General features: G+C 30.2%; 88 protein-coding genes, 5 tRNA genes, 1 rRNA gene and 2 pseudogenes (1 of these 96 running past the window's edge). 69 read left to right on the top strand and 27 right to left on the bottom strand.

Going from position 1 to position 87,330, the window contains the following annotated elements; all coding sequences use genetic code 11:
* Positions 1-74: ribosomal RNA gene (gene rrf / locus ETU08_RS12125) — 5S ribosomal RNA — on the top strand; the annotation flags it as partial.
* A gap of 271 nt (positions 75-345) precedes the next feature.
* On the opposite strand, the pseudogene ETU08_RS07505 reads toward rrf, so the two are convergent.
* Positions 346-744: pseudogene (locus ETU08_RS07505) on the bottom strand (lipid-A-disaccharide synthase); the annotation flags it as partial.
* A gap of 275 nt (positions 745-1,019) precedes the next feature.
* The gene (locus ETU08_RS07500; RefSeq protein ID WP_146262406.1) at positions 1,020-2,339 is read right to left on the bottom strand and encodes a YihY/virulence factor BrkB family protein; all 1,320 of its coding nucleotides are present in this window, start codon (positions 2,337-2,339) and stop codon (positions 1,020-1,022) included.
* 198 nt (positions 2,340-2,537) lie between these two features.
* Here ETU08_RS07500 and rpsU point away from each other — a divergent pair, with 198 nt between their 5' ends.
* The 17 genes from rpsU to ETU08_RS07415 all read left to right on the top strand — a co-directional run bounded on the left by rpsU (position 2,538) and on the right by ETU08_RS07415 (position 17,433).
* The gene (rpsU, locus tag ETU08_RS07495) at positions 2,538-2,732 is read left to right on the top strand and encodes a 30S ribosomal protein S21 (protein WP_146262405.1); all 195 of its coding nucleotides are present in this window, start codon (positions 2,538-2,540) and stop codon (positions 2,730-2,732) included.
* 64 nt (positions 2,733-2,796) lie between these two features.
* Positions 2,797-3,705: a tyrosine-type recombinase/integrase gene (locus ETU08_RS07490; protein ID WP_146262404.1), complete on the top strand. Its 909-nt coding sequence runs from the start codon at positions 2,797-2,799 to the stop codon at positions 3,703-3,705.
* A gap of 319 nt (positions 3,706-4,024) precedes the next feature.
* Positions 4,025-4,098: transfer RNA gene (locus ETU08_RS07485), tRNA-Thr, on the top strand.
* Positions 4,099-4,118: 20 nt separating this feature from the next.
* Positions 4,119-4,200 (top strand) — tRNA-Tyr (locus tag ETU08_RS07480).
* Positions 4,201-4,280: 80 nt separating this feature from the next.
* Positions 4,281-4,353: transfer RNA gene (locus tag ETU08_RS07475), tRNA-Gly, on the top strand.
* 12 nt (positions 4,354-4,365) lie between these two features.
* Positions 4,366-4,437 (top strand) — tRNA-Thr (locus ETU08_RS07470).
* A gap of 174 nt (positions 4,438-4,611) precedes the next feature.
* The gene (tuf, locus tag ETU08_RS07465) at positions 4,612-5,799 is read left to right on the top strand and encodes an elongation factor Tu (protein WP_146262403.1); all 1,188 of its coding nucleotides are present in this window, start codon (positions 4,612-4,614) and stop codon (positions 5,797-5,799) included.
* Positions 5,800-5,843: 44 nt separating this feature from the next.
* Positions 5,844-5,916: transfer RNA gene (locus ETU08_RS07460), tRNA-Trp, on the top strand.
* 17 nt (positions 5,917-5,933) lie between these two features.
* Positions 5,934-6,140, top strand: a complete 207-nt coding sequence (gene secE / locus ETU08_RS07455; RefSeq protein WP_146262402.1) for a preprotein translocase subunit SecE — start codon at positions 5,934-5,936, stop codon at positions 6,138-6,140.
* Positions 6,141-6,152: 12 nt separating this feature from the next.
* Positions 6,153-6,701: a transcription termination/antitermination protein NusG gene (nusG, locus tag ETU08_RS07450; RefSeq protein ID WP_146262401.1), complete on the top strand. Its 549-nt coding sequence runs from the start codon at positions 6,153-6,155 to the stop codon at positions 6,699-6,701.
* 46 nt (positions 6,702-6,747) lie between these two features.
* Positions 6,748-7,191, top strand: a complete 444-nt coding sequence (gene rplK / locus ETU08_RS07445; protein ID WP_146262400.1) for a 50S ribosomal protein L11 — start codon at positions 6,748-6,750, stop codon at positions 7,189-7,191.
* Between the two features lie 17 nt (positions 7,192-7,208).
* Positions 7,209-7,901 carry a 50S ribosomal protein L1 gene (gene rplA / locus ETU08_RS07440; RefSeq protein WP_146262399.1) on the top strand — a complete coding sequence of 231 codons (693 nt, stop codon included), beginning with the start codon at positions 7,209-7,211 and terminating at the stop codon, positions 7,899-7,901.
* Positions 7,902-7,917: 16 nt separating this feature from the next.
* Positions 7,918-8,439, top strand: coding sequence for a 50S ribosomal protein L10 (rplJ, locus tag ETU08_RS07435; protein ID WP_146262398.1), 522 nt, complete (start codon positions 7,918-7,920; stop codon positions 8,437-8,439).
* Between the two features lie 54 nt (positions 8,440-8,493).
* On the top strand, positions 8,494-8,871 hold the full coding sequence (gene rplL, locus ETU08_RS07430; RefSeq protein ID WP_146262397.1) for a 50S ribosomal protein L7/L12: 378 nt from the start codon (positions 8,494-8,496) through the stop codon (positions 8,869-8,871).
* 94 nt (positions 8,872-8,965) lie between these two features.
* Complete coding sequence (rpoB, locus tag ETU08_RS07425; RefSeq protein WP_146262396.1) at positions 8,966-12,790, top strand: DNA-directed RNA polymerase subunit beta; 3,825 nt, start codon at positions 8,966-8,968, stop codon at positions 12,788-12,790.
* A 61-nt stretch (positions 12,791-12,851) separates the two neighbouring features.
* Positions 12,852-17,126: a DNA-directed RNA polymerase subunit beta' gene (rpoC, locus tag ETU08_RS07420; RefSeq protein WP_146262395.1), complete on the top strand. Its 4,275-nt coding sequence runs from the start codon at positions 12,852-12,854 to the stop codon at positions 17,124-17,126.
* Between the two features lie 4 nt (positions 17,127-17,130).
* On the top strand, positions 17,131-17,433 hold the full coding sequence (locus tag ETU08_RS07415; protein WP_146262394.1) for a DUF3467 domain-containing protein: 303 nt from the start codon (positions 17,131-17,133) through the stop codon (positions 17,431-17,433).
* Positions 17,434-17,488: 55 nt separating this feature from the next.
* Here ETU08_RS07415 and ETU08_RS07410 read toward each other — a convergent pair whose 3' ends face one another.
* The 4 genes from ETU08_RS07410 to lysS all read right to left on the bottom strand — a co-directional run bounded on the left by ETU08_RS07410 (position 17,489) and on the right by lysS (position 21,853).
* A complete protein-coding gene (locus ETU08_RS07410) occupies positions 17,489-18,019 on the bottom strand; it encodes an adenine phosphoribosyltransferase (protein WP_146262393.1) in 531 nt (176 codons plus the stop codon).
* A 21-nt stretch (positions 18,020-18,040) separates the two neighbouring features.
* Positions 18,041-19,174 (bottom strand): hypothetical protein, encoded by a 1,134-nt coding sequence (locus ETU08_RS07405; RefSeq protein WP_146262392.1) that lies wholly within the window; start codon positions 19,172-19,174, stop codon positions 18,041-18,043.
* 443 nt (positions 19,175-19,617) lie between these two features.
* The gene (locus ETU08_RS07400) at positions 19,618-20,091 is read right to left on the bottom strand and encodes an Lrp/AsnC ligand binding domain-containing protein (protein ID WP_146262391.1); all 474 of its coding nucleotides are present in this window, start codon (positions 20,089-20,091) and stop codon (positions 19,618-19,620) included.
* A gap of 61 nt (positions 20,092-20,152) precedes the next feature.
* Positions 20,153-21,853: a lysine--tRNA ligase gene (lysS, locus tag ETU08_RS07395; protein ID WP_146262390.1), complete on the bottom strand. Its 1,701-nt coding sequence runs from the start codon at positions 21,851-21,853 to the stop codon at positions 20,153-20,155.
* Positions 21,854-22,039: 186 nt separating this feature from the next.
* Between lysS and rplC the strand changes: the two genes are divergently transcribed.
* From rplC to rplQ, 28 genes are all read left to right on the top strand, one after another.
* Positions 22,040-22,663, top strand: coding sequence for a 50S ribosomal protein L3 (gene rplC, locus ETU08_RS07390; protein WP_146262389.1), 624 nt, complete (start codon positions 22,040-22,042; stop codon positions 22,661-22,663).
* Entirely contained in the window at positions 22,654-23,283 is a 630-nt protein-coding gene (gene rplD, locus ETU08_RS07385; protein ID WP_146262388.1) for a 50S ribosomal protein L4, read from the top strand. The genes rplC and rplD overlap by 10 nt, the downstream gene beginning before the upstream one ends.
* Before the next feature lie 4 nt (positions 23,284-23,287).
* Entirely contained in the window at positions 23,288-23,578 is a 291-nt protein-coding gene (rplW, locus tag ETU08_RS07380; protein ID WP_146262387.1) for a 50S ribosomal protein L23, read from the top strand.
* Between the two features lie 15 nt (positions 23,579-23,593).
* The gene (gene rplB / locus ETU08_RS07375; RefSeq protein ID WP_146262386.1) at positions 23,594-24,415 is read left to right on the top strand and encodes a 50S ribosomal protein L2; all 822 of its coding nucleotides are present in this window, start codon (positions 23,594-23,596) and stop codon (positions 24,413-24,415) included.
* Positions 24,416-24,421: 6 nt separating this feature from the next.
* Entirely contained in the window at positions 24,422-24,700 is a 279-nt protein-coding gene (gene rpsS / locus ETU08_RS07370) for a 30S ribosomal protein S19 (RefSeq protein WP_146262385.1), read from the top strand.
* Positions 24,701-24,710: 10 nt separating this feature from the next.
* The gene (rplV, locus tag ETU08_RS07365) at positions 24,711-25,115 is read left to right on the top strand and encodes a 50S ribosomal protein L22 (protein WP_146262414.1); all 405 of its coding nucleotides are present in this window, start codon (positions 24,711-24,713) and stop codon (positions 25,113-25,115) included.
* Positions 25,116-25,117: 2 nt separating this feature from the next.
* Positions 25,118-25,813: a 30S ribosomal protein S3 gene (gene rpsC / locus ETU08_RS07360; protein ID WP_146262384.1), complete on the top strand. Its 696-nt coding sequence runs from the start codon at positions 25,118-25,120 to the stop codon at positions 25,811-25,813.
* Positions 25,814-25,838: 25 nt separating this feature from the next.
* Positions 25,839-26,264 (top strand): 50S ribosomal protein L16, encoded by a 426-nt coding sequence (rplP, locus tag ETU08_RS07355; protein WP_146262383.1) that lies wholly within the window; start codon positions 25,839-25,841, stop codon positions 26,262-26,264.
* A 12-nt stretch (positions 26,265-26,276) separates the two neighbouring features.
* Positions 26,277-26,453, top strand: a complete 177-nt coding sequence (gene rpmC, locus ETU08_RS07350; RefSeq protein WP_146262382.1) for a 50S ribosomal protein L29 — start codon at positions 26,277-26,279, stop codon at positions 26,451-26,453.
* Between the two features lie 33 nt (positions 26,454-26,486).
* Positions 26,487-26,741 carry a 30S ribosomal protein S17 gene (rpsQ, locus tag ETU08_RS07345; RefSeq protein ID WP_146262381.1) on the top strand — a complete coding sequence of 85 codons (255 nt, stop codon included), beginning with the start codon at positions 26,487-26,489 and terminating at the stop codon, positions 26,739-26,741.
* 7 nt (positions 26,742-26,748) lie between these two features.
* Positions 26,749-27,117 carry a 50S ribosomal protein L14 gene (gene rplN / locus ETU08_RS07340; RefSeq protein WP_146262380.1) on the top strand — a complete coding sequence of 123 codons (369 nt, stop codon included), beginning with the start codon at positions 26,749-26,751 and terminating at the stop codon, positions 27,115-27,117.
* 15 nt (positions 27,118-27,132) lie between these two features.
* Complete coding sequence (rplX, locus tag ETU08_RS07335; protein ID WP_221410364.1) at positions 27,133-27,447, top strand: 50S ribosomal protein L24; 315 nt, start codon at positions 27,133-27,135, stop codon at positions 27,445-27,447.
* A gap of 22 nt (positions 27,448-27,469) precedes the next feature.
* A complete protein-coding gene (rplE, locus tag ETU08_RS07330; RefSeq protein WP_146262379.1) occupies positions 27,470-28,021 on the top strand; it encodes a 50S ribosomal protein L5 in 552 nt (183 codons plus the stop codon).
* 6 nt (positions 28,022-28,027) lie between these two features.
* The gene (gene rpsN / locus ETU08_RS07325; protein WP_146262378.1) at positions 28,028-28,297 is read left to right on the top strand and encodes a 30S ribosomal protein S14; all 270 of its coding nucleotides are present in this window, start codon (positions 28,028-28,030) and stop codon (positions 28,295-28,297) included.
* A gap of 65 nt (positions 28,298-28,362) precedes the next feature.
* Positions 28,363-28,761 carry a 30S ribosomal protein S8 gene (gene rpsH, locus ETU08_RS07320; protein WP_146262377.1) on the top strand — a complete coding sequence of 133 codons (399 nt, stop codon included), beginning with the start codon at positions 28,363-28,365 and terminating at the stop codon, positions 28,759-28,761.
* Between the two features lie 12 nt (positions 28,762-28,773).
* The gene (rplF, locus tag ETU08_RS07315) at positions 28,774-29,319 is read left to right on the top strand and encodes a 50S ribosomal protein L6 (RefSeq protein WP_146262376.1); all 546 of its coding nucleotides are present in this window, start codon (positions 28,774-28,776) and stop codon (positions 29,317-29,319) included.
* Between the two features lie 11 nt (positions 29,320-29,330).
* Positions 29,331-29,687, top strand: a complete 357-nt coding sequence (gene rplR, locus ETU08_RS07310) for a 50S ribosomal protein L18 (protein WP_146262375.1) — start codon at positions 29,331-29,333, stop codon at positions 29,685-29,687.
* Positions 29,688-29,700: 13 nt separating this feature from the next.
* A complete protein-coding gene (gene rpsE / locus ETU08_RS07305) occupies positions 29,701-30,222 on the top strand; it encodes a 30S ribosomal protein S5 (RefSeq protein ID WP_146262374.1) in 522 nt (173 codons plus the stop codon).
* Between the two features lie 4 nt (positions 30,223-30,226).
* Positions 30,227-30,406 carry a 50S ribosomal protein L30 gene (rpmD, locus tag ETU08_RS07300; protein ID WP_146262373.1) on the top strand — a complete coding sequence of 60 codons (180 nt, stop codon included), beginning with the start codon at positions 30,227-30,229 and terminating at the stop codon, positions 30,404-30,406.
* A gap of 8 nt (positions 30,407-30,414) precedes the next feature.
* Positions 30,415-30,864, top strand: coding sequence for a 50S ribosomal protein L15 (rplO, locus tag ETU08_RS07295; protein ID WP_146262372.1), 450 nt, complete (start codon positions 30,415-30,417; stop codon positions 30,862-30,864).
* A gap of 6 nt (positions 30,865-30,870) precedes the next feature.
* Positions 30,871-32,244, top strand: a complete 1,374-nt coding sequence (gene secY, locus ETU08_RS07290; RefSeq protein ID WP_146262371.1) for a preprotein translocase subunit SecY — start codon at positions 30,871-30,873, stop codon at positions 32,242-32,244.
* 18 nt (positions 32,245-32,262) lie between these two features.
* Complete coding sequence (gene infA, locus ETU08_RS07285) at positions 32,263-32,478, top strand: translation initiation factor IF-1 (protein ID WP_055425352.1); 216 nt, start codon at positions 32,263-32,265, stop codon at positions 32,476-32,478.
* Positions 32,479-32,489: 11 nt separating this feature from the next.
* Positions 32,490-32,606, top strand: a complete 117-nt coding sequence (gene rpmJ / locus ETU08_RS07280) for a 50S ribosomal protein L36 (RefSeq protein WP_146262370.1) — start codon at positions 32,490-32,492, stop codon at positions 32,604-32,606.
* Between the two features lie 4 nt (positions 32,607-32,610).
* Positions 32,611-32,988: a 30S ribosomal protein S13 gene (gene rpsM, locus ETU08_RS07275; protein ID WP_146262369.1), complete on the top strand. Its 378-nt coding sequence runs from the start codon at positions 32,611-32,613 to the stop codon at positions 32,986-32,988.
* An 11-nt stretch (positions 32,989-32,999) separates the two neighbouring features.
* On the top strand, positions 33,000-33,392 hold the full coding sequence (gene rpsK, locus ETU08_RS07270) for a 30S ribosomal protein S11 (protein ID WP_146262368.1): 393 nt from the start codon (positions 33,000-33,002) through the stop codon (positions 33,390-33,392).
* Positions 33,393-33,418: 26 nt separating this feature from the next.
* The gene (gene rpsD / locus ETU08_RS07265; RefSeq protein ID WP_146262367.1) at positions 33,419-34,030 is read left to right on the top strand and encodes a 30S ribosomal protein S4; all 612 of its coding nucleotides are present in this window, start codon (positions 33,419-33,421) and stop codon (positions 34,028-34,030) included.
* 25 nt (positions 34,031-34,055) lie between these two features.
* Positions 34,056-35,048, top strand: coding sequence for a DNA-directed RNA polymerase subunit alpha (locus ETU08_RS07260; protein WP_146262366.1), 993 nt, complete (start codon positions 34,056-34,058; stop codon positions 35,046-35,048).
* Positions 35,049-35,058: 10 nt separating this feature from the next.
* Complete coding sequence (gene rplQ, locus ETU08_RS07255; protein WP_146262365.1) at positions 35,059-35,577, top strand: 50S ribosomal protein L17; 519 nt, start codon at positions 35,059-35,061, stop codon at positions 35,575-35,577.
* A 54-nt stretch (positions 35,578-35,631) separates the two neighbouring features.
* On the opposite strand, the gene ETU08_RS07250 is transcribed toward rplQ, so the two are convergent.
* From ETU08_RS07250 to serS, 3 genes are read right to left on the bottom strand one after another with little or no spacing between them, the layout of a single operon-like run.
* Positions 35,632-36,618 (bottom strand): glycosyltransferase family 9 protein, encoded by a 987-nt coding sequence (locus ETU08_RS07250; protein WP_146262364.1) that lies wholly within the window; start codon positions 36,616-36,618, stop codon positions 35,632-35,634.
* Positions 36,611-37,033, bottom strand: coding sequence for a SufE family protein (locus ETU08_RS07245; RefSeq protein WP_146262363.1), 423 nt, complete (start codon positions 37,031-37,033; stop codon positions 36,611-36,613). The genes ETU08_RS07250 and ETU08_RS07245 overlap by 8 nt, the downstream gene beginning before the upstream one ends.
* An 11-nt stretch (positions 37,034-37,044) precedes the next feature.
* On the bottom strand, positions 37,045-38,313 hold the full coding sequence (serS, locus tag ETU08_RS07240; protein ID WP_146262362.1) for a serine--tRNA ligase: 1,269 nt from the start codon (positions 38,311-38,313) through the stop codon (positions 37,045-37,047).
* A gap of 83 nt (positions 38,314-38,396) precedes the next feature.
* Between serS and ETU08_RS12045 the strand changes: the two are divergent.
* The 7 genes and pseudogenes from ETU08_RS12045 to recG all read left to right on the top strand — a co-directional run bounded on the left by ETU08_RS12045 (position 38,397) and on the right by recG (position 47,520).
* A pseudogene (locus ETU08_RS12045) lies at positions 38,397-39,122 on the top strand (DUF5672 family protein).
* A 78-nt stretch (positions 39,123-39,200) separates the two neighbouring features.
* Complete coding sequence (locus tag ETU08_RS07225; RefSeq protein WP_146262359.1) at positions 39,201-40,178, top strand: pyruvate dehydrogenase complex E1 component subunit beta; 978 nt, start codon at positions 39,201-39,203, stop codon at positions 40,176-40,178.
* A 97-nt stretch (positions 40,179-40,275) separates the two neighbouring features.
* The gene (clpX, locus tag ETU08_RS07220; protein ID WP_146262358.1) at positions 40,276-41,475 is read left to right on the top strand and encodes an ATP-dependent Clp protease ATP-binding subunit ClpX; all 1,200 of its coding nucleotides are present in this window, start codon (positions 40,276-40,278) and stop codon (positions 41,473-41,475) included.
* A gap of 90 nt (positions 41,476-41,565) precedes the next feature.
* Entirely contained in the window at positions 41,566-43,689 is a 2,124-nt protein-coding gene (locus ETU08_RS07215) for a hypothetical protein (protein ID WP_146262357.1), read from the top strand.
* A gap of 23 nt (positions 43,690-43,712) precedes the next feature.
* Complete coding sequence (locus ETU08_RS07210; RefSeq protein ID WP_146262356.1) at positions 43,713-43,973, top strand: hypothetical protein; 261 nt, start codon at positions 43,713-43,715, stop codon at positions 43,971-43,973.
* Between the two features lie 53 nt (positions 43,974-44,026).
* Positions 44,027-45,346: a TlpA family protein disulfide reductase gene (locus tag ETU08_RS07205; RefSeq protein WP_146262355.1), complete on the top strand. Its 1,320-nt coding sequence runs from the start codon at positions 44,027-44,029 to the stop codon at positions 45,344-45,346.
* 68 nt (positions 45,347-45,414) lie between these two features.
* Positions 45,415-47,520 (top strand): ATP-dependent DNA helicase RecG, encoded by a 2,106-nt coding sequence (gene recG, locus ETU08_RS07200; RefSeq protein ID WP_146262354.1) that lies wholly within the window; start codon positions 45,415-45,417, stop codon positions 47,518-47,520.
* A gap of 2 nt (positions 47,521-47,522) precedes the next feature.
* Here recG and rodA read toward each other — a convergent pair whose 3' ends face one another.
* From rodA to ETU08_RS07180, 4 genes are all read right to left on the bottom strand, one after another.
* A complete protein-coding gene (rodA, locus tag ETU08_RS07195; RefSeq protein ID WP_146262353.1) occupies positions 47,523-48,764 on the bottom strand; it encodes a rod shape-determining protein RodA in 1,242 nt (413 codons plus the stop codon).
* Positions 48,757-50,787 carry a peptidoglycan D,D-transpeptidase FtsI family protein gene (locus ETU08_RS07190; RefSeq protein ID WP_146262352.1) on the bottom strand — a complete coding sequence of 677 codons (2,031 nt, stop codon included), beginning with the start codon at positions 50,785-50,787 and terminating at the stop codon, positions 48,757-48,759. The genes rodA and ETU08_RS07190 overlap by 8 nt, the downstream gene beginning before the upstream one ends.
* A gap of 521 nt (positions 50,788-51,308) precedes the next feature.
* Positions 51,309-52,136: a rod shape-determining protein MreC gene (mreC, locus tag ETU08_RS07185; protein ID WP_146262351.1), complete on the bottom strand. Its 828-nt coding sequence runs from the start codon at positions 52,134-52,136 to the stop codon at positions 51,309-51,311.
* Positions 52,137-52,163: 27 nt separating this feature from the next.
* Positions 52,164-53,192: a rod shape-determining protein gene (locus ETU08_RS07180; protein WP_146262350.1), complete on the bottom strand. Its 1,029-nt coding sequence runs from the start codon at positions 53,190-53,192 to the stop codon at positions 52,164-52,166.
* Positions 53,193-53,462: 270 nt separating this feature from the next.
* On the opposite strand from ETU08_RS07180, the gene folK reads away from it, so the two are divergent.
* Both folK and ETU08_RS07170 read left to right on the top strand, forming a co-directional pair.
* On the top strand, positions 53,463-53,873 hold the full coding sequence (gene folK, locus ETU08_RS07175; RefSeq protein WP_146262349.1) for a 2-amino-4-hydroxy-6-hydroxymethyldihydropteridine diphosphokinase: 411 nt from the start codon (positions 53,463-53,465) through the stop codon (positions 53,871-53,873).
* A gap of 107 nt (positions 53,874-53,980) precedes the next feature.
* Entirely contained in the window at positions 53,981-55,402 is a 1,422-nt protein-coding gene (locus tag ETU08_RS07170; RefSeq protein WP_146262348.1) for an OmpA family protein, read from the top strand.
* Positions 55,403-55,494: 92 nt separating this feature from the next.
* Here the strand turns inward: ETU08_RS07170 and menD are convergent, their stop codons facing one another.
* The 4 genes from menD to ETU08_RS07150 all read right to left on the bottom strand — a co-directional run bounded on the left by menD (position 55,495) and on the right by ETU08_RS07150 (position 60,451).
* Positions 55,495-57,168, bottom strand: coding sequence for a 2-succinyl-5-enolpyruvyl-6-hydroxy-3-cyclohexene-1-carboxylic-acid synthase (gene menD / locus ETU08_RS07165; RefSeq protein ID WP_146262347.1), 1,674 nt, complete (start codon positions 57,166-57,168; stop codon positions 55,495-55,497).
* A gap of 75 nt (positions 57,169-57,243) precedes the next feature.
* Positions 57,244-57,990, bottom strand: a complete 747-nt coding sequence (fabG, locus tag ETU08_RS07160; protein WP_146262346.1) for a 3-oxoacyl-[acyl-carrier-protein] reductase — start codon at positions 57,988-57,990, stop codon at positions 57,244-57,246.
* Between the two features lie 45 nt (positions 57,991-58,035).
* A complete protein-coding gene (locus ETU08_RS07155) occupies positions 58,036-59,712 on the bottom strand; it encodes a DEAD/DEAH box helicase (protein ID WP_146262345.1) in 1,677 nt (558 codons plus the stop codon).
* A gap of 88 nt (positions 59,713-59,800) precedes the next feature.
* On the bottom strand, positions 59,801-60,451 hold the full coding sequence (locus tag ETU08_RS07150) for a Crp/Fnr family transcriptional regulator (RefSeq protein WP_146262344.1): 651 nt from the start codon (positions 60,449-60,451) through the stop codon (positions 59,801-59,803).
* Positions 60,452-60,670: 219 nt separating this feature from the next.
* On the opposite strand from ETU08_RS07150, the gene ETU08_RS07145 reads away from it, so the two are divergent.
* From ETU08_RS07145 to ETU08_RS07120, 6 genes are all read left to right on the top strand, one after another.
* Positions 60,671-62,029: an anaerobic C4-dicarboxylate transporter family protein gene (locus tag ETU08_RS07145; RefSeq protein ID WP_260391071.1), complete on the top strand. Its 1,359-nt coding sequence runs from the start codon at positions 60,671-60,673 to the stop codon at positions 62,027-62,029.
* Between the two features lie 18 nt (positions 62,030-62,047).
* Entirely contained in the window at positions 62,048-63,451 is a 1,404-nt protein-coding gene (gene aspA / locus ETU08_RS07140; protein ID WP_146262343.1) for an aspartate ammonia-lyase, read from the top strand.
* A gap of 247 nt (positions 63,452-63,698) precedes the next feature.
* Positions 63,699-64,763 carry a type II asparaginase gene (locus ETU08_RS07135; protein ID WP_146262342.1) on the top strand — a complete coding sequence of 355 codons (1,065 nt, stop codon included), beginning with the start codon at positions 63,699-63,701 and terminating at the stop codon, positions 64,761-64,763.
* Positions 64,764-64,811: 48 nt separating this feature from the next.
* The gene (locus tag ETU08_RS07130; RefSeq protein WP_146262341.1) at positions 64,812-65,939 is read left to right on the top strand and encodes a porin; all 1,128 of its coding nucleotides are present in this window, start codon (positions 64,812-64,814) and stop codon (positions 65,937-65,939) included.
* Positions 65,940-66,105: 166 nt separating this feature from the next.
* Positions 66,106-67,341, top strand: a complete 1,236-nt coding sequence (gene purD, locus ETU08_RS07125) for a phosphoribosylamine--glycine ligase (protein ID WP_146262340.1) — start codon at positions 66,106-66,108, stop codon at positions 67,339-67,341.
* 170 nt (positions 67,342-67,511) lie between these two features.
* Positions 67,512-68,660: an acetyltransferase domain-containing protein gene (locus ETU08_RS07120; protein WP_146262339.1), complete on the top strand. Its 1,149-nt coding sequence runs from the start codon at positions 67,512-67,514 to the stop codon at positions 68,658-68,660.
* 51 nt (positions 68,661-68,711) lie between these two features.
* Here the strand turns inward: ETU08_RS07120 and ETU08_RS07115 are convergent, their stop codons facing one another.
* Positions 68,712-69,563 carry a mechanosensitive ion channel family protein gene (locus ETU08_RS07115; RefSeq protein WP_146262338.1) on the bottom strand — a complete coding sequence of 284 codons (852 nt, stop codon included), beginning with the start codon at positions 69,561-69,563 and terminating at the stop codon, positions 68,712-68,714.
* Positions 69,564-69,690: 127 nt separating this feature from the next.
* On the opposite strand from ETU08_RS07115, the gene rbfA reads away from it, so the two are divergent.
* From rbfA to ETU08_RS07085, 6 genes are all read left to right on the top strand, one after another.
* Positions 69,691-70,056 (top strand): 30S ribosome-binding factor RbfA, encoded by a 366-nt coding sequence (gene rbfA, locus ETU08_RS07110; protein ID WP_146262337.1) that lies wholly within the window; start codon positions 69,691-69,693, stop codon positions 70,054-70,056.
* The gene (locus ETU08_RS07105) at positions 70,053-71,240 is read left to right on the top strand and encodes an ABC transporter permease (protein ID WP_146262336.1); all 1,188 of its coding nucleotides are present in this window, start codon (positions 70,053-70,055) and stop codon (positions 71,238-71,240) included. The genes rbfA and ETU08_RS07105 overlap by 4 nt, the downstream gene beginning before the upstream one ends.
* Before the next feature lie 37 nt (positions 71,241-71,277).
* On the top strand, positions 71,278-72,165 hold the full coding sequence (galU, locus tag ETU08_RS07100) for a UTP--glucose-1-phosphate uridylyltransferase GalU (protein ID WP_146262335.1): 888 nt from the start codon (positions 71,278-71,280) through the stop codon (positions 72,163-72,165).
* A 62-nt stretch (positions 72,166-72,227) separates the two neighbouring features.
* A complete protein-coding gene (locus ETU08_RS07095; protein ID WP_146262334.1) occupies positions 72,228-72,557 on the top strand; it encodes a hypothetical protein in 330 nt (109 codons plus the stop codon).
* A 176-nt stretch (positions 72,558-72,733) separates the two neighbouring features.
* Positions 72,734-75,160, top strand: a complete 2,427-nt coding sequence (locus ETU08_RS07090; protein ID WP_146262333.1) for a TonB-dependent receptor — start codon at positions 72,734-72,736, stop codon at positions 75,158-75,160.
* 33 nt (positions 75,161-75,193) lie between these two features.
* Positions 75,194-75,763: a hypothetical protein gene (locus tag ETU08_RS07085; RefSeq protein WP_146262332.1), complete on the top strand. Its 570-nt coding sequence runs from the start codon at positions 75,194-75,196 to the stop codon at positions 75,761-75,763.
* 377 nt (positions 75,764-76,140) lie between these two features.
* Here ETU08_RS07085 and ETU08_RS07080 read toward each other — a convergent pair whose 3' ends face one another.
* The 6 genes from ETU08_RS07080 to ETU08_RS07055 form a co-directional block, all read right to left on the bottom strand.
* Entirely contained in the window at positions 76,141-76,791 is a 651-nt protein-coding gene (locus tag ETU08_RS07080; RefSeq protein WP_146262331.1) for an outer membrane beta-barrel protein, read from the bottom strand.
* A gap of 61 nt (positions 76,792-76,852) precedes the next feature.
* Positions 76,853-77,422, bottom strand: coding sequence for an outer membrane beta-barrel protein (locus ETU08_RS07075; RefSeq protein WP_146262330.1), 570 nt, complete (start codon positions 77,420-77,422; stop codon positions 76,853-76,855).
* An 862-nt stretch (positions 77,423-78,284) separates the two neighbouring features.
* Positions 78,285-79,007 carry a P-loop NTPase family protein gene (locus ETU08_RS07070; RefSeq protein ID WP_260391072.1) on the bottom strand — a complete coding sequence of 241 codons (723 nt, stop codon included), beginning with the start codon at positions 79,005-79,007 and terminating at the stop codon, positions 78,285-78,287.
* Between the two features lie 64 nt (positions 79,008-79,071).
* The gene (locus ETU08_RS07065; RefSeq protein ID WP_221410544.1) at positions 79,072-79,329 is read right to left on the bottom strand and encodes a hypothetical protein; all 258 of its coding nucleotides are present in this window, start codon (positions 79,327-79,329) and stop codon (positions 79,072-79,074) included.
* A gap of 91 nt (positions 79,330-79,420) precedes the next feature.
* Entirely contained in the window at positions 79,421-81,103 is a 1,683-nt protein-coding gene (locus ETU08_RS07060) for an ATP-dependent nuclease (protein WP_146262328.1), read from the bottom strand.
* Positions 81,104-81,145: 42 nt separating this feature from the next.
* A complete protein-coding gene (locus ETU08_RS07055) occupies positions 81,146-81,544 on the bottom strand; it encodes a helix-turn-helix domain-containing protein (RefSeq protein ID WP_146262327.1) in 399 nt (132 codons plus the stop codon).
* A gap of 204 nt (positions 81,545-81,748) precedes the next feature.
* Between ETU08_RS07055 and ETU08_RS07050 the strand changes: the two genes are divergently transcribed.
* The gene (locus ETU08_RS07050; RefSeq protein WP_146262326.1) at positions 81,749-81,934 is read left to right on the top strand and encodes a SymE family type I addiction module toxin; all 186 of its coding nucleotides are present in this window, start codon (positions 81,749-81,751) and stop codon (positions 81,932-81,934) included.
* A 95-nt stretch (positions 81,935-82,029) separates the two neighbouring features.
* Here the strand turns inward: ETU08_RS07050 and dnaK are convergent, their stop codons facing one another.
* The 3 genes from dnaK to ETU08_RS07035 form a co-directional block, all read right to left on the bottom strand.
* A complete protein-coding gene (gene dnaK, locus ETU08_RS07045) occupies positions 82,030-83,943 on the bottom strand; it encodes a molecular chaperone DnaK (protein ID WP_146262325.1) in 1,914 nt (637 codons plus the stop codon).
* Positions 83,944-84,138: 195 nt separating this feature from the next.
* Complete coding sequence (locus tag ETU08_RS07040) at positions 84,139-85,383, bottom strand: exonuclease domain-containing protein (protein ID WP_146262324.1); 1,245 nt, start codon at positions 85,381-85,383, stop codon at positions 84,139-84,141.
* Positions 85,384-85,406: 23 nt separating this feature from the next.
* Positions 85,407-86,966 (bottom strand): helicase HerA-like domain-containing protein, encoded by a 1,560-nt coding sequence (locus ETU08_RS07035; protein ID WP_146262323.1) that lies wholly within the window; start codon positions 86,964-86,966, stop codon positions 85,407-85,409.
* A gap of 177 nt (positions 86,967-87,143) precedes the next feature.
* On the opposite strand from ETU08_RS07035, the gene dut reads away from it, so the two are divergent.
* Positions 87,144-87,330: the beginning of a dUTP diphosphatase gene (gene dut, locus ETU08_RS07030; RefSeq protein WP_146262322.1), read on the top strand. It continues 248 nt past the right edge of the window; only the first 187 of its 435 coding nucleotides appear in the window; the start codon lies at positions 87,144-87,146; its stop codon lies off the right edge, out of view.

Genomic DNA, 87,330 nt, shown 5'->3' with positions numbered 1-87,330 from the left:
CATACCGAACACAGAAGTTAAGCCTACTTGCGCTGATGGTACTGCTAACGCGGGAGAGTAGGTAGCCGCCAGTTTTTAAAAAGCCTCGTATAGAAATATACGAGGCTTTTTTTGTTTATATATTAAGGTATAAATTTTAAGATTATTGCAAAAAAAAAAGAAAGCTAATACAATTAGTCGTATAGCTTTCTTTACTTGCTCAATTAAAAATAGAGTAAAGACAATAAAGTCTTTTACATGTTAATTTATTATGAAAAAAATTTACTTATTTTTAATATATTAAAAACCATGCCAAAGTTTAATTATTAGTACCTTTTATACAATAATTTACTTTTATTTTTGTTATTAATTATTGACTAACGTCTTATAAATCAAATAGGCAGTTCGTTTAGAAGCCCCGGATTCTCCTAATTTTTTTTGTAGTTGATCATATTGAAAAATTAGATTGGATCTATGCTTAGGCTCTAAGATCTTAGATAATTCCTTTTTTAAATTAAAAGGAGTAAGCTCATTTTGAATTAATTCTTTAACGATTTCTTTATCCATGATTAAATTTACTAAAGAAATGTATTTAATGTGCTTGATTAAGCGTTTGGCTATGAAATAGGATATTTTACTTCCTTTATAGCATACTACCTGTGGCACTTTTAATAATGCTGTCTCTAGAGTCGCTGTCCCTGAGGTTACTAATGCGACTTCTGATAGTTGTAGTAATTGATAGGTTTGATTCGTTATGATTTTTATATTCGTTTAAAAAAAATATAATTAATATTCTTTTTTGAAGCACTCATATTTCAATTATATTATTTAGATAATGTATTTAAAGTTTAATTTATGTCCGGATATCAGAGATCATTAAAAGTTTGAATATTAGTTTTTTATTATTTACAAATTCCTTAAGGCAGCAGAATAATATAGTTATTAAGAATAATGAACATTTTATATTCAAAGATATTTATTCAATGGGTTTATATTTAACTTTCAAATCTTACATTAAAAATTTTAAGCAAGTGTTTTATTTAAATATCTTTAAGCAGAATATCTCCTTCTTTTCTATAAATCAGTTGGCGAATTTCTAATGTTTTCTCCCATATATTTTTAATTTTTTCATCGGACTTATCAATCTTAAAATCTTCTGATCCTAATTGATCGATATTATTGAAAAAGAAACTAATGGATATTTTGTTAATATCTATCGAGGGAATGTAAGAAATAACCATCTCATCATTGGAAGGGGTTTCTCTAATAATCTCTGATTTTAAAAGATAATATAATGAATCATTAACTAATTGTGATGGGATCTTAAAGGTTTCAGAAATTTCATCGGCAGTATAAGGCGGTGTTTTTGTTTCAAAGCGTTTTATTATTAAAGTAGCAATAGTTAATAGAATAAAATCTTTATATCTTCTACTAATATTAGAAGTTTCTCTTTCAAAACTAAATTTATTTATATTTTGATATGAATAAGATAGTTGAACTCCAAATAAACAGATAAACCAGCTTAATTGAAGCCAAAATAATAATAAAGGTAAAGCTGCAAAACTTCCATATATTGCATTATATTTTGAAAGCCCTAGTTGCCCTGATATATATAGCATCTGAAAAATCTGGAAACAGGAACCACTTACTAATCCTCCCATTAACGCAGATTTAAATTTAACTTTTGTATTAGGTATATATATGTATAGAATAGTAAAAAGTAATATGATAATTACAAATGGCACAAATTTAATTATTGGCACTAATACATAATTAAAAAAATCAAAGTTTAAAGAGGAATTTAAAAATATAGTCAATCCAGCATTGCATATAAAAAATATTGGAGTAATTACAATTAAAGCCAGATAATCAGTAAACTTTCTAAATAAACTTCTTCCCTGTTGTATTCTCCATATACTATTAAAATTATCTTCAATATTAGATAATAATGTAATAACTGTATAAAATAAAAGTATGATACCTATGCCTAAAAATATTCCACCTTGTGCATAGCTGATTGAGTGATCGATAAATTTCATAGCCCTAGTTAAAAGTTCTTTTTGTCCTGTAAAGAATTCAAATAATTGACTTTCAACTATATTTTGAAAACCAAATCCTCTAGCTATGGCAAATAAAACTGCTAATAAGGGGATTATTGATAATAATGAATTATAGGTTAATGCTGCTGCTCTTGTATTAATTTGAGAACTATTTATATTTCTAAAAGTTAATAGAAAGGCTTTTACAATATCGTAAATAATAATTTTTCTATTAGATTTTGAACTTGTGTTGATCCTCCAAATCTCATGTGAAAAAAAATTAATTAGATTTTGAATTTTTTGATTTAATTTATGAAGCATAACAATTTAACATTTAATGTAAAAATAGTTAAATTTTAGAAAGTATAATTTACATTAAATTATATAAATCTTTTTAAGAACCTTAAATCTATGATAAATAAAAATATTAGTCTTTTTAAAAAAGGAATTGTATATATAAAAATATCTTACTACATTTGTCCACTGAAAATAAAAACAATAATAAACAGAATATAAGTTATGTTAATTATCCCTGTAAAAGACGGTGAGTCTATAGATAAGGCTTTAAAAAAATATAAAAGAAAATACGATAAAACCGGTGTTGTTAAAGAATTAAGAAAAAGACAACAATTTATAAAGCCTTCTGTTATTAAAAGACAGCAATTAATAAAGGCTGCTTATAAACAAAGATTACAAACTCAGGATGAGATTTAAGTAAAAATTCATTAAATCATATTAACCTAATATCTAAAAAATGTTTAGATATTAGGTTTTTTTTATGCATAATAAATTTATATCATATTTAAAGCTAGAGAAGAATTATTCAGATCTAACAATTAAAAGTTATGAGAGAGATCTTTTAGACCTCATAAATTATTTACTAGAGATTGAAGGGGTGGAAGATATTAAAAAGGTTCAGACTAAGCATCTTCGAAATTTCATAATAAATTTATCAAAAAAACATCTTTCAGAAAAAACTATAAATAGAAAAATCTCAACTATTCGATCTTACTTTAAATTCCTATTAAAAATTGAATTAATAAATGAAAATCCTGTTGTTCATTTAAAGAATATAAAGTCTAGGAAAATTGCTTATTTACCATATACAGAAAATGAACTTTTAAAACTAAATCAATATTTACAAACTTCTTTGGAGAATTCTGATAATAATCATAAAAAAATATTAGAGTATCTTATTTTTAGAATTTTTTATGAAACAGGAATTAGAAGAATTGAGTTAATAAATATCAAAACTTCACAAATTAATTTTAATAATTCATCTTTAAAAATACTTGGTAAAAGAAATAAAGAAAGAATAGTTCCATTATCTAATCAGCTTTTAGATCTAATTTATTTATTTATCAATAAAAAATATGAACTAGGCATATCAAAGACAGAAACTTTATTAACAGATATGCATGGTCAAATTCTTAAAGAAAGGTATGTTTATAATTTAATTAGGAATTTATTAAATCAAGTAACAACAAAAGAAAATAAAAGTCCACATATGTTAAGACATTCATTTGCAACACATTTGTTAAATAATGGAGCAAATTTAAACGTTATAAAAGATCTTCTCGGACATAGCAGTTTAGCCGCTACACAAATTTATACACATAATAGTATTGAAGAGCTAAAAAAAAGTTTTAATAAAGCTCATCCTTTAGCAAATAAAAATAGGGATTAAATTTAAAGTTTATATTATTTATATGATTGAAAATATATCTTTAGAAATTAAGATTAATATATAGGTGAGATTGGTTTAAAGTTTTGTAAATTAAAGCACTCTCCTTATTAAAAATAAATATAAAATAATCAGCTTAAAAAATATATGTAACTAATTGTTGATCTGTTATTTAATAGGTATATAAAAATAAATATAAATTTTTTTTCTAAAAAAATTTGGAAACATAAAAAAAAAGTATACCTTTGCAATCCGTTAAGTAATCAATAATCGAAATATTATTTACGGATGTTTCTTTGAAATAGATTTTTTTAAATTCTTTGCCGGTATAGCTCAGTTGGCCAGAGCACGTGATTTGTAATCTCGGGGTCGTGGGTTCGAATCCCTCTACCGGCTCAAAAAGAATTATTATATATGGGGAGATACTCAAGTGGCCAACGAGGGCAGACTGTAAATCTGCTGTTTTTAACTTCGGAGGTTCGAATCCTCCTCTCCCCACAAAAAAAAGTCAAAAATAATTTTGTAATTCAAAAAAAAAATATAAATTTGCATTCGGAATTACAAAGGTAATTAAATAAGCGGAAGTAGCTCAGTTGGTAGAGCGTCAGCCTTCCAAGCTGAATGTCGCGAGTTCGAACCTCGTCTTCCGCTCTATTTTTATTAGCCGATGTAGCTCAGGGGTAGAGCGCTTCCTTGGTAAGGACGAGGTCACGGGTTCAATTCCCGTCATTGGCTCTCAATACTTATTATGACTACTTTTATATATCAGATTTATTTTTTTTTAAACATTCGTTTTTTTTTAATCAAAACTTAAAATATTATTGTATTTTTACAAATACTATTTTGATTTTTAAAAACTAATGAGTATATTTGCACTCATTTTTGGAAAAATAAACAAACATATTTATCATGGCAAAAGAAACTTTTCAGCGTACCAAACCACACCTTAATATAGGTACAATCGGTCATGTTGACCACGGAAAAACAACTTTAACGGCAGCTATAACAAAAGTATTGTCAGACAAGGGATTAGCTCAATCTAGAGATTTCTCTTCTATAGATGCTGCTCCAGAAGAAAAAGAAAGAGGTATTACAATTAATACTTCACACGTAGAATATGAAACAGCGAACCGACACTATGCTCACGTAGATTGTCCAGGACACGCTGACTATGTAAAAAACATGGTTACAGGTGCAGCTCAAATGGATGGTGGTATATTAGTTGTTGCTGCGACTGACGGACCAATGCCTCAGACTAGAGAGCATATACTATTATGTCGTCAGGTAAATGTTCCTAAGATCGTGGTATTTATGAATAAAGTAGATATGGTTGACGATCCTGAATTGCTTGAACTTGTTGAAATTGAAGTAAGGGATTTGTTGTCTTCTTATGAATATGATGGAGATAACACTCCTGTAATTCAAGGTTCTGCTTTAGGTGCTTTAAATGGTGAAGCTAAATGGGTGGAAACTGTTGAAAAATTAATGGATGCTGTAGATAGCTGGATTGAGCAACCACAAAGAGATCAAGATAAACCTTTCTTGATGCCAATAGAAGATGTATTTTCTATTACTGGACGTGGTACTGTAGCAACTGGTCGTATAGAATCCGGGGTAATTAATTCAGGTGAATCTGTGGATATTGTTGGTATGGGTGATGAAAAATTGACATCTACTGTAACTGGGGTTGAGATGTTTAGAAAAATATTAGATAGAGGTGAAGCTGGTGATAATGTGGGCTTATTATTAAGAGGTATTGAAAAAACAGATATTCGTCGTGGTATGGTTATTGCTAAACCAGGATCTATAACTCCTCATAAAAAATTCAAAGCCGAAGTTTATATTTTGACTAAGGAAGAAGGTGGACGTCATACGCCGTTCCATAATAATTATAGACCACAATTTTATGTAAGAACAACTGATGTTACAGGAAATATTTCATTGCCAGAAGGAACTGAAATGGTAATGCCTGGAGATAATTTAACTATTACAGTTGAATTGCATCAGCCAATTGCACTAAATCAAGGGTTAAGATTTGCAATCCGTGAAGGAGGAAGAACTGTTGGTGCTGGTCAGGTAACAGAAATCTTAGACTAACATAATATTTTTAAGAAAGACTTTTTTAAGTCTTTCTTTTTAATGCGGGCGTAGCTCAGCTGGTAGAGCAGTGGTCTCCAAAACCAAAGGTCGAGAGTTCGAATCTTTCCGCCCGCGCAAATAAATTTTAACAAATGAGCGGATTCATAAACTATCTTAAAGGTTCGATAGAAGAATTCAGAAATCATGTGGAATGGCCTAAATGGTCAGATTTGCAATCGTCTACAACTGTAGTAGCTATAGCCTCTGTAATTTTGGCTATCTTTTGCTTTGGTGTAGATTGGTCTTTTGCAAAATCTCTTCAAAATATTTATTCATTTTTAATAGGTCTAAAGTCTTAAGATTTTGCGAGTATGGTAGAAGAGATGAAATGGTATGTGCTTAAAGCAATTAGCGGTCAAGAATCTAAAGTTAAAATGTATATTGAAAATGAAGTTTTAAGGTCTGAGCATTTAAAAAATAATTTAGGTCAAATTATCATACCAGTTGAAAAAGTAGTTCAAATTAGGAATGGTAAAAAGATTAGAAAGGATAAAGTTTATTATCCTGGCTATATTATGATTGAGGCTAATTTAGTAGGAGAGTTACCGCATGTAATTAAGAACATTCCTGGAGTAATAAGTTTTCTTAGTGCTACAAAGGGTGGGGATCCTCTTCCTATGAGGAAAAATGAAGTTAGCAGGATGTTTGGTAAAATGGATGAGCTGTCAGAGTCAGATGATACGATGAATATACCTTTCGAAATTTCAGAAACTGTTAAAGTTACTGATGGACCTTTTAATGGCTTTAACGGTACTATTGAGAAAATAAATGAAGATAAGAGAAAATTGGATGTTATGGTTTTGATATTTGGCAGAAAAACTCCAATCGAACTTAATTTTTCTCAAGTTGAAAAGATATAGGCTGCTTCCACAGATATAAATAAAACATTTTTAATAAAAAATTAAAATGGCAAAGAAAATTTTTAAAATGGTAAAGCTTCAGGTTAAAGGAGGACAAGCAAATCCTTCTCCACCCGTAGGACCTGCATTGGGTGCTGCTGGTGTAAATATCATGGAGTTTTGCAAGCAATTTAATGCTCGAACTCAGGAAAAGCAAGGTCAAGTTTTACCAGTTGTTATAACTGTATATGAAGATAAATCTTTTGATTTTGTTGTTAAAACACCACCTGTAACTGTTCAGTTATTAGCAGCATCTAAAGCAAAAAAAGGTTCTGGAGAACCCAATAGAGATAAAGTTGCATCTGTGAATTGGAGTCAAATACAAACAATTGCCGAAGATAAAATGCCGGATTTAAATTGTTTTACTTTGCAATCTGCTATGAGCATGGTTGCTGGTACTGCAAGATCAATGGGTATTAAAGTTACTGGACCAAATCCGTTTAATAATTAATTTTAGAAGAAAGAATTATGGCAGTATTGACGAAAAAACAAAAGGAAGTTGTTTCAAAAGTAGATAAGAACAAACTTTATTCTTTAGAGGAAGCTTCTAAATTAGTAAAAGAAATCAGTTATACTAAATTTGATGCTTCTGTAGATATAGCTGTACGTTTAGGGGTTGATCCACGAAAAGCTAATCAAATGGTTAGAGGTGTGGTTTCATTACCTCATGGTACAGGGAAGGAAACTAAAGTCTTAGCATTAGTAACTCCAGATAAGGAGCAAGAAGCTAAGGATGCTGGTGCAGATTATGTAGGTTTAGATGATTATTTACAAAAGATTAAAGAAGGTTGGACTGATGTGGATGTTATTGTTACTCAACCTCAAGTTATGGGTAAATTAGGTCCATTAGGTAGAATCTTAGGTCCTAGAGGATTAATGCCTAATCCTAAGACAGGTACAGTTACTATGGAAATAGGAAAAGCTGTTGCTGAAGTTAAAGCAGGTAAAATAGATTTTAAAGTTGATAAATATGGAATAGTTCATGCAGCTATTGGAAAAGTTTCTTTCGAAGCTTCTAATATCCAAGAAAATGCTCAAGAAATTATTTCTACACTTATTAAATTAAAACCTCAGGCTGCAAAAGGAGTATATGTAAAGAGTATTTATCTATCTTCTACAATGAGTCCTGGTATAGCAATTGATCCCAAAAACGTAAATTAATTAAATTTGGAGTAAAATGACAAAGCAAGAAAAAACACAGGTAATAGAAGAGATCCAAACATTATTGAATGAAGTTAATGTTTTATATATTGCTGATACAGATGGATTAAACGCTCAACAAACTTCAGATTTAAGAAGAGCATGTTTTAAAGGAGAAATTTCAATGAAAGTAGTAAAGAATACTTTGTTGAAAAAAGCTATGGATAATGTTGAGGATAAAGATTTTTCTGAATTATATAATACCCTTAAAGGTAATACTACAATATTAATTTCTGAAAAAGCAAATGCTCCAGCAAAATTAATTCAAACATTTAGAAAGAAGACAGCTAAGCCTGTTTTAAAATCAGCTTGGATTGATTCTGCAACATACATAGGTGATGAGCAATTAGATAATCTTGCGAATCTTAAATCTAAAGAAGAACTTGTTGGAGAAATTATTGGATTGTTACAATCACCAATTAAAAATGTTATTTCTTCACTTAAATCTGGAGGTAATACCATAGCAGGATTAGTAAAAACTTTATCTGAAAGAGAATAGTAAAACGCACTCATAAATAATATAGTTGTTTAATAAAAATTAAAAAAAATTAAAATGGCAGATTTAAAACAATTAGCAGAAACTTTAGTTAACTTAACTGTAAAAGAAGTTAGTGAATTAGCTGATATATTAAAAGAAGAATACGGAATTGAGCCAGCAGCAGCAGCAGTAGCTGTAGCAGCAGGTCCTGCAGCAGGCGATGCTGGTGCAGCAGAAGAAAAAACTGAATTTGATGTAATTCTTAAATCAGCAGGTGCTAACAAACTAGCGGTAGTTAAATTAGTTAAAGATTTAACAGGTAAAGGATTAAAAGAAGCTAAAGATGCTGTAGATGCTGCTCCAACAGCAGTTAAAGAAGGTGTAGCTAAAGACGAAGCAGAAAGTCTTAAAAAACAGCTTGAAGAAGCTGGTGCTGAAGTTGAATTAAAATAATTTAATTCATCTAAAAATAAAGGTTTAGACCGCCAATTTCATATTGGTTAGGTCTAAGCCTATTTATGTTTTAAAAAAGATTTTAAATTATTATATGAGTAAATCATTGGCGTCAAAAACTCAAAACCCAGATAGAATTAGTTTCTCTCACTCTAAAGGACAAATTGAATTTCCTGATTTTTTAGATATTCAGGTTAAATCGTTCCAAGATTTTTTTCAATTAGAAACTCGTCCTGATCAAAGAACAAATGAGGGGCTCTTTAAAACTTTTACTGAAAATTTCCCTATTTCGGATACGAGAAATCAGTTTGTTTTAGAATTTTTAGATTACTTTGTTGATCCTCCCAAATATTCAATAGATGAATGTATAGAAAGAGGTTTGACTTATAGTGTTCCTCTCAAGGCACGCTTAAAGCTTTATTGTACAGATCCTGAACATGAAGATTTTGAAACAGTGGTTCAAGATGTATATTTAGGACCTATTCCATATATGACTCCTAGTGGATCATTTATAGTTAACGGAGCAGAGAGAGTACTTGTCTCTCAGTTACATCGTTCGCCTGGTGTATTTTTTGGGCAATCGTATCATGCAAATGGAGCAAAATTATACTCCTCTAGGATTATTCCTTTTAAGGGGTCATGGATTGAATTTGCGACAGATATTAATGGTGTGATGTACGCCTATATTGATAGAAAGAAAAAACTTCCGATGACGACCTTGCTTAGAGCGATAGGTTATCAGAGTGATAAAGATATATTAGAAATTTTTGATCTTGCAGAAGAAGTTAAGGTTAATAAATCTAACTTGAAAAAAGTTTTAGGAAGAACCTTAGCTGCAAGAGTTTTAAATACATGGTTTGAAGATTTTGTTGACGAGGATACCGGAGAGGTTGTATCAATAGAACGTAACGAAATTATTTTAGATCGTGAAACTGTCCTTGAAAAAGAACATGTAGATTTAATAGTGGATTCAGGGATTAAAACTATTCTTATACACAAAGAGAATAGTGGTGAATTTTCTATTATTCATAACACATTACAAAAAGATTCAACCAATTCTGAAAAAGAGGCAGTTGAGTATATATATAGACAATTAAGAAATGCAGAACCACCGGATGAAGAAACAGCAAGAGGAATCATTGATAAGTTATTCTTTTCAGATGCTCGTTACTCTTTAGGTGAAGTTGGGCGTTACAGAATAAATAAAAAATTAGGTTTAAACATTCCAGAGGATGTTCAAGTACTTACTAAAGACGATATAATTGAAATTGTAAAGTACCTAATTGAATTAATTAATTCTAAAACAGAGGTTGATGATATAGATCACCTATCCAACCGTAGGGTTAAAACCGTAGGTGAACAATTGGCAGGACAATTCGGAGTAGGTTTGGCTAGAATGGCTAGAACTATTAAAGAGAGAATGAATGTTCGAGATAATGAAGTATTTACCCCTATTGATTTAATTAATGCCAAAACATTAACTTCTGTCATTAATTCTTTCTTTGGAACCAATCAATTGTCTCAATTTATGGATCAAACGAATCCATTATCAGAAGTTACGCATAAAAGACGTATGTCAGCTTTGGGACCTGGTGGATTATCCAGAGAAAGAGCTGGTTTTGAAGTAAGAGACGTTCACTATACGCATTATGGAAGAATATGCCCGATTGAAACTCCAGAAGGACCAAACATTGGATTAATATCATCTTTGGGATGCTATGCTCGTATCAATGATTTAGGCTTTATGGAAACACCATATAGAAAAGTTGTTGATGGCAAGGTTGACTTAGAATCAGAACCACAGTATTTTACTGCTGAAGAGGAAGAAGATAAAATTGTTGCACAAGCAAATGTAAATATGGACGATCAGGGTAATATTCTTGATGAAAGAGTAATTGCCAGATTAGAAGCAGATTATCCGTCTGTTGAACCTAAAGAAGTAGATTTAATTGATGTAGCACCTAATCAGATTACTGGTATTTCTGCTTCGTTAATACCTTTCTTAGAACATGACGATGCCAACCGTGCGTTGATGGGATCAAACATGATGCGTCAAGCAGTTCCATTATTGAAGCCTCAAGCACCAATTGTAGGGACAGGATTAGAGTTTCAAGTAGCTAAGGATTCAAGAATATTAATAAATGCAGAAGGTGAAGGAGTTGTCGAATATGTAGATGCTGATAAAATTACTATCAAGTATGATAGAACAGAAGAAGAAGAACTAATCAGTTTTGAACCGGCTAGTAAAACATATAAGTTAACTAAATTTAGAAAAACTAACCAAAGTACTTCTATAACCTTAAAGCCAATTGTAAGAGTAGGGGATAGAGTAACCAAAGGTCAGGTTTTAACAGAAGGTTATGCGACAGAAGGAGGTGAATTAGCGCTGGGTAGAAACCTTTTGGTAGCATTTATGCCATGGAAAGGATATAACTTTGAGGATGCGATAGTTATCAATCAAAGAGCAGTTAGTGAAGATTGGTTTACATCAATTCATGTAGATGAATATTCGCTTGAAGTAAGAGATACTAAATTAGGTATGGAAGAATTAACTTCAGATATTCCTAACGTAAGTGAAGAAGCTACTAAAGATTTAGATGAAAATGGAATGATCAGGATAGGGGCAGAAGTTATGCCAGGAGATATCTTAGTGGGTAAAATTACCCCTAAAGGAGAATCTGATCCTACTCCAGAAGAGAAATTACTTAGAGCAATATTTGGAGATAAAGCTGGAGATGTTAAAGATGCATCTTTAAAAGCAGAACCTTCTCTTAAAGGTGTAGTAATTGATAAAAAATTATTTACTCGTAATATAAAAGATAAAAGAAAAAGAGGAGACGAAAAAATTAAAATTGAACAATTAGAATCTGAGTTTAAAACCAAATTCAAGGAGGTTAAAGATCAATTATTAGAAAAATTATACGTTCTTCTTAATGGAAAAACTTCGCAAGGAATTTATAATGACTTAAATGAAGAAGTTATTCCAAAAGGTATTAAATTCACTCAAAAACTTCTATCAAGCATAGATGACTATTTCAACCTAACTGGTGGAAGTTGGACATTGGATGAAGACAAGAATAATGCAATAAAAGAATTAATACATAACTATAAAATCAAACATAATGATTTATTAGGTGCATTAAACAGAGAAAGGCATACCATATCAGTAGGTGATGAACTACCAACAGGAATCGTTAAGCTAGCTAAGGTATATATTGCCAAGAAAAGAAAATTAAATGTAGGAGATAAAATGGCAGGTCGCCATGGGAATAAAGGTATTGTAGCTAAAATTGTAAGAGATGAGGATATGCCTTTCCTAGAAGATGGAACACCGGTAGATATTGTTTTAAATCCATTAGGAGTACCTTCAAGGATGAATATTGGACAGATCTATGAAACGATATTAGGATGGTGCGGAAAAAAACTAGGAAAAAAATATGCCACTCCAATTTTTGATGGAGCTACCTTCTCACAAATTGATGAGCTTACTAAAGAAGCAGGAGTACCACAATGGGGAACCACCTATTTATATGATGGAGGAACTGGAGAAAGATTTGAGCAACAGGCAACCGTAGGAGTTATTTATATGTTAAAATTAGGACATATGGTTGATGATAAAATGCATGCTCGTTCCATTGGGCCATACTCCCTAATTACTCAACAACCGCTAGGAGGTAAAGCACAGTTTGGAGGACAAAGATTTGGAGAGATGGAGGTTTGGGCGCTTGAAGCGTTTGGAGCATCAAATATTCTGAGAGAGATTATTACCGTAAAATCCGATGATGTAATGGGTAGAGCTAAAACCTACGAATCCATTGTAAAAGGAGAGCCTATGCCTGAACCAGGAATTCCTGAATCATTTAATGTATTTTTACATGAATTACAAGGTCTTGGGTTAGATGTAAGATTAGAAGAATAAATATTTATCTTTCAATCTGTATAAAATTAAAATTTTTCAATTTAATTGATAATAAAATAGAATGGCTGTTAAACAAAAAACTAGCAGATTTAATAAAATTACAATAGGTTTAGCCTCTCCGGAAAGTATTTTACAACAATCTAGAGGAGAAGTTTTAAAACCAGAAACTATTAACTATCGTACGCACAAACCAGAAAGAGATGGATTGTTTTGTGAAAGAATCTTTGGACCTATCAAAGATTATGAGTGTGCTTGCGGTAAATATAAACGTATAAGGTACAAGGGCATTGTATGTGATCGTTGTGGAGTTGAAGTTACAGAGAAGAAAGTAAGGAGAGAAAGAATAGGACATATTAATTTAGTAGTTCCAGTTGCACATATATGGTATTTTAGATCATTGCCTAATAAAATAGGTTATTTGTTAGGTATACCATCTAAAAAATTGGATATGATAATCTACAATGAAAGATTTGTAGTTATTCAAGCAGGAATTGCTAAAAAGCTTAATGGAGAAGAATTGGAACCCAATGAGTTTTTGACGGAAGAGGAATATTTGGATATATTAGAAACTTTACCGATTGAAAATCAATATTTGGATGATTCAGACCCTAATAAGTTTGTAGCTAAGATGGGAGCTGAATGTTTGGAAGAGTTATTGAAAAGAATAGATCTAGATGCTTTATCTTATGATTTAAGACATAAAGCCAATCATGAAACTTCTAAACAGAGAAGAACTGAAGCTTTAAAGAGATTACATGTAGTAGAATCCTTTAGAGATGCAAATAACAATGGAAGGATAAATAGACCGGAATGGATGGTAATGAGGGTTATTCCCGTTATACCTCCGGACTTAAGACCATTAGTACCATTAGACGGAGGTAGATTTGCTACTTCAGATTTAAATGATCTATATAGAAGGGTTATAATAAGAAATAATCGATTAAAAAGGTTAATTGAGATTAAAGCTCCTGAAGTAATATTACGTAATGAAAAACGGATGTTACAAGAAGCGGTAGACTCATTGTTTGATAATACAAGAAAATCATCAGCAGTTAAGTCAGAATCAAATAGACCATTAAAATCATTATCAGACTCATTAAAAGGTAAGCAAGGACGTTTCCGTCAAAACTTACTAGGTAAACGTGTGGATTATTCTGCACGTTCTGTAATTGTTGTTGGACCATTTTTACAACTTCATGAATGCGGTTTGCCTAAAGATATGGCAGCTGAGCTTTACAAGCCATTTATTATTAGAAAATTAATTGAAAGAGGGATAGTAAAAACGGTTAAATCAGCAAAAAGAATTATAGAGAGAAAAGAGCCTGTCGTTTACGATATATTAGAAAATGTAATGAAAGGACATCCGGTATTGTTGAATAGGGCGCCTACACTTCACCGTTTAGGAATTCAAGCCTTCCAACCAAGGATGATTGAAGGAAAAGCAATACGTCTTCACCCTTTAGTATGTACTGCATTTAACGCGGATTTTGATGGTGACCAAATGGCGGTTCATTTACCATTAGGACCAGAAGCTATTCTAGAAGCACAATTATTAATGCTAGCTTCTCAAAATATATTGAATCCAGCCAATGGATCACCAATTCAAGTACCTTCTCAGGACATGGTCTTAGGTCTTTATTATATGACAAAACCTTTGGTACCTACCGAAGAGATTAGTGTTAAAGGTCATGGATCCATCTTTTATTCAGAAGAAGAAGTTGAAATCGCATACAACGAAAAGGCTATTGACTTGAATGCAATTATTAAAGTAAGAGCAAAAGTAAGAGAAGGAGAAGAATTAGTTGAAAAGTTAATTGAAACTACAGTTGGTAGAGTTTTATTTAATAAAATTGTTCCTGAAAAAGTAGGTTATATCAATGAAGTTTTAACTAAAAAATCCCTTAGAAATATTATAGGTAATATACTTGAAACGACAGATTTCCCTACTACAGCTAAATTCTTAGATGACATGAAAAATCTAGGATATGCAACAGCTTTTAGAGGTGGATTATCCTTTAGTTTAGGAGATATAATAACTCCAGACGAAAAGAAAATAATGATTCAAGATGCTCATGAACAAGTAGACGGTATTCGATCTAACTATAACATGGGATTAATTACCAACAATGAAAGATATAATCAGGTGATTGATGTTTGGACCAATACCAACGCAAGACTAACAGATTTGATTATGCAGAGAATGAAGACGGACAAAGGAGGATTTAATTCTGTATATATGATGTTGGATTCTGGAGCAAGGGGTTCTAAAGAGCAGATACGTCAGTTAGCTGGTATGAGGGGGCTAATGGCAAAACCTCAGAAGGCAGGTTCTTCAGGTGGAGAAATCATTGAAAACCCAATTATTTCAAATTTCCGAGAAGGACTTTCAATTTTAGAATACTTTATCTCTACCCACGGTGCACGTAAAGGTTTGGCAGATACGGCGCTAAAAACAGCAGATGCAGGGTATTTAACCCGACGATTGGTTGATGTTGCACAGGATGTTATTATAAATGATGAAGATTGTGGTACGCTAAGAGGTATAGAAATATCAGCCTTAAAGAAAAATGATGAGATCGTTGAACCACTTTCAGAAAGAATACTAGGTAGAGTTTCCCTTCATGATATTTATCATCCGGACACAGATGAATTGCTTGTAGAAGCAGATCAACTAATTACATCAGAACTGGCAAAAACAATTGAAAAATCTGGAATAGAAGTAGTGGAAGCCAGGTCTCCATTAACCTGTGAATCAAAAAGAGGAATTTGTGCTAAATGCTACGGTGTAAATTTGGCAACAAATAAACTGATCAATAAAGGAGAAGCTGTAGGAGTTATTGCAGCTCAGTCAATTGGAGAACCAGGAACACAGTTAACATTAAGAACCTTCCACTTAGGAGGAACAGCAGGCAACGTTGCCGATGTAAATAGTATAGTTGCAAAAAGAGAAGGTAAAGTTGAGTTTGATGATATAAGAACTGTAGAAAGCGAAGATGAAAATGGAAATCCGGTTACCATTGTTGTATCAAGGTCTACAGAATTTAAGCTTTTAAATTCTGAAGGAAATGTATTAATGATTAATAACATTCCTTACGGTTCGAACTTATTAGTTAAACCGGGTCAGGAAGTTAAAAAAGGAGATATTATTTGCAAATGGGATCCATATAACGCAACTATTTTATCAGAAACAGCGGGTAAAATTGAATATGAACAAATAGAGCAAGGTATAACTTATCAACTTGAAATTGATGAACAAACAGGTTTTGAAGAAAAAGTTATTTCAGAGTCTAGAAATAAAAAATTAATCCCTACTTTAAAAATTCTAGATACCAGCGGAGAAGTTATCAAAACAATTAACTTACCCGTAGGGGCGCATTTGATTGTTAACGATGGAGAAAAAATTAAGGCTGGAAAAATCTTAGTTAAAATTCCTAGAAGATCTGCTAAGGCTGGAGATATTACAGGAGGTCTACCAAGGGTAACTGAATTATTTGAAGCGAGAAATCCATCCAATCCAGCAGTAGTTTCAGAAATTGATGGGGTAGTTAGTTATGGAAAGATTAAGAGAGGAAATAGAGAAATAGTTATTGAGTCTAAAGGAGGAGAAATTAAGAGATATCTAGTAAAATTATCCAATCAAATACTTGTACAAGAAAATGACTTTGTACGAGCAGGAGATCCACTTTCAGATGGAGCAATAACTCCAAATGATATTCTTAATATCAAAGGCCCTACAGCAGTTCAAGAATATTTGGTAAATGAAATACAAGAAGTATATCGTTTACAAGGGGTGAAGATTGATGACAAACACTTTGAAATTATCGTAAGACAGATGATGACAAAAGTTGAAATCGTTGATGCAGGTGATACTAAATTCTTGGAAGGAAATTTAGAACATAAAATTGACTTTATTGAAGAAAATGATAGAATTTTTGGAATGAAAGTAATTGAAGAGCCTGGAGATAGTCAAGAATTAAAAGCTGGACAAATTGTTACAGCAAGAGAATTAAGAGACGAAAATTCTAAATTAAAGAGAGAGGATAAAAAGTTAGTAGAAGCAAGAGAAGCTTTACCAGCAACTGCAAGTCCTGTTTTACAAGGTATTACTAGAGCTTCTTTACAAACTAAATCATTTATATCTGCAGCTTCTTTCCAAGAAACAACTAAAGTTTTAAATGAGGCAGCTGTAGCTGGTAAAATTGATACTTTAAACGGATTAAAAGAAAATGTAATTGTTGGTCATAGAATTCCAGCAGGAACAGGTTTAGCCGAATATCAAAATGTAGTTGTTGGATCAAATAGAGAATTTGAAGAATTAATTAACGAAAAAATTTAATGGTATGGAAAACAACCAAAATCAACAAGACTTAAATATAGAACTTCCTGATGAGATAGCAACAGGGGTGTTTTCAAACTTAGCTTTAATCAACCATTCTCCCACAGAATTTGTTTTAGATTTTATACAAATGATGCCAGGAGTTCAAAAACCAAAAGTTAGATCTAGAGTGATTCTAACTCCTGAACACGCTAAGAGATTGTTAAACGCTCTATCTGAAAATTTAAAAAATTTTGAAAGTCAGTTTGGCAATGTTAAAGACGATGATACATTTCATTTAAACTTTGGACAAAACGGACAAGCTTAAATAGACATTGAATATAAAAAAGGTTGAGTATTAACTCAACCTTTTTTATATCTATTTAATAACTGACTAGTGAATGTATTTCTTTACAATGAGGGAGCAAAGTCTGAGTCCCGTTTAAGAAAGAAAGTTCTGCTATAAAGCTAAATTGGGTAGCAATTCCGCCACATTCAGTAATAAGTTCGGCACAAGCTTTCGCCGTACCACCGGTAGCTAAAATATCATCATGGATTAATATCCGTTGACCTTGGGAAATAAAATGTTTTTTAATTTCAATAGTTGCCTTGTTATACTCTAAATTGTAATTCTTGGAAACAACTGGCGGGGGTAATTTACCAGATTTTCTAATCATAATAAAAGGAACATTTAAAAGTTGAGCAATCTGAGGACCAAATAAAAATCCCCTACTTTCAATCCCACATACAGCATCAACCTTATTCTTACTAAATTTAACAAATTCAAGTACAATTCTATGGCATAATTCTGTATTTAAAAATAAAGAACTAATGTCTTTATATAAAATTCCCTCCTTAGGAAAATCCCTAACATCGGTAATATGTTGTTTAATATCTTCCGTCAAGCTATTCATAAAATATGTTTTAATAAATATTTATTTCCAGGAATCATCATTGGTAACTTCTTTAGTCTGGGTATCGGTAATTAGCCAATCTCCATTAATTTTATGGAGTTTAAAATTTTGTTTGAGAGATTTTATTTTGCCACTCTTGTCCTTAATTTGGTATATAGAAAAAACGGTAATCTCATCCTTGTTACGATTGATTAAATCACTTGAAAGAATATTTACAGCTTCAATTGTACCAAAACCATTACTTGTAGAAGAGAATTTTTCTTCATCCCCCCATTTAGGATTTTTGGATAATTTATAAGCTTCAGAATATTTCTTATCTCCAATCAATTGAATAAAATTATTTACATTTTTAACTGCAAGTTGATTGTCCAATTCATCTTCAATAGAGCTAGAGGAATCTTTAGTTTTAGATACTTCAATAGGTATGCCAGCCAATTTACCATATAAATATTTATCACCGGCGGAAGTTTTAACTTCAACATCAAGACTAGAATTAATTATTTTTTCTTTATCAAATAAATTATACATGAATTTTAAACCCTTATTTAGATCAAAGGAAGAAGAAAGTGTTCGATTCGTAGTATAAACAACAGTACCATTGTTGATAAAAGAAATAGAAAAATTTAAAGGTAAATTATTGAAAGTTATTTCTTGACCTGAATCGTCTACGAGCTTAGGATATATATAAAAGCCTTCATTTAATTCAGGATCGGAGTTTATAGTTGAAAAACGAATGTTTATAGAAGTTGCAGATTCAAGTTGTTGCAAATTTTTTTCCTCCTCAGATAATTTTTTTTCCTCAGTTCTAAGTATAGAAGGATCTAGTGGAATCATTGATGTACTAGACCATGATATTTTGTTTTCTTTAGCTATTTCTTCAGCCATTTCGAAAACTTGTTCAGAGCTTTTATCATTTAAAATTGAATAAAGTTTTTCCCAACGTTGATTTTCATCATCTCCATCAGTTTTAAACTTGTAAATTAGTTTAATGGCTTCTTCTAATTTGTCTTGTTGTAATATTGTCAATTTAGAAGAAATTGATTTTAAGCTTAAATCAAAAGATTCTTTAGAACTACCGTCAATAACTTTATATTCTTTATTACATGAAAGAATAATAAAGAATATGCTATATAAGATTAAGAATGTTTTTTTCATATTAAGAAATTATGTATATAAAAGTACATTAAAAATTTTTAATAAAATGAATAGTAGTAATAGACATTTAAATTAATCTTCACTCAATCTAAAAAAATAGATCATCTTATATAAAATTAAATTTTAAGAAAATTTTTGAATTGATAAAATTTATCTTAATTAAATAAATCTGATAGGTGGTCCAAAAAGATCTTAAAGATTAGTTTTATGAACTATACACTAAATTATTTTTTCTAAAAATACCTTAATAAAAAAAATTATATTATAGTCAATAAAATTTTTATTTGATAGGTTAGAGAGAAATTACCAAAACACTAGTAATTTTTTATTTATATACAGCTATTTAAAAATTTATAAAAAAATAATTTAAATTTTTCAGATTACTAATATAAAGTTATTAGCTCAAAATTAATTTTAATAAGAGGATTTATAAGTGTATAAATTTAAGGTTTTATTTGTCTGGAAATACTTTGTTCTAAAGATATAATAGTTTCCGTTCTTACAATCCCGTTTATTTTTTGAATTTTATTTCTTAAAACATCCATTAGATGATCATTGTCCTTGCAAAGAAGTTTAATGAAAACTGTGTAATTTCCTGTTGTGAAATGAGCTTCAATAATTTCATTAATTTTCAGCATTTCATTAATGGATTCTTGGTACTTTACAGATTTTTCAAGGTATATTCCAACGTATGCAATAGTTTTATAACCTAAGGCTTTATAATTTAATGGAGTAACTGGATTTTTAATAATTTCAGAGGCCTCTAATTTTTTTATTCTTTGATGGATAGCAGTAGATGAAACACCCACTTCTTTAGCTATTTTTGAAATAGAGGTTTTCGCATTACTCATGAGAGAATTTAAGATTATTTTGTCAATTCCATCAAGCTCAAAAGAATATTTTTTAAATTCCCTCATAAAGTTAAACGAGTAATTATAAATTTTGTTTTTACATTAACCCAATAGGATTAAATATGATTTATTTCACAATATCAATAGTTTTAATATCACCATGAATATTTACACGCAAAATATTATTTTTAGTTAAATTCTTTATGGATTTATCCCATTTCTTTCCGCTTAAATTCGCCAGAGACTTAAGAGTATTGATGTCCATAGTAGAATCATTTTTTTCTAAAATCTCTAATATTAATTTCTCTTCATCTGTCAATTCAATAGATAAAGATTTTTTTTCAGGCTTCATTTGAGGGAAAAATAAAACTTCTTGTATAGATGAATTATTTGTTAAGAACATGATTAGGCGATCCATACCAATTCCTAGACCAGAGGTAGGTGGCATTCCAAACTCAAGAGCACGTAAAAAATCCTGATCAATAAACATGGCTTCGTCATCACCTTTTTCTGAAAGTTTAAGTTGCTCTTCAAATCTATTTCTTTGGTCAATGGGGTCGTTTAATTCCGAATAAGCATTTGCAACCTCTTTGCCACATACCATTAATTCAAAACGTTCAGTAAGCTCAGGGTTATCTCTATGTTTTTTTGTAAGAGGAGACATTTCTACAGGATAATCAGTAATAAACGTAGGTTGAATAAAATTTCCTTCACACTTTTCTCCAAAAATTTCATCAATTAATTTACCTTTCCCCATGCTATCATCCACTTCAATACCTAAACTTCTAGCAGCTTCTCTGATTTCAGTTTCTGATTTTCCAGTTATATCAAAACCAGTAAATTTTATTATAGCATCAGTCATAGAAATCCTAGCATAAGGAGCTTTAAAATCAATCTCATGTTCTCCATAAGTAGCTTTAGTTGTTCCGTTTATAGCTATGGCGCAATGTTCCAAAAGTTGTTCGGTAAAGCTCATCATCCAATGATAATCTTTATAAGCTACATAAATTTCCATAGCAGTAAACTCAGGATTATGAGTTCTATCCATTCCCTCATTTCTAAAATTTTTTGAAAATTCATAAACTCCGTCAAAGCCACCAACAATTAATCTCTTTAAATAGAGTTCATTGGCAATACGTAAGTATAATGGAATGTTTAAAGAATTGTGATGAGTAATAAAAGGTCTTGCTGCTGCACCTCCAGGAATAGATTGTAGTACAGGTGTCTCTACTTCAAAATATCCTCTTTCATTAAAGAAATTCCTCATTGAACTAAATAAAAGAGTTCTTTTAATAAAAATATCTTTAACCTTAGGATTAACAACTAAATCCACATATCGCATTCTATATCTAAGTTCAGGATCATTAAAAGCATCGTGAACCTTTCCTTCTTCATCAGTTTTAGGGAGAGGAAGAGGACGTAATGCTTTAGATAATAAGGTAAAATCTTTAACCATAACAGTTTTCTCGCCCAATTTCGTATTGAAAAGTTCACCTTCAACACCTATAAAATCACCTAAATCTAAAAGTTTTTTGTAAAAATCGTTATACTTAAACTTATCATCTTCTGGACAAATCACATCTCTATTAAAATAAAGTTGAATACGTCCAGTACTGTCTTGCAACTCAGAGAATCCAGCTTTACCTTGAATTCGGTTAGACATCAGCCTACCTGCGATATAAACCTTTTCGCCTTCCTTAAAATTGTTACGAATTTCTTCAGTAGTATAATTGATTTTAAATTCAGAAGCTGGAAAAGGATTTATTCCCGCTGACTTTAATTTTTCTAATTTTTCTCTTCTAATTTTTTCTTGTTCTGAAAGTTGCATATATTGATAACGATTAAGTCTACAAATTTAGAAATATTCTTATTCAAAGCTTAAGTATTTAAATAAAATCTCCATAATTAAATGTATAAAATAATTAAATTTTTGAATTAATATTATCTATATATAAGAAAAAAAATCTATTTTTGCATTCTGTAAAAAAATGTATACAATATAATTAGAGAATAAATGTCAGGAATTATTGGAAAAAAAATTGGCATGACTAGCTTATTTGACGAACAAGGTAAAAATATACCTTGTACAGTTATTGAAGCAGGCCCATGTTCAGTTTTACAGGTCAGAACCAAAGAAAAGGATGGCTATTTTGCTGTTCAATTAGGTTTCGATGACAGAAGTGAAAAAAATGTAGGGAAAGCTATGTTAGGTCACTTCAAAAAAGCAGGTTCAACACCAAAAAGAAAAATGGTGGAGTTTTATCACGGTTTTGAAAATTTAAAGTTAGGAGATTCTGTAAAAGTTAATTTATTTTCCGAAGGAGAATATGTTGATGTTACTGGAGTTTCTAAAGGTAAAGGTTTTCAAGGAGTTGTAAAAAGACACGGTTTTGGAGGGGTTATGCAGGCAACTCATGGACAGCATAACCGATTAAGAGCCCCGGGTTCAATAGGAGCTGGGTCTGATCCTTCAAGAGTATTTAAGGGAATGAGGATGGCTGGTAGAATGGGAGGAAACCAAGTAACAGTTCAAAACCTTGAAGTTATAAAAGTGGACGAAGAAAAGAATCTTTTAGTAGTTAAAGGTGCGGTTCCTGGTCCTAAAAATTCATATATAATAATAAGAAGATGGAATTAGTAGTACTAGATAAAAACGGGAAAGAAACTGGAAGAAAAGTTACTTTGGACGAAAGTATATTTGAAGTGCAGCCTAATGAACATGCGGTATACTTAGAAGTTAAACAATATTTAGCAGCTCAGAGACAAGGGACACATAAATCTAAAGAAAGATCAGAGCTAAGCGGCTCTACGCGTAAACTCCATCGTCAAAAAGGAACTGGTGGTTCTAGAAAGGGAGATATAAAAAACCCTTTGTTTAAAGGCGGAGCTAGAGTTTTCGGCCCAAGACCTAGAGATTATAGATTTAAATTAAACAAATCTCTTAAACGTTTAGCGAAAAGATCTGTATTAAGTCAAAAATTACAAGACAATAACCTAAAAGTTCTTGAGGATTTAAAATTTGAAGGTCCAAAAACTAAAGAATTCATTCAAGTATTAAGTAACTTAGGTTTAGAAGGTAAAAAGACTCTGTTTGTACTAGGTGAGGCAAATAAATTCGTATATTTGTCATCAAGAAATCTTCAACAAACTAAAGTTTTAACTCATAATGAAATAAGTAGTTATGATATATTGAAAGCAAATGAAGTTGTTCTGTTTGAAGGTTCAGTTGAAAAATTACAAGAAAATTTAAGAAAGTAAAATTATGTCTGTATTAATAAGACCTATCATATCAGAAAAAGCAAATGATATTGCTGAGAAAAGAAATCGATTTACTTTTTTAGTTAATCCTAAAGCTAATAAATCAGAGATAAAATACGCGGTTCAAAAAGCTTATGGGGTAACTGTAGTAGGAGTTAGAACATTAATTTCTCCGCCTTCAGTTAAATCTAAATATACTAAATCGGGTTTACAAGTAGGAAAAACAAATAAAGTTAAAAAAGCAATGGTTGACATTAAAGACGGTGAAACCATTGATGTATTTGGAACTATATAATTTTTAAAAAGAATCATGTCGGTAAGAAAATTAAAACCTATCACCCCCGGACAAAGATTCAGAATTGTTAACAATTTTGAAGAAATCACTACTTCCAAGCCAGAAAAATCTTTATTAAGAAAGATTTCTAAATCAGGAGGTAGAAATAATTCCGGAAAAATGACCATGCGTTATACCGGAGGTGGACACAAGAAACGATACAGAGAGATCGATTTCAAAAGAAATAAGTTTGGCATTCCGGCTACTGTTAAGTCAGTAGAATATGATCCAAACAGAACTGCATTTATTGCCCTTTTGGTTTATGCTGATGGAGAAAAACGATATATCGTTGCCCCTCACGGTATTAAAGTTGATCAGAAAGTAATTTCAGGAGATACAGTAGCGCCTGAAATCGGTAATGCAATGAAGTTGAAAAACATCCCATTAGGGACTGTAGTATCATGTATTGAATTAAGACCTGGACAAGGTGCGAAAATGGCAAGAAGTGCTGGTACAAGTGCTCAATTGATTGCTAGAGATGGTAAATATGCGGTTCTTAAAATGCCTTCAGGAGAAACAAGAATGATTTTAGTAGAGTGTTTAGCTACAATAGGTTCTGTTTCCAACTCTGATCATCAATTAACCGTATCTGGTAAAGCAGGTAGAAGCAGATGGTTAGGAAGAAGACCGAGAACAAGACCAGTAGCTATGAACCCAGTTGATCACCCAATGGGTGGTGGAGAAGGTAGATCTACAGGGGGACATCCAAGATCTAGAAAGGGTATGCCAGCAAAAGGATTTAAAACTCGATCAAAGAAAAAAGAATCGAATCGTCACATTTTACAAAAAAGAAAATAATATAGTATGGCACGTTCGTTAAAAAAAGGACCTTACATTCACTATAAGCTAAATAAGAAAGTACAAGCTAACGTAGAGTCAGGTAAAAAAGTAGTTATTAAAACTTGGTCAAGAGCTTCTATGATTTCTCCAGACTTCGTTGGGCAAACCTTTGCAGTACATAACGGTAAACAATTTATTCCTGTATATGTTACAGAGAATATGGTTGGACATAAGTTGGGTGAGTTCTCACCTACACGTGTATTTAGAGGTCATGCCGGTAATAAAAATAAAGGAAATAGATAATATTGAAGCAATGGGTAAAAGAAAAAAAGATAGTGCATTAGCACGCAAAGAAAGTTACAAAGACCTAGCTATTGCTCGCTTAAATAATTGTCCTACCTCTCCAAGAAAAATGAGATTAGTAACAGACATTATTAGAGGTGTCGATGTAGATAAAGCATTATATATATTAAAATATTCTAAAAAGGAAGCTTCTATCAGATTAGAAAAACTCTTATTAAGCGCTATAGCTAATTGGCAAGTTAAAAATGAGGGTAAAGATATAGAAGAAGCGAAACTTTTTGTTAAAGAAATTTTTGTAGATGGAGGTTCTATGTTAAAAAGATTAAGACCGGCCCCTCAAGGTAGAGGGTATAGAATTAGAAAAAGATCTAATCATGTAACAATTATTCTTGGAAACAAAAATGAAGTAAACTAAGTATGGGACAAAAGACAAATCCAATAGGCAATAGATTAGGAATCATAAGAGGATGGGATTCTAATTGGTATGGTGGAAAAAAATTTGGTGATAAAATAGCAGAAGATTTTAAAATCCGTAGATATTTAGAGGCTCGTTTATCAAAAGCAGGTGTTTCCAGAATTTACATCGAAAGAACTTTAAAGCTAATAACTATAACTATAACAACTGCTCGTCCAGGAATTATTATTGGTAAAGGTGGACAAGAAGTTGATAAATTAAAAGAAGAGCTTAAGAAGATCACTAAAAAAGAAATTCAAATAAATATATTTGAAATCAAGAGACCTGAACTAGACGCTAAATTAGTGGCAGAAAGTGTGGCACGTCAAATTGAAAATAGAATTTCTTATAGAAGAGCTGTAAAGATGGCAATAGCCTCTACCATGAGAATGAACGCAGAAGGAATAAAAATTATGATTTCTGGTCGTTTAAATGGAGCTGAGATGGCTAGATCTGAATCTTTTAAAGAAGGTAGAATACCATTGTCAACTTTCCGTGCAGATATAGATTATTACATAGCTGAAGCTCACACTACTTATGGTAGATTGGGGGTTAAGGTTTGGATAATGAAAGGAGAAGTTTATGGGAAAAGAGAATTATCTCCATTGGTAGGTCTTCAGAAAAAGACTCAGAAAAGAAAAGTAAAAGAAAGAAGATAGTTTTATAACATCCTAGATCAGAATCATGTTACAACCAAAAAGAACAAAATTCCGTAAGCAACAAAAAGGTCGTATGAAGGGGCTTTCTTATAGAGGAAACCAATTAGCATATGGTACTTTTGGAATTAAAGCATTAGATCCGGTATTTATAACTGGAAGACAAATAGAAGCGGCCCGTATTGCTGCTACTAGATATATGAAAAGAGAAGGTCAACTTTGGATAAAAATTTTTCCAGACAAACCAATTACTAAAAAACCTGCGGAAGTACGTATGGGTAAAGGTAAAGGTGCAGTTGAATATTGGGTTGCTAGAGTAACACCAGGAAGAATAATTTTTGAGATTGGTGGTGTATCTTATGAAGTAGCAAAAGAAGCGTTAAGATTAGCGGCTCAAAAACTTCCAGTTAAGACTAAGTTTGTCGTTGCTAACGATTTTGTAAAACCAGAATAATTAATAAAATCGATGAAAGCAAAAGATATTAAAAACTTAAGTACAGAAGAATTAAAGCTGAAATTGGCTGAGAAAAAAGCAGAGTATGCAAAGCTAAAATTAGCTCATAAAGTATCTCCAATTGAAAATCCAATTCAATTAAGAGATATTAGAAAAACAATCGCAAGGTTATTAACAACCTTAAAATAATTTAACATCCGAAAAAGAAATTTAATTTCAACTATGGAAAGAAATTTAAGAAAAGAAAGAATCGGAGTGGTATCTAGTAATAAAATGGATAAGACAGTTGTTATTAGTGAAACAACTAGAATGAAGCATCCTATGTATGGAAAGTTCGTTTTAAAAACTAAGAAATATACTGCTCACGATGAAAAAAATGAGTGTAACGAAGGAGATACTGTACGCATTATGGAAACACGTCCTTTGAGTAAAAATAAAAGATGGAGGTTAGTAGAAATATTGGAAAGAGCTAAATAATTTAAAAATGCTACAGACAGAATCAAGATTAAAAGTTGCAGATAACACAGGAGCAAAAGAAGCTTTAGTTATCAGAGTTTTAGGAGGATCTAAAAGAAGATACGCTTCAGTAGGAGATAAAATTGTAGTTACTATTAAAGATGCTACTCCTTCAGGAAATGCTAAAAAGGGGCAAGTTTCTAAGGCAGTGGTTGTAAGAACTAAAAAATCTGTTAGAAGAAAAGATGGTTCTTATATAAGTTTTGATGATAACGCATGTGTTTTATTAAATACAGCAGGAGAAATGAGAGGAACACGTGTTTTTGGTCCAGTTGCTAGAGAATTGCGTGATAAAGAGTATATGAAAATTATATCTTTAGCTCCTGAAGTATTATAATCCAAATTTAATGTAATGACAAAGATTAAAATAAAAAAAGGAGATAAGGTACAAGTTTTAGCTGGCGCATACAAAGGCAAGCAAGGAAATGTATTAGTTGTGTATCCTGAAAAGAATAGAGCAATCGTTGAAGGTGTAAATATCGTAAAAAAACATAAAAAACCTTCTGCAGAAAATCCTCAAGGAAGTATTATTGAAAAAGAAGCTACTATCCATATTTCAAATCTAGCTTTGTTAGATCCTAAATCAGGTAAACCAACTAGAATTTCTTATAGAATAGAGGAAGGTAAAAAAGTTAGAATTGCTGTTAAATCAGGAGAAGCTATTTAATTTAATAAGATTTAGAATAATTATGCAATATATAGCAAGACCCAAAAAAAAATATAACGAAACAATCAAATCTGCTTTAAAAGAGGAGTTTGGATATAAATCTGTTATGCAAGTACCTAAATTACAAAAAATAGTAATAAGTCAAGGACTAGGTTCTGCAACAGCAGATAAAAAGATTGTTGATTATGCTGTTGAAGAAATAACTTTGATTTCAGGACAAAAAGCAGTACCTTGCATCTCTAAAAAAGATGAAGCAGGATTTAAACTAAGAAAAGGCATGCCAATTGGTGCTATGGTAACTTTAAGAGGTGATCGTATGTATGAGTTTTTGGATAGGCTAGTTTCTTCTGCTTTACCAAGAGTTAGAGATTTTAATGGAATTAAAAATTCAGGATTTGATGGTAGAGGTAATTATACCTTAGGAGTTACTGAACAAATTATATTTCCTGAAATTAATATTGATAAAGTGAAGAAAATCCAAGGTATGGATATTACTTTTGTAACTAGTGCAAGCACGGATAAAGAAGCTAAAGCACTATTAACCCATTTTGGATTGCCTTTTAAAAAGAATTAAATATTTATGGCTAAAGAATCAATGAAAGCGCGTGAGCGCAAAAGAGAAGCGTTATCAACAAAATACGCTGATAAAAGAAAAGCTTTAAAAGAGGCAGGAGATTATGAAGCTTTACAAAAGTTACCTAAAAATTCATCTCCAGTTAGATTGCATAATAGATGCAAATTAACTGGTAGGCCAAGAGGATATATGAGAGTATTTGGTATATCTAGGGTGACTTTTAGAGAAATGGCTAATGATGGTTTAATACCAGGAGTAAAAAAAGCCAGCTGGTAATATAAATTAATAAATATAGATTTTAAAAGTAGAATTTTATTTCTATACTCTAAAATTAAATAAATATGGTTACAGATCCAATTGCAGATTACTTAACACGAGTAAGGAATGCTACAAGAGCAGGTCATAAGGTAGTTGAAATACCTGCTTCAAAAATTAAAAAAGAAATTACAAAAATTCTCTTTGATCAAGGTTATATTCTTAACTATAAGTTTGAAGATGATAAGGTTCAAGGTAAGATTAAAATTGCTTTGAAATATGATAAACTTACAAACTTATCAGCAATAAAATGTATAGAGAGAGCTTCTAAACCAGGATTAAGAAAATATTCTGGTTCTAAGGAACTTCCAAGAGTATTGAACGGTTTAGGGATCGCTATAATATCGACTTCTAAGGGAGTGATGACGGATAAAAAAGCACGTCAAGAGAATGTAGGTGGGGAAGTTATATGTTATGTTTACTAAAAATTTGAAGAAATGTCAAGAATAGGAAAAGCAATTATAAATATTCCTACAGGTGCTACCTTAGATTATAAAGATAATGTAGTAACAGTAAAAGGGAAGAACGGCGAGCTTAAACAGGAATTAGTAGGAGGAATAACTTTGAAAATTGAAGATGCTCAAGTAACAGTTGAAAGACCATCAGATGCTAAAGAACATAGATCATTACATGGTTTATATCGTGCTTTGATTAATAATATGGTGATAGGAGTTTCAGAAGGTTTTACAAAAAAACTAGAATTGGTTGGTGTTGGATATAGAGCTTCTAATCAAGGTCAAAGATTAGAATTAGCTCTCGGTTTTTCTCACCTTGTAGTATTTGATCTACCTACTGAAATTAAAGTTGAAACTTTAACAGAAAAAGGTAAGAATCCTATCATTACTTTATCTTCATATGATAAACACTTATTAGGTATGGTTTGTGCTAAAATAAGATCTTTACGTAAGCCTGAACCATATAAAGGAAAAGGTATTAGATTTGTAGGTGAACAAATTAGAAGAAAAGCAGGTAAATCTGCATAAAAAAAAGTGTTATGGCATTGACTAAAAAAGAAAAAAGAATAAGAGTTAAAAGGAGAGTTCGTAAAAATATATTCGGAACAGCAGATAAACCAAGATTATCTGTATATAGAAGTAACAAAGAAATATATGCTCAACTTATCGATGATAATACAGGTAAAACTTTAGCTTTCGCTTCTTCTAGAGAAAAAGAAATTTCTGGGAAACAAGGAACTAAAACTGAAATTTCTACATTGGTGGGTAAAGAATTGGCTAAAAAAGCTAAAACAGCTGGTGTAAATACTGTAGTTTTTGATAGGAACGGATTTTTGTATCATGGAAGAGTTAAAGCTTTAGCCGATGGAGCTAGAGAAGAAGGTTTAAATTTTTAATCTGTAGTAAATCATGTTAGGAATAAAAAATATTGAAAGAGTAAAACCCGGTGGTTTAGAACTTGTAGATCGCTTAGTAGGTGTACAAAGAGTAACCAAGGTTACTAAAGGTGGTAGAGCCTTTGGTTTTTCTGCAATTGTAGTTGTAGGAGATGAAAAAGGAGTTGTTGGTTTTGGATTAGGTAAATCTAAAGAGGTTGCAAGTGCAATAGCTAAAGCCATTGAAGATGCAAAAAAAAATCTAGTTAGAGTTCCAATCTTGAACGGTTCTTTACCTCATGAGCAAACAGCTCGCTATGGTGGTGCTAATGTATTTATACGTCCAGCTTCACATGGTACAGGGCTTATAGCAGGTGGTGCAGTACGTGCCGTATTGGAATCTGCTGGGATTAAAGACGTTTTGTCAAAATCTAAAGGCTCATCCAATCCACACAATGTGGTAAAAGCTACCGTTAAAGCATTACTAAATCTTAGAAGTGCAGATGTAATAGCAAGACAGAGAGGGATTTCAATTTCTAAAGTATTTAAAGGTTAAGAATATGGCAGCAACGATAAAAATAACTTTAAAAAGAAGCCCAATTAAAAGAGTTAAAAACCAAAAATTGACTTTAGAGGCTTTAGGTTTAACAAAGTTAAATAAAACGGTTGAGCATAATGTGACACCTCAGATAATGGGAATGGTTGCAGTTGTAAAACATTTAGTAACTGTTGAAGAATAAAAAAAATTATGAATTTACATACGTTAAGACCTGCTGAAGGTTCTACACATAATAGTAAAAGACTAGGTAGAGGTCAGGGTAGTGGTAAAGGAGGTACTTCTACAAAAGGACATAAAGGAGACAAATCTCGTTCAGGACACAAAGATAAAATCGGCTTTGAAGGAGGTCAAATGCCTTTACAAAGAAGACTACCCAAATTTGGTTTTAAAAATATCAATAGAAAAGAATACGTAGGAATTAATTTAGATACTATTCAATCTCTAATCGATAACAATAAAATCTCTAACGAGATCACTAAAGAAATATTAGTTCAGAATGGATTAGCTTCAAAAAAAGATTTAGTTAAAATTTTAGGTAGAGGAGAGTTAAAATCATCAATTACGATTAGTGTAGATAAATACACTAAATCTGCTCTTGAAGCTATTGAAAAAGCTGGAGGAAAAGCTAATATTTTATAATAGGGTATGAAAGGATTTATACAGACATTAAAAAATATCTGGAGTATAAAAGAATTAAGAGACAAAATTGTTTTTACATTTTTATTAATATTGGTTTACAGGCTTGGTACACATGTTACTTTGCCTGCAATCAATATGGTGGAAGTAGGAAACGTTTTAAAAGCTTATGAAGAAAATGGAGGCAATAAACAAGCAACAGGTTTATTAACACTATTATCATCTTTTACTGGTGGTGCTTTTAGTAAAGCGTCCATCCTTGCTTTAGGTATTATGCCTTATATATCCGCCTCTATTGTAGTTCAACTTATGGGGCTAGCAATACCATATATTCAAAAATTACAAAAAGAAGGTGAAAGTGGGCGTAAAACTGTTAACCAAATCACAAGATGGCTAACAATATTAATTTGTTTAATACAAGCACCAGCTTATTTAACCTCTATAACTCAAGTTTTCTTGCCTGTGGATAGTTTCCGATCTGCATACTTGGTTGATCCTAATAATATACTTTTGTTTTGGATTCCAAGTATTTTTATATTAATTTCTGGAACTATTTTTGCCATGTGGATGGGTGAAAAAATAACGGATAAGGGAATAGGAAATGGTATCTCTATACTAATTATGGTTGGTATTTTGGCTGGTTTTCCTACAGCTTTTGTTCAGGAAATAGGTGTTCAAATGGGAAATACTGGTAAGGGACTGATTATGATCTTTGCTGAGGTTATTGTTTGGCTTTTTGTAATTGTTTTATGCATTATGTTAACTGTTGCGGTTAGAAAAGTACCTGTTCAATATGTTAGTAGAACTAAATCAGGTTCATTACGTTCGATTACACAAGCTGCTAGGCAATATATACCATTAAAAGTAAATGCAGCAGGAGTTATGCCAATAATATTTGCTCAAGCTCTAATGTTTATCCCAGGATTACTAGTTAGATCGGAATCAACTACTAATTCTTTCTGGGCAGGTTTTAGTCAAGTTTTTAGCTGGCAGTATAATCTATTGTTTTCTATTTTAATTATAGTATTTACATTCTTTTATACAGCTATAACAATTCCTGTGAATCAGATGGCGGATGATCTTAAAAGAAATGGTGGACTAATTCCAAAAGTTAAACCCGGAAAAGAAACGGCAGATTACTTAGATGATGTTCTTTCAAAAATAACTTTACCAGGGGCAATTTTTTTAGCTTTGATAGCTATATTACCGGCTATTGTTAAAATTGTTGGACTTACTGCTACAGATCAATTTGCTTTATTTTTTGGAGGTACATCATTGCTTATAATGGTGGGTGTAATGTTAGATACAGTTCAACAAATTAATACTTATCTATTAAATCATCATTACGATGGATTAATGCAATCAAGATTAAGTAGAAGTTAATCATACATTGATTAAAATATGGCAAAACAAAAACATATAGAGCAAGACGGAACAATTATTGAAGCATTATCCAATGCAATGTTTAGAGTTGAGTTAGAGAATGGGCATATTTTAACTGCTCATATTTCTGGAAAAATGAGAATGCATTATATTAAATTATTACCTGGGGATAAAGTAAGGTTAGAAATGTCTCCTTATGATTTATCCAAAGGTAGAATAACATTTAGATATTAAAAAATAATAAAATGAAAATAAGAGCATCACTTAAGAAAAGAAGTTCAGATGATATAGTTGTTAGACGTAAAGGACGTTTATACATTATTAATAAAAAAAATCCTAAATTAAAACAAAGACAAGGTTAATACTATGGCTAGAATATCCGGTGTAGATTTACCAAAAAATAAAAGAGGAGTTATAGGGCTTACTTATATATATGGTATCGGTAAAAGTACTGCAGCAAAAATTTTAAAAGATGCAGGAATTAGTGAGGATAAAAAAGTTTCCGATTGGAACGATGATGAAATAAATTCCATCAGAAAATTTATTTCTGAAAATGTGAAAGTTGAAGGAGAGTTACGTTCTGAAATCCAATTAAATATTAAACGTTTAATGGATATTGGTTGTCAAAGAGGAATTCGACACAGATTAGGTTTACCTCTTAGAGGACAGAGAACTAAAAATAATTCACGAACTAGAAAAGGTAGAAGAAAAACTGTAGCTAATAAGAAAAAAGCCACTAAATAATAATTCATAACATGGCAAAAACAGCATCAAAAACAACTAAAAAAAGAAAAGTTAAGATTGAAGCAGTAGGTGAGGCTCATATTCAGGCTTCATTTAACAATATCATCATTTCTCTAACTAATAAAAATGGTGAAGTTATTTCTTGGGCTTCAGCTGGGAAAATGGGATTTAAAGGTTCTAAAAAGAATACTCCTTATGCAGCTCAAATGGCTGCAGAAAATTGTTCACAAGTAGCATTTGAATTAGGATTAAAAAGAGTTAAAGTTTTTGTTAAAGGTCCTGGAGCTGGTAGAGAATCAGCGATAAGAACCATCCATAATTCTGGTATTGAAGTAAGTGAAATTGTAGATGTAACACCAATTCCACATAATGGATGTAGACCTCCTAAAAGAAGACGAGTTTAATTACTAATTTAATTAATTTATATTTAATGGCAAGATATATTGGTCCAAAAACGAAAATAGCACGAAAATTCGGGCAGGCTATTTATGGGGAAGATAAGTATTTTGAAAGAAGAAAATACCCTCCAGGACAACACGGTCCGAATAAAAGAAGAGGAGCTAAAAAATCTGAATATGCAATTCAGTTAGCTGAAAAACAGAAAGCAAAATATACCTATGGTATATTAGAAAGACAGTTTTTAAATCTTTTCAATAAAGCTCAAAGAAGTAAAGGGATTACAGGGGAAGTTTTGCTACAACTTTGCGAATCTAGGTTAGATAATGTAGTTTATAGATTAGGTTTATCAAACACTAGAGCAGGATCTCGTCAATTAGTTTCTCATAAACATATTACCGTTAATGGAGAAATTGTAAATATTCCTTCTTATTTATTAAATCCTGGAGATGTTATAGGGGTTAGAGAAAAATCAAAGTCATTGCAAGTTATTAAAGATGCATTAACTAATAATTCTCATAAAACTTACGATTGGTTAGTTTGGAATGATGAAAAACTATCGGGTGAATTTAAAATTGCTCCTGAAAGAATTCAAATTCCAGAAGACATCAAAGAACAATTGATTGTCGAATTATATTCTAAATAAAAAATAAAAATTAGCTAAAATTTATATGGCAATTTTAAACTTTATAAAACCTGATAAGGTAATTTTAATTGAATCTGATGATTTCAAAGGAAGATTTGAATTTAGACCATTAGAGCCTGGATTTGGATTGACTGTTGGAAATGCTTTGAGAAGAGTGTTATTATCTTCCTTAGAAGGTTTTGCATTAACCTCTATAAAAATAGAGGGTGTAGAGCATGAATTCTCAACCATTCCTGGAGTTATTGAGGATGTAACTGAAATCATATTGAATTTAAAGAAAGTTAGATTTAAAAATCAGATCAATAAAGGAGGAAATGAAACAGCTACAGCCTCGATTTCAGGTAAAACTGAATTAACTGCTGGAGATTTAGGTAAGTTCATTTCTTCATATCAGGTTCTAAACCCTGATTTGGTGATATGTCACATGGATAAATCTGTTAATTTTAACATTACCTTCACGATAAGTAAAGGTAGAGGATATGTTCCTGCTGAGCAAAATAAATCTAACCATTCACCAATTGGAACCATAGCTATAGACTCTATATATACTCCAATAAGAAATGTTAGTTATAGTATAGAGGATTATCGTGTAGAACAAAGAACAGATTATGAAAAGTTGGTTTTGGATATTCAAACGGATGGTTCAATAGCACCTCAAGATGCATTAACTGAAGCAGCTAAAATTTTGATCAATCACTTTATGCTTTTCTCAGATGAGAGAATAACTCTTGAGGCAGATATTGTTGCTTCGTCAGATACTTATGATGAAGAGGCTCTACATATGAGACAGTTGTTAAAAACTAAACTTGTTGATATGGATCTATCTGTTAGAGCTTTAAATTGTCTTAAAGCGGCTGAAGTTGAAACTTTAGGTGAGTTGGTTTCATTTACTAAATCAGATTTAATGAAGTTTAGAAACTTTGGAAAAAAATCTTTAACCGAATTAGAAGATTTAGTTTATTCTAAAAATCTCACTTTTGGGTTAGATGTTTCAAAATATAAATTAGACGTAGAATAATAAGGAAATTATGAGACACGGAAAAAAGTTTAATCATTTAGGGAGAACGGCCTCTCATCGTAAAGCAATGCTTTCTAATATGGCTGTATCTCTTATCAAGTATAAAAGAATTAATACAACATTAGCGAAAGCTAAAGCACTAAGAGTTTTCATTGAACCAATCTTAACAAAGTCCAAAGAGGATACAACACCTAATAGAAGACTTGCATTTAGTTATCTTCAAGATAAAGAAGCTGTTACTGAGTTATTTAGAGAAATTGCTCCAAAAATTTCTTCTAGAAATGGCGGATACACTAGGATTATTAAGACAGGGTTTCGTTTAGGAGATGCTGCTGATACTGCATTAATAGAATTGGTTGATTTTAATGAAATTTATAATTCTGGTGATACTTCTAAAAAGACAACAAGAAGAGGTCGTAGAGCATCAACAACAAAAAAAGTTGATACTGAAACAGTAAATGAAGTAACATCTGATGAACAAGATGATTTAAATCTTGAAAATAAAGAAGTAAATTCAACTGATAAATAAGAGTATTAATAGCATAAATAAATAAAAAAGAAGATTTTATAAAAATCTTCTTTTTTATTTATTTAAAATTTTGCTTAAAATAGTTTTTTCGTCTATGTAGTTCATACACGCGATATCTTTTCTTAGGCAAGACTTATTTCCATATATTGAGCAAGGTCTGCAAGATAAATCAATTTGAATAACATCTTCAATTTTTTGACCATATCCTAGAAATCCAGCAAATGGATGAGTTGCACCCCATATAGAAATTACTCTAGTTCCAGCAATTGAGGCGATATGCATATTAGCTGAATCCATAGTAATAATAAATTCTAGATTTTTCATTATCTCCATTTGTTCCTTTATGGAGCAATTATCAGCTAAAGAATGTATATATGAATTTGTATCGCTCCATTCTTTTAGAATATTAGATTCATTTGTTCCTCCTCCAAAAAGATAAATTTTATAGTTCTTATTAGCTAGATATAAGCATATTTTTTTCATCCTATCAAGGGTATACATTTTCTCTTTATAGTTAGCAAAAGGAGCAATACCAATATGTTTATTTTTTTTTATAATATCGCTATTCAGTTTATGGGATAATGTTAGATTAAATCCTAATTTCCTAAATACATCTGCATATCTTTCATGCATAGATTTTAAAGGTTTCAGAATTTTATATTTATTAGAAGCGAGCAATTTTTTTTCATTTCTTCCTTTGTTTACTGTAATTTGAGTTTTGATGTAAGGCCTAAGGAAAAATTTTAATATTTTAGTTCTTAAAACATTGTGCAGATCAACAATTGCATCAGCCTTGTATTTTTTTAAAATTCTAGAAAGCTTAAATAATCCTAAAACTCCTTTATAATTGTTAAAATCTACACCTACAAAAACTGAATTTGGTATAGATTCAAAAAAAGGTTTATATAAATCTCTAGATATAATGATTAACTCCAAATCTAAGTTTTTTAGAGCTAATTCTTTTAGAACAGGAACTGTCATTGCTACATCCCCCATTGCTGAAAATCTAAAAACAAGTAATCTTTTTTTTAAATTACTCATGTTTAATGGAATATACAATAGCGTAATATTTTATTTTTTTAATCATAGCTAGTAAACCATTCGCACGGGTAGGAGATAAAAATTCTTGTAATCCTATTTTTTGAATAAAATTTTCATCAGATTTAAGAATATCAGTAATGGGTTGCCCGGAATATATTTTTACTAACAAAGCTAAAATTCCTTTAGGTAAAATAGCATCAGAATCTGCAACAAAAAATAATTTGTTATCATTTTTGGTAACGTCTAACCAAACTTGAGATTGACAACCTTGAATAAGTTTATCTTCTGTTTTATCTTCAACATTCATACCTTTTAAAGATTTACCTAATTCAATGATATATTCGTAACGTTGTTGCCAATCATCAAAAGAATTAAACTCATCAATAATTTCTTGCTGAATTTCGCTAATTATCATTAGTTTAATATTTAATTGATTATGTTAAAACCAGTATAAGGTACTAACACTTCTGGAATGACAATACCTTCATGGGTTTGAAAATTTTCTAAAATAGCAGCTAAAACTCTTGGAAGAGCTAATGAAGATCCATTAAGAGTATGGCAAAGTTGATTCTTGCCTTCTGTTTTGTATCTTAATTTTAAACGATTAGCCTGATAAGTTTCAAAATTGGAGACAGAACTAATTTCCAACCATCTCTCTTGTGCGGCAGACCATACCTCAAAATCATAAGTTATTGCAGAAGTGAAACCTAAATCTCCTCCACATAACCTTAAAATTCTATAAGTTAAATTTAAAGATTCAAGTATTGTTTTTATATGTTCAACCATTTCATCTAAAGCAGAATAAGAATTTTCAGGTTTTTCAATCCTAACAATTTCAACTTTTTCAAATTGATGGAGACGATTCAAACCTCTAACGTCTTTTCCATAAGATCCAGCTTCTCTTCTAAAACATGGAGAATATGCAGTTAATTTTATAGGCAATTCAGTATTATCTAATAATTCATTTCTGTAAATATTTGTTACAGGTACCTCAGAAGTTGGAATTAAATATAAGTGATCTTCATTTATAAAATACATTTGTCCTTCTTTGTCTGGCAATTGACCAGTACCATAAGCAGAAGTTTCATTAACAACAAAAGGCGGTACAATTTCTGTATAGCCTGCTTCAGAATTTTTATCTAAAAAATATTGTATTAAGGCTCTTTGCAAACGTGCACCTTTACCTATATAAACAGGAAAACCTGCTCCGGTAATTTTTACACCTAATTCAAAATCAATTAAGTTATAGTTTTTAGCCAAATCCCAATGAGGTAAGCAATTCGGTATTAAATTATAATTAGCTGTGTGCTTATAAATTTCCAGGTTATCTTGTTCACTAGTACCTTCTGGAACTAAACTGTTGGGTATATTCGGAATTTCGTAGAGATGTTTTAATATAGTGTCTTCAATATTATTTAATTCATGCTGCAATTCTTTAGTTAAATCTTTTAATTTTAAAGTATTAGATTTCAAAGATTCAACCTCATCTAATTTTTGTTGTTTAATTAAGATTCCAATTTGTTTAGATATATGATTTAACTCAGCGAGTTGGGCTTCCAAATTAAATTTTATTTTTTTTCTAGAATCATCCAATTGAATAATTTCATCAATAAGAGATAAATTATTAAAATTTCTTTTCTTTAAACCATTCAAAACTTTATCTCTATTTTCTTTTATAAAGGAAATTTGTAGCATACTATTTAAAATAAATCTTTTAAGCAAATTTAAAATTTATAAATAATTATAAATAAAAATTAATTTATATTTTTGAATATATTATGAAAGTAAAAATAATTATTCCTATTTATAAAACTGAATTAGATTCTCTTGAGAAATTTTCATTAGATCGATGTTTAAATGTTTTTAAAAATTATACTATTGTTTTAATACATCCAATTTCACTAAATCTGCCTAAATATTTTGAATTAAAAGGCTCAAATAATATTGAAAAAGAAGGTTTTGATAATTTTTATTTTGAAAGTGTCGAAGGTTATAATAGATTACTGCTATCTGTAGATTTTTATCAGCGATTTAAATATTTAGATTATATATTAATATATCAGCTTGATTGTTATGTTTTTAAAGATGAACTATTAAATTGGTGTAATCAAGGATACGATTATATAGGAGCTCCTTGGATATTTACTTCAAATATATTAGCCAAAATTAAAAAGAAATAAAATAGCAAAAAATATCTTATATGGTATAAAACAGGCAATGGAGGATTTTCATTGAGAAAAGTTGAGTCAAGTTTAAAAATTGTAGAAGAATTAAAAAGAGAGATTGAAGTTTATCCCTATAATGAAGATGTATTTTGGTCTATAGAGGTAACTAAATATATGTCAGATTTTAAAATTCCTGATTATCCTATAAGTTTAAAATTTGCCATAGATAGAAAGCCTAAATTAGCTTTGAAATTAAATAACAATGAATTACCTTTTGGCTGTCATGGAATAAATAAGCCAAAAGTTATCAATTTTTGGAAAAAGAAATTAAATTTTTAAGATAGTTAAAAGCGCAATAAATAATTTAGATTTATATATGAATTTTTGTACTTTTGTTACAAATAATATTTTAAAATAATGAAGGAAGTTCAATTTAGACAAGCGGTTTGTGAAGCTATGAGTGAGGAGATGAGAAGAGATTCTTCAATTTTCTTAATAGGTGAAGAAGTAGCAAATTATAATGGAGCATACAAAGCTTCCAAAGGTATGTTAGATGAATTTGGACCTAAAAGAGTTATTGATTCCCCTATAGCTGAAAGCGGATTCAGCGGTATAAGCGTTGGCGCAGCAATGAACGGATGTCGCCCTATTGTTGAGTATATGACTTTCAACTTTTCATTGGTTGCCATAGATCAAATTATAAATAATGCGGCTAAGATATATCAAATGTCTGGAGGACAGTGGAATGTTCCCATAGTTTTTCGAGGTCCAACAGGATCTGCGGGGCAATTGGGTGCTACTCATTCACAAGCATTTGAAAGCTGGTTTGCAAATTGTCCAGGTTTAAAAGTTATTGTACCATCCAATCCCTATGATGCAAAAGGTTTGTTGAAATCTGCGATTAGAGATAATGATCCTGTCATATTTATGGAATCAGAGCAGATGTATGGAGACAAAATGGAAATTCCAGAAGATGAATATTTGTTGCCAATAGGTGTGGCTGATATTAAAAAAGAAGGATCAGATGTCACCATAGTTTCTTTTGGGAAAATAATGAAAGTAGCATTACAAGCTGCAGAAGAATTGGAAAAAGAAAATATTCATGCGGAAGTTATTGATTTAAGAACGATAAGACCGTTGGATTATGATACAATTATAACATCAGTAAAAAAAACAAACAGACTCGTATTGTTGATTGAGGAATGGCCTTTTGCTTCAATCGCTGGTGAAATTGCTTATATGATTCAGCAGAAAGCTTTTGATTATTTAGACGCACCTATTAAAAGAATTACTACTGCAGATACCTCTGCGCCTTATTCAGCACCTTTGTTTAACGAGTGGTATCCAAAAGCTTCTGAAGTAGTTAAGGCTGTTAAAAAATCATTATACAAATAAATTTAAGTTGTTCAATATATATTAGAATATAATAAGGTTTCAAAAATATATTTTTTGAAACCTTATTTTTTAAACTAATTTTTAGCGATAATTAATTATGGATGAAACATGTACATTTTGCGGTAGAAAAAAATCTGAAGTTCAGTTATTAGTAGCTGGTTTAAATGGTCATATTTGTAATGATTGTATAGAACAAGCACATAATATACTTATTCAAGATCAAACACAGGCCAAAAAGCAAGATTTTGAATTTAAAGAACAAAAACCCAAAGAAATAAAAAAATTTTTAGATCAATATGTCATAGGTCAAGAAGAAGCAAAAAAACAATTATCAGTAGCCGTATATAATCATTATAAAAGATTAAAGCACTCTTTAGAGTTAAATAAAGAAGTTGAGATAGAAAAGTCAAATATTTTAATGGTTGGGCAAACAGGAACAGGGAAAACCTTATTAGCAAAATCAATAGCAAAATTGCTGGAGGTACCATTTACCATAGTTGATTCTACGGTGCTTACCGAGGCTGGTTACGTGGGAGAAGATGTTGAAAGTATATTAACCAGATTATTACAAGCCGCCGATTATAATGTTGAAAAAGCTGAACAAGGGATTGTTTTTATTGATGAAATTGATAAAATAAGTAGAAAGAGTGATAATCCAAGTATAACTAGAGATGTTTCTGGAGAGGGTGTTCAACAGGCATTATTGAAATTGTTAGAAGGTAGTGTTATAAACGTTCCGCCTCAAGGAGGAAGAAAACATCCAGACCAAAAATATATACAAGTAAACACTCAAAACATTTTGTTTATAGCTGGAGGAGCTTTCTCGGGTATCGAACGAATAATATCAAATCGATTAAATAAAAGTGTTATTGGTTTTACAAAAGATAAATCTAGTAACTTAGATAATAAAGAAATATTATCTCGAATTAATGCTTTAGATTTAAAAAATTATGGTTTAATTCCTGAACTTTTAGGGCGTTTTCCTGTAGTAACAAGCTTAGAACCTTTAGATAGCCAAGCAATGTTGCAAATTTTAACAGAGCCTAAGAATGCCATCATAAAGCAATACAAAGCCTTATTTGCTTTAGATGGAATTGATATAAAAATTTCTGACGATGTTTTAAGAGAAATTGTTGCAGAAACTGAAATTTTAGGACTTGGTGCAAGAGGTTTAAGAAGTATTTCAGAAAAATTATTTTCAGAGATTAGTTATAATATAGATAATAGTGAAAAAGAAATTTTTATAGACAAGGATAAATATGTTAATTTGGTGAAACAGATAAAAATAAACACTTAAAAAAAAAGTAAATTGAAGTTTTTTTTTATTAGATTTGCATAAAAATATTTTTTACTTTTTTATAACATATTAAAAATAAATATTTAGTAAATGAAAATAAAATTTATACCCTTGCTTTTATTAGGTTCTATTTTTGTAGAGGCGCAAATAACTTCTACGAATGGAGCTTCGGTTTATGTAAGTCCTAATACTCTTGTTTATAGTACTGGAGATGTGAAGGTTTCTAATACGTCCGGAGTATTTACCAATGAAGGTAATATTGAAATTTCCGGAGGCACTATTACTTCTTCTTCGGCAGATAAGTTTGTATTAACATATACAGATACCTCCAACTATGGGCAATTAATTATAAAATCAGCAACAGCAGCAGGTTCTAAGGCAGATGCTGGTGATACTAAAGAGATAACAGTCCAAAAGAATTTATTGGAAAGAATAACTGATGAATTAACTGCTCAAAAATCTCAAATAAATTTTGGTGTCCCTTTTGTAAATTATACTTTTAGCCAGTTAACGAAAGACATTACGGGAAATGATAATGTTACTCCTCCTTCTTTGCCATGTGCACCTCCATGGCAAGAAGGTGCTAGGGCTTATTGCTACAATAAGTCACAATTGTGGAATTCTCATCCTTTATTTGTATGGAACTATAATAACCGACTTCGTTGGGATCCATATGATAAAAATCAATCGCATTTAGAGTTAGGTAAAAGATATATCGTTAGAAGTGAAATTTTTAAAGGTGTTAATCCTAGCTCTTTTACTGGTGTAACTAACTTTAAAGGAATTCCATATGTGGCAGGACAAAAAGAAAATATTCCTAATTCATTACCCTATCAGATTGTAGAGAATTACAATTTTGGAAATGGGATAAGAGAATCTGCATACGGAGTGCGTTACTACACGTATTTGGAAGATCCGTTTGCTTTAAAAGAACTTGAAACTCCAGGTAATAAATTTTCTGCAACTACTACTAACGAGGAATTAGAAAAAGTTGGTTTTGCAAATAATATTTTATATGCCACTAATCCCTATACTTCAAACTTAAATTTAGCAACTTTGACTAATAATTTTGATGGAATGATAGGTGCAGCTGTATCAAGAGGTGTGACCGTGTACTCTCAAGCTAATTCAAGAGAAGATGCACTTTTTTATCTAGTAACTCGTACAGTTGGTGGACAATTAACTGGAGATATTGATCAAGTTACTATTATACCTCCAATGTCTACATTTATCATAAAAACTAATCCAGAAAATAATAAAACTAATTTGGATTTATTTTCACAAAATGCTAGTTTAGCTCAAACCTTTGATTATCCTAAAAAACCTATTTCTAGTACTGTAACTGCAGCAAGTAAAACAAAAGTTAGTTCATTTTCAAGTTCACAAGTTGAAGATTTATATCAACTAAATTTGATTATGTCGGTTGAAGATAAGATTTCTAACACCTATTTAGCTACAGCAGATGAATTTACTACTGGACAATTTAATGATGTTGAAGCAAGTTTGCCATTTGACGGAGATGTGTTTACAAGTGTATATACAATTCCAGAATCTAAAGAAGGTGGAATTAATCCAGGATTTGAAAATTCAAAGTTATATATTAACACTATGAATGTTGCCTCTTCAAAGGTTGCAATACCGGTAGGTGTTAATATATCTGGGGAAGATAAGGGTAAAAGGTTTACATTTACCTCTGAATTAAGATTAAATCAAGTTCCATTATCTATGAATGAAACTAATTATCCAAACCCAGATGCTAAATTTTATTTTCATGATAAAGCTACCAATATAGTAAAAGAAATCGATCAAAACTTTACATACTCTGTGAATCTTGAAGATTCTACTAATGATAGATTTGAGATCTTTTGGTCAGATAGCGGATTAATTTCTAGCGAGGAAGTTACAAATGATGATAATATCATAAATGATACAGTTGTAGATGATAATAATAATTCACTTAATAATTCGAATACTATTAACTCAACCTCAGTATATAAGTCAGGTTCTGATTACAAGGTTAGGTTTAATTCTAATTGGAAAAAAGCTGATATAACTATTTTTAATGTAGTAGGGCAATTGATATCTAATGAGAAAAATGTAAATACACAAATCGATTATTTATTACCAATTTTTGATAGCTATTCATCAGTTTATGTGGTTGTTATAGTTAATTCAATAACAGGTGAAAAAATCATTAAAAAAATAGTTAAATAATTAAATAATTTAAAGTAGAAAAGATGAGAAAAATTTTTGCTCTTATATTCATAGTTTTATTACATATAAATTCTTTTGCTTATACACCACTACAAATAGTTATTGAAAATTCAGAAATAAGTGCGCCACCTACCCCCAATGAAGCAGTAGGGATTTCTCCTTTTGACGTTGGAGAACAAGATTATGACAAAACACCTATAGACTTTGTAGTGCCATTCTTATTACTAACTGTACTGGCATTAATGATTTATATAGTTAAATACAGAAAACAAAAATTAGTTTAAACAGAATTATAATTCATAAATTAGCCTTGTTAAATTATAGCAAGGCTTTTTTTATGAAAAAAATATTAATAGGGTGCTTATTTGTAAGCATATTCGCAAATGCGCAATTCACTTTTAAAGGAACAATAAATAATTATCCTAACAAAAGAGTAATAATTAAATTAAATAAATCTTTAGATGGTATTGTTATAGGAAATCTTACTACGGATGCAAATGGTAAATTTTCATTACCTGTGAAAGAAAATTATACAGGTGTTGTAGAAATGTCTTTGTTTGATGCTAAGAAAAACTATTCTTTTCTTGCAGATAATTCAAATATAGATTTTCAGGCTGAAATAACCGCTGATGGTGATTTAGAAGTTTCAAACCCAGGAAACTTAATAAATTATAAATACAAAGACTTTATTAATTATGAGATTAAAAACGGAGATATTTTATCTCAATTAAAATTGATTAAAAACTGGTACAATCCAAAAGATGAATTTTATAAATCATTAGATAAGGAAATTACAAATATATCATCTACTAAAAAAATTGATATTGATAATTATCCTTTTTTAAATTATTATGTTGAGGCTATGAAATTAGTAAAAGATTCTGAAGCAAATCCAACTCAAAAATCTTTGAATTCTTTACTAAATCATTTTAAAAATTCAGGAGAATACTTTGAAACTTCAGGGCTAGGAAAGTCACTAATATACAATTATCTTAATATTTCCTCCTCTTTAGCTTCTTCTTCTTCAAAAACACAAGCCGAATGGCAAGAAAAATTTGATCATTCAATTGAGAATTTACTCAATGAAGTAGATACTGAGACAGATAGAGGTCAAAATATTTTAGCTGTAACCATAAATTTTCTTAACACTTATGAATTGAAGGATTTGCTTACAAAATACATGAAAAAAGCAGAATCTTTAACGTGTAAAATAACTCCTGAATTATCGGAAGTTATTTATGTAAATAATTCTATTAAAGAAGGAGGAAAAGTTCCTAATATTAAATTTACTCGTAAATTAAATGGAAAATATTCATCATTATATGATTTAAAAAATAAGTATAAATTAATACTTGTTTGGGCTTCATGGTGCGGACATTGTCAACATGAAATGCCACGTGTAAAAGAGTTTTATGAGAATTTTAAAAAATCTGGAGGAGAGATCATTGGTTTAGCCGTTGATTACGATGAAAATGATTGGAAAAATGCTATTAAAGAATTGCCATGGTTGAATGATTCAGATTTATTGTATTGGGACAGTCAATTTGTAAAAGAATTAAATATATCAGGTACTCCAACCTTAATTTTAGTTGATAGCAATAATAAAATATTAAAAATATCTTCAAAAATATCTGAAATTAGCAAGGAAATAAAATAAGGAAATAAACTAATTTTATTCTAATCGGATTTTATATACAATAAAATCCGATTTTTTATTTTTGTAAAATGGATGAATTATCTTTAAATACGCCAATTGAATACTTAAATGGTCTAGGTACTGAGAAAGCCAAGTTAATTAAAAGTCATTTAAATATTTATACTTGTGAAGATTTTCTTAATTATTTTCCTTTTAGATATATTGATAAGAGTAAAATTTATTTAGTAAGTCAAATAAATAATTCATCAACGATTGAAATACAATTAAAAGGAAGAATTATTGATATTAAAGAAAAAGTTTTAAAGAAAAGGAAAACATTAAGTGCGATTTTTGAAGATAGCTCAGGCAAAATTGAATTGGTATGGTTTAAATATACCAATTGGTTTATGGATAGCATTCCTTTAAATGTAGAAGTGTTAATTTTTGGTAAAATTAATAAGTTTAATGGTTTGTTAACAATGGCACATCCAGAAGTTGAAAAATTTTCAGAGGTTAATTTTAAAAATGTTGCATTAGATCCTGTTTATTCAAATTCTTTAAAAATTCAAAAACGAGGAATAAATCAACGTTTTATAAAAAAAATAATCAAAGAAATATTAGATAAATTAAAATCTAAAATTTTTGAAAATTTTTCTGAACCCATTATAAAAAATTTTAGATTGATTAGTAGAGTAGAAGCTTATCAAGAAATTCATTTTCCAACAAATTATATAAATCTGCAAAAAGCTGAATATAGAATTAAATTTGAAGAAATATTTTTTTTTCAATTGGGTCTTAGCTTACAAAAATTGTACAGAAAATCAACAATTCCCGGAACACCTTTCCCAAAAGTTGGAAATTATTTTAATAATTTCTATACTAATCACTTACCGTTTCCTTTAACCAGTGCTCAAAAAAAAGTTATAAAAGAAATTAGAAACGATCTGAAAAAAAATGTGCAAATGAATAGACTCTTGCAGGGAGACGTAGGAAGTGGAAAGACAATAGTTGCTTTATTATGTATGTTATTGGCTATGGATAATAATTTTCAAGCATGTATGCTGGCACCAACTGAAATTTTAATTACGCAACATTACAATAGTATTGTAAGCTTATTAAAAGATTTTGATATAACTATAGAATTATTAACTAGTTCTACTACCAGTGCTAAACGTAAGCAAATATTTAATGATTTAGAATCTGGGAAACTTAATATTTTGTTAGGAACTCATGCAATATTAGAAGATAAGGTAAAGTTTAAAAAATTAAGTTTAGCTATCGTTGATGAACAACATAGATTTGGAGTAGAGCAACGATCAAAACTTTGGAAAAAAAATACGATTCCCCCTCACATTTTAGTCATGACAGCAACTCCAATACCTAGAACCTTAGCAATGAGTTATTATAGCGATTTAGATGTATCAATTATTGACGAGTTACCACAAGGTCGTAAACCTATAAAAACGTTTTATAAAATGGATTCAGATCGATTAGCTGTTTTTGGTTTCGTTAAGGAGCAAATTAAAATAGGGCGACAAGTTTATTTTGTTTATCCATTAATTGAAGAAAGTGAAGTTTTAAATTACAAAGATTTAATGGATGGATATGAGAGTATAACCAGATCTTTTCCTATGCCTGAATATCAAGTAAGTATAGTTCATGGTAAGATGAATAAGATAGATAGAGATTATGAAATGAATCGTTTTTTAAATGGAGAAACTCAGATTATGGTAGCAACAACTGTAATAGAAGTGGGCGTAAATGTTCCTAATGCAACTGTAATGGTCATCGAAAGTGCTGAGAAATTTGGTTTGTCTCAACTACATCAATTAAGGGGGAGAGTAGGTAGAGGGTTTGATCAATCATATTGTATATTAATGATAAAATCAGAGCTTTCACCAGAAGCTCAAAAAAGAATTCTTACAATGTGTGAAACTAATGATGGTTTTAAGATAGCCGAAGCTGATTTAGAGATCAGAGGTCCAGGAAATATTTTAGGGACTCAACAAAGTGGGAATATTGAATTTAAAAAAATTAATTTGTTACAGGATAAAGATATAGTAAGTCTTTCTAAGTCATATATAGACCATTTATTATTAGAGGATCCCAAACTTCAATTAATAAAAAACGAGCCAATTAAAAATTTTTTTATAAAAAATTATAAAAATAAATTTCAATGGTCTATTATTAGCTAACTTTAAATTAGTCTATTCGCATCAGAATAATTTAGCCTTAGAAAAACAAATACAAATAATGAAAACCCTAGCAAGGAGCTGCCACCGTAACTAAAAAAAGGTAATGGAATACCAACAGTAGGAAAAAGTCCTATAACCATTCCAATATTAATTAAAAAATGCATAAGTAATACGGAAGCTAAGCAATAGCCAAATACTCTTGAAAATATACCTTTTTGATTTTCTGCTAAAAAATAAATTCGAGTAATTAATAGAGCATATAGCATTATTAAAATACAACTACCTACGAACCCCCATTCTTCACCTACAGTACAAAAAATATAATCCGTCTGTTGTTCCGGTACGAATCTTCCTGCAGTAACACTTCCTTGTTTATATCCTTTTCCCCAAAAACCACCGGAACCAATAGCTGTTTTAGAAAAGTATAAATTGTACCCAATATTATTTCTATATTTAGGAATATCTTCTCCTTCGTATAAGACCATTATACGATCTTTTTGATGTTGAGGTAGTTTTTCAAAAATATATGAAGAAGAAAAGCTAAAAGCTGAGGAAATTACAATAAATGTTCCAATGTAAATTAAATGTAAGGGTTGACTCCAATTAATTTTTCTTCGCAATAATAAAATGGAGATAGCAATAAAAATAACTATTATAAGAGTAATTATCCATGAAGATATAGCAATAGAAGCTAGAAATATAATTGCAAAATACCCCCCAATAATGAAAATCCATCCAGAAAGCCCTTCTCTATATAAAGCTATAAGGTAAGCTAAGAAAACTAGTATGGAACCTACATCAGGCTGAAGCAGAATTAATATTATTGGGAATCCAATAATTATTGTTGAAACAATTAAGGATTGTATACTTTTTATATTAAAATTTGGAGAACCAATGTAATTGGCAAGCATTAGAGCTGTGCAAATTTTTGAAATTTCCACAGGTTGTAAGCTGAAACCACCAATTCTATACCAAGCCTTAGCACCGTTGATATCTGAACCAAATACTAGCACTCCTGCTAATAATAGTATGCCTAAAATATAAAATAATCCTGAAAAATTTTCAAAAAATTTAGGTCTTACTAAAAATGTACATAGTCCTAAAATTATAGATACTATAAGCCATGAAATTTGTTTCTGTCCAAGATTGCTATCAACGCTATAAATATTAACGCAACCAAAGATTGCAATTAATAAGTATAAAAATAGCATGGGACCATCTAATCCTCTGAACAGTTTACTCATTAGTTAAATTAATTTTATTTATTTCGGGAAATGAAGACATTTTAGAATTTATAATTGTATGAATTAGTTTTTGTCTTTCTTTAAAAGAAATTTCACGATTTTGTTGAATTTCTTTTATTTTCTCTTTAGCTTCATTAGGCAAATTAGGTGGTATATACATACCAATTCTTTTTAAATAATCATTCCATTGCCTAGTATATTCACTTTGGAAATTAGCTTTTATTATACTTTCTTCCATGGATTTTCTCTCTACATTTCCTGTTAAATATTTTTCAGCAACTAAAGAAGCTATGGGGCCTGCATAAGTCCCCCCAAATCCCCCATTTTCAACAACAACAGCTATTGCAATTTTAGGTTTATCTGCGGGAGCAATTAACACAAATATAGAGTGATCTCTACCGTGCGGATTTTGTGAGGTTCCAGTTTTTCCTTCTTGGCTAAATGATTTTGTATATATTCTACGTCCAGTACCGCTTAAAACAACTAATTCCATGCCCTCATTTACTATATCAAAATACTTTCGATCAACCTTTGTGTATTTTGGTTTAGTGAAGTTAGGATCTGATATTGGGGTTCCATTTATGGCTTTAACTATATGAGGTGTAAAGAAAAAACCCCTATTTGCTATGGCAGCGGTATAGTTAGCAATTTGAAGTGGAGTGGCTAAAATTTCTCCTTGCCCAATAGAATTAGAAATTATAGTATAAATATTCCATTTGTCTTTCCCGTATCTTTTATTATAATAATTAGCATCTGGTATATTTCCCCTGCTTCCGACAGCGAGATCATTGTTCATATAGTCTCCAACCCCAAAGCTTTTCATAATATCACTCCATTCATCGATGCTCTTTTCAATATCATTAGGATATTTACTTAAAATTTTCACATAGGTTTCAGCAAAATAATTGTTACATGATTTTTGAATTGCTTTATCCATTTTAATAGGTGTATAAAAGTATCCACAATGACAAGCAATTTTTCTATTTCCATAATGAAAACCGTGCTTACAAACAAAAGTAGTATTTTCATCAATAACACCCATTTGCATGGCTACTAAACCATTAACTAATTTAAAGGTTGAACCAGGAGGATATGCGGCTTGTACAGCCCTATCGTACATAGGTTTATTTATAGAATCTACTTGTAAAGCATATATATGCTTATTTTTATCACGACCGATAAATACAGATGGATCTATAACTGGAGAAGATGCCATAGCAAGTATTTCACCATTGTTTGGGTCGATGGCAACAACTCCTCCTCTTTTGTTGGTTAATAATTTTTCAGCATATTCTTGAAGATCATAATCAATGGAGAGAGTAATGTCTTTTCCGGTTTGCATTTTTTGATCGTATTCACCATCTTTATAGGAACCTATACTTCTTGATTTTCTATCTTTTTGAATATATTTAATTCCCTTAATTCCTCTTAAATCCTTTTCATAAGATTTTTCAACTCCAGCCATACCAGCAAGATTTCCTGGTAAATAGTATGTTGAATCTGATTTTATATATTTTTGATTTACTTCATTAACAAACCCTAAAATATTTCCAGCAGATTTAACAAAATAATTTCTTTCTGGCGTTCTAATAATTGAAAAAGCATTATATTTAAAAAGTTTTTCTTGAATTCTAGCAAGATCTTCTTTGCTAAGACCTTTTATAAAAGTGTAGGGAACTAATTTAGAATAATTTTTACCACCTTTAGCTTTTAATGAATTGATTTTAAAGATAAAATCCTCTTTTGAAATATTTACAAGTTTACAAAAGCTTAAAGTATCAAAATCCTTCTCCATTTGTATTTCTGTGAATGTTAATTCATAAGAAGGTGTACTTCCTACTAAAATTTTTCCATTTCTATCCATTATATACCCCCTCAATGGAATTTGGTATTCAGATTTAATAGATGTATTAGCAGCGTTTAGTCTGTATTTTTCAGTTAAAAGTTGTAGATATGCTATTCTTATAATAAATATAAATGAGAATATTGTTAATATCCATATTATAATTTGTTTTTTTTTCATTTTTCAAAATTGTTTTTAAAGAAAATATAGAAAATAATTATATAAATAAAAGAATAGACAGTAGTAATTGCTGTTTCTTTAAGCACATAAATTATTTGACTAAGTTTAAAAACTTCTAACAAAAACAAGCTGAAATGATGAATAAAAATTAAAATTAAAATGTATAATAATAATTGTATAATATTTAAGTCTGAAAATCTTAATAGTTTTAGTTCTTTATTCAAATCAGAAATATAAAGTATTATTGGGGTTCTTAAATATCCAATTAGTACAGATGCGAAAGCATTTACGCCTCCTGTATCTAAAAAACAATCAATTCCAAAACCTAATAAAAAACAAAATATTAAAAAGAAAAATTTATCTGATTTACCATAGGGAAAAAAAATTATCCAAATTATATATATAATAGGTATATATTTATGATTGGATATTGTAAAATACATATTATTAAATACAAAAACCTGAACCAGTATTAATAAAGGAATAATGAATAAATTATATATAAAAGATTTATTTAACATTTATTGAATGGTATCAATCAAACTTTTAATTTCTTCTCTGTCAATGTTATTAACTATATATACTTTTTGAATATTGCCCATATCTTGAAATAATTCTACGGAAATGTCCCAGTTGCCAGATTCATCGTCAATAGTTTTACTACTTATTCTACCTATAAGAATACCCTCTGGGTAAATTCTCGATTTACCATCAGTCTCGATGGTATCTCCGATGTTTATATTTACATACTTAGGTATGTCAGATAGTTTCATGATTCTAGAATCTTCACCATCCCACAACAAAGTTCCGTAATATTTATTAGATCTTAAACGAGCATTAACTTTTGTGTTTTTATTTAATATAGACATAACCTTTGAAAAGTTTGGAGTTGAGTTAACAATCATACCAACAACTCCAGTGGATGTAATCACACCCATTTCAGGTTTGATATTTTGGCTAGTACCTTTATTAATTATTAAATAATTATTTACTCTGTTAATTGAATTTGAAACTATATCAGCTGGGGTGTAATGATAGCTCTGTTTATATTTTGTAGAATCTAATATTTCAATATACTCGGGCTTAATTTTTTTAGATTTACCTAAAAATAAATTTCTGTAATAATTATTTTCTTTTAAAAGTCTATCATTCTCATGTTTAAGATTGAAATAGTATTTAAAATTAGAAATTTTAGAATCTATACTTCCTTTAAAGGAAATAATTTTATTTTCTAATATTGAATTATGATAGATATTTTCACTAAAAGTAAATGTTAGAGCTAAGGTCTGTAAAAATAAAAATAAAAAAAATCTGCTATTTTTTAATAAGAACTTAGATAATACAGACATTTATGCAATTTTAAAAGTTTTTTAATGCTACTTTATTAAAAAATTTTCAAATTTTTCAATGTTTTTAAGAGCTATTCCAGTTCCTCTTACAACCGCTCTTAATGGATCATCAGCTATAAATACAGGTAAACCAGTTTTTCTACTTATCCTTTGGTCAAGCCCTCTAAGCAATGCACCTCCACCAGCTAAATATATGCCTGTATTATATATATCCGCGGATAATTCAGGAGGAGTTCTTGATAAAGTTTCCATAATAGCATCTTCTACTCTAAGGATTGATTTATCAAGGGCTCTAGCCATTTCTTTGTAGTTGACCATAATTTCTTTAGGTTTACCAGTTATGAGGTCTCTCCCTTGTACCGGTAAATCATCTGGAGGGCTTTCTAATTCTTCTAAACCTGAACCCACTTCCATTTTTATATGTTCAGCTGTTTTTTCACCTATAAATAGATTATGATGAGTTCTTAGATAATAAACAATATCATTTGTAAATACATCTCCAGCTATTTTAATTGAGTTGTCGCATACAATTCCTCCAAGTGCGATAACAGCAATTTCGGTTGTGCCTCCCCCTATATCAATAATCATATTGCCCTTGGGTTGAGTAACATCAATTCCAACACCAATAGCAGCAGCCATAGGCTCATATATTAATTTAACATCTTTCGCATTTACTTTTGTAGCAGAATCTTTAACTGCTCTTTTTTCAACTTCCGTAATTCCAGACGGAATGCATATAACCATACGTAGTGAAGGAGTGAAAATTTTACCTTTAATCCCAGGGATTTGTTTTATAAATTCTCTAATCATATGTTCAGAGGCGCCAAAATCTGCAATTACTCCATCCTTTAAAGGTCTTATAGTTTTAATGTCATCATGAGTCTTTCCTTGCATTTGTTTAGCCATGTCACCAACAGCTATAGGCTTACCAGTTCTTCTGTCTAAGGCTACAATAGAGGGACTATCAACTACGACTTTATTATTATGAATGATTAAAGTATTTGCTGTACCTAAATCAATTGCTATCTCTTGTGTTAGAAAATCAAATAAGCCCATTTATTTTTATCAATGTTGTAAAATTTAATGATTAAAGTTAAGTTTTCACATTCTATATTATGGAATTTTAAGAATGATATTTGCAAAGATATAACTTCTTGTTTTAAAAAAAATGACAAGGCATAAATTTATTTTATATAAATAGTATTATTTAATGACAGATTAAATTAATATATTATTAGAATTTAAAATTTAAAGTAAAATATCATACAAAATTTAAATAATAAATATAATTTTGGTTCGAATTTTTGGATTTTATAAAGTATATCAATGAATAAAGCTACTTTAATTCTTGGATCTAATCTTGGAGATAAAATAACAAATATAAATGTTGCGATTTCTCATATTGCTATAAATATTGGGATTGTTTTAAAAAAGACTATTGTTCATAAAACTTTACCAGAAGGATTTAATTCTACCAATAATTTTATCAACTTAGGTTTAGTTATTGAAACCCATTTGTCTCCATTTAGTTTATTAAGAGAAGTAAAATACATAGAGGAGAAAATGGGCAGAGTATATGATTATGAAAGTGAAGATAGATATCAAGATAGAATTATTGACATAGACATTGTATATTTTAACAACTTAAATTTTAAATCAAATTTACTTATTGTGCCTCATCAAATGCATGTGAAAAGCAGGCAATTTTCAACTAAAATTTTATATGAATTGCAATGAAAATATTTTTTATATTAAAAAAAAAATAATACTTTTACAGACCAATATAATAATATTGAAATTTACAAATTATAGAATGAAAAATATTTATTAATTTAAAAATAGTTATGAATAAAAGATGTATTCTCTTTGTCTTTATGTTATTTTGTTTAGGATTTAAAGGATTTAGTCAGACAGTTAATAGTGAGAATTTTACGGCGGACTATGTGCCTTTTAATAATACAGATAGACAATTTAATGATTGGTCAGTATCCATTTACGCAGGATTGCCATGGTTACAATCCTCTGATTTTACTTCAATAGATAACGGAGCTAGTGGTAAGTGGAGAACAGGATATGATTTCCAATTATCTATTAATAAACAAATTTCACATGCATTTGCGCTTAGCCTATTAGGACAATATGGTAAGACTAATCAAGGTTACGGGGATGATGATATCAAAGCGTATACTGATTATTTAGGTATAAGCTTATTAGGAGATTTAAATTTAAGTTCGATATTTAGACGTGTAGATAATAGGTCTCATTATAGGTGGGCTTTACATTTATATGCAGGTGTTGGGACCATTCAATATAAAGCATATACTAAAGATATAGCCGGTGGATGGCCAGATTATGTTCAAATGGCTGATGTTAAATTAGGTGTTGGATCATTTTTTGGTCAAGTCGGAGGAGGATTGGCTTATAAATTAAATAATAGATTTGATTTATTATTAAAAGCCATGTATGTAATTACGGGAGATAATGCCTTTGATGGTTCAGGTGAAACAGGTCCTTGGGCTCATCTACATCCAGGTGGAGACTCAGATAATTTTATTACAACTTCATTAGGTCTTAACTATAAAATAGGTAAGCATAGTGAATTCTTAGGCTGGGTAGATCCATTAAGAGATATTTATACAAAACTTCAAACTCTAGAAGATAAGCAAGTATCTGAAGTTTGTGTTTTTGGCGATAAAGACGACGACGGAGTTTGTGATGATTGGGATAGAGAGTTAAATACTCCTAAAGGTGCAAGAGTGGATGGATCTGGAGTTGCATTGGATGTTGATATGGATGGTGTTATTGATTTATATGATAAATGTCCAACTTTTCCTGGTCCGGCATCAAACGATGGATGTCCATTACCAGAGCAGTTAGCAAAAACTTTAAATGATGATATTATCGTTAAATTAGGAGGGATAAACTTTAATTTTGATTCAGATAGAATTTCGTTAGATTCACAACCTGTTCTTGATCAAGTTGCTGATGCTATTATACAGTATGGTGGAGGTCGTAGTTTTTTAGTTGAAGGGCATACGGACGCTGTAGGTACTCATGAGTATAATATGAATCTATCTAAAAGAAGAGTTGCATCAGTAATTAAATATTTAGCATCAAAAGGAGTTAGTCCATCTCAATTAACAGGTAGAGGTATGGGAGCGACTGATTTAAAAAATCCAGAATGTAATCCAGCATCTAAATGTCCAGAGTGGAAGAATAAAGAGAATAGAAGAGTGGTATTTAAGCTATTGGAAGAAACCAATTAATATATCTTTATTATCAATAAAAAAACCGATGTACCCATCGGTTTTTTTATTTCTTAATATTAACAATACATAGAAAAGCAAAATTTTATTTTTTAGTTATTTTCTAAAAAACTAAAATAATCCCTTAATATTTTAGCATTTGATGTATTCTTCGTATTGATTTCCAAAATCTTAGGTTGGTTTGAAGAAGAAAAGAATATTGGCAAATGATTTTCTAATTCATCAATACAACTTATTTCTTTATATATAAGATTAAATTCTTCCGAAATTAATTTAGCATTCCTATTATGTTTAGTTACAAAAAACTCATTTAAAGCAGTTGAAATTTGATCAGGACCAGAAATGATATTGAATATGTCTCCACCACCATTGTTCATCAAGATTATTCTGAATGTATTGGGTATATACTTATTCCACAAAGCGTTAATATCATAAAAAAATCCTATATCACCAGTGATTAAAACTGTCGGATTTAATTCAACTGAAGCAAATCCTATAGCAGTAGAACTTGATCCATCGATACCACTGGCTCCTCTATTGCAAAAGACTTTATTTTTAGCATTAAAATTAAATAGTTGAGCATATCGTATGGCTGAGCTATTGGACACTTGTAAATTATAAAAATTTGGAATTTTAGCATCTAAAACCTCCATAACTTTCAAATCTGAGTAACTTGAATTTTTTAAGAATTCATCGTGTTTTAAATTTTTATTTTTTTTGTGATTTAACCATAATGTGGAGTATAATGACTCTTTAGATGGCAGGCTATCCAATTTTTCGAGAAAATTTATAGGATTGGTTTTTATTTTCTCAGTCAGGCAAAAATAAGTATCTGGATGCCAATGTTTATCTAAATGCCAATGTTCTTTTAAATTTGAATTTCTTAGAAATACTTTAATTTTTTTAGATACTATATTCTGCCCAATAGTTAATAATAAATCAGGATTAAATTCTTCATAAATATTCTTATCGGTTAATGATGAAATATACCGATCAATATTAGAGTAAAATAAATCGGACTTTAGATTTGAGGTTGTTTCAGTAAGTACAATGGTATCTTCTCTACGTGCAAGGCTTTCGAGTAAAGAATTTAATTCAGGACTAGGTTGTTGCATTCCCACTAAAATCATCTTTTTCTCATAAGAATTCCATTTATTTAGTAGATGATTCCAATTATAATTGTCTGATGCTAACTTTGGAAGTGTTAATTTCTCAATATTTATGCTTAATGTGTCAGTTAATTCATATAATGGTTCCGAAAAAGGGATATTAATATGGATGGGGCCAGAGCAATTGTAAAGTTGAGTAATTGCTTCTTTAATCATTAAAAAATTATCAGATATAGATTGGTCATCATTTCCTTCAGATAATTGATAGGATCCATAAATATGATTATGATAAATATTTTTTTGTCTAATAGTTTGTCCATCAAAGATATCAACAAAATTTTCTGGTCTATCAGCCGTCAATATTAGTAAAGGAATATTTTGATAATAAGCTTCAATTATTGCTGGATAATAATTGGCAGAAGCTGTTCCACTTGTACAACAAATAACAATTGGTTTTTTTTTGGATTGAGCCATTCCTAAGGCAAAGAAAGCAGCGGATCTTTCATCAACTATACTATAGCATTTATATCTAGTGTCTTGCGTGAAATGAATCGTTAATGGAGCATTTCTAGAGCCTGGTGATATAATAATATCGTTAATTCCAAATGCGTAAAGCATTTCACCCAATAATTGAACAGAAACTTTTGTACTGTACATAATTCTTTAAAATTTTAAATAAAAAAGAGATTAAATACCTTATTTAATCTCTTATACTAAGTTTAATACTTAAATTCAATATGTTATTAATCCACCATTGACATTTAAAACATGGCCTGTAACATAGTTTGATAAATCACTGGCTAAATAAAGACAGGCATTTGCAATATCTTCTGGTGTTCCACCTCTTTTCAAAGGAATGTTATTTCTCCATTCTTGAATAATTTTTTCATCTAATACCTCCGTCATTTCTGTTTCTATAAATCCAGGAGCGACAACATTACAACGAATATTTCTAGAACCTAATTCAAGCGCTATAGATTTAGAAAATCCTATTATTCCAGCTTTAGAAGCTGCATAATTGCTTTGACCTGCATTTCCTTTAATACCAACAACCGAGCTCATATTAATTATAGAACCCTTTTTTTGCTTCATCATAGGTTTAGTAACAGCTTTGGTAAGATTAAAAACTGAATCCAAGTTTACCCTTAAGACCTCATCCCATTCTTCCTTGCTCATCCTAAGAATTAAATTATCTTTAGTAATACCAGCGTTATTAACTACCGTATCAATATTTCCAAATTCTGCAAGAACATCATCAATTAGTTTTTGTGTAGCATTAAAATCAGAAGCATCCGATTTATATCCTTTAATTTTAACTATGGAAGATAATTCGTTTTCAAGTTCTTTAGCTTTACTTTCAGATGAAGCATAGGTAAAAGCTATATTAGCCCCATGTTCAGCAAAAACTTTAGCAATTCCTTTTCCTATCCCGCGGGTAGCTCCAGTTATAATTGCCGTTTTTCCTTCAAGTAATTTCATATTTAATAAAGTTTAGATTTGAACAAAAATTATAAAAATGTAATATTATTGAGCAATTTCTAAAGACATACTTTTTCCGTTAAAGCTTAACTTATTAATTTTATTAAGCAATTGGGTAGTATAATTTGAATCAACCTCAAAAAAAGTAAATTTATCTCTAATATCAATATCTCCAATATCAGCTCTGGCTCCTTTTGTATTTTTATTAATAAGGTCAATAACCGTAACCTTATTAAGATTATCTTTTTTTCCTAAATTAAAAAAGAAGCGTGTAAAATTTCCTTGTTTTTTATTACGTCTATTATTTGAACGATCGCTGGAAGATTTAGTATTTCTGTCTCTTTCTCTTCGGCTTCCTCTATCTCTACTATTATTTCCTCTGTCAGTACTTCTTTCATTTTTGTCAATCGGTGCAATATCTTTCTCGTTTTTATAGAAATTCCAAGTAGATTTTAATTCTAAATACATAATACGTTTGTATAATTCTTCTTTAGAAATAATTGAAAGATCTGGAGTATTTGATAATGTAAAACTTTCTGAATCTAAATTTTCAGTAAGTAATTTATCCGAAAGGTATATTTCTTTTGCCTTAAGAATAGTTTCTTTTGTAGGAATAGGCATTTCTTCCACTTTTATAGAAGTTTCCTTTTTAATCCTATTAAATTTAAACATTTCGCTAGGACGAATAATTGCAATAGAATCTCCATTTTTACCAGCTCTTCCAGTTCTACCACTTCTATGTACAAAAACCTCAGGATCATCAGGCAATGAAAAATGAATAACATGTGTCAAATCATTTACATCTAAGCCTCTAGCTGCAACGTCAGTGGCAACAAGAATTTGAAGGTTTTTCAAACGAAACTTTTTCATAACCGTATCTCGTTGAGCTTGAGATAAATCTCCATGAAGAGCATCGCAAGAGTACCCTTGCTGCATAAGAAAGTCTGCAACACTTTGAGTTTCGACTCTAGTTCTACAAAAAATTATTGAGTATATATCTGGATTGGCATCTAATATTCTTCTTAAACCATTACTTTTTTGTCTATCTCTAACAAGTACAAATTTGTGAGTAATATTCTTTTTTACTTCATTAATTCCACCTGCAGAAATTTTATGAGCCCCCTTCATATAATTTTTAGCGATACTTTCTACCTGTTTAGACATTGTGGCGGAAAATAAATAGGTGCGTCGATCTTTTGGAGTTTCAACTAATATGGTTTCTAATTCTTGCTTAAAACCCATAGAAAGCATTTCATCAGCTTCATCTAAAACTAACCATTGAACTTCATTAAGTTTAAGCACCCCTCTTTTTATCATGTCGTTAACACGTCCTGGTGTACCTATCACAATCTGTGGATTCTTTTTTAAACCTTTAATTTGATCTGAAATACTAGAACCTCCATAGACGGCTAAGGAAGAAACATTCGACAAATATTTGGAATAATTTGCAATATCCCTTGAAATTTGTAAACATAGTTCCCTAGTAGGGCAAAGTATTAAAGCTTGAACTTTTTTTATATTTTCATCTATTTGCTCCAATATAGGTAGAGAAAATGCTGCTGTTTTGCCAGTACCAGTTTGGGCTAAAGCAATTAAATCTTCTTCTTTTGATAGTAAATAAGGAATAGTTTGTTTTTGTATTTCGGTAGGTTCAGAATAACCTAATTCATTGATGGCCTTTAATATAGAACCTGAAAGACCATACTGCTCGAATAAATTCATTAAAAATTTTTAAAAATGTATACAAAGATAGCACTTGTTTATGAATTAACAATTGCAAAACAAGGTTTTATGTATTTGATTAGAACTATTAACTATACTTTATAATTTCAATGATTTTTTTTACATCTCTAATTTGTATTTCCTTTCCCTTGGTTTCTAAAAGGTTTTCATTTACAAAATTTTTTAAAGTGTGAATAATACTTTCTCTTGAATATCCAATTAAATCAGCAATTTCAGTACGAGAAAGATCAATGCCTTGATAATCTTTATTACAGTATTTTAATACAAACATAGCCACCGCACCTTCAACATTTTTAAAATTTAAATTGATCATCCATTTCATTTCTTCAATTAATTTAGATTCAAAGAGTTGAGTGATTTTTAAATTATATTCAGGATTGCTACTGCAAATTCTGTTGAAAAATGTTTTCGGAATTATGAGAAATTTTGTACTTGTTAAAGTTTGCATACTATAAGGATAGTTTCCTTTTAAAAGATAATCTTTGCCTATAAGGTCATTATGCTTGGGTATGTATAAAATTCTTTTCTTTTCTCCAGATTGAAAGGTTAATTTGCAATATCCTTCAATTATTATATATATGTTAACAGCAAAGCTTCCTTGTTTAAAAACACACTCTCGAGCTTCAAAATCTACAATTCTGCTATTTTTATGGATTAATTCCTGTTGTTCAACAGGAAGATTCTCATAGCATGGGATTGTGTAGGATTTTTTAAGCATTAATCTAAAAAAGTGAATTTTTTCACTTACAAAAGTAGATATATTGTATTTATTTACAAAATAACTTCACTGATATTTAGTGAATTTAAGAAAATAATAACTTTAAATTTGTTTATGTAAAAATCAATGTTTATTGAGATATTGTTAAAATATTTTTAACTAATAATATATTTTTTAATGATTTACTAAAATTCAATCAACATTAAAAGACAAATTTAAATGAATATAATTAGTTATTTTTTTGGGGAGTTAAATTCAGAAATTCTAATTTTTATGGAATTAATAGTAGTTTTAGCTGCTATATTTATCGGAGCCAAAAAAGGAGGATTAAGCTTAGGTATTTTTGGCGGATTTGGTTTAGCTATTTTAGTTTTTATTTTTAACCTTAAACCACAATCTCCACCTATAGATGTTATGTTAATGATTGTAGCTGTAATAACAGCAGCAAGCACTTTACAAGCGTCAGGAGGTATTGATTATATGGTTAAAGTAGCCGAAAAACTCTTAAGAGCTTATCCTCCAGCTATAACATTAGTTGCTCCAATTGTCTCATATTTATTTACTTTCATTGCAGGAACTGGGCATATTGCTTATGCTCTTCTACCCATCATATCTGAAGTAGCAACAGAAGCAAAGGTTCGTCCTGAAAGACCTTTAAGTATTTCAGTCATTGCATCGCAACAAGCAATAACTGCAAGTCCAATTTCGGCGGCTACTGCAGCTTTACTTAGTGTAATTGCTATTAAAAACCCCAGTATTGGATTATCGGATATTTTGATGATTTCAATACCTTCAACATTAATAGGAGTTATAGTAGCATCAGTTGTACAAATGTTTATTGGTAAAGATTTAGAAAAAGACTCCGCTTATTTAAAGAGAATAAAAAATGGAATATTAAAAGAGAAAACAGATCTAAATTCATTTGAATATAAGGTTTCCAAAGGAGCAAAATATTCAGTTTTAATTTTTTTATTGAGTGTATTACTAATTGTTATATTAGGCTCCGTAGATAATTTAAGACCCTCTTGGAACGGTGCTTATATGGAGATGTCACACATTATAGAAATAATTATGCTAGCTTCAGCAGGGCTGATGATACTCATTACAAAAACTAATGTTGTTCAAATAGCTAAAGGGAATATTTTTTCAGCAGGAATGCAGGCAGTTATAGCAATTTTTGGTATAGCTTGGATGGGGGATACTTTTTTCGGAGCAAATATTGATTTCTTTAAAGGATTACTTACCCATATGGTAACAGAACATCCGTGGACGTTTGCTATTGCTCTATTTTTAATGTCAATTATGTTGTTTAGCCAAGCAGCAACAGTAAGAGCATTAATGCCTTTAGGGGTTTCATTAGGTATACCAATTCCTAGTTTAATAGCTATGTTTCCAGCGGTGAATGGATACTTTTTTATTCCAAACTATCCTACCATAGTAGCTGCGATAAATTTTGATAGGACAGGTACTACTAGTATTGGAAAATATGTTATTAATCATTCTTTCCAGATACCAGGATTCATTGCAACGATAATATCTGTTTCTATGGGATTTATTATCGCTTATCTAATACTTTAATCAAACAAAATCAAATAAATAGTTATGTATAGAATAGAAAACGATTTAATAGGGGATTTACAAGTACCAGTAGATGCTTATTACGGAGTTCAAACTCAAAGAGCGGTAAATAATTTCCACATTACCGGGATAAAATTATCGCAGTATCCTGAATTGATTAAAGCACTTGCCTATGTAAAGTGGGCAGCGGCTGAAACCAATTTTGAATTGGGTGTATTGGATGAAAAAATTAAAGATGCAATTGTAAAGGCATGTAAAAAAGTAATTGAGGGGAAATATAACAATGAATTTCCTAGCGATGTTATCCAAGGTGGTGCTGGAACTTCAACCAATATGAATATAAATGAAGTAGTTGCGAATATAGCTTTAGAAATAATGGGACATCAAAAAGGAGAATACCAGTATTGTTCTCCGCATGACCATGTAAACCTTTCGCAGTCCACTAACGATGCTTATCCAACTTCAATAAAGTTAGCAGCTATTAATTCCAATGCGATTTTAATTGAGCATTTACAATTACTTATCAATTCTTTCAGAGAAAAAGGCAAAAGCTTTAAGTCTGTTTTAAAAATGGGAAGAACCCAGTTGCAAGATGCAGTACCAATGACATTGGGGCAAGAATTTGAAGCATTTGCTGAAACTTTAAGCGAAGATGTAGATCGATTAACCCAAAACTCAAATTTATTTTTAGAAATTAATATGGGAGCTACCGCCATTGGTACAGGATTAAATGCTATACCCGGCTATGCAGAATTATGCGCTGAAAAATTGGCTAAAATCTCTGGGCATCCGTTTGTATCTGCAAAAAACTTGGTAGAGGCAACACCGGATACCGGTTCTTATGTAATATATTCATCGGCATTAAAAAGAGTGGCTATTAAGCTTTCCAAAATTTGTAATGATTTAAGACTGCTATCCTCAGGGCCTAGATGTGGATTAAATGAAATAAACTTACCAGCCATGCAACCCGGATCTTCCATTATGCCTGGAAAAGTAAATCCAGTGATACCTGAAGCCATGAATCAAACCTGCTTTAAAGTCATAGGAAATGATTTAACGGTTACTATGGCAGCAGAGTCTGGACAATTGCAATTAAATGTTATGGAACCTGTAATTGCTTACAGTATTTTAGAATCTGTTCATATATTAATTAATGCCCTAGATTGTTTAAGAATTAATTGTATAGATGGAATTACAGCTAATGAGCAACATTGTAAAGATATGGTATTAAATAGTATAGGAATCGTTACTGCATTAAATCCTTATATTGGATATAAAAATAGTACAAAAGTAGCCAAAGAAGCTTTGGAAAAAAACAAAAGTGTGTATGATCTAGTTCTGGAATACAAACTATTATCAAAAGAAAAGCTAGACGAAATTTTAAATCCTGAAAATATGTTAGGACCTCATAAATATAACTAACAATAACAGTAAAATTATTGTTAAAAAGCCTATGTAATAAATTTTACATAGGCTTTTTAAGTTTTATTTTTTATTAAAAAATAAATAAGTTTAGATAATATATGATTGAAAAAATTAATAATTACATAATTTTTTTGAAAAGGTGTAAAAATCATAGCATTGATTTTCCTGTTTATTATATATTTGCCACGATTCTTAAAACTTTGCAGTTTAAATTTATAAATTGAAATATTAAACCCAAATAAAAATGAATTTAAAAGAATTTAAAAGATTTATAGCTTTAGCGATGGTAGTACTATCTGTACTATTCATTGATGCTCAAAAAAAACCAACAATATATGTTTTAGCAACGGGTGGAACTATTGCAGGAACTGGTGAATCATCAACCTCTTCAGCTTATAAAGCAGGAAGCATAGGGGTTGATCAATTATTGAAAGCTGTACCTGATTTGGCTAAAGTTGCTGATATTAAAAGTGAACAAATTGCTAATATAGGAAGCCAAGACATGAACATTGATGTTTGGTTGAAGTTAGTAAAGCGTATAAATGAGTTAGCGAAAGATGAGAATGTGGCAGGTTTTGTAATTACACATGGAACAGATACCATGGAAGAGACCTCATATTTTTTAAATTTAACAGCTAAAACTAATAAACCCATTGTACTAGTTGGAGCTATGAGACCTTCAACAGCAATAAGCGCAGATGGACCTAGGAATTTATTTAATGCAGTAGCATGTGCAGCAGATCCGTCCGCTAGTGATCAAGGAGTTATGGTAGTTATGGACGATAAAATTTTAGGAGCAGATGATATTGAAAAAGTCCACACCCTTGAAGTAGGAAGTTTTGATAACCCAAATTATGGATATTTAGGGTTCATATACGATGGGAAACCTTATTTTACAAGAAAATCAACTAAGAAACATACAAACAATTCTGAATTTGATATTACCAATTTAACGGTTTTACCCAGAGTAGATATAATTACTGGATATGCCAATGCAGATCGATTATTTGTTGATGCAGCAGTTAAAGCAAATACCAAAGGAATAGTATATGGAGGAGTGGGAAATGGAAACATGTCTACCGATGTACTAAATGCATTAACAGAAACAGCTAAAAAAGGTATACCAGTGGTAAGATCGTCTCGACTACCGGTAGGACCAACTGCACAGTGGGATGAAATTGATGATGATGCTAGAAATTTTGCAGCTTCATGGTTTTTAACACCTCAAAAATCTAGGATTTTATTAATGTTAGCCTTAACGAAGACTAAGGATTACAAAGAAATCCAAAGAATGTTTACTGAATACTAATAGATAAGAATATAAATTAAAAAACAAATCAAAAAAACAAATTAAAAAATGAAGAAAACTTTAGCAACTTTCTTTCTCTTTGTATCAATAATAAGTCTTAAAGCACAGGTTCCAGACAGTGTTAAGTCTGCGAATACGAGTACTGAGCCAGGAATAAAAACGGTTGTAGACTATCTTTTAAAAAACAAAGAGTTAATAAATATTAAATTAGATACCCGATTTGATTATCAAGGAGTTTTTAATGAAAAAGAAACAGAACAAAACTCTTTAGTTACTCAAACTCTAAAAATTGTAGCAGACGGCCAAATAACTCCAGGCATAAGATATATGTTGAGACAGAGATTGAATAGACCCCAAACTACATTAGCTAGAGATAATGCCGGTTATGCAACTGATTTTGCATATTTAGAATTTGATGCTGGTAAAAGATGGACATTTAGAGTGGGTAGACAATTTGTAATATTTGGTACATTTGAATACAATTACAATCCTGCGGATGTGTACATACCTAGTATGATCTATAACGATTTAGAAAGTTATGCAACAGGTTTAAATGTATCTTATAAAGTTGCAAAACAAGTTTTCAACGTGCAAGTCGTTAATTCTACAGCACCACAATTTGCAGATAAAAATTACTCAAATAAAGCTTTAGCTGGACTATTTTTATGGGAAGGAGATTTATTTGATGGAGTTGTTAAAACTAGATACGGGCTTGGACTTTTTCAACACGACGGAAGTAAGTACTTTGGATGGTACACTTTAGGGAATCAATTAAATATAAATAAATTTTCTACCAATTTAGATTGGTATATAGGTACAAGAACTATGGATTTTAATTCAGTAGTTCCTATTTATAATGAAGGAGATTTAAGAGAGGTAAGAGACCAAGCAGCATCCGTATATATGAAATACGATTTAGGTAAATTCCAACCCATTTTAAGAGGAACTTGGAGTCATAGAAAAGATCTTCAATCAGGAGGCTCTTATTCAATTACGGGTATACAAGGAGGATTAGAATATTATCCATTTAAAGGCAATCCATTGCTTGAAAACTTAAGACTTCACGCAATATATGGATATAATAATACAGATTATTCAGGTGATTTCAAATCTTTAGATAGCTTTGATACTAATTATGTTATAGTAGGTATGAGATGGTTATTTAAAATCATGTAATCTAGATTTAAATAAATAATAAAAAAGAAGAAATAATTTATTTCTTCTTTTTTTGTTTATAAATCACACATTATAATAGTAAAATATCTACTATATAGATTTATAATTTTCCTTTTTTAATATATATTTGTCTTTACAAATAAAGGTACAATTAAATCATATTTTTATGAAAATATTAATTATTGGGAATGGAGGTAGAGAACATGCAATTGGTTGGAAGATTAAGAAGGACAATCCAGAAGCAACCCTATACTTTAGTAAAGGAAATGCGGGTACAGAAACCTTGGGTGAAAATTTAAACTTACAAACGATTTCACAATTAACCGAATTTGCAGAAAAAACTGAAATTGATTTAACAATTGTAGGTTCTGAAGAATTGTTGGTAGATGGTATTGTTGATAGTTTTCAAAGAAATGGTTTAAAAATATTAGGACCACATAAAGCTGCTGCTTTGCTAGAAGGAAGTAAAGAGTTTGCTAAAAATTTTATGCATAAATATGGGGTAAAAACCGCCAAATATAAAGTGTTTAATAATTTTACTGAAGCCCACGAATATGCTAAAGATCATGAATATCCATTAGTAATTAAAGCAGATGGCTTAGCAGCAGGGAAGGGGGTAGTAATTTGTGAGGATCAATACGAAGCTGAAAAGACTTTAGATGATATATTAAATAAAAAAATTTTTGGGGACGCTGGTGCACATGTTGTGATTGAAGAATATTTAGAAGGATTTGAAGCCTCTATCTTATCCATATACAATGGGAAAGATATATTTCCATTTATATCAGCCAAAGATCATAAAAAGATTGGTGAAGGAGAAACAGGATTAAACACCGGAGGTATGGGCGTAGTTGCACCCAATCCTTATTTTACCAATGAACATTTTGAAGCATTTAAAAAAGATATATTACAACCTACCCTAAAGGGTTTAAAAGAAGAAAAATTATTTTTTGCAGGTGTTATATTTTTCGGTTTAATGATTACTAAAGATGGAGTGTATTTATTAGAGTATAACATGAGAATGGGAGACCCTGAAACTCAAGCAGTACTTCCTTTGTTGAAAAATAACCTTTTAGAGGTATTTAATTCAGCACTTCATGGAGAACCTATTAATTTAGATTGGGAAGAAAAGCATTCCGTATGTGTAGTTTTAACTTCCGGAGGATATCCACTAAATTATGAAAAAGGGTTTGAAATTAGAGGACTTGATAAGGTAAATACCACATGGTTTATAGCAGGAGCAACAAATAAGGACCATAAAATTGTAACCTCTGGGGGAAGAGTACTTAATGTAGTGGGTGTAGGGAATTCTTTAGAAGATGCAAGAAAGATTGCATACAATGATATTAAAAATGTTCATTTTGATTATGAATATTTTAGACATGATATCGGAGAAATATAGATTTTTTATCTTAAACAAACAAAAAGCGATTAATTTTTTAATCGCTTTTTGTTTGTTTATAGAATAATTAATATAAAAAAATCTTAATTAATTTTTTTAATGTGTAACATATAAAATATTTTAATTTGTAATTTTAGACAATTAACATTTAAATAGCTTTATTTAACTTTATGACTTCCATTAAATTTAAAAGAATTACTTCTATAGATATGCTAAGAGGATTAGTTATATTATTGATGCTCTTGGACCATGTAAGAGAAACATTTTTTCTTCATTTACAACTTTCCGATCCTATAGATGTTAGCCAGGTTTCAACTTCACTATTCATAAATAGAACTCTAGCACATATTTGTGCACCATCATTTGTTTTTTTGGCGGGAATATCTGCCTATTTATTTCAGGTAAGTAGAGGTGGAAGCAAAAAAGAAGTATTTAAATTTTTATTTAAAAGAGGAATATTTCTAATTGTATTGGAATTAACCTTAATTAATTACGCATGGACAGGAATTTTTCCTCCCAAAATTATATATCTGCAAGTTATTTGGGCGATAGGAATTAGTATGGTAATTTTATCCGTATTATTATGGATACCTAGAAAATTATTGTTCTTAATAGCAATATCAATTATTGTAGGGCATAATTTATTAGATTCTATTCATTTCAATAAAGATTCAATATTTTATATACCCTGGTCGATTTTACATGATAGAGGATGGATTGAATTTACTTATTTAAAAATCAGAACCTCTTATCCTATACTACCATGGATTGGCGTAATAAGTTTAGGCTACTCTCTAGGTTGGATTTTTAATAAATCAACTCCAAGCCCATTTAGACGTAAAATATTATTATATACCGGGATATTAATGTTCATTCTATTTATGGTTATAAGGTATCTAAATTTCTATGGAGAAAAACCTTGGGAATTTTTTACGAACCCCACATTAACGTGGATGAGTTTTTTTAACATAACCAAATATCCACCATCGTTTCTTTTTTTATTATTAACCTTATCGCTAAGTTTTATATTGTTATATATTTTTGAACTTATTAGTACTAAACATGATATTAAATTTTTAGAGACTTTAGGTAGTGCACCTATGTTTTTTTATATATTGCATTTATACGTATTGAAAATTTTATACATACTATGTGTCCAAATTTGGGGATACAATCAGGGTGAATATTTTGGATTTAAAGATGTATGGCAAATTTGGGTAGTTACAATCTGTCTGGCTGTAGTTTTATATCCATTAGTACAGTGGTTCTCAAAATTTAAAAAAAATCATAAAGAAATTAGATGGCTTAAGTATCTATAATGATCAAGTTATTGTTATTATACTTAAAGATATAGACCTAAAAACTTTAAATTACTTTGGTAAGTGAACGGTTAACTGTGGAAAAGGAATATTAATATTTTCTTTTTCAAATCTTTCATAGATAGTTTCGTTAAGATAATAGTAAACCGTCCAATAATCAGGTGTATTAGCCCAAACAGAGATCAGAATATCTATGGAACTATCATTTAATTTATGGAGACCTATGAAGGGTTGAGGGGTATTTTGAACTAATGGGTTTTCAATAATTATTTCATTTAAAATTTGTTTAATTTTAGCCATAGAAGTTCCGTAATCTACCCCTACGGTTATAGCAACCTTACGCATAGTTTGGGTAGAATAATTTAGAATATTCCCTGAAGATAAAGGTCCGTTAGGTATAAATATAGTTTTGTTATCAGAAGTTACCAGAGTTGTATATAAAATTCCAATCGATTTAACTGTACCCTCCGTATTTTGAACAGCAATATAATCACCAATTTTTATGGGTTTATTAAGTAGGATCATAACACCCCCGGCAAAATTGCTAAGATTATCTTTCATAGCCATACCAATGGCTAAACCGGCAGAAGCTAAAATTGCAGCAAAAGAGGTGGTTTGTATGCCTAATATTCCAACAATTACAAGAATTAGTATTATGTTTAAAGAGATATGAATTAAGTTATTTAAAAAACTTTTTACAGATTTATCTATATCTCTAGTATCTAAAATGTGACGAAGAATCTTTTTTAGCCATTTAATTAAAAATCTACCAACAATATATATTAATGTACATATGATAATCTTTAATCCTAAATCAAAGATTAATATCCAAAACTTATCCAGTATTATCTTAATTGTTTCTGTATTTAATATATTCTCCAATTTAATTTGATATAAAAACATGTGATTAATTTAAAGATAGATGTAAATTTAATTAAATATGTTTGATTAGAATAAAATATGGTGTAAATTATTTCATAAATATACGACAAGTTATAAATATTAAAAAATTCATACTTTTGTATAATATATGGATTCAAATAGACAAAGAAAGGTTAATCAACTGTTGCAAGAGGAATTAGCAGAAATTTTTAGACAGCAATCTGCCGATATAGGAAAGAATTTACTGATATCAGTTACAGAAGTTAAAATATCGGTGGATTTATCTACCGCCAAAGTTTATTTAAGTATTTTCCCCCCTGAAAAAAGATCTGACCTAATTAAAGAAATAGGAATTGTAAAATCTCAAATAAGAAAAATTTTAGGACTAAAATTAGCGAAACAATTAAGACGTATACCCGAACTAATTTTTCGTCTAGATACTACTCTGGATGATGTTGAGAAAATTAATAAAGCCTTAAAAGATGGAGACGAAAACAATATTCTTAATAAGTGAAAAACTTATCCCTTCATATAGCCTTTAGGTATTTTATTTCTAAAAAAAGTACACAAGCAGTTAGCATTATAATGTATACATCTTTGATTGCTATTGCTATTGCTACCTGTGCAATGTTTGTAATACTTTCAGTTTTTAGTGGATTAGAACATTTTAATATAAAATTTTTCAGTGATGTAAATCCCAGTCTTAAAATTTCACCTGCCTCAGGAAAAACCTTAAATAATATTGAGAAACTAAATAAGATTTTATCAACCAATCCTAAAGTAAAATCTTTTACAAAAGTAATTGAGGAAAAAGTTTATGTACATTATAACAATAAAGATGAGATTGCTTATTTAAAAGGAGTAGATGAGAATTTCCTAAACGTCATAAAATTAGATACTTGTTTTCAGGCGGGAAAATTTCCAAGTTCAGCCTCTGACAATGAAGCTGCATTTGGCAATGCATTGGCTTATCGCTTAGGTTTGCCAATCAATGATCAGGAAACGGCTTCTTTATATATGCCTAAACCTGGAAAGGGACTATTAAAGAATACTGATGAAGCTTTTGAAACTACTCAGGTTCACATGACAGGTGTTTTCGCCTTAAACGATCAATATGAAAACTATATTTTCGTACCGTTACAAGTTTCTCAAAAATTACTTAATCTATCTAATAATAGTGCTTTTTCAATTGAAATAAAAGCTCAAGATAAAGATATTAATTTGCTTCAAGAACAACTAAAAAAAGATTTAGGATCAGACTATATTATATTAAATAGGCAAGAACAAGATGCTTCCTTTCTTAAAATGATGAAGATTGAACAATTATTCATTTATCTTATTTTTATATTAGTTATAATAATTGCATCCTTCAATTTAGCAGGAGCAATTATTATTATCATATTAGATAAAAAAAATCAATCAAGATCTTTAATATCCATGGGTTATACTATACAAAAACTTAAAAATATGTTTTTTGTAACAGGATTAATCATAGCCGTTTTTGGGGTTCTGATTGGAATTATATTAGGAACTCTTTTAACGTGGGTTCAATCACATTTTCATTTAGTAATGGCAAATGCCTATATGCCTTTTCCTATACATTTTGAATTTTATAATTATGTTGTTGTTTTAGGTACGACCATAGTTATAAGTACTTTGGTATCGTATTTATCTTCCAGACGATTAAATTTTAATTAAATCTTAATAATTCTTATAAAATAAATTGCTCAAAAGAATGAAAAAAGTTAGAAAAGCAGTTATACCGGCAGCAGGACTAGGAACACGATTTTTACCGGCTACAAAAGCCATGGCAAAAGAAATGCTTCCAATTGTTGATAAACCTACGATTCAATTTATAGTTGAAGAAGCTATTAATTCAGGAATTGAAGATATACTTATAGTAACAGGGAAAGGAAAAAGACCTATTGAAGACCACTTTGATTCTAATCCGGAATTAGAGATAAATCTTAGAGAGAAAGGCAAAAATGAATTATTAAAATTAGTTGAAGAAACTACAGATATTAATTTGCATTTTATACGTCAGTCACACCCTAGAGGTTTAGGACATGCAGTACTTCAGGCAAAAGCCTTTGTAGGAAATGAACCTTTTGTAGTAATGCTTGGAGATGACCTTATGGAAGATTCAATTCCCCTCACTAGGCAATTAATCATGGATTATGAGAAAACGTATGCATCAACCATTGCAGTAATGAAAGTTCCTGAAGAAGAAACTTCTAAATATGGAATTATTGCTCCAGAAAGAATGATTGAAAAAGGATTATATAATGTTTTAAATTTTGTTGAAAAACCCAATCCAAAGGATGCTCCTAGTAATTTAGCTATTATAGGAAGATATTTATTAACCCCTCAGATATTTGAAATTCTAGAGAATCAAGCTCCGGGTGCAGGTGGAGAAATACAATTGACCGATGCAATAGATAATCTAAACAAAGTACAAAGGGTTTTTGCCAGAGAATTTTGTGGAACTCGTTACGACGTGGGAGATAAATTTGGATTTATTAAAACAAGTATCCAATACGGTTTAGTACACCCAGACGTTAAAGAGAATTTACATAATTATATTCTTGAATTAGCACAAGAATTACAAAAAAGTAAAAAATAAAATCAACGTACGTAAATTATATTTTTATTGTAAGAAATATTTTCTAAATTTGAGCGTTGTAAATGAAAGTATTTCAATTATATAAAATAAAAATAACACTATTACTATTTGTAGTTTTACTTCTTTTTAAAGTCGTAAATCTTCAAGAATACTTGCATATACATAAAGATCACGTTGAAAATTCTTCACATAAAAAAAGTTGTGATCTTTGTAATTCTATTTTCCATTATGGAAAAACAGAAGTTTGCCAAAATTTTGAATTTGAAAATTTTCGAATAAAAGTAAACCCATTAGTATTAAAACATGAAGAATCAATGGGTTTAATAATTTCACTTCACAATAAATATCTTACTACTCAACTCTACAATAGGCCACCGCCAAGTTTATCATAATTCGTGTTATTTTCAGTGATTAAAATATTTAAAACTTAATAATCTTATAATAAATTACAACTTTCCCTTATTTACTAGGGGATCTAGTTTGTAAATTTTTTTATGATTATTTATTCAATATTTTATTTTAAAAATTGAAATGTTTACAATGAAATTATTATGATAAACAATTTTTTATGAAAAAAATTTTAGGGATATTTTTTACATTTTTTATACTTATAAATATTTCATCCCAAACCAACTTGTGCAATTATATCTTTAAAGGTAAAGTTATAGATGGACAAACAAATCAATCGATAAAAAATGCAACAATATTACTTAAATCAGAGAATGCTAATAATTATCCTGAAGTGATCTCAGATAGTTTAGGGAACTTTCTACTAGATTCTGTGTGTGCAGGAAACTATAGGATTTTGGTATCATCGAATAACTATAATTCTAAAGAAGTAGAATTAAATATAAGTGATAATATCTTTCTAGATTTAGATTTATTAAAACTTTCAGAATTAAGTGATGTAATTGTTATAGGCAAAAAGCAATTAAAAAATACACAAACTTCCGTTGAAAATAAATTATCAAAAGATAAGATAAATGCGTATTCGGATACCAATTTAGGAACCCTTTTATCTACTATTGCAGGAGTAAATACACTGAGCACAGGAAACAATGTAGTAAAGCCTGTAATTCATGGAATGCACAGCAGTAGAGTTCCTGTAATGAATAATGGAATCAAACAAGAAGATCAACAATGGGGAATTGAACATGCTCCGGATATAGATTTAAATGTAGCAAATTCTATTTCAATTATAAAAGGAGCCGGAGCGTTGCAATATTCCGGAGATGCAGTTGGAGGACTGGTATTAATTGAACCTAAAAAATTAACTGCTCAAGACACTTTATTGGGGAATTTGTTAGGATCTTATATATCTAACGGAAGAGGTGGAAACATTTCTGCAAACATTGAGAAGGGGTGGGGCAATGGCTTGTCAATGAGATTACAAGGAACGTATAAAAACTTGGGAGATCTCTCTGCCCCCCATTATAATTTATCCAACACCGGAGTTAAAGAAAATGACTTTTCTTTTCAATTGGGATATAATAAACAAAAATATGGGATTGAAGCTTTTTATAGTTATTATGGACTTGAATCAGGGATTTTAAAATCTGCGCATATAGGTAATTTAACGAATTTAGTGAATGCCATAAACAGTAGAGAGCCTTCAATTATTGAAAAATATACTAGGAAAATTTCTGCACCTAAGCAAAAAATAGAACATAATTTAGCTAAGATAAATACGTTTTATCGATCAACCTTAGGTGTCTTTAATTTAGCTTATGCCTTTCAATATAATAAAAGACAAGAATTTGATATTAGAAGAAGTGAATTTAAAGAAAAACCATCTTTAGATTTAGAACTATCAACACAAAATGTAAATTTTGACTTTGATCATAACTATTGGGGGAACTTAAAAGGAAAAATGGGGATTTCTTATATCTTTCAAGAAAACAAACCTCAGGCTGGAACAGGAGTTGATCCTTTAATTCCTTATTATAAAAAAAATAGTTTTGGAATTTACTGGCTAGAATCCTATGAGTTGACCAATAAATTAACTCTAGAAGGCGGGGTTAGATATGATTATCAAAAAATAAATGCATTAAAATTTTATAAAAAAGCTAGATGGCGAGCTTTAGGATATGACAATAAATACTCATCATTAATTAAAGACGATGTAGGTCTAAGTTATTTAGTTAATCCGAAATTCAATTTTAATGGTTATTCCGCAACTTTAGGTTTTAATTATAAAATTAACCATGCCAATCAATTCACCTTTAATTATTCTTTAAGTAGTAGAGCTCCCAATCCATCCGAATTATTTAGCGATGGATTGCATCATTCAGCCGCCGCGATTGAATTGGGTGACTTAGAGTTGGGGAATGAAAAATCAAGCAAATGGATTGCCTCATTTAAATCAAAATTATTAAACTCCAAATTAGATTTAGAATTGGTATTGCATTATAATACCATTAAAGATTTTATTAATGAAATACCCGTTGGTGCTGAATACACCATTAGAGGAGCTTTTCCTGTTTGGAAATATATTCAAACCAATGCGGAAATATATGGAATGGATATTACAGCGGATTATAGGTTTACGAACAATTGGAATCTTTCTTCAAACTTCTCGTATTTAAGGGGACAAGATACCCAAAACCATATAGCTTTAATTAATATGCCACCGACCAAATGGGTAAATTCAATTGAGTATATAAATAACAATTGGAATAATTTTTTTGTTAAGCTAAGCTCTATATCGGTATTTAAACAAAACCATTACCCTGATTATAATTTTAATGTTGACATTGTAGAAAATGGACAAATTATTCCTACTCTTTTAGATTTGAGTTCTCCACCTTCAGCCTATCAGTTATTTGATTTTACTACAGGTTTAGCATTTAACGTAACGGATAAAAATCAGATACAATTGTCTTTAATCATAAGAAATATTTTTGATACGTCTTATCGAAATTATATGAATCGATTGAGATATTATTCAGACGAGACAGGCAGAAATATTATACTTCAAATGCAATATAATTTTTAAAACACTTTAAATAATTTAAATAATATGAGAAATATGACTTTTAAAATTACTATTTATTCAATTTTTTTGTCCCTTTTAGGGTTTGTAACCTCTTGTTCTTCCGATGATGATCATGTTGTTCAACCAGAACACCAACATGAAGAAGTTAGTAAAATAGTATTGCATTTTACCAACATCGACAAACCAACAGAAATTATTGAGATTCCTTATGAAGTGCCTGAAGGCTCTACAGAGTATCCATTAGCTAAAATAAATTTACCTGTTGGTACTTACAATGTTGAAGCTCATTTATTCGCCCATGAAAATAATCAATATCAAGAAATTACAGAAGAAATTTTTAAACACGACGCAGATGACCATTTTATATTTTACCAAATATTGAACGGTAAAGGATTAACCATTGCCTATACAAACAATGATTATGTAGATACTGCAGGCAATAAACTTGGTTATAATACTGTATGGACTGTTACAGATGAAGCAAATAATTTACCGGTTTATTTATATTTACTTCACCAGCCTGCAAATAAAAAACAAGACGCCGTTTCATTACAAGAACTTGGAGGGAATATTGATTTGGAAGCGCACTATCAACTGAACTAATTTATAGATTATTAATGATATAAAAGCCCTTGATTAGTCAAGGGCTTTTATATTTCTATAAGAAGATAGTAAATGTATCAAATCCATCATAAACTCTATGATCTATGATATTATAATGAATATAAGAATAAATCTTAATTAAACTTCAAATTTATTGGAAGTATTAAAGGATATATTAAAAAAATGATAATTCTTAATTATTGACCTATCTTGTTTAATATTATAGAGAAATCAGATGATTTTAATTAGTAATTATAATTTATAAACCTCATGGATAAAGTACGTCTACATGCATAAATGGTTAAATAGAAGAAATAAAAAAGCCTTTGAAAAAATTCAAAGGCTTTTTTTATAAAAAGTATAGCTATTAATTCAAATTAAAAACTAAATTTTTTCATAACACCAACTTTGATAGCTTTACCAAAGGTAAAATCAAAGTCTTTGCTTGTGGTGTAATTTTTATAGTCTGCAGCGACATTAGTTTTTGTATCGCTCCATTCAACTCCACCAAAAGAAACGTTAAGACCAAAATTATTTTTAAAGTTTATAAATAAAGCTGGGGTGAAATCGATATAGTAACCATATTGTCTTTGTCTACCTAAATCGTCGGAATAAGTACTAGCAGTGCTATAATCTCTTACCGTAGAGTTTTGTCTACCTTGAATGTATCCAGCACCTAAGTCTCCATAAATACCAAAAGTTTCACTAAATGGATGGTAGTAACGAATAAAACCACCAATTTTAGTTGTATAATTATTTAATTTATCTTTAAAAGCTAAATCTCCATTGATATCATAAAATTTTTCAGAAGATTCACTGTATGATAAATCAGATTTGATACCTAAATAAAAGTTATTAGCTACTTCGTAAGCTATTGCTGGGCTAAAACTAAATGTATTTGTACTTACATCATCAAAGCCATCCACTCTGCTGTAGCCTAAATCTGTTCCTAACATGATAGACCCTTTTTGGGCATGAACAGACAACACGCTAACAATAGTAAAGGCTACTAATATTATTTTTTTCATGTTGAATTTTATTAAATTTTGAGTAATTGATTTCTTAAAAACTGTTATTTTCTACAAATAATTATAGAGAAAAGTTTTTAGAAATACCGATGTTAAATGCATTACCAAAAGTTAAATCAAATTTACTTGATTTAAGATCGCTCTTATTTTGTTTTAAATGGCTGTATTCTATACCACCAATGTTAAAGTTTAAACCAAAATTGTTTTTAAAGTTGATAAATAATGCAGGAGTAAATCCAATGTAGTAACCATCTGCTTTACCAGCATCTGTTCCACTAACTGTAGTTTTTAGCTCTTGCCATCCAGCACCAACATTTGCATAAACAGAGAATGTTTCACTTAAAGGTTGAGTATAACGGATGAAACCTCCAATTCTAGTATTTTTATTGGATGTATCATGATCAACATCTTCTTTGGCAAATTTTACATCAGCGGCAATTGTCCAGTTATCAGCAATCTGAACCCCTAAATATGGATTCCAATTGTAAGAATCTAGCTGAGTTTTAGAATCTCCAAATTTAGTTTCATTATGAGAATAACCTATATTACCTCCTAATAAAATACTTCCTTTTTGTGCGTTCATAGTTGACAATCCAAAAACTACTGCTGCAAACAACACTAACTTTTTCATAATTTTCCTTTTTTTATAAAATAATTTAAATTCAAAAATTTATTTAAAATCTAATTCTAAAACCACCATATAAATTTAAGTAGCTAGAATTTTACCTAAGTCTAATATTATAAAATACCATGCCAAAGTTAAAATTTTGTTAATAAACTAAATTTATAGAGAAAATTTAGATGTAATTAAACTAATATCTTTAACAAAAGTATCACTAATAAGATTTAGTTTTTTAACTAAAATTCTTTGCAAATATAAAAAAATAGAATAACTATATAATTTTCATATCACATAAATAGTATTTTTTTTATAAAAAACTTTCTTTAATAATATAAAATTAAGTTTTCAATTGTAATTAATTAACTGATATATAGTTATTTATGTGTAAGTTTTTTGATATTTAATTTTATAATAAATAAAAATTATTGTAATAGATTTTTGTTTAAGTGGATTAAAAACACTAAACAATCACATTAAAATGATTTTGCGATCATAATAATTTTTAATATCTAATATATTTTTTATTGTTTTATTAAGCTAATTGTAAAAAACATTTCTAACTAATTAATATCGTATGCCAAATCTATATAAAACTATAGGTGCAATTTTGTCGTGTATGTAATATTGTCTGTATTCTTGGCATTAATTTGATATATATAATGTGCAAAACCTATTGCAAGATTTCATTAAATGCTTGCTTAAAAGAATTATTGAACTAGTATTTTATAATTAAAAATAAAATTCTTGTACTTATCCTTGTCAAAGAAGGATGATTGAATACATATAATTTTAAGTCATCTTAAGATTTTTCAGTTCTTTATATTCAGATATAATAAATTTAGGCAAATCATACATTTAATAATACATATATTTAAAACCCATACTTTTCTTCTCGCTTTTTAAAGGCTTCACGACCGCCTTCCAAAATTTCAGTAACGTTCTCTCTTATTCCCATGCTAAATAAAACCCCTGATTCTACATTTTCATTTTTATTTGCATAGGTATTCTCTAAAGCCCCATTCACATATTCAAAACGAAAAGATTTGTTTTCCCGATTTTTATCTTGTCCATTTTGATTAGCAATAATAACATTTTCACTATCTGCTCCAACTACAATATTTGGATTGTGCGTTACAATGATTATTTGTCTATTTTCTTTTCTTTTTCTAATAAATTGAACTAAATCTGTGTAGATGGACCTATTGTCAAGGTTGTCTTCTGGCTGATCAATTAAAATAGGGCAATTAGACTCACTAAGTTCTATAAGAAGCTTTAAAAGGGCAAGGTTAGCTTTGCCGGGAGACATATTCGCTATTTCATCGTTTCCAATACTCAATTCCCAATAATCAAAAAACTCGTCTTTAAATAAAGCCTTTACACTGTCTTTGGCTTCCTTATATTTTCGATAGGTAACTTTTCCTTCAAGAATCAAATCAAGAATCTTCTTTATTTCATTAAGATGCTCATCAAAATTGACATCGGGAAGGTAGTTATTATCCCTATCAGATAGCAAATTAAACTCACGGAGTTCGTTCGACTTTTGATTAAAGAAATCTGAAAAATTATTTTTGAAGCGATTATAGTAGAATTTAATTGAACCTACCAGTTTTATGTCATTGATTGAAGTAGCTCTTTTATTTAATGGATGTGTATGTCAATCAGTAAGTTATATTTTTAGCTAGATAAAAAACACCATTGCTATCAAGAGTATCTGTTAAACGTATTTTTCCATCAAGACTTCTTAATTTCAACTGGGTAGTGACACGAACCAACTCATTCTTTTCTTTCTTAAGTTTAGATTTTAGATATTTCCAGTAGTTCCGAACCTTATTGTAGTCGTCTTGTTCATTAAGAACAGCTATAATATCTAAAAACAGAAATTCACCATTTGTTATTCTCTTCGTCCCAAACAGCATAAACTTCAAGTTCATTAAAAAAACGAATGGATATTTTAGTATTGCCGTTCTTCACAGAATTATTTTAACTTAGTTATGTATTATCAATAATTCATATTATTTTTTTTACAAAATCTCTGGCTTTTTGCAAATTAGAATCATTGTACAAGTCTTTTTTTAAAACTTCATTTACCCACTTAGGGCCATGATTTCCAATTGATTTATCAAAATTCTCTAATTCTCCAACCTCAACAATAAATAATCCTTTTTCTTCAAACTTTTCTTTAATTTTATTATAAAATGTTGTTGGGTCTCCATTAGGTATATAAGAAATTCCATTATTTTTTGCTTCAGACCATGGAGATGCCTTTTTTAATATACTTTGTATATTATTAGAAATTTCCTTAGGAAAAATTCTATCTGTAGCCAAATCTAATTGAGATATAATTTCTTTTTTAACATCTTCTGTTAACAATTCTGGTCTTTTTTCATCAATTTTATCCTTAACAATCTTCCAATCATTCTTAATAGCCTCCCAATTTCCTCCTAAACTTAAAAATATATCTTTTAAAGGGGTCTCATTGTTTAAAACATCAAAATCTGAAATTACTACAGTAGGAACATTCAATTGTTGCAGTGATTTTACAACAACCGGAATCCTATGTTTTCCACCACAATGAATAAATAATAAATCTGGACTTGGAATACTTTCATTATCAGTAATTGAACTTAGAATTGCAGAATAAAATCTACAATCAGAATCACTTTCGCAAATAACTACTTTTTTGTGAAATAATCCACTTAATATATTAGAATGTCTCAATATCGAATCACTCCAAATTTCTTTTATGTTGGAATTCTCTAAATGATTTATATAATTAATATTTTGTACTCTGTTTATTCGTATAATTTTTAATCTCTCATGACCAGAATCTAATAATCCTTGTAAAAAATCTTCACTATGGGTAGATAAGAATAATTGTTTATGTGAAGGCAAATTATTAGATAACATTTTCCCCAATAATTTTGCCTGAGGAGGATGTAAAAAAGCTTCTGGTTCATCTATAAACAAAATATTCTGTGTTGCTATAAAAGAGTGTAAAAGAACTCCAACAAAACTTCTCATACCATCTCCTTGTTCATGTAATAAATCCAACTTCTCTAATTTTTCTATATAGGACGTTGACACTCTATCTTCTCCTTGGTTTAAAATAGGTTTTTCTCCAATATACAAAGGAATGATGTTACCCGCAACTCTGTGAACTATCAGTTCTTTATTAAATGCGGATTTAAAATAATCTGAAAATTCAGCTTCAATAGTATCATCTCTATATAAAAAATGTATAGGATGCGTATATGGGTTTTTAATAAAATCTATATTATCTGGAGGATTAGATGCTACCAATCTATCCTCAGTACCAATAAAATTAGCAAATACACTCCTTAAAAAATTTAACTCATCAGATGAGCGTAAAGCAAAGTCTAATGAATGTTCATTAAAACTATATCCGTAACCTTTATAATTATTAAAGCTACTTTTTTCTATTATAGAATTTTCAGTTATATATTTTTTAATTTCATCATCAGGTCTATTTTTCTTTACTCTTACTTCCTTAATAATTTTAGTTGGATTTTTTATATTCTCCAGCTTACTATACATTTCTTTTAGTGAAGCGCTTTTACCAGAATTATTGGCACCTACAAAAACTATTATATCATTATAGTTAAGATCTATATTTGTGCTATCGTTGAATTGAATATTATCAATAAAAAAATAGGGTGTAAATGAATCCATAAATTTCTCTAAATTCTAATAAAAAATAAGTGTTTTTTCTTTCTACCCTCTCCCTTTCAAAACCTCTTCCAAAAGTCTAACTTTTTCCTTTTCGGTTTCCAATAGTTTTTCGTAAAGTTCTACTATTTTATCTACTGTATTAAAGGTTGGATAATTTTGATTAGCAACAGCATTATCTTTAAAATCAGTAAATGTATTAGCAACTATATTTATAGAAGTGCTTTCCCCTATCTCCGTAATGGCTTCCACCGGAATCTCCAAAGCTTTGGCTAGTTTTTCCAAAACCTCCTGTTCTAGTTTGTCTTTCTTTTCATAGCCCGAGAGGGTAGCCTGCGAAACTCCAATTTTTTCTGCTAAAACCTCTTGGTTAATATTTCTCCACTCTCTCCAGCGTCTTAGGTTTGGTCCGTGGTTGGTTCCTTTTATAGTAGTTGCTTCCATCCGTTTATTGTGTATATTATTTACTGTATTTACAAAATTAGCAAAATAAATCCATGTGATATTTAATTTCTTTAGCTAATAATATATTATGGAAGTGGGTTGATATATTATTCTTGTATATAATAAACTATAAGTAGTATTTAAAGAATAATTTCCCCAAGTATTGTTCTTTTGTATCAGTCATCATACAAAATTTATAAATGAATGAAAAAATATACACGAAGATTAAAAATTTATACCCACTATTCTCCCGGGAAATATAAAAAAGATTGTAAAGTTCCTTATATACGGTTGCGTGGGAAATGGCTGGAGCAAGCCGGTTTTCATGTGGGGGAACCTATACTGGTTGTGGTGAATAAACAAAAACTTGTAATACTGTTTAGGGGATAATATAAATAATAGGGGAGAGTGTAATAAACAAGAAAATCGCAGTAATGCAATTACTGCGATCTTTTTTGTTGTAAATATTTTCTTTACAAATATTATTATTTTACTTCTTCAAAGTCAACATCTTCTACATTGTCATTTCCTTGTTGGTTGGCTCCTGCATTTGGGTTAGCCCCTCCTTGTTGTGCACCGGCGCCTGCGTCTGCATTTTGTCCAGCTTTGTATAAATCTTCAGAAGCGGCTGTCCAAGCAGTATTTAATTTCTCCATAGAAGTTTCAATAGCTGGTACGTCTTTCGCTTCATGTGCTTTTTTTAGTTCCGCTAAGGCATCTTCTATCGGTTGTTTTTTGTCTGCCGGTAATTTTTCACCAAACTCTTTCAATTGTTTTTCAGTTTGGAAGATTAAAGAATCTGCAGCATTTACTTTTTCAACCTCTTCTTTACGTTTTTTGTCTGCTTCTGCATTGGCTTCTGCTTCTTTCTTCATTTTTTCAATTTCTGCTTCGCTTAAACCAGAAGAAGCTTGTATTTTAATAGATTGCTCTTTACCTGTACCTTTGTCTTTTGCAGAAACACTTAGTATACCATTGGCATCGATATCAAAAGTTACTTCAATTTGTGGAACCCCTCTAGGAGCAGGTGGAATATCTACCAAATCAAATTTACCAATCTCTTTATTATCGTTAAACATAGGTCTTTCTCCTTGTCCTACTCTTATGGTTACCGCAGGTTGGTTATCTGCCGCTGTGGAGAATGTTTCTGATTTTTTAGTAGGTATAGTAGTATTTGCTTCGATCAATTTCGTAAACACCCCTCCGTAAGTTTCAATACCTAAAGAAAGTGGAGTAACATCTAATAACAATACATCTTTTACATCACCGGTTAATACCCCTCCTTGTATAGCTGCACCTACTGCAACCACCTCGTCTGGGTTCACCCCTTTCGATGGTTTTTTGCCAAAGAATTTTTCTACTTCTTCTTGAATTACTGGAATACGTGTAGAACCTCCTACTAATAATACTTCATCAATATCAGAAGTTTTTAATCCAGCATCTTCCAAGGCTTTTTTACAAGGCTCCATAGATCTTTTAACTAAATCCGCAGCTAATTGCTCAAATTTAGCTCTACTCAAAGTTTTTACTAAGTGTTTAGGTCCTGAAGCAGTAGCCGTAATGTATGGTAAATTAACTTCGGTTTGTGTAGAAGAAGACAATTCAATTTTAGCTTTTTCAGCAGCTTCTTTCAATCTTTGAAGTGCAATAGGATCAGCTTTTAAATCTACCCCTTCTGCAGATTTAAATTCATCGGCTAACCAGTTAATGATTACATCGTCAAAATCATCTCCTCCTAAGTGGGTGTCTCCGTTGGTAGAAAGTACTTCAAATACCCCATCTCCTAAATCTAAGATAGAAATATCAAAAGTTCCACCCCCTAAATCGTAAACTGCAACTTTTTGGTCTTTGTGAGATTTATCTAAGCCATAAGCCAAAGCCGCAGCGGTAGGTTCATTTATAATTCTTTCTACTTTTAAACCAGCAATTTCTCCAGCTTCTTTAGTTGCCTGTCTTTGAGCATCGTTAAAGTAGGCAGGTACTGTAATTACAGCTCTATCTACAGTTTCTCCAAGAAAATCTTCAGCTGTTTTTTTCATTTTTTGAAGAATCATTGCAGAAATTTCTTGTGGAGTGTAAAGTCTACCATTAATATCTACTCTTGGGGTATCCCCATCCCCTTTAACCACTTTGTAAGGTACACGTGAAACCTCATTTTCATCGGATGAAAATTTAGTACCCATAAATCTTTTAATAGAATATATGGTATTGTGAGGGTTGGTAACTGCTTGTCTTTTTGCAGGATCCCCAACTTTAATTTCTCCATCTTCCATAAAAGCTACCACAGAAGGAGTAGTTCTTTTACCTTCAGCATTGGTAATTACTGTTGGGTCGCTTCCTTCCATTACAGCCACACATGAATTGGTTGTCCCTAAATCTATGCCTATAATCTTACTCATATCTAAATTTTTTTATATTTTCTATTGTTTAATTAATAATTTTAACTAAATATTTTTTTTCAATGATTATGCCATGTAATAAAATGATTGGTTATTGTCATAATTTTAAGTAAATCATGCCATAATGTCATAATTCAAAAATATAAAATAAGTTACCTTTTTAATAAAGGAATGGTAAATGATCTAAGGGTTTAATTACTCTTGAGTTATTGTCTTTTTAATTAGTTTTTTATTAATGTAAACTAAATTTCTAATAAGCAGTTGAAGATTGAGGTTGGCTGTAGCAGGGGTCATAATTTTTTGAATACGATCTACACTTTTGATTTGTGAGTGTAGTTTATAATAACCGTAGCCTTTTAATAATCCTTTTTCTAGATATAGAAAAGAGTGTTCGTTTTTATTTCTACCGATCCCTAACAGGAGTAGTTTGTCTTCTTTTAAAAAATAATTATTTTTTGAAGTCTCTGTATAAGTATAATTTTCTAAAAATGATTCTGCTTCTTCAACTGTTGAAAAAGCGAGCCAAGCACTCTTTTTATTTTTATGAGTAATTGAAGTTATTGTAAATTGATCTTCTTTTATAAAAATTCCTTGTAAAAAAGGATAGTTTTCCTTAATAGCTCTAAATTTAGGAAGAATTGCAATCTCCTCATTGAGCGCCTTTATTTCAGCTATAACAGCACTGCCGGTGAGTTCATAAGTTATAGATACAGTTTGTTTAAGTATTATTTTAGATTTTCTTTGGTTGTGCGTTAATATTAAACGAGCTTTTATAGCTATATTCCTACTTGAAGCTATGTATATAATAGTTCCATTGACATCGAGAAGATAAAAGACGCCGGGCAATTGTGGTAAATTTTCAAGTAACTTATTAATTTTATTATTTTCTTCCTTTTTAATTGAGGTTTCTTCCTGAATAAAAGAAGTAATAATATTTTTGTTTATATCTTTAGATAATAATAATTGAAATAGCTGAACGGTTGCTCTAGCATCTCCATGCGCCCGATGTCTATCACTAACAGGGATTCCTAATTCTGAACATAAATTGCCTAGAGAGTAGGAAGGCATATTGGGAATTAGTTTCTTTGAAAGGTTAACCGTATCTAAAGTTAATCTTTGATAATTGTAACCCAGTCGTTTAAATTCATTTTTTATAACTCTATAATCGAAATTTGCATTATGAGCAACAATAATAGCATTTTCAGTAATTTCTATAAGCCTCTTCGCTAACTCATAAAATTTGGGTGCTGCTAAAACCATTTTAGAGGTAATACCTGTAAGTTTTTGTACATAAAAATGGATTTTTCTTTCAGGATTCACCATTGAAATAAAAGTATCCGTTACCTTTTCACCATTAAATCTATAAACCGCAATTTCAATGATTCCTTCTTCATTAAATTTTCCACCGGTGGTTTCAATATCTAAGATGGCATAATCCATTGGATAACTATTATTCTTAACTTTTATCTTTTTCTACTAGATCTTCTTTTATTGACACCTAAAGCATTAAACAAGGCTTTCGATCCTTCTCTAACAATGGTTCTTCCCATATCTCTTACAAAAGCAGAATTTAAAATTGTGGAAAATAAAGAGGTATCCTTCGTTGATTTTTTTTGATCGGGAGTTGTTTTTTTCGTTGAGACATCCGATTGTTCTTTTGGGGTAGAATTATTGTTGCTTGATTCCGATAATATTTCAAAAGCTCCTTTCGTTTCCAAGTTTTGTTCATATTTTTTGACTAAATACGAATCGTTAACGATCTCCTCAATTTCTGTTTCAGTTAAAATATTCATTCTGGAACTTGGAGAAATCATAAATGTATCTGCCAGTGGAGTAGGGATTCCCTTTTCATCTAAAGAAGTTATAAAGGCTTCACCAATTCCCAATTGTTGAATTAATTCATTGGCTTTATAATAGCTAGAAGAAGGATAATTTTCCACAGCCTTATCAATCTCTTTTTTATCTTTAGCCGTGAATCCTCTTAAAGCGTGTTGAATTTTCAACCCCAATTGACTTAGTATACCCTCAGGAACATCCCCAGGCACTTGTGTACAAAAATATAAACCTACTCCTTTTGAACGAATCAATTTAACCATGGTTTCAATTTGATTGATTAATACTTTAGAAGCTTCATTGAAAATCAAATGAGCCTCATCAATAAATATGGCAAGTTTGGGTTTATCTTGGTCGCCTATTTCAGGGAATTTTTGATAAATTTCTGTAAGTAGGCTTAACATAAAGGTGGAAAAAAATAATGGATTATTTTGTATATCTGTTAAGCGAATGATATTGATTACCCCTAAATTATCTTTAAATTTAAGTAGATCGTTAGGATCAAAACTAGGTTCTCCAAAAAAGCAGGAAGCACCTTGTTGTTCTAAGGTTACTATGCTTCTAAGAATAGCTCCTAAAGAACTAGAAGCAATTGATCCATAATGGGTGACCAAATCTTTTTTACCTTCCTCATTATCCGTAACATATTGCAAAACTTTTCTTAAGTCAGAAAGATTTATTAAAGGGAGATTTTTATCTTCACAATATTTAAAAATTATAGATATAATGCTCGTCTGAGTATCGTTTAGCCCTAATATTTTACTTAATAAAATAGGTCCAAATTCCTTTACTGTGGCACGAAGCCGAACTCCTTTTTCCTTGGAGATTGTTAGTAATTCCACAGGAAAGCCTTGTGCGTTATAGGTAAGTTCAAGACTCTTATAACGTTCCAGAATTTTAGCATTGGAATGATCACCAGGTTTTGCTAAACCACTTAAATCCCCTTTGATATCCATTAATAAAGTTGGAACACCATTAAGAGAGAGTTGCTCTGAAAGTGTTTGTAAAGATTTGGTTTTTCCCGTTCCTGTAGCTCCGGCAATTAAACCGTGACGGTTAATCATTTTTAAAGGAACTCCTATCTCTACATCTGTCATCACCTCTCTATCTAGCATAGCCTTGCCTAAGACTATTTTTTCTCCTTTAAAAGTGTAACGAGTACTTAGTTCTTTAATAAATTGTTCTTTCATAAGACGGATTAAAAAAATATAAGCGGTAAAGTTAAAAATTTTATTTCTCCATGTGTTATAGAGATTGTAAAAGATTAGTTTATACAATTTTTTTTTATCAAAATAGTTAATACCTCTAAGAGGTTGTATATTAAAAAACTTTATTATTATTTTGCCTTAAATATTTAAAAGGAAAGAATGAAAATTAATATCATCAATAAGTCTAAACATAAATTACCAGAATATAAAACGGCATTGGCTGCAGGTATGGATCTGAGAGCAAATTTAGATGAGCCTATAACTTTACGTTCTTTGGAAAGAAAAATTATTCCTACGGGTTTATACTTAGAGATTCCCCCAGGGTATGAAGGACAAATACGTGCGC

Origin of the sequence: Apibacter muscae (assembly GCF_007845635.1) — a bacterium.
GTDB lineage: Bacteria > Bacteroidota > Bacteroidia > Flavobacteriales > Weeksellaceae > Apibacter > Apibacter muscae.
The sequence above is the reverse complement of the archived record's forward strand: the minus strand, read 5'-3'. Positions and strand labels throughout refer to the sequence as shown.

Excerpts from the sequence above, each read along its gene's own strand:
- ETU08_RS07500 (WP_146262406.1), bottom strand. The coding sequence starts at position 2,339 with ATGCTTCATAAATTAAATCAAAAAATTCAAAATCTAATTAATTTTTTT.
- rpsU (WP_146262405.1), top strand. The coding sequence starts at position 2,538 with ATGTTAATTATCCCTGTAAAAGACGGTGAGTCTATAGATAAGGCTTTA.
- ETU08_RS07490 (WP_146262404.1), top strand. The coding sequence starts at position 2,797 with ATGCATAATAAATTTATATCATATTTAAAGCTAGAGAAGAATTATTCA.
- tuf (WP_146262403.1), top strand. The coding sequence starts at position 4,612 with ATGGCAAAAGAAACTTTTCAGCGTACCAAACCACACCTTAATATAGGT.
- secE (WP_146262402.1), top strand. The coding sequence starts at position 5,934 with ATGAGCGGATTCATAAACTATCTTAAAGGTTCGATAGAAGAATTCAGA.
- nusG (WP_146262401.1), top strand. The coding sequence starts at position 6,153 with ATGGTAGAAGAGATGAAATGGTATGTGCTTAAAGCAATTAGCGGTCAA.
- rplK (WP_146262400.1), top strand. The coding sequence starts at position 6,748 with ATGGCAAAGAAAATTTTTAAAATGGTAAAGCTTCAGGTTAAAGGAGGA.
- rplA (WP_146262399.1), top strand. The coding sequence starts at position 7,209 with ATGGCAGTATTGACGAAAAAACAAAAGGAAGTTGTTTCAAAAGTAGAT.
- rplJ (WP_146262398.1), top strand. The coding sequence starts at position 7,918 with ATGACAAAGCAAGAAAAAACACAGGTAATAGAAGAGATCCAAACATTA.
- rplL (WP_146262397.1), top strand. The coding sequence starts at position 8,494 with ATGGCAGATTTAAAACAATTAGCAGAAACTTTAGTTAACTTAACTGTA.
- rpoB (WP_146262396.1), top strand. The coding sequence starts at position 8,966 with ATGAGTAAATCATTGGCGTCAAAAACTCAAAACCCAGATAGAATTAGT.
- rpoC (WP_146262395.1), top strand. The coding sequence starts at position 12,852 with ATGGCTGTTAAACAAAAAACTAGCAGATTTAATAAAATTACAATAGGT.
- ETU08_RS07415 (WP_146262394.1), top strand. The coding sequence starts at position 17,131 with ATGGAAAACAACCAAAATCAACAAGACTTAAATATAGAACTTCCTGAT.
- ETU08_RS07410 (WP_146262393.1), bottom strand. The coding sequence starts at position 18,019 with ATGAATAGCTTGACGGAAGATATTAAACAACATATTACCGATGTTAGG.
- ETU08_RS07405 (WP_146262392.1), bottom strand. The coding sequence starts at position 19,174 with ATGAAAAAAACATTCTTAATCTTATATAGCATATTCTTTATTATTCTT.
- ETU08_RS07400 (WP_146262391.1), bottom strand. The coding sequence starts at position 20,091 with ATGAGGGAATTTAAAAAATATTCTTTTGAGCTTGATGGAATTGACAAA.
- lysS (WP_146262390.1), bottom strand. The coding sequence starts at position 21,853 with ATGCAACTTTCAGAACAAGAAAAAATTAGAAGAGAAAAATTAGAAAAA.
- rplC (WP_146262389.1), top strand. The coding sequence starts at position 22,040 with ATGTCAGGAATTATTGGAAAAAAAATTGGCATGACTAGCTTATTTGAC.
- rplD (WP_146262388.1), top strand. The coding sequence starts at position 22,654 with ATGGAATTAGTAGTACTAGATAAAAACGGGAAAGAAACTGGAAGAAAA.
- rplW (WP_146262387.1), top strand. The coding sequence starts at position 23,288 with ATGTCTGTATTAATAAGACCTATCATATCAGAAAAAGCAAATGATATT.
- rplB (WP_146262386.1), top strand. The coding sequence starts at position 23,594 with ATGTCGGTAAGAAAATTAAAACCTATCACCCCCGGACAAAGATTCAGA.
- rpsS (WP_146262385.1), top strand. The coding sequence starts at position 24,422 with ATGGCACGTTCGTTAAAAAAAGGACCTTACATTCACTATAAGCTAAAT.
- rplV (WP_146262414.1), top strand. The coding sequence starts at position 24,711 with ATGGGTAAAAGAAAAAAAGATAGTGCATTAGCACGCAAAGAAAGTTAC.
- rpsC (WP_146262384.1), top strand. The coding sequence starts at position 25,118 with ATGGGACAAAAGACAAATCCAATAGGCAATAGATTAGGAATCATAAGA.
- rplP (WP_146262383.1), top strand. The coding sequence starts at position 25,839 with ATGTTACAACCAAAAAGAACAAAATTCCGTAAGCAACAAAAAGGTCGT.
- rpmC (WP_146262382.1), top strand. The coding sequence starts at position 26,277 with ATGAAAGCAAAAGATATTAAAAACTTAAGTACAGAAGAATTAAAGCTG.
- rpsQ (WP_146262381.1), top strand. The coding sequence starts at position 26,487 with ATGGAAAGAAATTTAAGAAAAGAAAGAATCGGAGTGGTATCTAGTAAT.
- rplN (WP_146262380.1), top strand. The coding sequence starts at position 26,749 with ATGCTACAGACAGAATCAAGATTAAAAGTTGCAGATAACACAGGAGCA.
- rplX (WP_221410364.1), top strand. The coding sequence starts at position 27,133 with ATGACAAAGATTAAAATAAAAAAAGGAGATAAGGTACAAGTTTTAGCT.
- rplE (WP_146262379.1), top strand. The coding sequence starts at position 27,470 with ATGCAATATATAGCAAGACCCAAAAAAAAATATAACGAAACAATCAAA.
- rpsN (WP_146262378.1), top strand. The coding sequence starts at position 28,028 with ATGGCTAAAGAATCAATGAAAGCGCGTGAGCGCAAAAGAGAAGCGTTA.
- rpsH (WP_146262377.1), top strand. The coding sequence starts at position 28,363 with ATGGTTACAGATCCAATTGCAGATTACTTAACACGAGTAAGGAATGCT.
- rplF (WP_146262376.1), top strand. The coding sequence starts at position 28,774 with ATGTCAAGAATAGGAAAAGCAATTATAAATATTCCTACAGGTGCTACC.
- rplR (WP_146262375.1), top strand. The coding sequence starts at position 29,331 with ATGGCATTGACTAAAAAAGAAAAAAGAATAAGAGTTAAAAGGAGAGTT.
- rpsE (WP_146262374.1), top strand. The coding sequence starts at position 29,701 with ATGTTAGGAATAAAAAATATTGAAAGAGTAAAACCCGGTGGTTTAGAA.
- rpmD (WP_146262373.1), top strand. The coding sequence starts at position 30,227 with ATGGCAGCAACGATAAAAATAACTTTAAAAAGAAGCCCAATTAAAAGA.
- rplO (WP_146262372.1), top strand. The coding sequence starts at position 30,415 with ATGAATTTACATACGTTAAGACCTGCTGAAGGTTCTACACATAATAGT.
- secY (WP_146262371.1), top strand. The coding sequence starts at position 30,871 with ATGAAAGGATTTATACAGACATTAAAAAATATCTGGAGTATAAAAGAA.
- infA (WP_055425352.1), top strand. The coding sequence starts at position 32,263 with ATGGCAAAACAAAAACATATAGAGCAAGACGGAACAATTATTGAAGCA.
- rpmJ (WP_146262370.1), top strand. The coding sequence starts at position 32,490 with ATGAAAATAAGAGCATCACTTAAGAAAAGAAGTTCAGATGATATAGTT.
- rpsM (WP_146262369.1), top strand. The coding sequence starts at position 32,611 with ATGGCTAGAATATCCGGTGTAGATTTACCAAAAAATAAAAGAGGAGTT.
- rpsK (WP_146262368.1), top strand. The coding sequence starts at position 33,000 with ATGGCAAAAACAGCATCAAAAACAACTAAAAAAAGAAAAGTTAAGATT.
- rpsD (WP_146262367.1), top strand. The coding sequence starts at position 33,419 with ATGGCAAGATATATTGGTCCAAAAACGAAAATAGCACGAAAATTCGGG.
- ETU08_RS07260 (WP_146262366.1), top strand. The coding sequence starts at position 34,056 with ATGGCAATTTTAAACTTTATAAAACCTGATAAGGTAATTTTAATTGAA.
- rplQ (WP_146262365.1), top strand. The coding sequence starts at position 35,059 with ATGAGACACGGAAAAAAGTTTAATCATTTAGGGAGAACGGCCTCTCAT.
- ETU08_RS07250 (WP_146262364.1), bottom strand. The coding sequence starts at position 36,618 with ATGAGTAATTTAAAAAAAAGATTACTTGTTTTTAGATTTTCAGCAATG.
- ETU08_RS07245 (WP_146262363.1), bottom strand. The coding sequence starts at position 37,033 with ATGATAATTAGCGAAATTCAGCAAGAAATTATTGATGAGTTTAATTCT.
- serS (WP_146262362.1), bottom strand. The coding sequence starts at position 38,313 with ATGCTACAAATTTCCTTTATAAAAGAAAATAGAGATAAAGTTTTGAAT.
- ETU08_RS07225 (WP_146262359.1), top strand. The coding sequence starts at position 39,201 with ATGAAGGAAGTTCAATTTAGACAAGCGGTTTGTGAAGCTATGAGTGAG.
- clpX (WP_146262358.1), top strand. The coding sequence starts at position 40,276 with ATGGATGAAACATGTACATTTTGCGGTAGAAAAAAATCTGAAGTTCAG.
- ETU08_RS07215 (WP_146262357.1), top strand. The coding sequence starts at position 41,566 with ATGAAAATAAAATTTATACCCTTGCTTTTATTAGGTTCTATTTTTGTA.
- ETU08_RS07210 (WP_146262356.1), top strand. The coding sequence starts at position 43,713 with ATGAGAAAAATTTTTGCTCTTATATTCATAGTTTTATTACATATAAAT.
- ETU08_RS07205 (WP_146262355.1), top strand. The coding sequence starts at position 44,027 with ATGAAAAAAATATTAATAGGGTGCTTATTTGTAAGCATATTCGCAAAT.
- recG (WP_146262354.1), top strand. The coding sequence starts at position 45,415 with ATGGATGAATTATCTTTAAATACGCCAATTGAATACTTAAATGGTCTA.
- rodA (WP_146262353.1), bottom strand. The coding sequence starts at position 48,764 with ATGAGTAAACTGTTCAGAGGATTAGATGGTCCCATGCTATTTTTATAC.
- ETU08_RS07190 (WP_146262352.1), bottom strand. The coding sequence starts at position 50,787 with ATGAAAAAAAAACAAATTATAATATGGATATTAACAATATTCTCATTT.
- mreC (WP_146262351.1), bottom strand. The coding sequence starts at position 52,136 with ATGTCTGTATTATCTAAGTTCTTATTAAAAAATAGCAGATTTTTTTTA.
- ETU08_RS07180 (WP_146262350.1), bottom strand. The coding sequence starts at position 53,192 with ATGGGCTTATTTGATTTTCTAACACAAGAGATAGCAATTGATTTAGGT.
- folK (WP_146262349.1), top strand. The coding sequence starts at position 53,463 with ATGAATAAAGCTACTTTAATTCTTGGATCTAATCTTGGAGATAAAATA.
- ETU08_RS07170 (WP_146262348.1), top strand. The coding sequence starts at position 53,981 with ATGAATAAAAGATGTATTCTCTTTGTCTTTATGTTATTTTGTTTAGGA.
- menD (WP_146262347.1), bottom strand. The coding sequence starts at position 57,168 with ATGTACAGTACAAAAGTTTCTGTTCAATTATTGGGTGAAATGCTTTAC.
- fabG (WP_146262346.1), bottom strand. The coding sequence starts at position 57,990 with ATGAAATTACTTGAAGGAAAAACGGCAATTATAACTGGAGCTACCCGC.
- ETU08_RS07155 (WP_146262345.1), bottom strand. The coding sequence starts at position 59,712 with ATGAATTTATTCGAGCAGTATGGTCTTTCAGGTTCTATATTAAAGGCC.
- ETU08_RS07150 (WP_146262344.1), bottom strand. The coding sequence starts at position 60,451 with ATGCTTAAAAAATCCTACACAATCCCATGCTATGAGAATCTTCCTGTT.
- ETU08_RS07145 (WP_260391071.1), top strand. The coding sequence starts at position 60,671 with ATGAATATAATTAGTTATTTTTTTGGGGAGTTAAATTCAGAAATTCTA.
- ETU08_RS07135 (WP_146262342.1), top strand. The coding sequence starts at position 63,699 with ATGAATTTAAAAGAATTTAAAAGATTTATAGCTTTAGCGATGGTAGTA.
- ETU08_RS07130 (WP_146262341.1), top strand. The coding sequence starts at position 64,812 with ATGAAGAAAACTTTAGCAACTTTCTTTCTCTTTGTATCAATAATAAGT.
- purD (WP_146262340.1), top strand. The coding sequence starts at position 66,106 with ATGAAAATATTAATTATTGGGAATGGAGGTAGAGAACATGCAATTGGT.
- ETU08_RS07120 (WP_146262339.1), top strand. The coding sequence starts at position 67,512 with ATGACTTCCATTAAATTTAAAAGAATTACTTCTATAGATATGCTAAGA.
- ETU08_RS07115 (WP_146262338.1), bottom strand. The coding sequence starts at position 69,563 with ATGTTTTTATATCAAATTAAATTGGAGAATATATTAAATACAGAAACA.
- rbfA (WP_146262337.1), top strand. The coding sequence starts at position 69,691 with ATGGATTCAAATAGACAAAGAAAGGTTAATCAACTGTTGCAAGAGGAA.
- galU (WP_146262335.1), top strand. The coding sequence starts at position 71,278 with ATGAAAAAAGTTAGAAAAGCAGTTATACCGGCAGCAGGACTAGGAACA.
- ETU08_RS07095 (WP_146262334.1), top strand. The coding sequence starts at position 72,228 with ATGAAAGTATTTCAATTATATAAAATAAAAATAACACTATTACTATTT.
- ETU08_RS07090 (WP_146262333.1), top strand. The coding sequence starts at position 72,734 with ATGAAAAAAATTTTAGGGATATTTTTTACATTTTTTATACTTATAAAT.
- ETU08_RS07085 (WP_146262332.1), top strand. The coding sequence starts at position 75,194 with ATGACTTTTAAAATTACTATTTATTCAATTTTTTTGTCCCTTTTAGGG.
- ETU08_RS07080 (WP_146262331.1), bottom strand. The coding sequence starts at position 76,791 with ATGAAAAAAATAATATTAGTAGCCTTTACTATTGTTAGCGTGTTGTCT.
- ETU08_RS07075 (WP_146262330.1), bottom strand. The coding sequence starts at position 77,422 with ATGAAAAAGTTAGTGTTGTTTGCAGCAGTAGTTTTTGGATTGTCAACT.
- ETU08_RS07065 (WP_221410544.1), bottom strand. The coding sequence starts at position 79,329 with ATGCTGTTTGGGACGAAGAGAATAACAAATGGTGAATTTCTGTTTTTA.
- ETU08_RS07060 (WP_146262328.1), bottom strand. The coding sequence starts at position 81,103 with ATGGATTCATTTACACCCTATTTTTTTATTGATAATATTCAATTCAAC.
- ETU08_RS07055 (WP_146262327.1), bottom strand. The coding sequence starts at position 81,544 with ATGGAAGCAACTACTATAAAAGGAACCAACCACGGACCAAACCTAAGA.
- ETU08_RS07050 (WP_146262326.1), top strand. The coding sequence starts at position 81,749 with ATGAAAAAATATACACGAAGATTAAAAATTTATACCCACTATTCTCCC.
- dnaK (WP_146262325.1), bottom strand. The coding sequence starts at position 83,943 with ATGAGTAAGATTATAGGCATAGATTTAGGGACAACCAATTCATGTGTG.
- ETU08_RS07040 (WP_146262324.1), bottom strand. The coding sequence starts at position 85,383 with ATGGATTATGCCATCTTAGATATTGAAACCACCGGTGGAAAATTTAAT.
- ETU08_RS07035 (WP_146262323.1), bottom strand. The coding sequence starts at position 86,966 with ATGAAAGAACAATTTATTAAAGAACTAAGTACTCGTTACACTTTTAAA.